General features: G+C 67.7%; 107 protein-coding genes and 4 pseudogenes (1 of these 111 only partly in view). 80 read left to right on the forward strand and 31 right to left on the reverse strand.

Annotated features, from left to right (window positions below; all coding sequences use genetic code 11):
- The first annotated feature begins 154 nt into the window (after positions 1–154).
- The 6 genes from rplS (at position 155) to ABQE44_RS07490 (ending at position 5,075) form a co-directional block, all read left to right on the forward strand.
- On the forward strand, positions 155–496 hold the full coding sequence (rplS, locus tag ABQE44_RS07465; protein WP_448408461.1) for a 50S ribosomal protein L19: 342 nt from the start codon (positions 155–157) through the stop codon (positions 494–496).
- A gap of 51 nt (positions 497–547) precedes the next feature.
- A complete protein-coding gene (gene lepB, locus ABQE44_RS07470; protein ID WP_448428983.1) occupies positions 548–1,372 on the forward strand; it encodes a signal peptidase I in 825 nt (274 codons plus the stop codon).
- 26 nt (positions 1,373–1,398) lie between these two features.
- Positions 1,399–2,139, forward strand: a complete 741-nt coding sequence (locus ABQE44_RS07475; RefSeq protein ID WP_448428985.1) for a ribonuclease HII — start codon at positions 1,399–1,401, stop codon at positions 2,137–2,139.
- Positions 2,140–2,214: 75 nt separating this feature from the next.
- Positions 2,215–2,520 (forward strand): DUF2469 domain-containing protein, encoded by a 306-nt coding sequence (locus ABQE44_RS07480; RefSeq protein WP_078020019.1) that lies wholly within the window; start codon positions 2,215–2,217, stop codon positions 2,518–2,520.
- 257 nt (positions 2,521–2,777) lie between these two features.
- Positions 2,778–3,851: an NAD(P)H-dependent amine dehydrogenase family protein gene (locus ABQE44_RS07485; RefSeq protein WP_448428987.1), complete on the forward strand. Its 1,074-nt coding sequence runs from the start codon at positions 2,778–2,780 to the stop codon at positions 3,849–3,851.
- Between the two features lie 27 nt (positions 3,852–3,878).
- Positions 3,879–5,075 carry a cytochrome P450 gene (locus tag ABQE44_RS07490; RefSeq protein ID WP_448428989.1) on the forward strand — a complete coding sequence of 399 codons (1,197 nt, stop codon included), beginning with the start codon at positions 3,879–3,881 and terminating at the stop codon, positions 5,073–5,075.
- Here the strand turns inward: ABQE44_RS07490 and ABQE44_RS07495 are convergent.
- Positions 5,072–6,385, reverse strand: coding sequence for a TetR/AcrR family transcriptional regulator (locus ABQE44_RS07495; protein ID WP_448428991.1), 1,314 nt, complete (start codon positions 6,383–6,385; stop codon positions 5,072–5,074). The two genes, ABQE44_RS07490 and ABQE44_RS07495, sit on opposite strands and share 4 nt — an antisense overlap.
- 231 nt (positions 6,386–6,616) lie before the next feature.
- On the opposite strand from ABQE44_RS07495, the gene ABQE44_RS07500 reads away from it, so the two are divergent.
- The 4 genes and pseudogenes from ABQE44_RS07500 to ABQE44_RS07515 all read left to right on the forward strand — a co-directional run bounded on the left by ABQE44_RS07500 (position 6,617) and on the right by ABQE44_RS07515 (position 11,373).
- Positions 6,617–7,729: an ABC transporter substrate-binding protein gene (locus ABQE44_RS07500; RefSeq protein ID WP_448428993.1), complete on the forward strand. Its 1,113-nt coding sequence runs from the start codon at positions 6,617–6,619 to the stop codon at positions 7,727–7,729.
- A 59-nt stretch (positions 7,730–7,788) separates the two neighbouring features.
- Positions 7,789–8,700 carry an SDR family oxidoreductase gene (locus ABQE44_RS07505; protein ID WP_448428995.1) on the forward strand — a complete coding sequence of 304 codons (912 nt, stop codon included), beginning with the start codon at positions 7,789–7,791 and terminating at the stop codon, positions 8,698–8,700.
- A 19-nt stretch (positions 8,701–8,719) separates the two neighbouring features.
- Positions 8,720–10,015 (forward strand): annotated as a pseudogene (locus tag ABQE44_RS07510) (aldehyde dehydrogenase family protein).
- Positions 10,016–10,104: 89 nt separating this feature from the next.
- Positions 10,105–11,373, forward strand: coding sequence for a cytochrome P450 (locus tag ABQE44_RS07515; protein WP_448428998.1), 1,269 nt, complete (start codon positions 10,105–10,107; stop codon positions 11,371–11,373).
- Between the two features lie 182 nt (positions 11,374–11,555).
- Here ABQE44_RS07515 and ABQE44_RS07520 read toward each other — a convergent pair whose 3' ends face one another.
- A complete protein-coding gene (locus tag ABQE44_RS07520; protein ID WP_448428999.1) occupies positions 11,556–12,218 on the reverse strand; it encodes a TetR/AcrR family transcriptional regulator in 663 nt (220 codons plus the stop codon).
- A gap of 205 nt (positions 12,219–12,423) precedes the next feature.
- On the opposite strand from ABQE44_RS07520, the gene ABQE44_RS07525 reads away from it, so the two are divergent.
- The 4 genes from ABQE44_RS07525 to ABQE44_RS07540 all read left to right on the forward strand — a co-directional run bounded on the left by ABQE44_RS07525 (position 12,424) and on the right by ABQE44_RS07540 (position 16,098).
- A complete protein-coding gene (locus ABQE44_RS07525) occupies positions 12,424–13,212 on the forward strand; it encodes a spirocyclase AveC family protein (RefSeq protein ID WP_448429001.1) in 789 nt (262 codons plus the stop codon).
- 108 nt (positions 13,213–13,320) lie between these two features.
- The gene (locus ABQE44_RS07530) at positions 13,321–14,061 is read left to right on the forward strand and encodes an HAD-IIA family hydrolase (RefSeq protein WP_448429237.1); all 741 of its coding nucleotides are present in this window, start codon (positions 13,321–13,323) and stop codon (positions 14,059–14,061) included.
- Positions 14,062–14,080: 19 nt separating this feature from the next.
- Positions 14,081–15,301 (forward strand): CoA transferase, encoded by a 1,221-nt coding sequence (locus ABQE44_RS07535; protein ID WP_448429003.1) that lies wholly within the window; start codon positions 14,081–14,083, stop codon positions 15,299–15,301.
- Positions 15,298–16,098 carry an acyl-CoA thioesterase gene (locus tag ABQE44_RS07540; protein WP_448429005.1) on the forward strand — a complete coding sequence of 267 codons (801 nt, stop codon included), beginning with the start codon at positions 15,298–15,300 and terminating at the stop codon, positions 16,096–16,098. The genes ABQE44_RS07535 and ABQE44_RS07540 overlap by 4 nt, the downstream gene beginning before the upstream one ends.
- Here the strand turns inward: ABQE44_RS07540 and ABQE44_RS07545 are convergent.
- The 5 genes from ABQE44_RS07545 to ABQE44_RS07565 form a co-directional block, all read right to left on the reverse strand.
- On the reverse strand, positions 16,079–18,595 hold the full coding sequence (locus ABQE44_RS07545) for an AMP-binding protein (RefSeq protein WP_448429007.1): 2,517 nt from the start codon (positions 18,593–18,595) through the stop codon (positions 16,079–16,081). The two genes, ABQE44_RS07540 and ABQE44_RS07545, sit on opposite strands and share 20 nt — an antisense overlap.
- A complete protein-coding gene (locus ABQE44_RS07550) occupies positions 18,595–19,623 on the reverse strand; it encodes an ABC transporter ATP-binding protein (protein ID WP_448429009.1) in 1,029 nt (342 codons plus the stop codon). Before ABQE44_RS07550 ends, ABQE44_RS07545 begins: the two co-directional genes overlap by 1 nt.
- The gene (locus ABQE44_RS07555) at positions 19,620–21,194 is read right to left on the reverse strand and encodes an ABC transporter permease (RefSeq protein ID WP_448429011.1); all 1,575 of its coding nucleotides are present in this window, start codon (positions 21,192–21,194) and stop codon (positions 19,620–19,622) included. The genes ABQE44_RS07550 and ABQE44_RS07555 overlap by 4 nt, the downstream gene beginning before the upstream one ends.
- Positions 21,195–22,211 (reverse strand): iron ABC transporter substrate-binding protein, encoded by a 1,017-nt coding sequence (locus ABQE44_RS07560; protein ID WP_448390850.1) that lies wholly within the window; start codon positions 22,209–22,211, stop codon positions 21,195–21,197.
- Positions 22,212–22,344: 133 nt separating this feature from the next.
- A complete protein-coding gene (locus tag ABQE44_RS07565; RefSeq protein ID WP_448429239.1) occupies positions 22,345–23,163 on the reverse strand; it encodes a DUF1206 domain-containing protein in 819 nt (272 codons plus the stop codon).
- Positions 23,164–23,290: 127 nt separating this feature from the next.
- Here ABQE44_RS07565 and ABQE44_RS07570 point away from each other — a divergent pair, with 127 nt between their 5' ends.
- The 7 genes from ABQE44_RS07570 to ABQE44_RS07600 all read left to right on the forward strand — a co-directional run bounded on the left by ABQE44_RS07570 (position 23,291) and on the right by ABQE44_RS07600 (position 30,425).
- Positions 23,291–23,659, forward strand: coding sequence for a YraN family protein (locus ABQE44_RS07570; protein ID WP_448390852.1), 369 nt, complete (start codon positions 23,291–23,293; stop codon positions 23,657–23,659).
- On the forward strand, positions 23,659–25,170 hold the full coding sequence (locus tag ABQE44_RS07575; RefSeq protein ID WP_448390853.1) for a YifB family Mg chelatase-like AAA ATPase: 1,512 nt from the start codon (positions 23,659–23,661) through the stop codon (positions 25,168–25,170). The genes ABQE44_RS07570 and ABQE44_RS07575 overlap by 1 nt, the downstream gene beginning before the upstream one ends.
- Positions 25,167–26,291, forward strand: coding sequence for a DNA-processing protein DprA (gene dprA, locus ABQE44_RS07580; protein WP_448390854.1), 1,125 nt, complete (start codon positions 25,167–25,169; stop codon positions 26,289–26,291). Before ABQE44_RS07575 ends, dprA begins: the two co-directional genes overlap by 4 nt.
- A 9-nt stretch (positions 26,292–26,300) precedes the next feature.
- On the forward strand, positions 26,301–27,350 hold the full coding sequence (locus tag ABQE44_RS07585) for a beta-galactosidase (RefSeq protein WP_448429013.1): 1,050 nt from the start codon (positions 26,301–26,303) through the stop codon (positions 27,348–27,350).
- 80 nt (positions 27,351–27,430) lie between these two features.
- Complete coding sequence (locus tag ABQE44_RS07590) at positions 27,431–28,306, forward strand: siderophore-interacting protein (RefSeq protein ID WP_448391367.1); 876 nt, start codon at positions 27,431–27,433, stop codon at positions 28,304–28,306.
- 24 nt (positions 28,307–28,330) lie between these two features.
- Complete coding sequence (locus ABQE44_RS07595; protein ID WP_448429015.1) at positions 28,331–29,491, forward strand: alpha-hydroxy-acid oxidizing protein; 1,161 nt, start codon at positions 28,331–28,333, stop codon at positions 29,489–29,491.
- A gap of 40 nt (positions 29,492–29,531) precedes the next feature.
- Positions 29,532–30,425: a tyrosine recombinase XerC gene (locus tag ABQE44_RS07600; protein ID WP_448391368.1), complete on the forward strand. Its 894-nt coding sequence runs from the start codon at positions 29,532–29,534 to the stop codon at positions 30,423–30,425.
- A 58-nt stretch (positions 30,426–30,483) separates the two neighbouring features.
- Here the strand turns inward: ABQE44_RS07600 and ABQE44_RS07605 are convergent, their stop codons facing one another.
- Together ABQE44_RS07605 and ABQE44_RS07610 are read right to left on the reverse strand one after the other, a co-directional pair.
- Positions 30,484–31,452: an LLM class F420-dependent oxidoreductase gene (locus tag ABQE44_RS07605; protein ID WP_448429017.1), complete on the reverse strand. Its 969-nt coding sequence runs from the start codon at positions 31,450–31,452 to the stop codon at positions 30,484–30,486.
- Positions 31,453–31,587: 135 nt separating this feature from the next.
- On the reverse strand, positions 31,588–32,076 hold the full coding sequence (locus ABQE44_RS07610) for a M23 family metallopeptidase (protein WP_448390858.1): 489 nt from the start codon (positions 32,074–32,076) through the stop codon (positions 31,588–31,590).
- A gap of 280 nt (positions 32,077–32,356) precedes the next feature.
- Between ABQE44_RS07610 and rpsB the strand changes: the two genes are divergently transcribed.
- From rpsB to ABQE44_RS07625, 3 genes are all read left to right on the forward strand, one after another.
- Entirely contained in the window at positions 32,357–33,235 is an 879-nt protein-coding gene (gene rpsB, locus ABQE44_RS07615) for a 30S ribosomal protein S2 (protein WP_448390859.1), read from the forward strand.
- A 1-nt stretch (position 33,236) separates the two neighbouring features.
- Positions 33,237–34,052 (forward strand): translation elongation factor Ts, encoded by an 816-nt coding sequence (gene tsf, locus ABQE44_RS07620; RefSeq protein ID WP_448390860.1) that lies wholly within the window; start codon positions 33,237–33,239, stop codon positions 34,050–34,052.
- Between the two features lie 190 nt (positions 34,053–34,242).
- Positions 34,243–35,649, forward strand: a complete 1,407-nt coding sequence (locus ABQE44_RS07625; RefSeq protein ID WP_448429019.1) for an amidase — start codon at positions 34,243–34,245, stop codon at positions 35,647–35,649.
- Between the two features lie 103 nt (positions 35,650–35,752).
- On the opposite strand, the gene ABQE44_RS07630 is transcribed toward ABQE44_RS07625, so the two are convergent.
- Complete coding sequence (locus tag ABQE44_RS07630; protein ID WP_448390863.1) at positions 35,753–36,880, reverse strand: glycerate kinase; 1,128 nt, start codon at positions 36,878–36,880, stop codon at positions 35,753–35,755.
- A gap of 39 nt (positions 36,881–36,919) precedes the next feature.
- The gene (locus ABQE44_RS07635) at positions 36,920–37,372 is read right to left on the reverse strand and encodes a MarR family winged helix-turn-helix transcriptional regulator (RefSeq protein WP_448429021.1); all 453 of its coding nucleotides are present in this window, start codon (positions 37,370–37,372) and stop codon (positions 36,920–36,922) included.
- Between the two features lie 68 nt (positions 37,373–37,440).
- Here ABQE44_RS07635 and ABQE44_RS07640 point away from each other — a divergent pair.
- The 4 genes and pseudogenes from ABQE44_RS07640 to ABQE44_RS07655 all read left to right on the forward strand — a co-directional run.
- Positions 37,441–37,914 (forward strand): annotated as a pseudogene (locus ABQE44_RS07640) (class I SAM-dependent methyltransferase); the annotation flags it as partial.
- Positions 37,915–37,994: 80 nt separating this feature from the next.
- Positions 37,995–38,780, forward strand: a complete 786-nt coding sequence (pyrH, locus tag ABQE44_RS07645; protein WP_448390866.1) for a UMP kinase — start codon at positions 37,995–37,997, stop codon at positions 38,778–38,780.
- A gap of 43 nt (positions 38,781–38,823) precedes the next feature.
- Positions 38,824–39,381, forward strand: coding sequence for a ribosome recycling factor (frr, locus tag ABQE44_RS07650; RefSeq protein WP_448390867.1), 558 nt, complete (start codon positions 38,824–38,826; stop codon positions 39,379–39,381).
- The gene (locus ABQE44_RS07655) at positions 39,381–40,265 is read left to right on the forward strand and encodes a phosphatidate cytidylyltransferase (protein WP_448390868.1); all 885 of its coding nucleotides are present in this window, start codon (positions 39,381–39,383) and stop codon (positions 40,263–40,265) included. Before frr ends, ABQE44_RS07655 begins: the two co-directional genes overlap by 1 nt.
- A 6-nt stretch (positions 40,266–40,271) precedes the next feature.
- On the opposite strand, the gene ABQE44_RS07660 is transcribed toward ABQE44_RS07655, so the two are convergent.
- A complete protein-coding gene (locus ABQE44_RS07660) occupies positions 40,272–41,321 on the reverse strand; it encodes a glucose 1-dehydrogenase (protein WP_448390869.1) in 1,050 nt (349 codons plus the stop codon).
- Positions 41,322–41,436: 115 nt separating this feature from the next.
- Between ABQE44_RS07660 and rlmN the strand changes: the two genes are divergently transcribed.
- Positions 41,437–42,588, forward strand: a complete 1,152-nt coding sequence (rlmN, locus tag ABQE44_RS07665; RefSeq protein WP_448429023.1) for a dual-specificity RNA methyltransferase RlmN — start codon at positions 41,437–41,439, stop codon at positions 42,586–42,588.
- Positions 42,589–42,661: 73 nt separating this feature from the next.
- Here rlmN and ABQE44_RS07670 read toward each other — a convergent pair whose 3' ends face one another.
- The 4 genes from ABQE44_RS07670 to ABQE44_RS07685 form a co-directional block, all read right to left on the reverse strand.
- Positions 42,662–43,084 carry a nuclear transport factor 2 family protein gene (locus ABQE44_RS07670; protein WP_448390872.1) on the reverse strand — a complete coding sequence of 141 codons (423 nt, stop codon included), beginning with the start codon at positions 43,082–43,084 and terminating at the stop codon, positions 42,662–42,664.
- A complete protein-coding gene (locus tag ABQE44_RS07675) occupies positions 43,081–44,577 on the reverse strand; it encodes an aldehyde dehydrogenase family protein (RefSeq protein ID WP_448429025.1) in 1,497 nt (498 codons plus the stop codon). The genes ABQE44_RS07670 and ABQE44_RS07675 overlap by 4 nt, the downstream gene beginning before the upstream one ends.
- Before the next feature lie 79 nt (positions 44,578–44,656).
- The gene (locus ABQE44_RS07680; protein WP_448390874.1) at positions 44,657–45,205 is read right to left on the reverse strand and encodes a TetR/AcrR family transcriptional regulator; all 549 of its coding nucleotides are present in this window, start codon (positions 45,203–45,205) and stop codon (positions 44,657–44,659) included.
- A 47-nt stretch (positions 45,206–45,252) separates the two neighbouring features.
- The gene (locus ABQE44_RS07685) at positions 45,253–46,356 is read right to left on the reverse strand and encodes a phosphotransferase (protein ID WP_448390875.1); all 1,104 of its coding nucleotides are present in this window, start codon (positions 46,354–46,356) and stop codon (positions 45,253–45,255) included.
- A 53-nt stretch (positions 46,357–46,409) separates the two neighbouring features.
- Between ABQE44_RS07685 and ABQE44_RS07690 the strand changes: the two genes are divergently transcribed.
- Entirely contained in the window at positions 46,410–47,576 is a 1,167-nt protein-coding gene (locus ABQE44_RS07690; RefSeq protein ID WP_448429027.1) for a CaiB/BaiF CoA transferase family protein, read from the forward strand.
- On the opposite strand, the gene ABQE44_RS07695 is transcribed toward ABQE44_RS07690, so the two are convergent.
- Positions 47,557–48,093, reverse strand: coding sequence for a TetR/AcrR family transcriptional regulator (locus ABQE44_RS07695; RefSeq protein ID WP_448390877.1), 537 nt, complete (start codon positions 48,091–48,093; stop codon positions 47,557–47,559). The genes ABQE44_RS07690 and ABQE44_RS07695 overlap by 20 nt on opposite strands.
- Positions 48,094–48,137: 44 nt before the next feature.
- On the opposite strand from ABQE44_RS07695, the gene ABQE44_RS07700 reads away from it, so the two are divergent.
- The 3 genes from ABQE44_RS07700 to ABQE44_RS07710 are packed head-to-tail and all read left to right on the forward strand — an operon-like array spanning position 48,138 to position 50,420.
- Entirely contained in the window at positions 48,138–49,391 is a 1,254-nt protein-coding gene (locus tag ABQE44_RS07700) for a cytochrome P450 (RefSeq protein ID WP_448429029.1), read from the forward strand.
- 8 nt (positions 49,392–49,399) lie between these two features.
- Positions 49,400–49,591, forward strand: a complete 192-nt coding sequence (locus ABQE44_RS07705; RefSeq protein WP_448390879.1) for a ferredoxin — start codon at positions 49,400–49,402, stop codon at positions 49,589–49,591.
- 43 nt (positions 49,592–49,634) lie between these two features.
- Positions 49,635–50,420, forward strand: coding sequence for a MarP family serine protease (locus tag ABQE44_RS07710; protein ID WP_448390880.1), 786 nt, complete (start codon positions 49,635–49,637; stop codon positions 50,418–50,420).
- On the opposite strand, the gene ABQE44_RS07715 is transcribed toward ABQE44_RS07710, so the two are convergent.
- Together ABQE44_RS07715 and ABQE44_RS07720 are read right to left on the reverse strand one after the other, a co-directional pair.
- Entirely contained in the window at positions 50,417–51,232 is an 816-nt protein-coding gene (locus ABQE44_RS07715) for a thioesterase family protein (RefSeq protein ID WP_448390881.1), read from the reverse strand. The two genes, ABQE44_RS07710 and ABQE44_RS07715, sit on opposite strands and share 4 nt — an antisense overlap.
- A 61-nt stretch (positions 51,233–51,293) precedes the next feature.
- A complete protein-coding gene (locus tag ABQE44_RS07720) occupies positions 51,294–52,130 on the reverse strand; it encodes an SMP-30/gluconolactonase/LRE family protein (RefSeq protein WP_448390883.1) in 837 nt (278 codons plus the stop codon).
- 49 nt (positions 52,131–52,179) lie between these two features.
- On the opposite strand from ABQE44_RS07720, the gene ABQE44_RS07725 reads away from it, so the two are divergent.
- The 7 genes from ABQE44_RS07725 to ABQE44_RS07755 are packed head-to-tail and all read left to right on the forward strand — an operon-like array spanning position 52,180 to position 58,939.
- Complete coding sequence (locus tag ABQE44_RS07725) at positions 52,180–52,884, forward strand: NIPSNAP family protein (RefSeq protein ID WP_448390884.1); 705 nt, start codon at positions 52,180–52,182, stop codon at positions 52,882–52,884.
- Positions 52,881–54,110: a cytochrome P450 gene (locus tag ABQE44_RS07730; RefSeq protein ID WP_448390885.1), complete on the forward strand. Its 1,230-nt coding sequence runs from the start codon at positions 52,881–52,883 to the stop codon at positions 54,108–54,110. Before ABQE44_RS07725 ends, ABQE44_RS07730 begins: the two co-directional genes overlap by 4 nt.
- A 1-nt stretch (position 54,111) precedes the next feature.
- Positions 54,112–55,080, forward strand: coding sequence for a zinc-binding dehydrogenase (locus tag ABQE44_RS07735; RefSeq protein WP_448390886.1), 969 nt, complete (start codon positions 54,112–54,114; stop codon positions 55,078–55,080).
- Entirely contained in the window at positions 55,077–55,820 is a 744-nt protein-coding gene (locus ABQE44_RS07740; protein ID WP_448390887.1) for an HpcH/HpaI aldolase family protein, read from the forward strand. Before ABQE44_RS07735 ends, ABQE44_RS07740 begins: the two co-directional genes overlap by 4 nt.
- Positions 55,821–55,822: 2 nt before the next feature.
- Positions 55,823–56,524 (forward strand): SDR family NAD(P)-dependent oxidoreductase, encoded by a 702-nt coding sequence (locus ABQE44_RS07745; protein ID WP_448390888.1) that lies wholly within the window; start codon positions 55,823–55,825, stop codon positions 56,522–56,524.
- Complete coding sequence (locus ABQE44_RS07750; RefSeq protein ID WP_448429031.1) at positions 56,506–58,023, forward strand: flavin-containing monooxygenase; 1,518 nt, start codon at positions 56,506–56,508, stop codon at positions 58,021–58,023. The genes ABQE44_RS07745 and ABQE44_RS07750 overlap by 19 nt, the downstream gene beginning before the upstream one ends.
- A 7-nt stretch (positions 58,024–58,030) precedes the next feature.
- Entirely contained in the window at positions 58,031–58,939 is a 909-nt protein-coding gene (locus ABQE44_RS07755) for an alpha/beta hydrolase (RefSeq protein WP_448429033.1), read from the forward strand.
- A gap of 45 nt (positions 58,940–58,984) precedes the next feature.
- Here the strand turns inward: ABQE44_RS07755 and ABQE44_RS07760 are convergent, their stop codons facing one another.
- The gene (locus ABQE44_RS07760) at positions 58,985–59,455 is read right to left on the reverse strand and encodes an SRPBCC family protein (RefSeq protein ID WP_448390891.1); all 471 of its coding nucleotides are present in this window, start codon (positions 59,453–59,455) and stop codon (positions 58,985–58,987) included.
- A gap of 43 nt (positions 59,456–59,498) precedes the next feature.
- Between ABQE44_RS07760 and ABQE44_RS07765 the strand changes: the two genes are divergently transcribed.
- On the forward strand, positions 59,499–60,662 hold the full coding sequence (locus ABQE44_RS07765; RefSeq protein ID WP_448390893.1) for an acyl-CoA dehydrogenase family protein: 1,164 nt from the start codon (positions 59,499–59,501) through the stop codon (positions 60,660–60,662).
- Here the strand turns inward: ABQE44_RS07765 and ABQE44_RS07770 are convergent.
- Positions 60,659–61,585, reverse strand: coding sequence for an LLM class flavin-dependent oxidoreductase (locus ABQE44_RS07770; RefSeq protein ID WP_448391369.1), 927 nt, complete (start codon positions 61,583–61,585; stop codon positions 60,659–60,661). The two genes, ABQE44_RS07765 and ABQE44_RS07770, sit on opposite strands and share 4 nt — an antisense overlap.
- A 98-nt stretch (positions 61,586–61,683) precedes the next feature.
- Between ABQE44_RS07770 and ABQE44_RS07775 the strand changes: the two genes are divergently transcribed.
- The gene (locus tag ABQE44_RS07775) at positions 61,684–62,601 is read left to right on the forward strand and encodes an LLM class F420-dependent oxidoreductase (protein ID WP_448390894.1); all 918 of its coding nucleotides are present in this window, start codon (positions 61,684–61,686) and stop codon (positions 62,599–62,601) included.
- 15 nt (positions 62,602–62,616) lie between these two features.
- On the opposite strand, the gene ABQE44_RS07780 is transcribed toward ABQE44_RS07775, so the two are convergent.
- Positions 62,617–63,312, reverse strand: coding sequence for a DUF427 domain-containing protein (locus ABQE44_RS07780; RefSeq protein ID WP_448429035.1), 696 nt, complete (start codon positions 63,310–63,312; stop codon positions 62,617–62,619).
- 167 nt (positions 63,313–63,479) lie between these two features.
- On the opposite strand from ABQE44_RS07780, the gene ABQE44_RS07785 reads away from it, so the two are divergent.
- A complete protein-coding gene (locus ABQE44_RS07785; protein WP_448390896.1) occupies positions 63,480–64,007 on the forward strand; it encodes a hypothetical protein in 528 nt (175 codons plus the stop codon).
- Here ABQE44_RS07785 and ABQE44_RS07790 read toward each other — a convergent pair.
- Positions 64,004–64,267, reverse strand: coding sequence for a DUF2631 domain-containing protein (locus ABQE44_RS07790; protein WP_448390897.1), 264 nt, complete (start codon positions 64,265–64,267; stop codon positions 64,004–64,006). The two genes, ABQE44_RS07785 and ABQE44_RS07790, sit on opposite strands and share 4 nt — an antisense overlap.
- An 82-nt stretch (positions 64,268–64,349) precedes the next feature.
- Between ABQE44_RS07790 and ABQE44_RS07795 the strand changes: the two genes are divergently transcribed.
- From ABQE44_RS07795 to ABQE44_RS07840, 10 genes and pseudogenes are all read left to right on the forward strand, one after another.
- The gene (locus ABQE44_RS07795; protein ID WP_448390899.1) at positions 64,350–65,183 is read left to right on the forward strand and encodes a mycofactocin-coupled SDR family oxidoreductase; all 834 of its coding nucleotides are present in this window, start codon (positions 64,350–64,352) and stop codon (positions 65,181–65,183) included.
- Between the two features lie 10 nt (positions 65,184–65,193).
- Positions 65,194–65,842: pseudogene (locus ABQE44_RS07800) on the forward strand (LLM class flavin-dependent oxidoreductase).
- On the forward strand, positions 65,839–66,240 hold the full coding sequence (locus ABQE44_RS07805; RefSeq protein WP_448429037.1) for an ester cyclase: 402 nt from the start codon (positions 65,839–65,841) through the stop codon (positions 66,238–66,240). Before ABQE44_RS07800 ends, ABQE44_RS07805 begins: the two are co-directional and overlap by 4 nt.
- 109 nt (positions 66,241–66,349) lie before the next feature.
- A complete protein-coding gene (gene dxr, locus ABQE44_RS07810; RefSeq protein ID WP_448390902.1) occupies positions 66,350–67,510 on the forward strand; it encodes a 1-deoxy-D-xylulose-5-phosphate reductoisomerase in 1,161 nt (386 codons plus the stop codon).
- Positions 67,507–68,736: a M50 family metallopeptidase gene (locus ABQE44_RS07815; RefSeq protein WP_448390903.1), complete on the forward strand. Its 1,230-nt coding sequence runs from the start codon at positions 67,507–67,509 to the stop codon at positions 68,734–68,736. The genes dxr and ABQE44_RS07815 overlap by 4 nt, the downstream gene beginning before the upstream one ends.
- A 41-nt stretch (positions 68,737–68,777) precedes the next feature.
- A complete protein-coding gene (gene ispG, locus ABQE44_RS07820; protein WP_448391370.1) occupies positions 68,778–69,941 on the forward strand; it encodes a flavodoxin-dependent (E)-4-hydroxy-3-methylbut-2-enyl-diphosphate synthase in 1,164 nt (387 codons plus the stop codon).
- Between the two features lie 55 nt (positions 69,942–69,996).
- Entirely contained in the window at positions 69,997–70,851 is an 855-nt protein-coding gene (locus ABQE44_RS07825; RefSeq protein ID WP_448390904.1) for a GNAT family N-acetyltransferase, read from the forward strand.
- Positions 70,852–70,875: 24 nt separating this feature from the next.
- Positions 70,876–71,535, forward strand: coding sequence for a GNAT family N-acetyltransferase (locus ABQE44_RS07830; RefSeq protein WP_448390905.1), 660 nt, complete (start codon positions 70,876–70,878; stop codon positions 71,533–71,535).
- 125 nt (positions 71,536–71,660) lie between these two features.
- Positions 71,661–73,466 (forward strand): penicillin-binding transpeptidase domain-containing protein, encoded by a 1,806-nt coding sequence (locus tag ABQE44_RS07835; protein ID WP_448390906.1) that lies wholly within the window; start codon positions 71,661–71,663, stop codon positions 73,464–73,466.
- Between the two features lie 19 nt (positions 73,467–73,485).
- Positions 73,486–74,070 (forward strand): DUF1707 SHOCT-like domain-containing protein, encoded by a 585-nt coding sequence (locus ABQE44_RS07840; RefSeq protein ID WP_448390908.1) that lies wholly within the window; start codon positions 73,486–73,488, stop codon positions 74,068–74,070.
- Between the two features lie 70 nt (positions 74,071–74,140).
- Here the strand turns inward: ABQE44_RS07840 and ABQE44_RS07845 are convergent, their stop codons facing one another.
- On the reverse strand, positions 74,141–74,323 hold the full coding sequence (locus tag ABQE44_RS07845) for a Cif family virulence factor (protein WP_448390909.1): 183 nt from the start codon (positions 74,321–74,323) through the stop codon (positions 74,141–74,143).
- Between the two features lie 41 nt (positions 74,324–74,364).
- Between ABQE44_RS07845 and map the strand changes: the two genes are divergently transcribed.
- The 4 genes from map (at position 74,365) to ABQE44_RS07865 (ending at position 78,083) form a co-directional block, all read left to right on the forward strand.
- The gene (gene map / locus ABQE44_RS07850; RefSeq protein ID WP_448390910.1) at positions 74,365–75,222 is read left to right on the forward strand and encodes a type I methionyl aminopeptidase; all 858 of its coding nucleotides are present in this window, start codon (positions 74,365–74,367) and stop codon (positions 75,220–75,222) included.
- 79 nt (positions 75,223–75,301) lie between these two features.
- Positions 75,302–76,801 (forward strand): cobyric acid synthase, encoded by a 1,500-nt coding sequence (locus ABQE44_RS07855; RefSeq protein ID WP_448429039.1) that lies wholly within the window; start codon positions 75,302–75,304, stop codon positions 76,799–76,801.
- Positions 76,798–77,457 (forward strand): hypothetical protein, encoded by a 660-nt coding sequence (locus tag ABQE44_RS07860; protein WP_448390913.1) that lies wholly within the window; start codon positions 76,798–76,800, stop codon positions 77,455–77,457. The genes ABQE44_RS07855 and ABQE44_RS07860 overlap by 4 nt, the downstream gene beginning before the upstream one ends.
- Before the next feature lie 74 nt (positions 77,458–77,531).
- On the forward strand, positions 77,532–78,083 hold the full coding sequence (locus ABQE44_RS07865; RefSeq protein ID WP_448391371.1) for an alpha/beta fold hydrolase: 552 nt from the start codon (positions 77,532–77,534) through the stop codon (positions 78,081–78,083).
- Between the two features lie 3 nt (positions 78,084–78,086).
- Here the strand turns inward: ABQE44_RS07865 and ngg are convergent, their stop codons facing one another.
- Positions 78,087–79,877 carry an N-acetylglutaminylglutamine synthetase gene (gene ngg / locus ABQE44_RS07870; protein ID WP_448390914.1) on the reverse strand — a complete coding sequence of 597 codons (1,791 nt, stop codon included), beginning with the start codon at positions 79,875–79,877 and terminating at the stop codon, positions 78,087–78,089.
- Positions 79,874–81,679: an N-acetylglutaminylglutamine amidotransferase gene (locus ABQE44_RS07875; protein ID WP_448390915.1), complete on the reverse strand. Its 1,806-nt coding sequence runs from the start codon at positions 81,677–81,679 to the stop codon at positions 79,874–79,876. Before ABQE44_RS07875 ends, ngg begins: the two co-directional genes overlap by 4 nt.
- Before the next feature lie 130 nt (positions 81,680–81,809).
- On the opposite strand from ABQE44_RS07875, the gene ABQE44_RS07880 reads away from it, so the two are divergent.
- The 5 genes and pseudogenes from ABQE44_RS07880 to ABQE44_RS07900 all read left to right on the forward strand — a co-directional run bounded on the left by ABQE44_RS07880 (position 81,810) and on the right by ABQE44_RS07900 (position 86,789).
- On the forward strand, positions 81,810–83,177 hold the full coding sequence (locus ABQE44_RS07880) for a glutamine synthetase family protein (protein ID WP_448390917.1): 1,368 nt from the start codon (positions 81,810–81,812) through the stop codon (positions 83,175–83,177).
- Positions 83,164–83,931 (forward strand): gamma-glutamyl-gamma-aminobutyrate hydrolase family protein, encoded by a 768-nt coding sequence (locus tag ABQE44_RS07885; protein WP_448390918.1) that lies wholly within the window; start codon positions 83,164–83,166, stop codon positions 83,929–83,931. The genes ABQE44_RS07880 and ABQE44_RS07885 overlap by 14 nt, the downstream gene beginning before the upstream one ends.
- Positions 83,928–85,292, forward strand: a complete 1,365-nt coding sequence (locus ABQE44_RS07890; protein WP_448429041.1) for an aldehyde dehydrogenase family protein — start codon at positions 83,928–83,930, stop codon at positions 85,290–85,292. The genes ABQE44_RS07885 and ABQE44_RS07890 overlap by 4 nt, the downstream gene beginning before the upstream one ends.
- On the forward strand, positions 85,293–86,066 hold the full coding sequence (locus ABQE44_RS07895) for a 3-oxoacyl-ACP reductase (RefSeq protein ID WP_448390922.1): 774 nt from the start codon (positions 85,293–85,295) through the stop codon (positions 86,064–86,066).
- Between the two features lie 4 nt (positions 86,067–86,070).
- Positions 86,071–86,789, forward strand: a pseudogene (locus ABQE44_RS07900) (FadR/GntR family transcriptional regulator).
- A 91-nt stretch (positions 86,790–86,880) separates the two neighbouring features.
- Here the strand turns inward: ABQE44_RS07900 and ABQE44_RS07905 are convergent.
- Positions 86,881–88,815, reverse strand: a complete 1,935-nt coding sequence (locus ABQE44_RS07905) for a hypothetical protein (RefSeq protein ID WP_448429043.1) — start codon at positions 88,813–88,815, stop codon at positions 86,881–86,883.
- Positions 88,816–88,950: 135 nt separating this feature from the next.
- Here ABQE44_RS07905 and ABQE44_RS07910 point away from each other — a divergent pair, with 135 nt between their 5' ends.
- The 3 genes from ABQE44_RS07910 (at position 88,951) to ABQE44_RS07920 (ending at position 93,805) form a co-directional block, all read left to right on the forward strand.
- Positions 88,951–89,289: an ArsR/SmtB family transcription factor gene (locus tag ABQE44_RS07910; protein WP_448390924.1), complete on the forward strand. Its 339-nt coding sequence runs from the start codon at positions 88,951–88,953 to the stop codon at positions 89,287–89,289.
- Between the two features lie 170 nt (positions 89,290–89,459).
- The gene (locus ABQE44_RS07915) at positions 89,460–90,836 is read left to right on the forward strand and encodes a PGRS repeat-containing protein (RefSeq protein ID WP_448429241.1); all 1,377 of its coding nucleotides are present in this window, start codon (positions 89,460–89,462) and stop codon (positions 90,834–90,836) included.
- Positions 90,837–90,919: 83 nt separating this feature from the next.
- Entirely contained in the window at positions 90,920–93,805 is a 2,886-nt protein-coding gene (locus ABQE44_RS07920; RefSeq protein ID WP_448429045.1) for an AfsR/SARP family transcriptional regulator, read from the forward strand.
- A gap of 56 nt (positions 93,806–93,861) precedes the next feature.
- On the opposite strand, the gene ABQE44_RS07925 is transcribed toward ABQE44_RS07920, so the two are convergent.
- Positions 93,862–94,389: a hypothetical protein gene (locus ABQE44_RS07925; RefSeq protein ID WP_448429047.1), complete on the reverse strand. Its 528-nt coding sequence runs from the start codon at positions 94,387–94,389 to the stop codon at positions 93,862–93,864.
- A gap of 233 nt (positions 94,390–94,622) precedes the next feature.
- Here ABQE44_RS07925 and ABQE44_RS07930 point away from each other — a divergent pair, with 233 nt between their 5' ends.
- The 3 genes from ABQE44_RS07930 (at position 94,623) to ABQE44_RS07940 (ending at position 96,601) form a co-directional block, all read left to right on the forward strand.
- The gene (locus ABQE44_RS07930; protein ID WP_448429049.1) at positions 94,623–95,453 is read left to right on the forward strand and encodes a class I SAM-dependent methyltransferase; all 831 of its coding nucleotides are present in this window, start codon (positions 94,623–94,625) and stop codon (positions 95,451–95,453) included.
- 102 nt (positions 95,454–95,555) lie between these two features.
- Positions 95,556–96,233, forward strand: coding sequence for an energy-coupling factor ABC transporter permease (locus ABQE44_RS07935; RefSeq protein ID WP_448391372.1), 678 nt, complete (start codon positions 95,556–95,558; stop codon positions 96,231–96,233).
- On the forward strand, positions 96,230–96,601 hold the full coding sequence (locus ABQE44_RS07940; protein ID WP_448390929.1) for a PDGLE domain-containing protein: 372 nt from the start codon (positions 96,230–96,232) through the stop codon (positions 96,599–96,601). The genes ABQE44_RS07935 and ABQE44_RS07940 overlap by 4 nt, the downstream gene beginning before the upstream one ends.
- A gap of 18 nt (positions 96,602–96,619) precedes the next feature.
- On the opposite strand, the gene ABQE44_RS07945 is transcribed toward ABQE44_RS07940, so the two are convergent.
- Entirely contained in the window at positions 96,620–97,192 is a 573-nt protein-coding gene (locus ABQE44_RS07945) for a hypothetical protein (RefSeq protein ID WP_448429051.1), read from the reverse strand.
- Between the two features lie 350 nt (positions 97,193–97,542).
- Between ABQE44_RS07945 and cbiQ the strand changes: the two genes are divergently transcribed.
- Positions 97,543–98,316 (forward strand): cobalt ECF transporter T component CbiQ, encoded by a 774-nt coding sequence (gene cbiQ, locus ABQE44_RS07950; RefSeq protein WP_448390931.1) that lies wholly within the window; start codon positions 97,543–97,545, stop codon positions 98,314–98,316.
- Positions 98,313–99,044 carry an energy-coupling factor ABC transporter ATP-binding protein gene (locus ABQE44_RS07955; protein ID WP_448429053.1) on the forward strand — a complete coding sequence of 244 codons (732 nt, stop codon included), beginning with the start codon at positions 98,313–98,315 and terminating at the stop codon, positions 99,042–99,044. The genes cbiQ and ABQE44_RS07955 overlap by 4 nt, the downstream gene beginning before the upstream one ends.
- Before the next feature lie 88 nt (positions 99,045–99,132).
- On the opposite strand, the gene mtr is transcribed toward ABQE44_RS07955, so the two are convergent.
- Both mtr and ABQE44_RS07965 read right to left on the reverse strand, forming a co-directional pair.
- Positions 99,133–100,548: a mycothione reductase gene (gene mtr, locus ABQE44_RS07960; protein ID WP_448390933.1), complete on the reverse strand. Its 1,416-nt coding sequence runs from the start codon at positions 100,546–100,548 to the stop codon at positions 99,133–99,135.
- A gap of 5 nt (positions 100,549–100,553) precedes the next feature.
- Complete coding sequence (locus tag ABQE44_RS07965; protein ID WP_448391373.1) at positions 100,554–101,522, reverse strand: alpha/beta hydrolase; 969 nt, start codon at positions 101,520–101,522, stop codon at positions 100,554–100,556.
- Positions 101,523–101,711: 189 nt separating this feature from the next.
- Between ABQE44_RS07965 and ABQE44_RS07970 the strand changes: the two genes are divergently transcribed.
- The 10 genes from ABQE44_RS07970 to ABQE44_RS08015 all read left to right on the forward strand — a co-directional run.
- On the forward strand, positions 101,712–102,158 hold the full coding sequence (locus ABQE44_RS07970; protein WP_448390934.1) for a GNAT family N-acetyltransferase: 447 nt from the start codon (positions 101,712–101,714) through the stop codon (positions 102,156–102,158).
- Positions 102,155–103,987 carry a magnesium chelatase subunit D family protein gene (locus tag ABQE44_RS07975; RefSeq protein ID WP_448429055.1) on the forward strand — a complete coding sequence of 611 codons (1,833 nt, stop codon included), beginning with the start codon at positions 102,155–102,157 and terminating at the stop codon, positions 103,985–103,987. The genes ABQE44_RS07970 and ABQE44_RS07975 overlap by 4 nt, the downstream gene beginning before the upstream one ends.
- A gap of 16 nt (positions 103,988–104,003) precedes the next feature.
- Positions 104,004–104,618: a cob(I)yrinic acid a,c-diamide adenosyltransferase gene (cobO, locus tag ABQE44_RS07980; RefSeq protein ID WP_448390936.1), complete on the forward strand. Its 615-nt coding sequence runs from the start codon at positions 104,004–104,006 to the stop codon at positions 104,616–104,618.
- A gap of 103 nt (positions 104,619–104,721) precedes the next feature.
- Complete coding sequence (locus ABQE44_RS07985) at positions 104,722–106,098, forward strand: cobyrinic acid a,c-diamide synthase CobB (protein ID WP_448429057.1); 1,377 nt, start codon at positions 104,722–104,724, stop codon at positions 106,096–106,098.
- Entirely contained in the window at positions 106,095–107,306 is a 1,212-nt protein-coding gene (cobA, locus tag ABQE44_RS07990; RefSeq protein WP_448390938.1) for a uroporphyrinogen-III C-methyltransferase, read from the forward strand. The genes ABQE44_RS07985 and cobA overlap by 4 nt, the downstream gene beginning before the upstream one ends.
- 33 nt (positions 107,307–107,339) lie before the next feature.
- Entirely contained in the window at positions 107,340–108,920 is a 1,581-nt protein-coding gene (locus tag ABQE44_RS07995) for an MFS transporter (RefSeq protein ID WP_448390939.1), read from the forward strand.
- 73 nt (positions 108,921–108,993) lie between these two features.
- A complete protein-coding gene (locus ABQE44_RS08000; RefSeq protein WP_448390940.1) occupies positions 108,994–110,493 on the forward strand; it encodes an MFS transporter in 1,500 nt (499 codons plus the stop codon).
- Between the two features lie 102 nt (positions 110,494–110,595).
- A complete protein-coding gene (locus ABQE44_RS08005; RefSeq protein WP_448390941.1) occupies positions 110,596–112,335 on the forward strand; it encodes a proline--tRNA ligase in 1,740 nt (579 codons plus the stop codon).
- 12 nt (positions 112,336–112,347) lie between these two features.
- Positions 112,348–112,992 (forward strand): TetR/AcrR family transcriptional regulator, encoded by a 645-nt coding sequence (locus ABQE44_RS08010; protein ID WP_448390942.1) that lies wholly within the window; start codon positions 112,348–112,350, stop codon positions 112,990–112,992.
- A gap of 45 nt (positions 112,993–113,037) precedes the next feature.
- A protein-coding gene (locus ABQE44_RS08015; RefSeq protein ID WP_448390944.1) for a zinc-binding dehydrogenase crosses the window boundary here: on the forward strand, positions 113,038–113,923 show its 5' portion. 146 nt of this gene lie beyond the right edge of the window; 886 of the gene's 1,032 nt are visible here — the first part of the coding sequence; the start codon lies at positions 113,038–113,040; the stop codon falls past the right edge of the window.

Genomic DNA, 113,923 nt, shown 5'->3' on the forward strand with positions numbered 1-113,923 from the left:
TCCGACGACCATCTGGCACAATTGAGCAGTTGTCTGTGCAGGCTGGTTCTGCCCACTGCGAGATACACCCCATACGCCCGATCCATCGGCTCGGCCACGCGTCGCAACGGCGACCGCGGCGCGCCGGCAGCCCGACAGCAAGGAAGTGTCACCGATGAACACGCTGGACTTCGTCGATCAGACGTCGCTGCGCGACGACATCCCGGACTTCGGCGCCGGCGACACCGTCAATGTCCATGTGAAGGTCATCGAGGGCTCCAAGGAGCGCATCCAGGTCTTCAAGGGTGTCGTCCTGCGCCGTCAGGGCGGTGGCGTCCGCGAGACCTTCACGGTGCGCAAGGAAAGCTACGGCGTCGGCGTCGAGCGGACCTTCCCGGTGCATTCGCCCAACATCGACCACATCGACGTCCTCACCCGCGGCGACGTGCGCCGCGCCAAGCTCTACTACCTGCGTGAACTGCGCGGTAAGAAGGCCAAGATCAAGGAAAAGCGCTGACGTCGCGTCGGCGACATCCGCTGTCGAAAGCGCGCTGGCTACCCTGATGCGGTGACCGGACCCACTGCGCCCGACGGATCGTCGGCCGAGCCCGAACTCGACAACACCGACTCCGACACCGACTCGGGGAACGAGAAACCCAAGAAGAAGCACGGCGCGCTGCGGGAATTCGCGATTCTCGTCTCGATCGCACTGGTCCTCTACTACGTCATGTTGACGTTCGTCGCGCGGCCGTACCTCATTCCGTCGGAGTCGATGGAACCCACGTTGCACGGCTGTCCGGGATGCACCGGCGACCGCATCATGGTGGACAAGATGACCTACCGGTTCACCGAACCCGAACCCGGCGATGTCGTGGTGTTCAAGGGCCCGCCGAACTGGAACATCGGCTACAAGTCGATCCGGTCGGACAACACCGCGGTGCGCTGGGTGCAGAACGCGTTGTCGGTCATCGGGTTCGTCCCGCCGGACGAGAACGACCTCGTCAAGCGCATCATCGCAGTGGGCGGGCAGACCGTGCAGTGCCGTGAGAGCACCGGGCTGACGGTGGACGGCGAACAACTCGACGAGCCGTACCTGGACCGCGAGACGATGAACGTGCCGGATCCGAACTTCTACAAGTGTCTGGGCCCCGAGTTCGGGCCGGTGACCGTGCCCGAGGGCAGGCTGTGGATGATGGGCGACAACCGCACGCATTCGGCCGACTCGCGGGCCCACTGCACCAACACGCCCGCCGACGCGCAGCGTGGAATCCTGTGCACCGGTGACCCGAAGGCAGGCACCGTGCCGGTGGACAATGTCATCGGTAAGGCGCGTTTCATCGCCTGGCCGCCGTCGCGGTGGGGCGGCGTGGGAAGCCCGAACCCGCAGACCTGAACCCCGACGCACTAGGAGAGTTACTGTTGCCGCCGACATGGCCTCCGCGAACGGTGATCCGGAAATCATCGGGCCTGCGGACGCTGGAGTCCGCCCTGTACCGAAGCGGCCTCGGGCCGGTGGCCGGCGTCGACGAGGTCGGTCGCGGGGCGTGCGCGGGCCCGCTGGTGGTCGCCGCGTGTGTGCTCGGGCCCAACCGGCTGGAGAGCCTGGCGGCCCTCGACGACTCCAAGAGGCTCAACGCCAAGGAACGCGAGCGGCTCTTTCCACTGATCCGCCGTTATGCGCTGGCCTACCACGTGGTGTTCATCCCGTCTGACGAGGTGGATCGCCGCGGGGTCCACGTCGCCAACATCGAGGGCATGCGCCGCGCGGTGGCGGGCCTGTCGGTGCGGCCCGGATACGTGCTCTCCGACGGGTTCCGGGTGCCCGGCCTACCGACGCCGTCGTTGCCGGTCGTGGGCGGCGACGCGGCCGCGGCGTGCATCGCGGCGGCCAGTGTGTTGGCCAAGGTCAGCCGGGACAGGCTGATGGTCGAAATGGAAGCCGAGCATCCCGGCTATGGCTTCGCCGACCACAAGGGCTACAGCACGCCGGCGCACAGCGCGGCGCTGGCCGAACTCGGGCCGTGCCCCCAGCACCGCCACTCGTTCATCAACGTGCGCCGGGTGGCCACCAGGACGGGCATCAAGGTGGTCACCGAGTTGGTGACCGGTGGAGCATCAGGTGACGGGGGTGAGCCGGAGCAGTGCATCGAAGTCGGGTAATGGGAGAATTGACGAATACCGGATGTGCGACGAGCGCACGTGCCGGTGGGACCGATATGAAGGACAGCTGAGCTGATGAGTGCCGAAGATCTCGAGAAGTACGAAACCGAGATGGAGCTCTCGCTCTACCGCGAATACAAGGACATCGTCGGGCAGTTCAGCTACGTCGTGGAGACCGAGCGCCGCTTCTACCTCGCCAACAGCGTGGAGTTGGTGCCCCGCAACACCGACGGTGAGGTCTACTTCGAACTGCGGCTGGCCGACGCTTGGGTGTGGGATATGTACCGGCCCGCGCGCTTCGTCAAGCAAGTACGGGTGATCACCTTCAAGGACGTCAACATCGAAGAGGTGGAGAAACCCGAGCTGCGCCTGCCCGAGTAGCAGGCCCCGCCTTTCCGGGTTCGACCTGAAGTTCGCTCCGCGTTGACGAAGGGATTCGTGCCCGGCACCCTCCTTTTGGAGTGCCGCACAGAATGCCTCCTCGTAATGACCACGGTTGGAATAGCGGCTACTATTATGAGAAGCCAGAACAAAAATTAGGTTATAGTCGGTCGGCGTGCGCATCCTTCGACATGGCTTGGCCTGACCGCGAACGCTCCGTGATCGCGTGCGAACGTCCTTGAACGACAGGAGGGCTCGTGACCTCACCGCTGCGAACCGTGGTCTGGTCGACCGGAGGTGTCGGTGCGATCGCGATCGACGCGATCCGTCGCAGGCCGGACCTCGAACTCGTCGGGGTCTGGGTGCACTCCGAGGAGAAGATTGGCAGGGACGCCGGCGAGTTGGCCGGCGGCGCTCCGATTGGGGTCGCGGCCACCAACGACGCCGACGCGCTCATCGCCTTGCGGCCCAGCTGCGTGGTGTATGCCGCCAGCGGACCCGAACGTGACGCCGGCGCGGTGCCCGACTACCTGAAACTGCTCGCCGCGGGCATCAACGTGGTGACGACGACATCGACGACCCTGGTCTATCCGCCGGCCTACTCCTCGCCTGACTGGCGCGATCAGTTGGAGAAGGCCGCGAGGGCGGGCAATGCCTCGTTATACGCCTCCGGCATCTTCCCTGGGTTCGGCTCGGACCAACTCGCGCTGCTGCTGGCGACACAGAGCAAGAAGATCCGGTGTCTGAAGGTCACCGAAATCGCGCTCAACGATCACTATCCGGTCGCCGACATCATGATGAACGGGATGGGCTTCGGGCACCCACTCGACTTCGAACCGATGCTCAAGACACCAGGATTCATCGAAATGGCCTGGCGAGCACCCATTCACCTGGTGGCGGCGGGTCTCGGCGTCGACGTCGAAGAGGTCCGAGGCGACATGGACCGCTGTCTCACCGATCGGGACATCGAGGTGGCGTTCGGCACGATCAAGGCGGGGACGTGCGGTGCGGTGCACACCAGGGCCGCGGGTGTGGTCGACGGCCGCGAAGCCATCGTCGTCGAGCACATCATCCGGATGGCGCGCGACGTGGCGCCAGATTGGCCGACATCGGAGTTCGACGCGACCTACCGCGTCGACATCGAAGGAGATCCCGCCATCCACTGCGCGATGAACCTCGGTGCGGCCGAAGGTCACGGTGCGGGGCACGCCGCGATGACCGCGACCGCAATGCGGGTGGTCAACGCCATTCCCTACCTGGTCGATGCCCCCGCTGGCCTGCTGAGTTCGCTGGACCTGCCGAACACCTTGCCGCGTCACGCTTTCGAGTGAGCGGATCGCAACCACGAGGAGTCATTGATGACCGGCGCCAACACCGTCGAACTGTACTACGACCCTTTCGATTTCGACATCGACGATGATCCGTACCCGATCTGGAAGCGGATGCGCGACGAGGCGCCGCTGTATTACAACGAGAAGTTCAACTTCTACGCGTTGAGCCGCTACGACGACGTCGCGCAGGGACTACACGACTGGGAGACCTACCGCTCGGGCAACGGCACCACGATGGACGTCATCATGAGCGGCGTCGAGGTGCCGCCGGGGGTGATCCTGTTCGAGGATCCGCCACTGCACGACATCCACCGACGCTTGCTGTCAAAGGTGTTCACGCCGCGGCGGATGGAGGCCATCGAACCACTGACCCGCGAATTCTGTGTACGCGCGCTCGATTCGCTGGCCGACGCAACATGTTTCGATGTCATCGGTGACTTCGGGGCGCTGATCCCGATGCGGACGATCGGTTACCTGCTCGGTATACCGGAGCAGGCCCAGCAGCAGGTACGCGACAACACCGATGCGGCGATCGGGTTGACGGAGGGAAGCTTTCAGTCGGTGTCGGCGGCCACCTTCGAGAACGCCTACCAGTTGTTCGCCGACTACATCGAGTGGCGCGCCGAGCACCCGTCCGACGATCTGATGACGCAACTGCTCAACGCCGAGGTGGAAGAGAACGGGCGGATGCGGCCGCTGTCGCGCATCGAGGTGTCGACCTACACCAGCATGATCGCCGGCGCCGGCAACGAAACCACCACCCGGCTGATCGGGTTCATCGCAGAACTACTCGCCGAGCATCCCGATCAGCGGCGCGAACTCGTCGACGACTTTTCCCTGATCCCGCGGGCGATCGAAGAGGTGCTGCGTTATCAGGCACCGTCGCCTGTGCAGGCCCGCTACGTCGCCCGCGATACCGAATGTCATGGGCAGACAATCGCAGAGGGTTCAGTGATGTTGTTGCTCAACGGATCTGCCAACCGAGACGAGCGACGCCATCCAAACGGCGAGGTCTTCGACATCCACCGCACCGGATCGCACCTGTCGTTCGGGCAGGGGCTTCATTTCTGCCTCGGTTCGTCGCTGGCCCGGATGCAGGCGAGGGTCGCGCTCGAGGAGATGCTGCGGCGGTGGCCGGAGTGGGAGGTCGACTACGACGACGCCGCGATGGCGCACACCTCGAGCGTGCGGGGATGGGGCAGGCTGCCGATCACCGTCGGCTAATGCGTCTGCGCCGAGCGCACCGTGACCCCGCGCAGCAGCGTGTCGCGGAGGTGGATCTGCGATGCGCGGGTGCCGAGCTCATGCAGAAGGTTCTCCGGAATCCAGGAAACGCCGATGACGATTCGCGCCAGCATCTCGTTCGACGGGGCATCGATCGTGATCTCACCCGACTTGATACCTTCGGCGAGTAGAGCTTTCATCTGCCGGACGCGCTTGGTGAACAACCAGGCGATGTTCTGGGTGTCGGGCGGCGACTGGCGCATCCACGCGAGTTGGATACGGAACTCGTCGGCGAAGTGGGCAAGGGCGTTGGTGTGAATCCAGCTCAGCGCGTCGAGCTTCTCGATGGCCGACGAGTCCGAGCGCAGCACGCTGGTCCATCCCACCTCGGCGACCTTCTCGCCGAACGACTGCATGATGGACGCCAGTAGTTCTTCTTTCGAGCCGATCAGCCGGTACACCGTTCCGGTGCCCAGGCCCGCCGCTGATGCGATATCGCGGATCGTGGTGACCTCATAGCCTTTTCGCCCGAACTCTGTGCGTGCGACGGCGCGCACGTGTGCGCCCTTGTCGTTGGGTGCGGCCTCGTTCTCTTCGATCCACGACTTCACCGCGTCATCGGCGGCGATGAAGGCGGGGGAGCGGTCGAGATCGGTATCACTGGGCGGTACGGTCGCCAAGCCCTCCAGCAGGATTCGGCACAACGTGGCCGCAACTTTGTTGGCGCCTGCACGGTGCCGGATGACGTCGAGCCCGACCTGTCGCATCGACTGCACGATCCGGTCGGCGAGGATCGACAGGTCGACGTCCGGCCGCAGGTAGCCGTTCCACCGGGCGGCGCGCAGCGTCTGCACCATCGCCTCCAGGATCGCCGCAGGGCGCTGCTGGGCCAGCGCGGCGAGTTCGGGGTTGGAGGTCGGGGCTTCGTAGAACGTCATTTGCAGCGCCGCGCTGTGTGTCACCGCACACTGGGCGATCGCCGCGCCCAACTCCACGATCCGGTCGAAGGCCGACAGTGACGTCGGATCGTCGAGGCGTCTGAGGGCCTGTTCGGCGATGCGGTCAAGATCGTCGTGGTAGCGCCGAAGCAACTCGACGAGGATCGCTTCCTTGGACTCGAAATGGTGATAGAGGCTGCCCGGCAGAATGCCGGCGGCATCGGCGATTTCCTGAAGTGATGTCCGCAGACCGGACGTCGCGATGAGCGACGCCGCCGTCTGTAGGATCTCGGTTCGGCGGGTGCCGTCGTCGTAGGAATGGCCCGCATGCGCCGCGAGGTCAGGCTTCGGCGTCACGCGAAGACGCCCCACAGCACCTCCAAGTTCCGCTCCCGTCCATCGGTTTGGTCCATATGACCCAAAGTTTGGTCAAGGTTAGCAGAACGGGGTCACCCGGCGGCTTCCGCGCAACCGGTGTAATGAACTGGTAGAGGTGGTCGTGGCGGCCGAGATGTGCTCGACCGGTCGCGGACGATTGACCCTGGTGGCCACCCTCGCTAATGTCTGAACAAAAATTAGGTCTACCTGGTCGACGGAGGTTTCATGCCCTACGAGAGCACCGCAGAGCCGATCAAGTTGGGGTATCTCATGGACTTCAAGCTGCCCGACGCGTATCCGCAGGAGATGAAGGAAGACCTCGCTAACCCCTTTGAGCTGATTTTCGCCGAGGCGGCCGAAAACGGAGTGATCGACCGGCCGATCCAGATCGTGTACCGGGAGGTCGAAGGGCTTCCCAAGGGGTCGGTCAAAGCGGTCATCGACGCGTATGGCGAACTCGTCGACGAGGGGTGTCTCGCGGTGTTCGGTCCGCACATCACTGACAACTGCGAGCCGACCCGCGAGGCCATCGAAGAGCGGTTCCGGGTTCCGGCGCTCAGCGTCACCGGCAGCGACGCCTGGCTGGGGGAGTGGACGTTTGCGTTTCCGCAGGGGTCGTTGACCGACGAACCGATCTTCTGGGCGGACCTGTTGGCCAAGGGCGGCCACACCGAGGTCGGCGTGCTCATGGAGCAGTCGCTGATCGGCGAGACGTACGTGAAGAACTTCCGAAGCGCGTGTCGTCGCAAGGGAATACGGATCGTCGGCGAGGCGACGATCGCGCAGACGGCGCAGGACGTCTCGGCCGCGCTGCGCACCCTGCACGAGGCCAAGGCGCAGGCCGTCGTGCACGCCGGCTTCGGCTTCGGCATCGTCTACGTCAACCCCGCCCTGGAGGAACTGGGTTGGGATCCACCCAGGTTCACCAGCACGGCCTTTCAGAACGCGTGGATCAACCCGATCATGTGGAACGCGTTCATGGGTTGGACGGGCGTCGACCAGTACGACGAGGGCAACGCCGTCGGTCAGCGGTTCCTCGACAAGTACCAGGAGAAGTTCGGCCGCCGACCGCAATACTGTGTGCCCGTGGTGAACTGCGACGTCGCCACAGCGTTGCTCCGCGCGTGCACCGATGCGCATCCGCTGAGCCCACGGGGGGTCAAGGAGGCCCTGGAGCGCGTCAAGATGGTGCCCGCCGCCGCGGGGGCGCCGGGAACCCGGGTGTCCTTCGGTAACTGGACCCGCCGCGCCTGGATGGGCGCCGGATATCTGGTGGCCCGAAGACTCGACGCCGACGGCGCCACCTCTCATCTTGTCGACCGCTTCGGTGAGGAGTGACGCTCTGTCAATCATTCCAAGCTGTAACCAACATCTGTCCCGTGTAAGGGTCGGGGGCGATGAGTCTCGGCGAAGAACTGATCCCCGCTGAACCGCGCAGCGTAATCATCACGGGCGCCTCCAGGGGCCTCGGGCTGGCGTCCGCATCGCACCTGTACCGGCAGGGCTGGCGCGTCGTAGCGGCCATGCGGTCCGTCGACGCCGGTATGCAACGCCTGCGTGAGGCGACGGGTGCGGCACCAGACGATCCGAACCTGATCGGCGTAACCCTCGACCTCACCGACGCCGCATCGATCACCGCGGCCGCGAAGGCGATCGACGAGGCCGTCGGCGCACCGTACGCGCTGGTGCACAACGCCGGAATCTCCGCGGCCGGGATGGTCGAGGAGACCCCGGTCAGCTTGTGGGAGAAGATGTTCGCGACCAACATCTTCGGTCCGGTCGCGTTCACCAAGGCGCTGCTGCCTGCCATGCGTAAGGCCGGACGCGGTCGGATCGTCCTGGTGTCGAGTCAAGGTGGGCTGCGCGGGATGCCCGCCACCGCACCGTATTCGGCCGTCAAAGGCGCGTTGGAGCGGTGGGGTGAGTCGATGGCGGCCGAGGTGGCCCCGTTCGGCATCGGGGTGACGATCCTGGTGACCGGTACTTACGACACCGAGATCATCACCGATGCGGGAACCACCGACTGCCGCGACCTCGACGGCCCCTACGCCCCGCATCACGCCACGATGGACAAGCGCGGGCGGGCCGCGATGCGGATGGCCGCACGATCGCCGGCGAAGTTCGCGGCGGGCCTGGCCAAGGCGCTCGACAGCTCGAAACCGTTCGTCAAGAAATCGGTGGGGCCCGACGCGCGACTGCTGTTGATCGCCAACCGGGTGATGCCGCCCGCCGCACTGCACCAGATGATCCGGTTGATGATGGGCATCCCGGGCTTCGGCGCGCTCCGAGGAAGTAGAGACCATGGCTGACGTTGTTTTCGAATCGAAGATGATGATCGACGGCAAGCTCGTCGACGGCGAGGTCGGCACCTTCACCAACATCAACCCGGCGACCGAAGAGGTGCTCGGCAAGGTGGCCGACGCGTCGAAATCCGATATGCACCGCGCCATCGACGCCGCGCGCCGCGCCTTCGACGAAACCGACTGGTCGACGAACCATGCGTTGCGCCAGCGGTGCCTGTTGCAGTTGCAGGTGGCGCTGGAATCGGAGCAGGAAGAACTGCGCGAGGAGCTCATCCTCGAGGCGGGATGTCCGCGCGCCATCACGCACGGGCCGCAGCTCGATGCGCCGTTGTCCGATGCGCTGAGGTACCCGGCCCGGTTGATCGACGAATATCCCTGGGAGACCTCGCTTGGCGATGCGCTGGTCTCGGTCACCGGGGTCAACACCACCCGCAAAGGCCTGCTCATCGCGGAGAACACCGATATCCCACCGGGTGTGGTGAACGTCGTCACGGCATCGGATCACTTTGTCGGTGAGGAACTCACGCTATTACCGAAGGTGGACTTGATCTCGTTCACCGGGTCGACGGCGGTCGGTCGGCGGATCATGGAAAAGGATGCCGCGACGATGAAGCCGCTCTTTCTGGAACTCGGCGGGAAGTCGGCGACCATCGTGCTCGAGGGCGCGGATTTCGCGGTCGGCTGCATGGACGGGCATCGCACCGTGCATGCACGCCGGTCAGGGCTGCGCAAACCCCACGCGGTTGCCACTACCGCGCTCGCGCTACGACGAAGGTGTCGAGATCCTGCGGGGCATATACGAAGGTGTCGCGGCCGGCCATCCGCAGGATCCCGGTACGCTGTGCGGTCCGGTGATCTCCGACAAACAGCGCGGCCGCATCCGCGGCTACATCGACAAGGGCGTCGAGGAGGGCGCAACCCTGCTCGTCGGGGGGAGCCGAGGTCCCCTACGGTATGGATAAGGGGTTCTTCGTCAAGCCAACGCTTCACCGACGTCGACAACGCGATGACCATCGCGCAGGAAGAGATCTTCGGACCCGTGCTCGCGGTCATTCCCTTCAACGACGAGGACGACGCAGTACGCATCGCCAATGACAGCCCGTACGGTCTGGCCGGCAACGTCATGGCCGGAACGCTGGACCGCGCGCTTTCGGTGGCCCACCGGCTGCGGGCCGGCTTCATCGGTTTGAACGGCACCGCCAGCTATGGCGCCGACACCCCGTTCGGCGAATACAAGGCCAGCGGCATCGGGCGCCAGAACGTTGTCGCCGGGTTCGACCAATACACCGAGGCCAAGTCCGTCGCCTACCCCGCCGGCTGAGAGGGACGCGTTGCAGCCAGCGCCGACAACCTCGACCAAATCATGAACGTCAATGACGCGTATGCGACCCAAGCAACCAGGAGTGTCTTGTGACCGATTTCGAAACCGTCGACTTCTTCACCGACGAAGCGCTCGTTCCCGACCCCTACCCGTACTTCGACTATCTGCGGTCCAAATGCCCGGTCGTGCAGGCGACCCCGTTCAACGTGTTGGCCGTCACCGGATACGAAGAGGCGCTGGCAGTGTACAAAAACTCGAGTTTCTCCTCCTGCGTCTCGGTGGCCGGACCGTTCTCCGGCATGCCTTTCGGCCCAGGTGAGTCCGACGACGTCACAGAGCTGATCGAGCAGCACCGCGCCGCGGTGCCGATGGCTGAACACATCACGTCGCAGGATCCGCCGTTGCACACCCTGACCCGGGGCCTGTTGAACAAACTCATCACACCCAAGCGCCTGAAGGAAAACGAAGACTTCATGTGGCGGTTGGCCGACCAGCAACTCGACACCTTCCTTGACAAGGGCAGCTGTGAATTCCTGTCCGCCTACGCCAAACCGTTCTCGCTGCTCGTCATCGCCGACCTTCTCGGTGTGCCAGTCGAAGACCATGAGGAGTTCAAAGGGGTCTTCGCGCTGGAAACGGTCGGCGAATTGGGCAAGGAGGCGCCCACGTCGCACAACCCGCTGGAGTGGCTCAACGAGAAGTTCTACGCCTACATCGAGGACCGCAGACGCTCGCCGCGCCAAGACGTGCTGACCGAGCTGGCACACGCCAAGTACGAAGACGGGTCGACCCCCGAGGTCGAGGACGTCATGAACGTCTCGACCTTCCTGTTCGCGGCCGGTACCGAGACGACGACGAAACTGGTCAGTTCGGCGGTGCGATTCATCGCCGACAACCCCGGCTACGAGAAAAAGCTCCGCGACGACCGCAGCGCGATTCCGGCGTTCCTCGAAGAGACCTTGCGGATGGAGAGCCCGGTCAAATCCCACTTCCGGATGGCGCGCACCACCACGAAGGTCGGCGAAGTCGAGGTACCGGCGGGCACCACCGTCATGCTGCTCCCCGGCGCGTGCAACCGCGACGAACGGAAGTTCGCAGACCCGCACACATTTCGGGTGGACCGCCCGAACGTGCGTGAGCAGATCGCGTTCGTCCGCGGCATCCATTCCTGCCCGGGCGCACCCTTGGCGCGTGCGGAAGGGCGCATCTCGTTGAACAGGATCCTCGACCGGATGAACGACATCACGATCTCCACCGAGCATCACGGCCCGCCGGAGAACCGCAACTTCACCTTTGAACCGACGTTCATCATGCGGGGCCTTTCCGAACTGCACATCACGTTCACACCGATCGCCTAGATCAGCGAGCAGACGGAGAATGTTCCGAAACGCTGGCCAAACTCAAGACTCTGCGTCTGCTCGGCAGAGAATAGGAGTACGAAAATGAGCGGAAAGCTCGACGCCAAGGTCGCTTTCATCACCGGGCGGCACATCCGCGTCGATGCCGGCTCACTGCTGAAGTGGCCGAACGGGCCGGGCGGTTAGGGCCGGTGCAGGAAGCCGTGCAGGATCGCCTGCACGAGTTCGTCGACGATCGCCTCCCGCGACGGCGGCCGGTTGCCGAAGAAGGTCGAGCGCAATGCGACCATGCCGACGATCATCGCCACCGTCGAGTGCGCGGGCAGATCCGGCTGGCGCGAACGCATTCCGCGTAGCTGCATACCCTCGGCGCTGATCTCGCCGAGCAGCGTGAGGGCGCGTCGGATGTCGGCGATGCCCGCGCTTTCGACCTCGTCGTCGCTGAGCCCGTCGGAGGCGACCAGCGTCAGCAGCAGGCCCCGGTGTTCGACGAGCACATCGTAGAGTTCGCCGACGAATTGCCGGGTCAGTTCCTCTTCCGTGGTCTTGTCGGGAATGACGGTCTGCCACGTCTTGCCGAAGTCGTCGACGAAGTTCGTGAATGGCAGCACCAGCGCCTCGCGGAACAACCCAGCCTTGGAGCCGAAGTGGCGGAACAACAGGTACTCGGTGACGCCGGCGGCTTCGGCGATTTCGCGGGTCGTCGTCGTGCGGTAGTCCCGGCGCGCGAACAGCTCGCGGGCGGCGTCGAGCAGGAGCCGACGCGCCTCGCCGCGGGGGCGCCGGGTGGCCTGACCCGTCGCCGCGGAGCTGGTCTGCTTCTTGGCCGAACGCCGCTGGGACACGGATTCTCACTTTCTGGACCGCGCGGGGAAGCGGCTGACGACATAAACGATAAACGTCCTTGACCAAACCTATATAATAGTGTCGACTATTACACATGGGTCAACTCATCATGCTCGGAACATTGTTCGGGCTGATCATCTTGATTTTCGGCGTGGTGATCCATTCCGATCCCGAGGCTCGCGGCAACGTCAACGGGGACCGCCGATGACCACCGAGCTGACGCCGGCCCTGATCGCCGGGCTGTCGTTCGCCTATGTCGGCGGTGTGTTGTTTCTTGCCTACGGCGTGTTTCTGAGCATCCGGCGTGGCCGTCTGCACCCGCTACTGCTGGTCTCGATCTCCGCCATCTCGTTCTCGTGGATCGAGGCGCCCTACGACTGGGCGGTGTACGCCCAGTTCCCGCCGGCGCTGCCACGCATGCCGTCCTGGTGGCCGCTGAACATGACGTGGGGCGGTGGTCTGCCGTCGGCCGTACCCATCGGCTACATCGCCTACTTCGTGCTGCCCGCGGTGATCGGCGCCGCGCTCGGGCGGCGGATCATCCGTCGGTTCAACTGGCGCGCACCGCAGACCCTGTTGGCCGTCGGGCTGATCGTCGGGTTCTGTTGGGCGCTGCTGTTCAACGGGTTCTTCGGCCCGCGGATGGGTATCTTCCACTACGGCTACATCATTCCGGGGCTCGGCTTGTTCGAGGGCAGCAAGTTTCAGTACCCGCTGTACGACGCGCTCGCGATGGGTGTGCAGATGATGGTCTTCAGCTACCTGCTGGGCCGGACCGACTCCGAAGGCCGCAACGTCATCGACATGTTGGCGGACAAGGTGTCCAAGACCCGTGTCCAGTCGACGATCGTCTCGGTGACCGCGGCCATCGTCGTCGGGCACGCGGTCTACGGCGCGGTGTTCGCGCCCCATCTCGTGACCAAGCTCGCCGGGTACGTGACCTCAGGACCGTCGGAACAGCTGTTCCCCGGGGTACCCAACCAGCCGAGATAGCCGTCGTCGGCGCGGTTTTCGCAAAGGGCGTCGCGTTGCGACCCGCCGCAATCTCAAAACTGTCAGACTGATCGGGTGCGCACCCCACCGAAGTGCTGGCTCACCGACATGGACGGTGTGCTGGTCCGTGAAGAGCACGCGTTGCCGGGCGCGGCGGAGTTCCTGCAACGCCTGATGGATCGCGAGCGGCCGTTTCTGGTGCTGACCAACAACTCCATCTTCACGCCGCGCGACCTGTCGGCGCGGCTGTTGCGGTCGGGGCTGACGGTGCCGGAGCGGGCGATCTGGACGTCGGCGCTGGCCACCGCCGCCTTCCTCAACGACCAGCTGCCCGGCGGGTCGGCCTACGTCATCGGTGAGGCGGGTCTGACGACGGCGCTGCACGAGGTCGGCTACACGCTCACCGACATCGAACCCGACTTCGTGGTGCTCGGCGAGACCAGGACGTACTCGTTCACCGCGATCACGAAAGCCATCCGGTTGATCCTGGCCGGTTCCCGATTCATCGCCACCAACCCCGATGTCACCGGGCCATCGGCGGAGGGTCCGCTGCCGGCCACCGGATCCGTCGCGGCGATGATCACCAAGGCCACCGGCCGCGAGCCGTACTTCGTCGGCAAGCCGAACCCGATGATGTTCCGCAGCGCGCTGAACCGGATCGAGGCGCACTCCGAGAGCACCGTGATGGTCGGCGACCGGATGGACACCGACGTCGTTGCCGGGATCGAAGCCGGGTTGGAGACCATCCTGGTGCTGACCGGGTCGACGACCCCCGATGAGGTCGAGCGCTATCCCTTCCGGCCAAGCCGGGTACTGCCGTCGATTGCCGAGGCAGTCGAGTTGGTTTGACACTTGATAGCTTGGCCGGATGACTGCTCCTGCTGATGCTGCGCGCCCGCTTGCCGGGGTGCGCATTGTCGAGATCTCCAGCTTCGTCGCGGTGCCGCTGGCCGGAATGACGCTCGCCCAACTCGGTGCCGAAGTGATCCGGGTCGACCCGGTCGGCGGCGCAGCCGACTACCGCCGGTGGCCGGTCACCGCCGACGGTGAGAGCATCTACTGGGCGGGGCTGAACAAGGGCAAGCGCTCGATGGCCGCCGACATGCGCTCGCCGGAGGGTCAGCAACTGGTGCAGCGGCTCATCGCCGACAGCGGCGTGCTGCTGACGAATGTCGCGGGTCGCGAATGGCATTCGTATGACACGCTGGCGGCGCTGCGTCCCGACCTGATCCACGTCGAGGTGTCCGGGCGCGCCGACGGCGGCACCGGCGTCGATTACACCGTCAACGCCGGTATCGGGTTCCCGCTGGCCACTGGGCCGGCTGAACTCGCCACCCCGGTCAACCACGTGCTGCCGGCCTGGGACGTCTCCTGCGGCATCTACGCGGCGCTGGCCGTCGTCACCGCGCTGCGCCACCGCGACGTGACCGGACAAGGCCAGAAAATCAGCATCCCGCTGGAGAATGTCGCCTTGGCGACGGCGGGAAACTTGAGCTTTCTCACCGAGGCCATGATCAACGGCACCAGTCGGCAGCGGATCGGGAACTCGGTGTACGGCCAGTACGGCCAGGACTTTTCGAGCAGCGACGGGGTGTCGTTCATGGTGGTTGCGCTCACCGCACGCCACTTCCGCGATCTGACCGAGTTGACCGGTACCTCGAAAGCCGTTGCTGGGCTGGCTGATACGCTGGGCGCAGACTTCAGCGACGAAGGGCAGCGCTATCAGCATCGCGATGCGCTCACAAGGTTGTTCGGCGAGTGGTTCGCCTCGCACACCGCCGAGGAGATCACCGCGGCGCTGTCGGTGTCCTCGGTGCTGTGGGACCGGTATCGCAGCTTCGCCGAAGCCGTCACCGAGGAGAAGGTGACGGCCAACCCGTTGTTTACATCGCTTGATCAGCCCCGAATCGGGGAGTATCTCGCGCCCGGGTTGCCGATCTCGATCGGCGGCATGTTTCCGCCTGCGGTCGCCGCGCCGGCGCTGGGCGACGACACCGCCGCGGTGCTCACCGAGTGGTTGTCGATGAGCGCGGACGAGGTCTCGCGGATGGTCGAATCAGGCACGGTGGCAACTGGAGACGCCCGATGAGCAAGCTGCTCAAGTTGCTTGACGTGCGGCCGGGGGAGGGCGCCGACTCGTGGATCGGTGCAGCGAGCGGGCCAACAGGGAAACGCGCGTACGGCGGGCAGCTCGTCGCGCAGAGCCTGGCGGCGGCGTGCCGCACTGTCGATGCCGAGCGGTTGCCCACCAACATGCATCTGCAGTTCCTGCGGGGCGGGGAAGCCGGTGATGACGTCGAGTACCGCGTGACGCGGGTGTTCGACGGCCGGACCGCCTCAGCGCGCCGGGTCGAATCGCATCAGGATGGTCGGTTGTTGACGGCGGCGACGGTGTCGTTCGCGACGGAACTGCCTGGGCCGCAACACGGTCAACGGCCGTCGCCGCAGGATCCCGAGGCGCTGCCGCGCACGGGGCCCGCCGGACCCGCGCCGTCGATGCCGCTCGACGAACTCGACATCAGGATCGCCGACGAGGGTGCGGGTGATCAGTTCGTGCGTCGATTCTGGTGGCGCGCAACGATTCCGCTGCCGCAGGACCCGCTGTTACACTCGCTGCTGGCCGTCTACGTCACCGATGTGTACATGATCGACCCGGCGCTGCAGGTGCACGGGCATTCGATGCGGGCGCGCACCCATCGAAGCGGCACAACGGATTCCTCGATCTGGTTTCACCGCTCGGTGCGTGCCGATCAGTGGAACCTTCTCGAGACGACGTCACCGGCGGCGGCGCGCGCACGTGGTGTCGTCGTCGGGAGTCTGATCCGCGCCGACGGTGCCATCGCGGCGACGCTGGCTCAGGAGGGCCTCATCGCCGAGCGGACCTAATTGCGTGTGGCGCCGAGGTCGACGTTTTGGCGGGGTTTACTCGCACTTTTCCGCACAAATGTCCCTTTCGGCACCAGGAGAGCAGGTACGTCAGCGTGACGCCAGCCGCCAGCGACGCGACCACGCCGAGCACCGGATGGCCGGGGAACAACGGGTACACCTGGTAGTGCACCAGATACGTGTACAGCGAGGCCTCCGCGAGGATGCCCGCGACCGTCGTCAGCGCGACCGGGCAGCGGATCGTCGGCAGCCAGATGAGCAACGCCAACCCGCCCAGCACCATCGCCTCACGCAGCGTGCTACCGAAATACCCGTGCAACGCCACAGCCAGTACCACGGTCACCACGGCGCGCTGCACCGTTGACGACGCCTTCGCCGCAGCCCAACCGATCGCGAAGAACCAGAACGCCAGCATCGTGAACCACGCCTCACGACCAAGCCCCAGACCGAGCACGTCGTAGCGCAGCGCCAGCCCGACCACCAGGAACGCGACCGCCACGGCGAACGGTCGTTGCCGCTCCAGCCGGTCCAGTCCGGGCAGCCAGAACAACAACAGCAGCGCGACCAGCGTCCACACCAGCACCTCGACGAACCACAGCCGCCCGGCGGTCATGCTGTCGTGCGGACCGAGAATCTTGTTGGCCAGCAGCAGGTTTGTCCACGTGTAGTGGTCGCTCACCAGCAGCACGACGGCCGCCCAGAGCGCCGACGGCACCGCGATCCAGCCGATGGTGTTGCGCAGGTGCCGGACCCGGTCGGTGCGTGGCACCGAGGTCATGCAGAACCGGCCGAAGTTGTATCCCGCGACCCCGAGCAATACGTGCGCGCCGCCCCACAGTTCGAAGAGCCCCGCGTGCGAGCCCACGATGAGCACGATCGCCAGCGCCCGCAACGCGACGCTGGTCTCCAGCGTCGACGCCCACCAGCGCCGCCGGCCGGTGACCGGGCGCGCCATGGCTTCCAGTTCGCGCAGCGGACGCTGATGCCAGTCGGTGGGCAGGTGCCCGAGCATCCGCTCGAGTCGCACTGACATCGCCACGTACGACAGCGAGTTGCCACCGAGGTCGACGAACGAGGCGTCGGAGTCGATCCCGGCCGGGTCTTTCTGCAGCACTTCGGCGAAAAGCACCCACAGGTCGTCGGTTCCGGGCTGCCCGGCACCGCGCGCCAGCCGTCGCACCGTCTCATAGTCGGGCTTGCCCGACGGCAACAACGGCAACTCGTCGACGTGCACCGCCCGCACCGAGCTGGCGGGCACCCCGGTGGCCTCGGCGACCGCGCGCTGCACGTCGTATGCGCCGTGTCGTCCCGCGGCCGCGACGACCAGGTGCTCGTCGTCGCACGTGCAGAATGTCGTCATACCGCGTGCGCGCAGCGTGGATTCGAGCCGCTGTAGATCGATGCGCAGGCCGTAGCTCTTGACGAAACGGCTGGTGCGCCCGATCAGCTCGTAGAGGCCGTCGGGTGCGCGCCGGGCGACATCGCCGGTGTGCAGCGTGTCGACGCTGTTACCCAGTGACAGATCCTGGGGTCCTCGTGCGTACCCCATCATGACGTTGTCGCCGCGGTACACGAGTTCGCCGACGTTTTCTTCAGGCCAGTCGTCGATCGGTTCCAGGGCCAACGACCCTCCGGGTATCGGCCGACCGATGGCGGTAGGCCGTGACAACGCCAGTTGCGGAGGGAGGTAGGCCATCCGGGCGGTGGCCTCGGTGGCGCCGTACATCACGAACAGCGCCCAGCCGCGACGCTGGGCCAGCTCGGCGACCCGCTTGACCCGATCCGGCGGCATCCGGCCGCCGGCCTGGGTGACGTAGCGAAGCGTCGGCAGCTCCATGGTATCGAAGCCGATGCGGTCAAGCAGCTCGAAGGTATACGGAACCCCCGCGAACGAGGTGCCGCCGCAGCGGCGGAACAGGTCCCAGAACTGCTCATCCATAACGGAGCGCTCGGTCAGGATCAACGCGGCGCCGCGCAGCAGATGGCTGTGGATCACCGAAAGCCCGTAACAGTACGACATCGGCAGTGTGGTTGCAGCCCGGTCGGTTTCGCTGATGTGCAGGTATTCGGCGATGGCGGTCGCATTGGAGATCAGGTTGGTGTGCGACAGCCGGACCAGTTTGGGAGATCCGGTGCTTCCGGACGTGGAGAGCAGGAGGGCGAGATCGTCGTGCAGGTGATGGCGCGAAGCCCTTCGCCGGTGGTGGACATCGCCGGCTACGACGACATCGGGATCGTAGGTCTGCACCATGGTCGAGTGATCGCGTCCAGCGGGAACGGGAAGCACCACATGCCCACCGGCAAGGGCCGCGAGGTAATACACCAAAGTGCGGATGTCGTTGCGGGTTTCGAGCAAAACCAGGCGACGGGTATCGCCGAACTCAGGTGCCGCGTCCACGACGTGCTCGGCGAGCTGCGCATAGGTCAACTGCTGCGTGTCGGTGAGCACCGCGACGTTGTCGCCGTGGCAACGCAGGACGTCGACGAGCCGGCGCATCACAGCACGATCCCCTCGCCGGTGATCTCGATGTGCACCTTGGCGTCGACGGGGGCAGCGTTGAGGCTGTCCTGACGCACCACGACCGGTTCGGCGGCGCCCGCGGGGTCGATTGTCAAGAGCACGTCGTGGCCCAGGAACTCGGTGTCGATCACAGTGCCGACGCTCCGGAACTGTTCGGTATCTGAAACTGCCGTCACCACAAGCTGTTCCGGGCGCAGCAGCAATGTCGCCGACCCGTCGCCGGCACGCACCGGAACCCGCCCGAGTGCGCACTCGGCGACACCGGAGCTGACCGTGCACGGCAGTGAGACGCAATCGCCGAGGAATGCCGCGGTGAAGTAGTCGGCCGGTTGGCGATACACCTGCTGCGGCGGGCCGACCTGGGTGAACCTGCCGTCGCGCATCACGGCGATCTGGTCGGCGATCGAGAGCGCTTCCTCCTGGTCGTGAGTGACCAGCAGCGTCGTCACCCCGGCGTCGGCGAGCAGCTTTGCGACCGCCTTGCGGGTGGATGCGCGCAGGCCGGTGTCCAACGAGCTGAACGGCTCGTCGAGCAGCATCAGCGCCGGTTCGCGCGCCAACGCCCGCGCCAGCGCCACCCGCTGCTGTTGGCCGCCGGACAGCTCATGCGGGCGTCGGGATGCATAGGACGGGTCCAGCGAGACCGTCTGCAGCAACTCGGCCACCCGGGTGTGGCCCTGCTTGCGGGACAGCCCGTACGCGATGTTCTGCCCGACGGTCAGATGCGGAAACAGCGCACCGTCCTGGGCGACATAGCCGACCGCCCGGCGGTGCGGCGCCACCGAGCGCTGCGGGCCGGCGACCTGACGGCCCCCGATGTTGATCGTGCCCGCATCGGGGTTCTCGAAGCCGGCGATGAGCCGCAGCAGCGTGGTCTTTCCGCACCCCGACGATCCGACGACGGCGGTGGTAGAACCCGGTCGCACCTCGAGGTCGATATGGTCCAGCACGGTGCGGCCGTTGAAAGACTTTGCCAATTGGTGGATTTCAACAGTGGAGGTCACAGCGCAGCCGCCTTCGCCGACTGCCGCAGCAGGATGAGCGTCACCGGTATCGCCAGCACCACCAACACCAGCGCGTACGGCGCGGCGGCCGCGTAGTCCAACTCGGTGGACAACGACCAGAACCGCATCGACAGCGTGTTGGTGCCCGTCGGCGCGAGCAGAAGGGTCGCGGTCAGTTCGGTGGCGACGGCGACGAACACCAGTGCGGCTCCGGCGGCTGCGGCGGGTGCGGTCAGGCGCAGCGTGACGCGGAAGAACGTGGCGGTCGGCGAACTGCCGAGCGAGCGGGAGGCCTCCTCGAGGCTGGTCGGCACCTGAGCCAGCCCGGCGCGGACGTTGACCAGCGCACGCGGCATGAACAGCAGCACATAGGCGAACACGATCAGCGCCACGCTCTGATAGAGAACGGGTGCAACGGCTATGGTGACGGTGACCAGCGCCAGCGCGGTGACGATGCCGGGCAACGAGCTGGCCACGTAGTTGGCACCTTCGGCTGCGCGGGCGAGAAATCCGCTGGACCGCACCGCCACCCACGCCACGGGGAACGCGAGCACGGTCGTCAGCGCCGCCGCCGCCGCGGCCAGGCCGATGGTCTGGCTCAACGATGTGAAGATGTCCCCGAAGTCCCACACCTCAACGCCGCCGATCCACAGCCAGCGCAGGATGGTCCACGCCGGCACACCGATCGAAAGGACAGCCAACGCGATGAGCGCCGCAAAGGCAGGCATCGTGCTGCTGCGCAAGTGGATTGGAGTCGCCGCCCGGGGTGCGCCGGAGCCGATCCTGGCGAAGCGGGCATTGCCGCGGACCGCGGCCTCGGCGACCAGCATTGCAAGGCAGAGCAACACGAGGACACCGGCGAGCATGCTGCCCGCCGCGCCGTCGAACGTCACCTGGAATTGCTGGAAGATCGCCACGGTGAAGGTGTCGAAGCGCACCATCGCGAAAGCGCCGTACTCGGCGAGCAGATGTACACCGATCAACAGCCCGCCGCCGAGGATCGCCAGGCGCAGCTGCGGCAGCACCACGCGGAAGAACACCGCCACCGAATCCGATCCCAGCGCTCGGGCCGATTCCTCCACCGCTGGATCGAGCCGACGCAAGGTCGCCGCGACGGGCAGGTACATGAACGGGAAATAGGACAGCGTGGTGATCAACACCCCCGCCCACAGCCCGTGCAGTGAGGGCACCACGCCGATCCACGCGTAGCTGTTCACGAATGCCGGAACAGCGAGCGGAGCAACGAAAAGCGGGCGCCACAAAGCCCGGCCGGGCAGGTCGGTGCGTTCCACCAGCCAGGCCACCCCGACCCCGATCAGCACGCAGAGTGGCACCGTGACGGCCACCAGCGCGACGGTGTTGTAGAGAAGCTCGCCGACGCGGGGCCGCACCACCAGTTCGTAGGCGCGGTCCCACCCGATCGAGGTGGCGCCCCACACCACATAGCCCAGCGGAATCGCCGTCGCGGCAACCAAAATCGCGACGGTTGTCGAAACCAGGGGACCCGGCCGGGTGACGATGTCCGACCGTGAGGCCGGTGCGGCGGGAGGTGCGACGGTGGGGACGGCCACCTACAGCAATCCAGCCTTCGTCATCAGCTCGGTCACCTTCTGCGCGTCCAGGGACGACGGGTCGACATCGGGCGCCTGAAGCGAATCCAGCGGGGGCAACGCGGGATTCGCGGGCACACCGCTGGCGACCGGGTACTCGAACGAGGTGCCCTTCTCGAGGACTTCCTGGCCGGCCCTGCTGGTGATGAACCGCATGAACTGCTGCGCCTGGTCCTGTTTGTCGCTGGAGGCCAGCACGCCGCCGCCCGACAGGCTGACGAAGGCGCCCGGGTCTTGGTTCTTGAAGTAGTGCAGCGCGGTGTTGCCGCTGATCTCCTTGGTTTTGGCTTGATCGCGGTACCAGTAGTAGTGGTAGATGATGCCGCCGTCGACCTCGCCGGCGTTCACCGCTTTGAGGGTGTCGATGTTGTTGTTGTAAGCCACCGCGTTGGCCTTCATCGCGTCGAGCCACTGCGCGGTGGCAGCTTCACCCTCGAGCGCCAGCAGCGCGGCGACGATGGCCTGGAAATCGGCCTTGGTCGGCGGGGCGCCCCAGCGGCCCTGCCACTCGGGCTGCTGCAGGTCGAGCATGGACTGCGGCAGCTGATCGGGCTGCAGGCGGTCGGTGTTGTAGGCGAACACGGTGCTGCGCGCGGCCACCCCGGTCCACCTGCCGGTCTCCGGACGGTATTGCGGTGGAACCTGATCAAGCGTGTCGGCGTTGAGTTCGGCGAACAGCCCCGCCCGCTCTACTGCCGCCATGGCGGGGGAGTTCTCGGTGAGGAAGACGTCGGCAGGTGACGCGTCGCCCTCGGCCACCAGTTGGTTGCCAAGTTCGGTGTCACCGCCCTGGCGGTAGGACACCTTGATGCCGGTTTCCTCGGTGAACGCGTCGATCCATTCCTTGGCCAGCGACTCGTGCTGGGCGTTGTAGATCAACAGTTCGTCGCTGTCGCTCGTGCTGGTGCAGGCGGTCGCACCGGCCGCGAGGGCGAGCGTTGACGCGAGCGCAGCGATCCGGCTCCAACGTGGTCGCATCCAGGGGTCCTTTCCCGGTTTCGTGCAGGTCAGATTGCAGCATCTTTTAGCTGAGGTTTACCTAATGAAGATACCCTTTCGGGTTTTCAGCTGGTTGGCTCTGCGCGGATGAGCCGAGGTGAAGTGCCAGTAGTCACATCCGGCCGGACCGGGCGCGGACGAAGTTGTAGACGCCGAACGCGGCGATACCGGCTGCGGCCAGGATGAGAAGAAACTTGCCGAACGGCGCCTGCCCGAGGGTCTTGACCGCTGCGTCGAGGCCGGTGGCCTTGGCGGGATCGGCCTGCAGCGTCGCCACGATCACCAGCACTCCCGCGCCCGCGAGCACCAGCCCCTTGGCCGCGTAGCCGATGATGCCGACGGCGGTCACCCCTGAGCCGCCTGAGCTGTGCAGGTCTTTGAAGAAGTGCTTCGTCACGCCCTTGTAGACGTGGTAGCCCCCGACCGCCAGCAATCCGAGCCCGACCGCGATGAGGACCGCTTTGCCCCAACCGGACTGCATCATCTGTGCGCTCAGTCCGGCGTTCTGCTGGGTGCTCTGCTGTCCGCTGCCAATCGCGAAGCGGGCCGCCGAGAACGCGATCGCGAAGTTGACGACGGCCAGCCCGAGCGATTTCACCCGCTTCCACGCCGGGGTGTCGTCCTGCAAGCGGCCCGAACCTTCACCGGGCCGCGGCCCGACGATCGCCTCGGCGACGCGCCACAAGCCCAGCGCCAACAACCCCACGGCGACGACCCACAACAGCACCGCGCCACCGGTCTGTTGCGCCAGCGTCGCCAGCGCCCCGGACTGGTCGGCGTTACCGCCGGAACCCAGCGCGATGCGAAGAATCAGATAGCCGACAAGCAGGTGCAGTATGCCGCTGACCGCGAAGCCGGCGCGGGCGGTGTACTCGAACGCATCACTGTCGGTGGCTCTGTCGGCGACACCGTGTAACGACTTGTCGGTCATGCCGGCGTGTACCCGCTTTTTGACGGCAGCGAAACAGGGTGTGCCCGAATTGTGGATGAGTCTGCGGTTGGGGATAACTCGAGCCACCACACCGCGGATTGTCGGTGTCGAACCGCACGGTGAAGCCATGATTTCATTCACCCGCGCCGAGATCGGCGCACTCGGAGAACAACTCGCGGTCGATCACCTGCGCTCGCTGGGGCTGCGGGTGCTCGACCGCAATTGGCGCTGCCGGTATGGCGAGCTGGACGTGATCGCCGCCGATGACGCCGCGCGCATCGCGATCTTCGTGGAGGTGAAGACCCGCACCACCGACCGATTCGGCGGTGTCGCAGAGGCGGTGACCCCGAAGAAGGTGCAGCGGCTGCGCCGACTCGTCGGCCTGTGGCTGGCCGCGCACGACGGTCGGTGGTCGCAGGTGCGCATCGATGTCGTCGGGGTGCGGATCGGTCGGCGGCGAACACCGGAGATCACGCATCTTCAGGGGGTGGGGTGATGGCGCTGGGCCGAGCGTTCTCCGTGGCTATCCGCGGGCTGGACGGACAGACCGTGGAGATCGAGGCGCACATCACCTCGGGTCTGCCCGGCGTGCATTTGGTCGGGCTCGCGGACGCGGCGCTGAAGGAATCGCGCAACCGGGTCCGTGCGGCGATCACCAACTGCGGCAATGACTGGCCGATGGCGCGGCTCACGTTGGCGCTCTCGCCGGCGACATTGCCGAAGGTGGGTTCGGTCTACGATTTGGCTCTCGCGCTGGCAGTGATCGCTGCGGCGAAGAAGGCCGAGTGGCCCCGGCTGGAGAAGACGGTGTTGCTGGGTGAACTCGCGCTCGACGGCCGGGTGCGTCCGGTCAATGGGGTGCTGCCCGCGGTCATGGCCGCCAAACGTGAGGGTTGGCCGACGGTCGTGGTGCCGGTCGACAACCTCGCCGAGGCCAGCCTGGTCGAGGGCATCGAGGTATGGGGTGCACGGACGCTGCGCGAGCTTCAGCTGTGGATCGCAGGAAAGGCGCCGTTGGCGGGCAGAATCGCTGCGCCGCGCGCCGTTTCGGCACCGTCAGTGGACCTCGCCGACGTGGTTGGCCAGACCCAGGCACGGTTCGCGGTCGAAGTCGCCGCCGCCGGCGGCCATCACCTGATGCTGACCGGCCCACCGGGCATCGGTAAAACCATGCTGGCACAACGTCTTCCGGGGTTGCTGCCGACGTTGTCGGAAAGCGAGTCGCTAGAAGTGACGGCGATCCACTCGGTGGCCGGCATGCTTTCGGGTGACACACCGCTGATCACTCAGCCGCCGTTCATCGCCCCGCATCACACGTCGAGTGTCGCTGCGATGGTCGGTGGCGGTTCGGGACTGGCACGACCCGGAGCGGTCAGCCGCGCGCACCGAGGTGTGCTGTTTCTCGACGAGTGCGCGGAGATCGGCGTCAGCGTGCTCGAAGCGCTGCGAACGCCGCTGGAAGACGGTGAGATTCGGCTGGCCCGTCGCGACGGTGTGGCGCGCTACCCGGCGCGGTTCCTGTTGGTGCTGGCGGCCAACCCGTGCCCGTGTGCACCGGCCAATCCCAACGACTGCATCTGTCGCGGCGGCGACAAGCGTCGGTATCTGGGCAAGCTTTCCGGCCCGTTGATCGACCGGGTTGACCTGCGCGTCGAGATGCATCCGGTGCGCGCGGGGGAACTCGTTGAGCAGGACGGCGAATCCACGGCCGTGGTCCGTGAACGTGTCGTGGCCGCGCGCAACGCCGCCGAGGAGCGGTGGCGTGCCTACGGCATCCGGACCAACGCCGAAGTCAGCGGATCGTTACTGCGGCGCAGGTTCCGGCTGCCCCGAGCCACGATGAAGCCGCTGTACCAGGCGATGGATCGCGGTCAACTCAGCGCACGCGGCATGGACCGCACTATGCGGGTCGCGTGGTCCCTTTGTGACCTGGCCGGCCGGACCTCCCCGGACTTGGAGGACGTCACCACGGCCTTGAGTTTCCGGCAGGGCGGAGGTGTGCGATGAGTGACGACGAGGCGCGCGCGTGGGCGTACCTATCCCGGGTGGCCGAACCGCCGTGCCCGGCGCTGAAAGCACTCGTGGCGCGGGTCGGCGCCGTCGAGGCCGCCGATCGGGTGCGTCGCGGGCAAGCCGGTGATGCGGTGAACGAAGGGGTCGACGCCCGTCGTCACATCGACTCGGCAGCACGGGATTTAGAGTTGCTCGCGGCGATGGGCGGTCGGTTGATCACCCCGGAGCACGACGAGTGGCCGGTACTGGCGTTCACCGGTTTCGGGGGGATCGAAGGTCGGCTGCGTGCGCAGGCTCACCCGCCGATGGTGCTGTGGGTGGTCGGATCCGCGCGGCTGGACGAGGTGGCGGCCCGCTCCGCCGCGGTGGTCGGCACCAGGGCGGCCACCGCATACGGTGAGTTCGCCGCGGCTGAGCTGGCCGGGGGCCTGTCGACGCGGGATGTGGCGGTGGTGTCCGGCGGGGCATTCGGTATCGACGGCGCGGCGCACCGGTCGGCGCTGGCGGCCGACGGGTTGACCGTTGCAGTGTTGGCCGGCGGCATCGATGTGCCGTATCCGGCGGGACACAGCGCACTGCTGCGGCGCATTGCCGAGGACGGAGCGCTCGTCACCGAATATCCGCCGGGGGTGCGCCCGGCGCGACACCGGTTCCTCACCCGCAACCGGCTGGTGGCCGCGCTGGCCGGGGCCACCGTGGTCGTCGAGGCCGGCGCCCGCAGCGGTGCCGCCAACACCGCGGCGTGGGCCCGCGGTCTGGGCCGCGCGGTGTGCGCGGTGCCCGGCCCGATCACCTCGTCGGTATCGGTCGGCTGTCACGCCCTACTGCGCGACGGAGCCTTCCTGATCACCCGCGCCGAAGACGTCGTCGAACTGGTCGGGCGGATCGGTGAACTCGCTCCCGACGAGCCGCGGTCGGTCTCGGTCCTGGATGACCTCGACGACACCGACAAGCGCGTGTACGACGCGTTGCCTGCGCGGGCGGCGCGCAATCTCGACGAGATCGCGATGGCCGCCGGTTTGCCGGCAAGGCAGGTGTTGGGTCCGCTGGCAACCCTGGAGCTGTGCGGTTTGGTGCGCAGTCGCGACGGCCGGTGGAAACGGACACTCCGGTAGGTTGTCGAAATGCGTTGGCGGGTGAGCAGGCATGTCGGCCGGATCGCGGCGGCCGTGCTGATGCTGGTGGCGGTTTCGGTCACCGACTCGCGAATCGCGCAGGCGGAGGCGGTCGTTGCGCCGCGTGACGGGTACGGCTTCGCGGTGGGTGCGCCGATGACGTGGATGAGCGATATGGACGCTGACCGCGAACTCGACGCCGTCGCCCGAACCGGCGCGGAATGGTTGCGGGTGTTCGTCGACTGGAACCGCATCGAGCCGATGCCGGGCGCCTACGACTGGGGCTATCTGGATCACTGGGTCAACGGCGCGGTCTCGCGCGGATTGAAGGTGCTGGCGATGGTCGCCTACACCCCGGACTGGGCCAGAACGCCGGGCTCCTATTTCAGCGCCCCGCCCGTCGAGCCGGCCGTGTTCGCCAGCTTCCTGAGCACGCTGGTGAAGCGCTACGGCGACCGGGTCAGCAGTTGGGAGGTGTGGAACGAACCGAACGTGCCGATCTTCTTCGGCCACCTCGACGACCGCGCGGCGCGCTACACCGAGTTGTTGAAGGCGGCCTATCCCGCGATCAAGGCGGCGCAGCCGCACAGCACCGTGCTGGCGGCCGGAATGAGCCGCGCGTACGCTCCGGATGCGCCGCCGACGTTCGTCGAGGCCATGTACGAGTTGGGCGCCAAAGACTTTTTCGACGCGATGGCCATGCATCCCTACGTCTATCCCGCCGGGTTGGCCGTCGACGACCACAACGGTTGGTCCGACGTCGAACGGGTACGCCAACTCATGATCGACAACGGCGACGGCCGGAAGAAGATCTGGATGACCGAGATCGGTGCGCCAACCGCCGCGGCCACCGCCGGTGGTGTCAGCCAGCAGGAGCAGGCCCAGCAGATCACCGACGTGTTGGCCAAGGCAGCACGTACCGACTACAGCGGCCCGGTGTTCATCTACTCGATCCGCGACATCGACACCGCCGACGTCGCAGACGACCAGGACAACTTCGGGGCTCTGCTCACATCGGACTGGCAACCCAAGGCAGCGGCCGAGGTGCTGACAAGGTAGAACGCCGCCGGTTGCACCGCGCTCGTATAGTCGGCCGCGTCGGCTGAGGATCGGCTGCGGCCGTGGATTTGGAGGTTTACGTGGCAGGGCGTCCGATACACACCTTCCAGGTGGTGCGTACCGAGGAGTTGACACCGCACCTGATCCGTGTGGTGCTCGGCGGTTCAGGCCCGGGCACCGGCTTCGACACCTTCACGCCCAACGGCTTCACCGACGCCTACGTCAAGATCGCGTTCTTCGCCGATGACCCCAGTGCGGAAGACGTCGCTGCGTTGCCGCAGCCGCTGACCATGGACAGTTTCCGGACCTTGCCGCCCGAACGGCAGCCGACGGTGCGCACCTACACCGTGCGACATGTCGACGCCGAGCGTCAGGAGATCTGGATCGACTTCGTCGTGCACGGCGAGCACGGTGTGGCCGGGCCGTGGGCGGTCGCCGCCCAGCCGGGCCAACCCGTCTACCTGATGGGACCCAGCGGCGCCTACGCACCCGACCCGGCGGCGGACTGGTACCTGTTCGCCGGCGACGAAGCCGCCATCCCCGCGATCAGCGCTGCGCTAGAAGCGTTGCCCGACAACGCGATTGGCAAAGCGTTCATCGAGGTGGCCGGCCCTGAGGACGAGCTTCCGTTGAAGAAGCCCGACGGGGTCGATCTGACCTGGATCTATCGCGGCGGCCGCGCTGACCTGGTGCCCGAAGACATGGCCGGCGACAACGCGCCGCTCATCGCGTCGGTCAAGGCGACGCCGTGGCTGTCCGGGCAGGTACAGGTCTTCATCCACGGAGAGGCGCAGGCGGTGATGCATAACCTGCGGCCCTACATCCGCAAGGAGCGCGGTGTCGAAGCCAAGTGGGCGTCGTCGATCTCCGGCTACTGGCGCCGTGGCCGCACCGAGGAGACGTTTCGCCAGTGGAAGGCCGAACTGGCCAAGGAAGAGGAACAGGCCAACGCGTGACCATAGGCCTGGCACCCTAGCCCCATGGCGTTCAGCGACTACCAACTCGAGATCTACTTCCAGGGCCTGTCCGGTGTGCTGCCGACGCTGCCGATGGCGTTCGCGGAGCTGGAAGCCAAGGCCCAGGCCGCGATGTCGCCGGGGATATGGTCCTATGTCGCCGGCGGCGCGGGCGACGAACGCACCCAGCGCGTCAACGTCACGGCGTTCGACCAGTGGGGATTGATGCCGCGGATGTTCGTGGGCGCCAACGACCGCGACCTGTCGATGGAGTTGTTCGGCCTGACGCTGGCGTCGCCGGCGCTGTTGGCGCCGGTCGGCGTCATCGGGCTCTGTGCCCAAGACGGACACGGTGACCTGGCCACCGCCCGGGCCGCCGCACGCACCGGCGTGCCGATGATCGCGTCGACGATGTCGGCGGACCCGATGGAACAGGTGGCTGCCGAATTGGGCGACACCCCAGGTTTTTTCCAGCTCTACACGCCCACCGACCGGGAGCTGGCCGCCAGCTTCGTGCACCGCGCCGAAGCAGCGGGGTTCAAGGGCATCGTCGTCACGCTGGACACCTGGATCCCCGGCTGGCGACCCCGAGATCTGACCACGTCGAACTTCCCGTTCCTGCGCGGGCTGTGTCTGGCCAACTACACCTCAGATCCGGTGTTCCGGGCGAGCCTGGCGCACCCGCCCGAGGAGGACCCGCAGGGCGCCGTGCTGCGCTGGGCGCAGATCTTCGGCAATCCGCTGACGTGGGAGGACCTGCCGTGGCTGCGGTCGCTGACCGATCTGCCGCTTCTCGTCAAGGGCATCTGCCATCCCGACGACGCGCGGCGCGCCAAGGACGGCGGGGTGGACGCCATCTACTGCTCCAACCACGGCGGTCGGCAGGCCAACGGTGGGATTCCCGCCATCGACTGTCTGCCCGCGGTGGTCGACGCCTCCGATGGCCTGCCGGTGATCTTCGACTCCGGAATCCGTAGCGGCACCGACATCGTCAAGGCGCTGGCGTTGGGTGCTGACGCCGTCGCGATCGGCAGGCCCTACGTCTACGGGCTCGCGCTCGGCGGTGTGGCCGGGATCGTGCACGTCCTGCGGTCGCTGTTGGCCGAGGCTGATGTGACGATGGCCGTCGACGGCTACCGTTCGCTCAAAGAACTGACCCTCGAGGCGATGCGGCGCGTCACCTGACACGTGACCTCCCGTCTGCGACGGTAGGGACGTGGAGGCGATGCTCGAGGAGTTCGACGAGTACCTTGCGCTGCAATGCGGGCGCTCGGAGCACACCCGGCGCGCTTACCTGGGCGATCTACGGTCGTTGTTCGCATTCGTCGCCCACCAGACATCCGACGCTGGAGTCGAGGCGCTGACGCTGCCGCTGTTGCGTTCCTGGCTGGCCGAACAAGCCGCCGCCGGTTCGGCCCGTACGACGCTGGCGCGGCGCACCTCATCGGTCAAGACGTTCACCGCGTGGGCGCTGCGCCGTGGGCTGATCGCCGCCGATCCGGCGGCCCGGCTGCAGGCGCCCAAAGCCCGTCGCACCCTGCCCTCGGTGCTGCGTCAGGACCAGGCGCTCGACGCGATGGACGCTGCGAAGTCGGGTGCGCAGCAAGGTGATCCGCTCGCGCTGCGGGACCGGTTGATCGTGGAGTTGTTGTACGCCACCGGTATTCGGGTTAGCGAGCTGTGCGGGCTGGACCTCGATGACGTCGACACGTCGCGGCGGCTGCTGCGCGTGCTGGGCAAGGGCAACAAACAGCGCACCGTGCCGTTCGGTCAGCCCGCGCAGACGGCGCTCGCGGCGTGGCTGGCCGACGGGCGCCCCGCACTGGCCACCGCCCAATCCGGTCCAGCGCTGCTGCTGGGTGCGCGGGGGCGGCGGCTAGACCCGCGGCAGGCACGCACCGTCGTGCACCAGACCGTCGCGGCCGTCGACGGCGCCCCCGACATCGGTCCGCACGGCCTACGGCACAGCGCCGCCACCCATCTGCTCGAAGGCGGCGCCGATCTGCGGGTCGTGCAGGAACTGCTCGGCCATTCGACGCTGGCGACCACGCAGCTCTACACCCATGTCACCGTCGCGCGGCTGCGCGCCGTGCACGACCAGGCCCACCCCCGCGCATAATTGCGATTTCGGCGCGCTTACGCTCCCTCAGCGGCCGTTAGCGCGCCGAAATCGCTTGTCAGCGTAGCTGTTTGATCACCTCGGCGATATCCGGCATCGCCGACGGCCGGCCCGCGAACTCGTCGAACACCGTCCAGTAGCTCACCCCGAACCTATGTTGACGTTCGACGAGCGCCTCGGCCATCTGGTCATGCGTGCCGAACAATACGAACGGGGAGTCCAGCAGCAGTTGCGGCGAAACCCCGCCGAAGGCTCTCGCCAACTCGGCCGCCGACGCCTCGCGGTCGTCGGTGACGCCCACGAATTGGATGAGCGCGTTGAGTTCGACGGCGTCGAACCGGTCGCCGGCGGCCTCGCGCACCACGGCGATCCGGTTCTGCAGGCCCGCGTCGTCGAAGTGCGTCAACTCCACTTCGGTGGCGTCTCGGTTGTGGCGAAACCCGGCCAGCCCGACGATGTCGGCCACGCGGCCGGCCAACTGCAGCACCCGAGTTCCGTTGCCGCCTACCAGTATCGGCACGTCCACACAGGGCGGTGCGACCAGCGAACCGGGCTCCGCGTGCACCCGGTAATGGGCGCCGTCGACATCGACGGCGGCGCCGGCGAGCAGCGGCCGGATCACCGCCACCGATTCGACGAGCCGCTCGACGCGGGTGCGTCCCCCATCGAACGGAATGCCTGCGGCGTCGTACTCGGATTTCATGTGTCCGGCGCCCAGCCCGAGCTCGAACCGGCCGTCCGAAACCGCGGCGACGGTGGCGGTTTCCCGCGCGACATCGACGGGGTGACGAAGGTCGTTGTTGAGCACCAGCGTGCCGGTGTGCAGACGGGTGGTGGCAACCGCGGCCGCGGCCGCCCCGGCGAACGGCGACAGCGACGCGACGAGATGGTCGGGGATCGTCAGCACATCGAAGCCGGCGTCTTCGACGGAGACGGCGAACTCGGTGAGGTCCGCACCGCGCGGCAGTGCGGTGTGCAGACCGAAGCGAAGCGGGCGGTTGCGGTGCGCGTCGGAGGCGACGGTCATGGTCCCGACGCTAGGCCGACGCCGGCCCCGGCGCGAATGTGCGCGAACTCCGGCTAATCCACGGCGTGTCGCCATCAGACGCGCACGCTCACGGAAATGAGGCTCACGGAAATGAGGAGGTGAGGAGGTGGGGAGCTAGCCCAACACCGGTTTGAGGCGGATCGGGGTGGTGGCGACCAGGCCCAGGGGGTCGACGTAGTCCGCGCGCGATGCCGGCCCCCACATCGCGCCCCAGTGCAGGCACGCCGACGCGGGGCAGCCGGGATGGCCCGCCTGCAGCACACCGATCGCGGCGCCGGCGTCGACACGCTGCCCGGCGCGCACCACCGGATCGACCGGTTCGTAGCTGGTCCGCAGCCCGCCGGGATGCGCGATCGACACCAGCGGCCGACCGGCCAGCTCACCGGCGAACACCACGGTGCCCGCGGCGCCGGCGTATACGGTCTGACTCCTCGACCCGGCAAGGTCGACACCGCGATGGCCGCGCTGCCAGTTCGGCGACGGGGCGTCGAACATCCGCACCACCGCGGGGCGCGGCTGCAGCGGCCACCCCAACCGTTGGCCCTGCGCTCCTGCCGGCGCCGCCCACACCAGCGTGGCCACCGCCAGCGCGATCCATCGCATACGCCCAGCTCAGCAGGCACTGGGCCAACGGCGCCAGGCCCCGGCGGCGATCTGTGGATCGGCAGGTCGCTGTGGAAAAAGCACCCCTTCGCACGGTGTAAACTGCTAACCGCAGCTCGCACGAGCGGGCTGACTTCGCGTGTCTGCGCCACGACCCGTTCTTCAAGGTCGTACCCCGGATGCCGTCGGTCCCGTCCCCACGGGTCTGGCATTCGAGCAGTCACCAGGGCTCGGCGTCACCCGACGTCGGGCGACAACCGACGAAAAAGGAATAGCCGACATGGCTGTTGTAACCATGAAGCAGCTGCTTGACAGCGGCACCCACTTCGGGCACCAGACCCGTCGCTGGAATCCCAAGATGAAGCGGTTCATCTTCACCGACCGCAACGGCATCTACATCATCGACCTGCAGCAGACGCTGACCTACATCGACAAGGCGTACGAGTTCGTCAAGGAGACCGTCGCCCACGGCGGAACGATCATGTTCGTCGGCACCAAGAAGCAGGCGCAGGAGTCGATCGCTGAAGAAGCCACCCGCGTCGGCATGCCGTACGTGAACCAGCGCTGGCTGGGCGGCATGCTCACGAACTTTCAGACCGTGCACAAGCGGCTGCAGCGCCTCAAGGAACTCGAGGCGATGGAGCAGACCGGTGGCTTCGAGGGTCGCACCAAGAAGGAAATCCTGATGCTGACCCGCGAGAAGAACAAGCTCGAGCGCAGCCTCGGCGGTATCCGGGACATGCAGAAGGTGCCTTCGGCGGTCTGGATCGTCGACACCAACAAGGAGCACCTCGCCGTCGCCGAGGCCCGCAAGCTCAACATCCCGATCATCGCGATCCTCGACACCAACTGCGATCCCGACCTCGTCGACTACCCGATCCCGGGCAACGACGACGCGATCCGCTCGGCCGCGCTGCTGACCAGGGTCATCGCCGCTGCGGTCGCCGAGGGGCTGCAGGCCCGCGCCGGGGTCGGCCGTGACGGCGACAAGCCGGACGCTGCCGGTGCCGAGCCGCTCGCCGAGTGGGAGCAGGAACTGCTGGCGAGCGCGACGGCACCGGCCACGGCGCCAGCGACCGCGTCCCCGACGGCCGCCGGCGCCGAGCCCGGCACGCCGGAGGCGAACGTACAGACCGAACCAAAACCTACGGAGAGCTGAGATGGCTAACTACACCGCTGCCGACGTCAAGCGACTGCGGGAGGTGACCGGCGCCGGCATGCTCGACAGCAAGAACGCGCTGGTCGAGGCCGACGGCGATTTCGACAAGGCCGTCGAGCTGCTGCGCATCAAGGGCGCCAAGGACGTCGGCAAGCGCGCCGAGCGCGCGACGGCCGAGGGTCTGGTGGCCGCCAAGGACGGCGCGCTGATCGAGCTGAACTGCGAGACCGACTTTGTCGCGAAGAACGCCGAGTTCCAGTCCGTCGCCGAGCAGATCGTCGCGGCGGCCGCGGCGGCCAAGGCCGATGACGTCGACGCGCTCAAGGCAGCCAAAATCGGTGACACGTCGGTGGAGCAGGTCATCGCCGACCTGTCGGCCAAGATCGGCGAGAAGCTCGAACTGCGTCGGGTCGTCTACTTCGACGGCACCGTCGAGACCTACCTGCACAAGCGCGCCGCCGACCTGCCGCCGGCGGTCGGAGTGCTGGTGGAATACACCGGCTCCGACACGAGCGCCGCCCACGCGGTCGCGCTGCAGATCGCCGCGCTGAAGGCCAAGTACCTGACGCGCGACTATGTGCCCGAGGACGTGGTGGCCAACGAGCGCCGCATCGCCGAGGAGACCGCCCGAAACGAGGGCAAGCCCGAGCAGGCCCTGCCCAAGATCGTCGAGGGCCGCGTGACCGGCTTCTACAAGGACGTCGTGCTGCTCGATCAGCCGTCGGTGTCCGACAACAAGAAGACCGTCAAGGCGCTGCTCGACGAGGCGGGCGTGACCATTACCCGGTTCGCGCGCTTCGAGGTCGGCCAGTCCTGACAGACGGATGCGCACAAAGGCCCGCAGAAGCTGCGGGCCTTTTGCGTTTCATATCCCGTTCTGCGTGCTAGTGGCGAGATTGCGGCTAGGGCTGTGACCGAAGTCCACGACCCTGGGTGCAATCTCGACGAGAGGAAGCGTGCGGCGATAGTCCGCTTCACGCGGCGGTACGAGTTGGTACCGTCACTGCATGGAACGTATTCACGCCTTCGGTGACGACGCCCTCGGTGAGCTCGACGCCGTTGCCCTCGTCGAGGCACTGCAGGCGGGCACGGTGTCGGCGGCCGAACTCGTCGAGGCCGCCATCGCCCGCACGGAGAAAGTCAACCCGACGTTGAACGGGTTGGCCTACGAGGCGTTTGACCGTGCCCGCGACCGCGCGAACGCGCCGCACCCCTACGGCGGCTACTTCGACGGCGTGCCGTCCTACCTCAAGGACAACGTCGCCGTGACAGGCATGCCGACGATGAGCGGCACCGACGCGTGGGATCCGCGGCCCGAACCTGCCGACGGCGATTTCGCGAAGGCGTATCTGGCGACAGGGCTTGTGCCGCTTGGCAAGACACAGCTGTCGGAGTTCGGGTTCAGCGCATCGGCCGAGCATCCGCGGATCGGACCGGTGCGCAACCCGTGGAACCCCGAACACACCTCCGGTGCGTCGTCGTCGGGCTCGGGTGCGTTCGTCGCCGCGGGCGTGATGCCGATCGGACACGCCAACGACGGTGGCGGTTCCATCCGAATTCCGGCCGCCTGCAACGGTTTGGTCGGCCTCAAGCCGTCGCGCGGACGGCTGCCGCTGGACGCGGACGTGCGGCGGATGCCGTTGCGCATCGTGGCCAACGGAGTGGTCACCCGCTCGGTCCGCGACACCGCCGCGTTCTACCGGGAGATGGAACGCGTCTACGCCAACCCGAAACTGCCGCCTATCGGCGACGTCACCGACCCCGGCAAACAGCGGCTGCGGGTCGCGGTGTGCACGCAGTCGATCTCGCGCGACGCCAGCCCCGAAATTCGCGAACTCACCCTCAAGACCGCGGCACTGCTCGAGGAGTTGGGGCACAAGGTCACGACGATCAACAACCCGGTGCCGGCGCAGTTCATGGACGACTTCCTGCTGTACTGGTCATTTCTGTCGTTTGCGCTGGTGCGCAGTGGTCGGCACGCGTTCGGCCCGAGCTTCGACCGCAACCGGTTGGACAACCTGACCCTGGGCCTGGACCGGCACGCCGCGCGCAACCTGCACCGGTTGCCACTGGCGATTGCCCGGCTCTCGCGGGTGCGGCGGATCACCGCGCGGCTGACCAGCACCTACGACGTGGTGTTGACGCCGACGCTGGCCGATGTGACGCCGCGGCTGGGCCATCTCGATCCGACCGCTGAGTACCGGCAGATCATCGACCGGCTGGTCGAGTGGGTGGCCTTCACTCCGTTGCAGAACGCCACCGGCGAGCCGGCCATCTCGCTGCCGCTGGCCGAATCGGCATCCGGGCTGCCGGTCGGCATGATGTTCAGCGCCCCGTTGGGGCAGGAGGCGCGGCTGCTGCGGCTGGCCTACGAACTCGAAGAGGCCCGGCCCTGGCGGCGCATACAGGACTGACTCCACCACGAGCAGCAGACGCAAAGTCGCACGAGACAGGCCGCGGTAGTGCGATTTCACGTCTGCTCGGCGGGAAAGGCGCTCGGCGGGAAAGACGGGGATGTCAGCCGGCGAGTTCGCGGCAGAACTGCTCGGTCGCGCGGATCAGCGCTGCGTGCCCGTCGCGCAGCGCTTGCTGCAACGGCGTGCCCTCGGCGGTGATCGCCACCAGCCGGTCGACGCCGTAGTCCAATAACACCGCGGCGTCCGGAGCGACGCGGCCCGCGAAGATCACCACCCGGGCGCCGGCCTTCACCGCCAGCTGCGCAACTCCGAAAGGCGTTTTGCCCATAACGGTTTGGGCGTCGACGCTGCCTTCACCGGTGAACACCCAGTCGGCGTCGCGCAGCGCCTGCTCGAGGCCGACGGTACGCGCGACCTCCTCGGCGCCGGGGTAGATTTCGGCGCCGAGGTATTCGGCGAGGGCGAACCCCAGACCACCCGCGGCGCCCGCACCCGCTCGTTGTGGCTGCACGTGACCCAGCGTCGTCGCCGTGACGGCGGCGAGCCGCGACAGCGCCGTACCCAGCCGTGCGACATCGGCTGGGCCCGCGCCCTTTTGGGGTCCGAACACCGCGCTGGCGCCCGTCGGCCCCAGCAGGGGAGCGGTGACATCGGAGGCCACGCGGATCCGCGCGTCGCGCAACCGCTGATCCAGACCGGAGACATCGATGCGCTCCAGCCGTTCCAGCGCAGCGCCGCCCGGCTCGAGCGGGCTGCCGTCCGCGTCGGTCAGCACCGCGCCTAGCGCGACGAGCATGCCTGCACCGCCGTCGTTGGTGGCCGACCCGCCCAGCCCGATGAGGATGTCCTCGGCGCCGCGGTCGAGCGCGGACCGGATAAGCTCACCGACGCCGAAGGTGCTGGCGCGCAGAATATCTCGCTGATCGGGCGGAATCAGCTCCAAACCCGCAGCGGCGGCGATCTCGATCACCGCCAGCTGCCGCAGCGGCACGTACCCGTAGCCGGCGGTGACGGGGCGGCCCAGCGCGTCGGCGACCGTCGCCTCGACGCGTTGGCCGTGCAGCGCGTCGATGACGGCATCTACGGTGCCTTCGCCTCCGTCGGCCATGGGCACCCCGAGGCACTCGGCATCGGGGAACACCGCGTGCACGCCGGCGCGCATCGCGGCCACCGCCTGCGACGCCGACATCGACTCCTTGAACGAGTCAGGGGCCAAAACGATCTTCATCGCAGCCATTCTCACCCGCCGCCGCGCCGGTTCGCAGGCCTAGTCGGTGCCCAGCGCCACCAGGATGCGCTTGAACTCGCGACGTTGGGTGGCGGTCAGGTTGACCATCAGCCGTTTCTCCGCCTCGCGCACGCCGGGATCGGTGCGGGTCAGCACGTCGCGGCCGTCGGCGGTGAGCTCGGCCGGCAGCGATCGGCCCGACGGGACACTGGCCGGCCGGGTCACCAGCCCGCGATCCTCCAACGCCCGCAGCACCATGTTCATCGCCTGCGGGGACACATTCATGAGTCGGGCGAGCTCGGCGTTGGACCGGCCCGGGTACTTCGACAGCATCCGCATGCAGATGTACTGCGGAAAGGCCAGGCCGAGCGGGTCGAGGACGGTCGTCGTCACCTCCGCGCGCAACGCGTTGGCCACCCGAGACAGCAGATAGCCCAACGGCTGGTCTTCGAGCATCTCGCCGGCCGAGCCGGCATCGCCGAGCGACGTCATATCAAGCATATTGACACATATCAATGTGGTTGATATGCCGAAGTGCATGACGGGACCGACGGGCACGGTTCACCACCGTCGGGCTGGACCAGTCCACCACCGCGATCGAACGGGCCAGGGCGGGGGCAGCCGAGCGCGGCCTGACCAACGCCACGTTCGAGGTCGCTGACATCACCGACTTCACGGGATACGACGGCCGGTTCGGGACGATCGTCGACTCGACGCTGTTTCACTCGATGCCCGTCGAGTTGCGCGAGGGCTACCAGCGTTCGATCGTGCGGGCCGCCGCCCCCGGCGCCTCCTACTTCGTGTTGGTGTTCGACCGGGCGGGGATGCCCGACGGTCCAGCCAACCCCGTCACCGAGGACGAGTTGCGTGCCGTCGTCGCCAAATACTGGACGATCGACGAGATCCGGCCGGCGCGCATCCACGGCGTCTTCCCGGAGGGCTCCGAGGAGTTCTTCCCGGCCCTCGACCTCCGCGAGGAACCGAAAGGCCGCAGATCCGTGCCGGCCTGGTTACTCTCGGCTCACCTGGGCTAGCCCCCAACGACCCCGCAGCGCCGGGGCGGCCGTCATGAGGCAGGATGAGGGAAACCCAGCGAGGACCTCGAAGGAGTCGGATGGCGGACCCCGTCGACAGTGCCGCCGGTGAGGCGGCATCGGAGCTCACGGGCCCCAACGGGGCCGGCCCCCTCATCCGGCCGAAGTACACGCGGGTGCTGCTCAAGCTCGGTGGCGAGATGTTCGGCGGCGGGGAAGTGGGTCTGGACCCCGACGTCGTGCACCTGGTGGCCCGACAGATCGCCGAGGTGGTCCGCAGCGGCGTGCAGGTGGCCGTCGTCATCGGCGGAGGCAATTTCTTCCGAGGCGCACAACTGCAGCAGCGCGGTATGGAGCGTACCCGCAGCGATTACATGGGGATGCTCGGCACCGTGATGAACAGCCTTGCCCTGCAAGACTTTCTGGAGAAGGAAGGCATCGCGACCCGGGTGCAGACCGCGATCACCATGGGGCAGGTCGCCGAGCCCTACATCCCGTTACGGGCGGTGCGTCACCTGGAAAAGGGCCGCGTGGTGATTTTCGGCGCCGGCATGGGGCTGCCGTACTTCTCCACCGACACCACCGCGGCGCAGCGGGCCCTGGAGATCGGCGCCGAGGTGGTGCTGATGGCCAAGGCGGTCGACGGGGTCTTCACCGCCGACCCGCGACTGCACCCCGAGGCCGAACTGCTCACCGCGATTACCCACCGCGAGGTCATCGACCGCGGCCTCAAGGTCGCCGACGCCACCGCGTTCAGCCTCTGTATGGACAACGGCATGCCGATCCTGGTGTTCAACCTTCTCGAAGACGGCAATATCGCCCGGGCCGTCGCAGGTGAGAAGATCGGAACACTGGTCACTACCTGACGGTCGGCTGTGCACCTCAAGAAGCAGGAACAGGAGAAGCACCGTGATCGACGAAACGCTCTTCGACGCCGAAGAGAAGATGGAAAAGGCGGTGGCGGTGGCGCGCGATGACTTGGCGTCGATCCGCACCGGCCGGGCCAACCCCGGCATGTTCGCGCGCGTCAACGTCGACTACTACGGTGCGCCCACGCCCATCACGCAGCTGTCGAGCATCAACGTGCCCGAGGCACGGATGGTGGTGATCAAGCCGTACGAGATGAACCAGCTGCGCAATATCGAGGATGCGATCCGCAACTCCGACCTCGGCGTCAACCCCACCAACGATGGCAACATCATCCGCGTCGCCATCCCGCAGCTCACCGAGGAACGCCGCCGCGACCTGGTCAAACAGGCCAAGGCCAAGGGTGAGGAAGCGCGGGTGGCGGTGCGCAACATCCGTCGTAAGGCGATGGAGGAACTGCACCGCATCAAAAAGGACGGCGAGGCCGGCGAGGACGAGGTCTCGCGCGCCGAAAAGGACCTCGACAAGACCACCCACCAGTACACGGCCCAGGTCGACGAACTGGTCAAGCACAAAGAGGGCGAATTGCTGGAGGTCTAGTGGCCCGAAAGCAAGCAAGTCCCGTGGCAGACACCGACGCCGGCCCCACCGAACCCCCCGCGAAGAAGTCACGGGCGGGTCGCAACCTGCCCGCGGCAATCGGGGTCGGCGTGCTGCTCGGCGCCATGGCGATCGGCACGCTGCTGTTCTGGCCAATCGGGTGGCTGCCGATCCTGGCAATCTTCATCCCGATCGCCTCCTACGAGGTGATAAGCCGGCTCCGGGAGGGCGGCTACGACATTCCGGCTGTTCCGCTGCTGCTCGGCGGCCAGGCAATGATCTGGCTGAGCTGGCCGTTCGGCACGGCAGGGGTACTGGGCGCCTACGGTGGGACGATCGTCGCCTGCATGGTGTGGCGGCTCGTCGGGCACGGGCTGCGACGGCAGCCGGTCAACTACCTGCGCGATATCGCGGCCGCGGTGCTGTTGACGACGTGGGTGCCGTTGTTCGCCAGCTTCAGCGCGCTGCTGATCTTCCAGGACCACGGCGGGGGCCGAGTGTTCACCGTGATCGCGACGGTGGTGTTCGCCGACATCGGCGGATACGCGGCCGGGGTGTTGTTCGGCAAGCACCTGATGGCTCCGGCGATCAGCCCGAAGAAGTCCTGGGAGGGGCTGGGCGGGTCGCTGCTGTTCGGAGTCGCGGCCGCCGTGGTTTCGGTGACGTTCCTGATGGACAAGCCCGCATGGGTCGGGGTGCCGCTGGGGCTGATGCTCGTCATCACCGGTGTGCTCGGCGACCTGGTGGAGTCGCAGGTCAAACGCGATCTCGGCATCAAGGACATGGGCGCGCTGCTGCCGGGCCACGGCGGCATCATGGACCGCATCGACGCGATGCTGCCGTCGGCCGTGGCGGGCTGGATCGTCTTGACGCTGCTGGCATAGGCCCTATCAGTCGAGGGTGATGACCACCTTCACGTCATCCGGTTGGGCGGTGAACGCGTCGACGGCCCGGCGCAGCGGGACCCGCCGGGTGATCAGGCTGGCCAACCAGTCCTCGTCGGCTTTGGCCAACGCTGCGGCGGCCTGGCGGTAGTGGCGCAGGTTGGCGTTGACCGACCCGACCACCGCGTCGTTCTCCAGCACCAACTCGCGGTTGACGGCGCCGGCGTCGATCTTCAGCCGTCGCCCGGCAGGGGAGACTCCCGTCAGGCAGACGACGCCGTAAGCCGATGTGTTCGCGATGGCCCCGAAGATCACCGATCCGGCTCCGGTCGCCTCGATCACCACGTCCGGCTGCAGTTTGGTGGCGACGTCGTCGATGTCGTCGTGGTGGTAGGTGGCGCCCAGTGCCGCGGCGATCCCCGGCTTGGGCCCCTCGGTGACGCGGTCGAGGATGTGGGTGTCGAGGCCCTGCTGCACCGAGAGCAGCGCGGCCAGTAGCCCGATCGGTCCGGCGCCGGTGACCAGCACCCGCTCGGGTTCGAAGTATGCCCGTTGACCCACGCGCCATACCTGTTCCCACGCCTTGGCCACCACGGTGGTCGGTTCCATGAGCACCCCGACATCACGAAGGCTCTTATCGATGGCCACCGCGTAATCGGCTTCGACACACCATCTTTGGCTGCCATAGCCGTCGAGCCCCTTGATGCCGCGCTCGGTGTAGCGGCCGTTGCGGCACATGTCGAACTCGCCGCGGGCGCAGGCCGGGCATGGCACCGGGTCGGGCCTGCGCACCACGCCGACCACGAGGTCGCCGGGAGCGAAAGGGGTGCCCGGCGGTGCGGCGGCCACCCGGCCGAGAGACTCGTGTCCGAGCACCAGTGAATCGCGTCCGGGTGGCGCCGAGCCGTGCTGCGCGTCGACGATCTCGTTGTCGGTGCCGCACACCCCCATGGCCAGGCCGTCGACGAGGAGTTCGCCCGGGCCGGGGCTCGGGTCGTCGACCTCCTCGACGGCGAGGGTGTCGGTCTTGCCGGGCCGCACGGTCAATGCCTGCATAGGGGCCAGGCTTGCCGCTGCGCGCCGATGGCAAACAGGTGCGGTTTGTCCGCGACCACCGCGGCGGTCGGCGCAGGAAGTCCGGCGCACGGAGGTGGAATACTGGGCAGAGCCCATGTCTACTCCGTTGCCGTTGGTCTTCGATCCGCCGCGCCGCGCCATGCCGCCGCGGCATTTCGCCGACCTCGACGAGGCGGGTCGTGCGGCGGCCGTCGGTGAACTCGGATTGCCCGCGTTTCGGGCCAAACAGGTGGCCAACCAGTACTACGGCAGGCTGATCGCCGACCCCCGCCAGATGACCGATCTGCCCGCCGCGATGCGTGAGCAGGTCGCCGATGCGCTGTTTCCGACGCTGTTGACCGCGGTACGCGAGATCGAGACCGACGCGGGGGAGACGCGCAAGATGCTGTGGCGCGGGGGTGACGGCACCACGTTCGAGTCGGTGCTGATGCGCTATCCCGACCGCAACACCGTGTGCATCTCGTCGCAGGCGGGCTGCGGTATGGCGTGCCCGTTCTGCGCGACGGGCCAGGGCGGGTTGAAGCGCAACCTGTCGACGGCCGAGATCCTCGAGCAGGTCCGCGCCGCGGCGGCCGAGTTGCGGGACCGCGGTAGTCCGATTGCGGGCTCCGCCCGCGGTGGTCCGATTGCGGGCTCCGCCCGCGGTGGCGGCCGGTTATCCAACATCGTGTTCATGGGCATGGGGGAGCCGCTGGCCAACTACAACCGGGTGCTGTCCGCGGTGCGGCGGATCATCGCACCGGCTCCCAACGGGTTCGGCATCTCGGCGCGGTCGGTCACCGTGTCCACGGTCGGGTTGGCACCGGCGATCCGCAAGCTCGCCGATGAACGGCTCAACGTGACGCTGGCGCTGTCGTTGCACGCCCCCGACGACGAGTTGCGCGACACGCTGGTGCCGGTGAACAACCGCTGGAAGGTGTCCGAAGCACTTGATGCGGCACGGTATTACGCCGATGTGACGGGTCGTCGGGTGTCGATCGAGTACGCGCTGATCCGCGATGTCAACGACCAGCCGTGGCGCGCCGATCTTTTGGGTAAGCGGCTGCATGCTGCGCTCGGGCCGCTGGTGCATGTGAACGTCATTCCGCTGAACCCGACGCCGGGCAGCGAATGGGACGCCAGCCCCAAGCCCGTCGAGCGGGAGTTCGTGCGGCGCGTGCGCGAGCGGGGTGTGTCGTGCACGGTGCGGGACACCCGCGGGCGCGAAATCGCCGCCGCGTGCGGACAATTGGCGGCGCAGAGCTGACTTTCTTTCCGCGAGATGTACGTTAGCGTGGTCGGTACTCGAACTTTCGCTCGCTAACGTACGTCTCGCGGTGTTATCCGCCCGGGCCGTTGACGAACCAGACGTTCTCCTCGCGCAGGTGTCGGCTGCGCCACCCATCCGGCGTGCGGACGAGTTCATGGTGGTAGTAGCCGCCGCAGCTGCTCATCTGGTCCATACCGGGTAGTTGCATGGGGTTGTAGAACATCGCCCGCACTGTCGCGGTGTCGCCGTCGATATCGCTTTCGATGTTGGTGATGTAGTGCATGCTCCACGGCAGCACCCCGAAATTGGCCGCGAACCAGTCGACGACCTGGTCGCGGGTGCCGACCACCGCGCCCGCCGACGAGTAGTCGATGTGGGCGTCGTCGGTGAACAGCGACCGGTACAGCTCCCAGTCCTTGGTGTCGACGGCGCGGGCGTACTTGTACAGCAGTTGGGCGATCGCGGCGCCGTCACCCACTCCGGCCTGATTCACGGCACCGCCGTGTCTGGCATGCCGATTGTCTTGGCTTCCAAGTACTCGTTATAGCCTTCCTCGCCGTTGCGGTAGCCCAGACCGCTCTGCTTCGTGCCGCCGAACGGGCTGGTGATGCCGAAGTGGCTCTTGCCGTTGATCGTCACGTTGCCCGTCCGCATCCGGCACGCCACCTCGAACGCCCGGTCCACATCGCCGCCGGAGACCTCACCGGACAACCCGTAGATCGTGTTGTTGGCGATCGCGACGGCCTCATCGTCGGTGTCATACGGCGTCACGGTCAGCACCGGGCCGAAGATCTCCTCCTGGGCCACCTGCGAATCAGGGTCGACGTCGGCCAGCAGCGTGGCCTGCGTGTAGTAGCCCGTCGGCAGGTTCTCCGGGATACCGCCGCCGGTGACCAGCCGCGCCCCGGAGTCCACACCCGACTTGATCAGGCCCAGCACCTTTTGGCGCTGGGTTTCGCTGATCTGCGGGCCCTGCATGTTGCCCGGCGTCCACGGGTCCCCGACCGGGAAGCCCTCCATCATCGTCTTGAGGATCTCGATGCCCTCATCATATCGACTGCGCGGCAACAGGATCCGGCTGGGCAGAATGCAACTCTGCCCGGACATCACACACGCCATCATCGCCGCCATCGACAGCGCCGAGTTGAAGTCGGCGTCGTCGAGCACAATGTGCGCCGATTTACCACCCAGCTCCAGCAGCGCCTTCTTCACCGTCGAGGCGCCCGCCGCCAGAATCGCGCGGCCGGTCGCGGTCGAACCGGTGAAGGTGATCATGTCCACCCGCGGATCAGCCGACAGCGCCGCGCCCACCTCGTTGGCATTGGAGACCACGACATTGAACACCCCGGCGGGTATGTCGGTCTCCTCGGCGATGATGCGGCCCAGTTCGCTGCCCGACCACGGGGTCAGCTGGGCGGGCTTGAGCACCACGGTGTTGCCGGCCATCAACGCCGGGATGGTCTCGGCGATGTTGAGGTAGAACGGCACGTTCCACGGGGTGATCGCGCCGACCACACCCACCGGCTCGTAGTGGATCTTGCGCCGCGCGGGCCCCAGCTGGGTGGGATGCACGCCGGTGTCGACCAGGTACTCGAAGGCCTTGCCGTGCTCGGCCCAGTGCTTGACTTCCTCGATCGGGCTTTCGATCTGGCTGCCCGACACCGTGACGGGACAACCCACCTCGGTGATCAGGATGCGCCGCAGCCGTTCCTTGTCCTGGTCCAACGCGGCATGCAACTGGGTCAGGCAGTGATAGCGGAAATCCAGATCGCGCGACCAGGTGCCTTCATCGAAGGCCCGCCGCGCAGCACCGACCGCGCGTTCCATATCGGCCACCGTGCCGTCGGCGGCTTGACCGGCCACCTCCTCGCTGGCCGGATGGATGACATCGAACATCGCCCCGCTACTGGTGAACTGCAGCTCACCGTCGATCAACATCCGCTCTTCGCCGGCCAGCACGCCGGTCTCAGTCTGCACCTCGGTCATGCGGGCAACTTTACATTTTTTCCCGCAACTGTCACCACTTCGGCGGAGCCGAACAACCGGTCTGTCGGCGGAGCCGAAGTCAGTTCTGTGGCTTGATGCCGGCGGCGTGGCGAAGTTGGGCGAGGAACTGGTCGTCATCGTCGCTGCGCACGATGAAGTGCGAGATGGCGACCCGAATGACAGTGGCCGCCTTGATCGCTCGGTTCGAACCGCTCATCAGCCGCTCCAGCCGTGCCCGCATCACCGGGATGACGTCGGTCAGTTGCGGGATGACCACCTCGGGTTCGATGTCGACCATCCGCACCCCCGAGTAGGAGTGCTGGTAATCGACGATGAACCGCAGCGCGGCGTCGAGTTTCTCGGTGCCCCGCAGGCCGGCGGTCGCCGCGCTGACACCGTTGTCGAACACCTCGCTCTCGTAGGCGCCGAACGCGTCGAGCAGCTCGGACTTGGAGGAAAACCATCGGTAAAGCGTCGGCCGCGACACGCCGGCCTGCAGCGCGACCTCCGAGAGGCTCAGCTTGGTTTGGCCACTTCGGGCGAGCACCTCAGCGGTGGCGACCAGGATCCGGTTTCGAGTCGACGTGTCTTCGACAACGCCGGCGGCAGCGGATGGAGAATCGTTCACGGAGAAGTCTCTCAATCGTCTGGGTTCCGTCGATCGTAGGCCTTTTGTCACAGTGAACTTGTCAGTTGAGCGACCGTGTCCAGATCGTCGAGCGCGGCCACCGCGCGGCGTAACCCCTCCACGGCGATGTCTTCGGCCTGCATACCGCCCAGTCCCGCGGTGATCAACGCCGCGACGTAGGCGTACAGCGCGCCTTGGCGGTAGCGGACCCACAGGTCGTCGTAATCGAGGTGCGGGCCGCCGTGCGCGGCCAGCTCCTTGCGGTACACGTGGAGCAGGTCGCGCTGGTGGGCGCGGCGGTCGGTCGGTGTCATGCTCGTGACCAGGGTGTAGGCGAGTTCGCGTCCGGGGTGCCCACGCCGGACAGCCTGCCAGTCCAGTAGCCCGGCCTGGCCGTTGCGGAAGTAGAGGTTGCCGGGGTGGGCGTCGCCGTGCATGACGGTGTGCGGCGGTCGGTCGATCAGCCGGGCGACCGCACGGTAGTTGTCGTCGATGAACCGGCCGCGCTCCACGGGAATGTCGGTGCGTTCGGCGATGCGCCGCGCCGACGTCTTCAGCAGGGCACCGGTGAGCAGCGCGGCGCTGTCAGCTGACGCGGTGTACGTCCACGACGGAACCCGCTCCCAAAACGTGGCGTGCAGGCGCGCCAGCAGTTCGACGATCAGCGCGGCCTGATCGCGGTGCAGGGGATGCAACGTGTCGGGGAACCGGCATTCGTCGCCCGGCAGGTCCTCCAGCACCAGCACATAGCGCCCGGTCAGCGGGTCGAATGCCGATCCGTAGGAGCGGGGCACGCCGGTCAGCCGGGCGGAAAGCTCACGGTAGAAACGGGTTTCGGTCTCGGCGAGCCGGCCCAGCTCGCCCATCAGCCGGGTCGCGGCCGGTTCGGCGGACATCTTGACGAAGACCGAGGCCGGGATTTCCGCACCGGTCAGCGCGAGGCGCGCGCGCGACGACGTTCCAGCGTCGCCGCCGAGCACCGACACCGAGGTGACGGTGCGACCCATGATCCGGGTCAGCGTCGCGGCGTCGAGATCGTCGATCGCGCGCGGAACCGAGCGGAACCGGCCGACGACGGCGTCGGTGGCGATACGTTGTACACCGCGCCCCAGATGCGACGCCAAGCCCACTACCGGCGCAACCCGATTCACCACGCCAGCTTACAAATTGCGCAAGGTTTGTAAATTACTTCGGAAGGATGCGCATGGCCGGACCATTGGAGGGCATCCGGGTCGTCGAACTCGGGGTCTGGGTGGCCGGCCCCGCGGCGGGCGGCATCCTCGCCGACTGGGGCGCCGACGTCGTCAAGATCGAACCGCCGACCGGCGATCCGGCGCGCACGTTCGGGCGGATGCTGGGCATCGAGGACGGCGTCAGCCCCACGTTCGAGATGGACAACCGCGGCAAGCGTAGCGTCGTGCTCGACCTGACCACTGAATCGGGGCGCGTCAGCGCACTCGAATTACTTTCTGGCGCAGACGTTTTCCTCACCAACGTGCGCCCAGGCGCGCTGCGGCGGATGGGGCTGGACTTCGCGACGGTGGCGGCGGGCAACCCCGCGCTGGTGTACGGGCTGATCACCGGTTACGGCGAGAGCGGGCCCGACGGCGACCGGGCGGCATACGACGTCGCCGCGTTCTGGGCCAGGGCCGGGCTGGCACATCTGTTGACCCGACCCGGCCAGACGCCGCCGTTTCAGCGCGGCGGCATGGGCGATCACGCGGCGGGGATGACGCTGGCCGCCGCGTTGTGCGCGGCGCTGGTGGCACGCACCCGCACCGGCCAAGGCCAACTGGTGAGCACCTCGCTGTACCGGCAGGGCGCCTACACCGTCAGCTTCGACCTCAACACGTTCCTGCTGACCGGCCACACCATCGCGATCGGGCAACGCGAGACGATGGCCAACCCCTGTATGAACAACTACACCGCCGGCGACGGGCGCCGGTTCTGGATCGTCGGACTGGAGGCGAATCGGCACTGGCCGCCGTTGTGCCGGGCGGTCGGACGGCCCGAGTGGTTGACCGATCCGCGCTACGAGACGGCGCGCTCGCGCGCGGTGCACGCAGTCGAGCTCATCGCCGAACTCGACGAGATCTTCGCGACCCGCACCCTCGACGAATGGTCGGAAACCTTTGCCGCCGAACCCGAATTGTTCTGGGCGCCGATCAACTCCGTCGAAGACGTGCTGGCCGACGATCAGTTCCACGCCGCCGGCGGCATCGTGGATGTGCCCGACGGCGACGCCTCGGTGCCGATGATCGCCTCGCCCGCCGACTTTTCGGCCACCCCGTGGGCTCCGCGCTCGGCAGCGCCGCGCCTCGGTGAGCACACCGAGGAGGTGCTCGCCGAACTCAGGGCGCGTGATGCTTGATGCGGCCGGCGTGTCGCAGCTGGGTGAGAAACTCCTCGTCGTCGTCGCTGCGGACCAGGTAGTGCGAGACCGCGACGCGCACGGCGGTCGCCACCGCGAGCCCGGGGTCGGGCCCGGTGGCCAGCCGCTCGAGCCGATGGCGCAGCAGCGGTATCACCCGCGACAACCGCTTGATGACCCGTTCCGGTTCGATGTCGACCATCCGCAGCCCGGGATAGGACTGCTGCAGTTCCACGATCACCCGCAGCGCGGCGTCGAGTCGCTCACCCGGCGGTAAACCGGACGTCGCCTCGGTCACCGCGCGTTCGTAGAGCTGGCGCTCCCACACCACGAAGGCGTCGAGCAAGTCCCGTTTGGAGGGAAACCATCGGTACAGCGTGGGCCGCGACACGCCCGCCTCCTGCGCGACCTCCGACAGGGATAGTTTCGTCATGCCGTGACGACCGAGCACCTCGGCGGTGGCGGCCAGCAGCCGTTCCCGGGTAGGAATATCGGGTTCGGGCCAAAGGTTCGGCATCGTTATAGCTTTACAAAAATTTGCTCAAGTGTCACGCTGAGCCGGTGACTGTCACCAGCCCGCAGTTTCGAAAGTACAGCCCGCACGACGTCTCGACGCGCAAGTTCTGGAGCCAACCCTTCGGCGTTCGAGACCAGACCTTCGCGAAATTGCGCGCCGGAGAAGGGCTCAGCTGGCATGAGCCGCTGCCGTCGCTGTTCGATATGGTCGAGTCGGGCTTCTGGGCGGTGACGCGCCGCGCCGACATCGTCTACGTCAGCCAGCACCCCGAACTGTTCACGTCGGCGCAGGGCGTCGCGCTGGATCCGATGCCCGCCGAGGTGCAGAAGATCGCCACGTTTTTTCTCGGGATGGATCCGCCGCAGCACACCGTGTACCGCAGGTTGGTCAGCGCGGCGTTCACCCCGCGCAACGTGCGCCAAATCGAAGACCAGATCCACAAGAACGCGGTCAGCGTTGTCGACGACCTGGTCGGCGCGGGTGACGTCGACTTCGTGACGGCGTGCTCGGCCCGGCTTCCGATGCTCACCATTTCCGAAATGCTCGGCGTGGCACCGTCGGAACGTGAAGCGGTCGCCAAGGCCGCCGAGAAGCTGTTCTCGATGAGCGACGACGAGTACAGCTCGCTCGAAGAGCGGGCCGAAAACACCATGAGCGAGATGATGTTGTTGGTCAATACCGGTATCGAGCTCGCCAAGTTCCGGCGCAAACACCCCGGCGATGACCTGATGACCAGCATGGTCGAGGCGGAGGTCGACGGACACCGGCTCACCGATGCGGAAGTCGGCGCGTTTCTGCTGCTGCTCGCCTCGGCGGGCAACGACACCACCAAACAGACGACGTCCCACGCGATGCTGGCGCTGGTGAACCATCCGGCGCAGCGGGACTGGCTGATGGAGGACTTCGACGGGCGAATCACCTGGGCGATCGAGGAATTCGTGCGGTGGTCCACCCCGGTGCTGCAGTTCGCCCGGTTTGCCACCGAGGACACCGAGCTGGCCGGCCAGCAGATCAGCGCCGGGGAGAAGCTGGGGCTGTTCTACTGTTCGGCCAACCGCGACGAGACCGTCTTCGACGACCCGCACACGTTCAACCTGCAACGCTCACCGAACCCGCACCTGGGCTTCGGCGGTGGCGGGCCGCACTTCTGTCTCGGAAACCAGCTGGCCAAGACGGAGCTGCGAAACCTGTTCCGCGAGTTGCTGACCCGGCTCACGAGGATCGAGTTCGGCGAACCGGATCTGCTGCTCAGCAACTTCGTGCACGGGATCAAACGGCTACCGGCGCACCTTCGCTAGGAGAGCTGATGCGCGTCGAAGTGGACCTCGACAAGTGCACCGGACACGGCATCTGCGAAGCGGTCGCCGAAGACGTGTTCGAGGTGAGCGACGATGGCGTCGTGGAGATCCACGGCAACCAACGGCCCGGATCCGACCGGGAGCGGATGCAGCGGGCCGTCACGCAGTGCCCGGCGGCGGCGCTGCGCCTGATCGGCTGAACCGCCGAATAGCGGACCGCGGCTTACATCTATCGTTTTCTCAATGAGACCGATTCGACGGGCGGTGGCGGTGGTCGCCGGCGTCTTGACCGGGGCCTTCTTGTTGGCCGTAGTGGCCGGGTGCTCGGGCCCTTGGCCGGCAGCTGAGGTCACGCTGCCACCGGCCGAGACGGCGACGGTGGCCAAGGTGGAGCCACCGGATGCGGCGTTGGCGAACAGCCCGGTGGTCGCCGAGGCGCAGCGCAGCGTCGCCAAGATCCACAGCATGGCGCCGTCCTGCCAGAAGATCCTGGACGGCAGCGGTGTGGTCTTCGCGCCGAACCGGGTGATGTCCAGCGCCCACGGCGTCGCAGGCGCCACCGACATCACCGTGTCCGTCGACGGCGGGGACTATCCGGCCACGGTCGTGTTCTACGACCCCGACGCCGATATCGCCATCCTCGACGTGCCCGGGTTGCAGGCGCCGCCGCTGGCCTTCGCCGAGGAGGTGGCCCCGTCCGGCACGGACGCGTTGATCCTGGGCTACCCGGGCGGCGGCCCGTTCGTCGCCACCCCGGCGCGCATCCGCGACGTCATCGAGCTCAGCGGGCCCGACATCTACCGCACCAAAACCGTGCACCGCGAGGTGTACATCGTGCGCGGCGGGGTGCGCCAAGGCGGATCCGGCGGCCCGCTCATCGATCTGGACAGCCGCATCCTCGGCGTCGCGTTCGGCGCGGCCGTCGAGGATCCCGACTCCAGCTTCGTGCTCACCGCAAAACAGCTCTTCGGCATGGCGGTCAGTGCGAACGGTTCGGCGCCCGTGCCCACCGGCGAGTGCGTGGGCTAGCGACCGGGCATCGGCCGTACCAGCACCGACTGCTGAATGCCTGCGACCGCGCCGGTTTCGTCGAACAGCGAGCCGATCGTCGTGCCGATGCCGTCGGGCCCGTAATTGGTGTCGGCGCGGATGCCGATCCACTCGCCGTCGGGGACTCGGTGGATGTGGACGACGAGGTCGGTGTTCATGAACGTCCACTTGGTGGGGTCGAGTTTGGTGCCGATGCCGTTGGCGTCGTCGGCGACGGCGAACAACCGCTCGAGCTGTGTCATGGACTCGCCATTGACCAGATCGACCTCCGGTTTGATCCAGGATTCGCCGGGTTCCTCGCTGAGCGGCTTCGTCAGCCACCGCCAGTCCAGGCTGTGCACGTAGTTGCGGTCCCAGTCTTTTTTCATATCGCGGCTGCGTGCCTCGCTGACCGGGCGCAGCGGCGGCGCCGACGCCTGCCGCAGGGTTGCCGTGTCGATGGTCTTCAGCCGCCATCCGCTGGCCTTGGCGACCGGGCGCGGCTCACCGTGCGGGCCGCATGCGAGCATCTCGGCACTCACCAACTCGATCTGCCTGCCAGCGCGCTCGATTCGCGACCGCACCCACAGATCGCCTTCGGCGGGAACACCGCCGAGCAGATCGACCATCACCCGGCTCAGCCGCGTGTCCGGCCGCGCCTCACAACGCTCCAAAGCCCGCACCAGCAAGGCGGATACGGGGGCGCCGTGCTGGATGCTCGCCGACCAGGTGCTGCGCACCAGATCGGTTGCGGCGAACCGCTCGCCGAGTGGATCGGTGCTGTCGATCAGTTCGTAGTACGCGTCGCTCATGCGGCGGCCTCGCCGGCTCGGACGCCGCATTCCGTGTTGATGATTCGCTCGCAAGCTTCGCTCATGGCAGGCCGGCTCCGGGGATTTCGACGGTCGTCGTGTCGACGCGGGAATTCTTGGTGCCGGCCAACCGCTTCGGATAGGCGTCGGCGGCCGACAGCAGGAACAGGGTGCGCCGCTGCGGGCCGCCGAGCATGCAGGCGATCGCGGCCCGGTCGCCGATGTCAATGCGGTCGGTGACGTTGCCGCCCTCGGTGATCCGCTCAAATTGGTGCGCCAGGGTCATCGCCGCCCAGACCCCGCCGTCGGCGTCGAGGCAGATCCCGTCGGGTGGGCCGTCGAGTCCGTCGGCGAATATCCGTCGGTCGGTCAACGACCCGTCCGGTGCGACGGTGAACGCCGTCAACCGTCGCCCGACGGACTCCGCGACGATCAGCGTGGCCCGGTCCGGTGTCAGCACCATCCCGTTGGGGAAGGCGAGGTCCTCGGCGACGACGGTCGGGGTGCCGTCGGGGTCGATCCGCATGATCACGCCGCCTTCGAAGGCCTGTGATCCGACGTAGGCGCGGCCGACGTCATCGATGACCATGTCGCCGAGGTCCGCGGGTGCGGTCGCAGACAGGTCGGCGACGGTCGTCACGGTGTCGCCGTCGTAGCGCAGCACCGCGCGCTTCTGGGTCGAGACGATCAGCAGCGAACCGTCGGGGCAGAAGCCCAAACCCGAGGGGGCGTGACCGGGTAACGTCAACGTGGTCATCGCGCCCTGCAGGGTCACCGTGTGCACGGCCTCGCCGAGCATGTCGGAAAACCACAGCAGCCCTTCGAACCAGCGCGGGCCTTCGCCGAAGCAGAACCCGTTTGCCAGCGGGCTCAACACCTCGACACCTTTACAAATCACGCGCTAAGTGTCACGCTCGCAGGGTGTTACTGTCAAATGGGCGCAGCTCATGAAGCGATACCACGGCCACACCCTCCTCTACCTCCACGAAACGATCGACCTCGGCTCCGGCCGTGCCGAGCGCTTCACCGAGACGTTCAGCGACGTCTACCACCCGATGATGGCCGAACTGGGGGCGCGGCTGTTCGGGATCTGGGAGACCACCCCGTACAACGGCCACTGGCCTCAGGTGACGATCATCTGGGAGATCGACCAGTTCGCCGACTACGCGCGCATCGGCAGCGCGCAGGCCCGTGGCGGCAGCCACGAAGCGGCCGTGGCGAAATGGTCGCAGTTCCTCGCCGAGACCGGCGCCCGCGGCGAGGGCCGGATCATGTACGCCGGCCGGAGCAACAGGACGCTGGCGCAGCTGCAAGAGGCCAACTGCACAGCCGGACTGGTGATCCAGGAGATCATGCAGACCAAACCCGGCCGTCAGGACGACTACATCCGCGAGCTCGAGCGCCTCTACGTGCCGTGGTCGGAGCGCACCGGTAAGCGCTGGCTCGGTTCGTTCATCACGACGTTCCGGTTCAACGAGGTGATCCACTACTGGGCGCTGGAGGGCGACTGGGACTGCTTCGCCAACCACTACCCGTCCTGGAAAGACAACCCGCCCGCCGAAATCGTCACCTGGATGAGCGTCGCGCCCGCCCTGCGCGACGGCTGGGAAGACTCCATTCTGGCGGCCCTACCCCCATCACCACTGCAATGACAACTACTGCGCTGCAAACGTTTTCCTACGATCCGTTCGATCCCGCCGTGATGGCCGACCCGCTACCGTACTACCGGGTGCTGCGCGAGAGGTACCCGGTGTACTACGTCGAGAAGTGGGACACCTACGCGCTGTCGCGGTTCGACGACATCTGGCGGGTGCTGGCCGTCAACGACGGCACCTTCGTCGCCTCGGAGGGGACCTTGCCCGCCGCCACGGTTCTTGCACACCACAACGACGGTCCGGTGCCCGACCCGCCGCTGCATCCGATGCCGTTTCACGCCAACTTCGACAGCCCGATCTACGAGGGCGTGCGACGCTGCACCGCCGGGCAGTTCCGGCCGAAGCCCGTCGCCGCAATGGCCGACCGGATCCGCGCCCTGGCCAATGAGCGACTCGATGAACTGCTGCCGCGCGGATCCTTCGACCTCACACAGGATTACGGCGGTATCGTCGCCGCATCGGTGGTCTGCGATCTGCTGCGCATGCCGGTCGAACTCGCGCCCGAGGTGCTGGCGACCGTCAATGCGGGCAGCCTCGCCCAGCCGGGCAGCGGTGTGGAGGTGGGTAACGCCCGACCCGGCTATCTGGAATATCTCATCCCGCTGGTGCAGCGCAGCCGCGCCGAGGTGAGCGACAACCCGATCGCCGAAAACCTTCTCGACTACCGGCTGCCCGACGGGTCGGCGTTGGGCGACGTCGAAGCCGCCACCCAGATGCTGGGCGTGTTCATCGGCGGCACCGAAACCGTGCCGAAGATTGTCGCACACGGATTGTGGGAACTGACAAAACATCCCGACCAGTTAGCCGCCGTGCGCGCCGACCCCACCGCCAACGTGCCCGTCGCGCGCGAGGAGATGATCCGCTACTGCGCCCCCGCGCAGTGGTTCGCCCGCACCGTACGCAAACCGTTTTCGATCGCCGACACCACGCTGGGCCCTGGTAGCAGGATCATCACCCTGCTCGCCTCGGCCAACCGCGACGCACGCGAATACCCCGAACCGGACGCGTTCGTCTGGAACCGGCCGATCGAAAGGCTGCTGGCATTCGGCCGCGGTCAACACTTCTGCCTCGGTGTGCATCTCGCACGCCTCGAAATCGCGATCCTGGTGTCGGAATGGCTGCGCCGCGTACCCGAATGGCGCATCGTCTGCGAAGCTGCGGCACGGCCGCCGTCGAGTTTCCAATGGGGTTGGAACAGTGTTCCCGTCCAGGTGGAGGTCTGACGTGTGGTCCTACCGGCTGGTGGCGCCCTACACCTTCGAACGCCACGACGTCGCCGAGATCTCACCCGAATCACTGGGTGACCGCCAGGTGCTGCTGCGGTTCCGCGCCGCGGGGGTGTGTGGCAGCGACCTGTCGCCGTTTCGCGGCGTGCGCGGCAAGATCGCCGGCGATGCGGGCCAATACGCCGCGGAGAAACCGGGTTTCCCGATTCACGAGGTGGTCGGGGAGGTCATCGCGAGCCGGCACCGCAGCCACGGCGTCGGCGATCCGGTCGTGGGCTGGGCGTCGGGATTCGATGGCCTGATGCAGCACGTCGTCGCGGACGGCGACGGGTTGGCGCCTTACGATCCGGCGCTGAGCCCCCAGCATGCGGTGGCCCTGCAACCGCTGGCCTGCGTGCTGTACGCGATGGAGCAGATCGGCAGCGTCAAAGGCCGCCATGTCGCGGTCATCGGGCAGGGCTCGATCGGGCTGCTGTTCTCCTATGTCGCAAAGGCTTTCGGAGCTCGCAGGGTGACGGGTGTGGATCCCGTCGACCGCGACGGCATCGGGCAACGGTTCGGCGTCGACACCATCGTGCGCGCTACCAGCGACCGGTGGGTCAGCCACCGGATCCCCGACGACCGCCCCGATGTGGTCATCGAAGCGGTCGGCCACCAGGTCGCCACCCTCGGCCATGCCATCGAGGCGACCGCACCCGGCGGCACGGTGTTCTACTTTGGGGTGCCCGACGACGACAGCTACCCGATCAGCATGCGGACCATGCTGCGCAACAACCTGACGCTCAAATCGGGGGTGACCCTTGAGCGGCGCCGAATGCTCTCTGCCGCCGATGATTTCGCCCGCCAACACCCCGAGCTGCTACCCGCCTACGTCACCCACCCGTTCGGTATCGACGACGTCCAGGCGGCTTTCGAGCTGGCCTGCCGGCCGACGCCCGAACGTATCAAGATCGCGATCGTCGAGTGACCAGTAGCCTGCAGCAGGCACTGGCCGCCAAAGAGCGGGTGTGGGGCGGCTGGGTGGTGGGCCCGACCATCATCGCTCCGGAGGAGTTCGCCCACGCCGGCTACGACTACGTCGGATTCGACCTTCAGCACGGGTATCTCGACGACGCCGACGTCGCCCTGCTGTTGCGCAGGCTCGAGCACGTGCCGATCGGCACGGCGGTGCGGTTGGCGTCGGCGGACCCCGCACCGATCGGCCGGGTGCTCGACGCAGGCGCCGACGCGGTGATCGTCGCGATGGTCGAGTCGCCCGAACAGGCCGCTGCCGCCGTCGCCGCCACCCGGTACCCGCCGGCCGGGGTGCGCAGCTACGGTCCGCTGCGGGCCAGTTTGGGCCGAGAACCCGCTGAGCACGAGGCGCGGGTGACGGTGCTGGCCATGATCGAGTCCGCGCAAGGGCTTTCGGCGCTCGACGAGATCTGCGGCGTGCCCGGTCTTTCGGGAATCTATGTGGGACCCGCGGACCTGGCCATCAGCCTCGGGCGCCTTCCGGCGGAGGCGTGGACCGCACCGGCCGTACAGGATGCGATCATCCGCGCCCACGACGCCGCAACAGCGGCTGGGCTGATCGCCGGCATCCACGCCGGTGCCGGGCCGCACGCAAAGACGATGGCGCAGACCGGATTTCAGATGATTACGCTGGCCTCGGAGTCGCAGGCGCTGCGCAGGGGCGCCGCCGACTACCTGCGGGAGGCACAGTGACAATGAGCGACCGGGTCGCGCTGGTGACCGGCGCCGCGCGGGGGCAGGGTGCGGCGATCGTGGCGCGGTTACGCGCGGACGGGTTCCTGGTCGCCGCATGCGATGTGCTGCCCATCGACATCGCGGACGAGGGTGTTCTTTCGGTCGCGCTCGACGTCACCTCCGAAGACGGGTGGCGCGCCGCGGTCGACGCCGCCGCCGACCGGTTCGGCACGCTGACCACGCTGGTGAACAACGCCGGGGTGCTGCACCGCGCCGCGCTGGCCGACGAAACCCCGCAGGGCTTCGAAAGCAGTTGGCGTGTCAACTGTTTCGGCCCGTTCCTAGGCATCCAGGCCACGCTCGAGCACCTCCGGGCCGCCGACGGCGCGGCAATCGTCAACACCTGCAGCACCGGCGCAATGCGGGCGTTTCCGCATCACGCCGCCTACGGCTCCTCGAAATGGGCGCTGCGCGGGCTGACCCAGATCGCTGCCGCCGAACTGGCGCACGACGACATCCGGGTAAACGCTGTCTTCCCCGGGCCGATCGCGACACCGATGCTCGACGACGCGACCCAGAGCCGGCTCACCGCGTCGTTCGGACGGCTCGGACAACCCGTCGAGGTCGCCGACGCCGTGGCGTTCCTGGCCTCCAATCAGGCGTCGTTCATCACGGGAAGCGAACTTGTCGTGGACGGAGGACAATGCCTGCGCATCGGATGAACCTGTCGGTCGGCATCATCGGCGCCGGGCCGGGCGGGTTGGCGCTGGGAATCCTCCTGCGTAAAGCCGGATTTGACAACTTCACGATTTTCGATCGCGAAGACGGGGTCGGCGGCACCTGGCGCATCAACACCTATCCGGGCCTGGCCTGCGACGTCAAGTCGCACCTGTACTCGTACTCCTTCGACCTCAACGCCGACTGGTCACGGCTGTGGTCGGCACAGCCCGAGATCCTCGAGTACTTCGAGAACTGCGCGCGCCGCTACGAACTAGAACCGCACCTGAAGCTGCACACCGAGATCGTCGCAGCGCATTGGGACGACACCGCAGGCGAATGGCGACTCACCGCCGCCGACGGCCAGACGTACCGGTTCGACATCGCGGTCTCCGCGGTGGGGATGTTCACCCGCTCGGTCATGCCCGAATTGACCGAAGAAGAGCCGTTCACCGGAGCGCTGATGCACACCGCGCGCTGGGACCACTCGGTGGACCTCACCGGCGCCAGGGTGGCGGTGCTGGGCACCGGATCCACCGCGGCACAACTGGTTCCCGAGGTCGCCAAGGTGGCCAAGAAGGTGTACTCGGTGCAACGCTCACCGACATGGGTGCTCCCCAAACCCGACCGGGCCTACTCCGAGCGCGAGAAGTGGGTCTTTCGCCATGTCCCGTTGGCCAAGAAGATCTATCGCACCCGGCTGTGGCTGCGCAGCGAGGCCAACATCTCGGTGATCGAGCACGGCAGCGACAAGACCCGAGAGTTCCGCGACATCGCGCTGCGCGTCCTCGAAGCCACCGTGCCCGACGCCGAACTGCGGGCCAAGCTCACCCCCGAGCATCCGCTGGGCTGCAAACGGCTGGTGTTCGCCACCGACTACCTGCAGGCATTGACCCAACCGCACGTCGAGGTGGTCGACAGCCCCGCCCGGTCGCTGCGCGCATGCAGCCTGATCACCGAGGACGGCCGCGAACTCGACGTCGACGTGGTGCTGTGCGCGACCGGCTACGCCGCCGCCGACTACCTGGGCCAACTCGACGTCGTCGGCGAGCACGGGACGACGCTACGGCACACGTGGCGCGACGGCGCGCACGCCTACCTGGGCATGACCGTCCCAAGCTTCCCGAACTTCTTCCTGCTCTACGGCCCGAACACCAACGTCGGCTCCAACAGCGTCATTTTCGTCCTCGAAGCCCAGGCGCACTACGTGGTGAGCGCGCTGAAGTACATGCGGCGCAAACGCAAGCCCTACATCGCGGTCCGACCGTCGACCACGGCGGCGTTTCTCGCCAAGATCGACGAGTGGATGAAGGGCACTGTCTGGCTCACCCGGTGCAGCAACTACTTCCGTGCCCCCAACGGCCGGGTGGTCACCCAGTGGCCCCGCAGCGCCCGCGCGTTCTGGGCGATGACGCGCCGGTTCCGGCCCGCCGACTACACGTTCGATGCGCCGGTGCGATCGAACTCCGCTGCTGCCGAACCGCGTACGGCGGCCAACCGGTAGCCGGGCCGTGAACATCGCCGAGCGTCTCGACCCCGCGCTGCGCCATCTCGCCGGGGCCCGCACCGATCTGACGCCGAGCGTGCTCGGCGTCGTCCGGGATTCGCTGAGCCAGCGCCGCGCCGAAACGGCCCGCGGCGTCGACACCATCGGCGTCGAGGTCGAGAACCGCACGGTGGCGTCGGTCCCGGTGCGGATCTACCGCGCGACGGCGTCCCCGGCACCTGCGCTGATCTACTGCCACTCAGGGGCGTTCGTACTCGGAAACCTCGACACCGACCACCGCCAGTGCGTCGAGTTCGCCAGGCGTGGCTGCTGCACCGTGGTCTCCGTCGACTACCGGCTGGCGCCCGAACACCCGTATCCGGCCGCGCTCGACGACGCGTCGGCGGTGCTGGAGGGTGCGGTGACCAGCGCATCGGTGCTCGGGATCGACTCCGGCCGGCTGGCGGTGGCCGGCAGCAGCGCGGGCGGTGCGCTGGTGGCCCGGCTGGCCCAGCGCGCCGCAGTCGGATCCGCCCCGCCCGTGAAATTTCAGCTGCTGCACCAACCCGTGCTCGACGACCGCCCGACACCGTCCAAGCAGGAGTTCGACACCACGCCCGGATTCGACGGCCCGGCCACGGAAGCGATGTGGCGCCACTACCTGGCCGGCCAACCGGTGACCGCCGATGCTGCGCCCGCCCGTGCTGACGAATTATCCGGTATGCCACCAGCTTTCATCAGCTGCTCAGATCTCGACCCGCTGCGCGACGAAGCCATCGACTACGCCACCCGGCTGCTGCGGGCCGGGGTGGCCACGGAGCTGCACGTGTTCGCAGGCACCTGTCACGGCTTCGATTCGCTGCTGCCGGACTGGGAAGTCAGCGAGCAGCTGTTCGCCCTCCAGGGGGCCGCGCTGCGCAGAGCGCTTTGGTGATTTGTGTGCGTTCAGGCGCGCGTGGCGCTCGCGAACGCACACAAATCACGACGCCAGCTCCCTAGCGACCGCGGCGTGGTAGGCGTCGATGTGGGCGGGATTGACGGTGCGGAAGAACCCGTCGGGCAGCGGAGCGTGCTTGTAGGCCTCGACCGTCATCGTCCTGGTGAACAACGTGACGATCGGTCCGGGCCGGGTGAAGTGGTACTGCACCGTGATGCGGCCTTCCATGCCGCCGTTGCCGTCGGCGTCGTGCCCGAGGCGACCGACCGAGTTGAAGACCCACATGCTCGGGCGCATGGCGATGGCCAGATGCCAGGTGAAGATGCGGTCGCCGTCGGGTCCCGACTCGGTCCAGGTGTCACCGACTTTCAGCGGCAGGTCCGCGGGCAGGCCATCGATATGCGCGCTACCGGGGTAGGTCTTCGTCCAGTTGGCGGGGTTGGTGACGAAGTCATAGATCACCTCCGGCGCCTCGGCGAAGGTGGTTTCCGAAGTCGTGGTCACAATACCCATCCGGGTACTTTACAAAAAGGCATTCGAATGTCACGGTGTCTCGGTGGACTTCTCGCACGTGCAGCTGTCCGACGAGGACCGGGCGTTCCGCGACGAACTGCGTAGCTTCCTGAGCACGGTCGTGACCGACGAGGTCATCCGCCGCGACCGCGAGACCGGTGAGAACTTCGACGAGGGCGTGCATCTGGCGCTCGGCGCACGCGGCTATCTGGCCGCCGACTTCAAACCCGAGTCCGAGGGCGGCTTTTCAGCCGTGCGTCGCCGCATCTGGGAGCTGGAGATCGGGCGCGCACACACCCCGTGGTTTCACTGGCCCACCACAGCCATGGTCGCGCACACCGTCGAACAGTTCGCGTCACCGCAACTGCGCGAGGAGGTGCTGCCCAAGGTGCTCACCGGCCACTACCGGCTGTGCCTGGGCTATACCGAACCCGAGGGCGGCTCGGACGTCGCCACCTGCAAGACCCGTGCGGTGCGCGACGGTGAGAGCTGGGTTATTAACGGCGCCAAGATGTTCACCTCCAACGCCCACAACGCCCACTACGTCTTCCTGATCACCAACACCGACCCCGATGCGCCCAAACACCAGAGCCTGACCATGTTCCTGGTGCCGCTGGACAGCCCCGGCGTGGAGATCCAGCCCTTGCGCACCGTCGACGGCGACCGCACCAACATCACCTACTACAGCGACGTGCGCGTCGATGACCGGTACCGCGTCGGCGAGGTCAACGGCGGCTGGGCGGTGCTGCGGCAAGCGCTGAACGCCGAACACGGCACCGTGGAACGCGACGCGCAGGGCCTGCAGAAGCTGGCGACCATGACGGAGCATCTGCTGCTGCTGGGCGAGGCCGTCGACCGGGTCGCGGCGGTGACAAGCGACGACGACGCGGTGCGATACCGGCTGGGCCGCGCGATCGCCCGGATGGAGGCCGCGGCCAGCGCCCCCGAGATGTTCGGCCGAGTCGCGATCGCGCAGACGATGCGCGATATCACACCGGATCTGATGGACATCCTGGGCGCCGCGGCGGCCCTGCCCGTCGACGCCGAGGGCGCCGCCGCCGACGGCGGGGTCGAGTACCTGTTCCGGTTGGCCGTACCCACCGGCATCTACGGCGGCACCCTGGAGGTGTTCCGCAACATGATCGCCCAGCACGTGTTGGGGCTCGGCCGCCCCAACTACTCCCCGCCGGTCAAGCGGCCCGCCTAGAGCGCGGCGATCACCTCGGCGGCCAGCAGCTCCAGCGTCTCATCGGATCCACGGTCGTGGGTGAACAACACGATCTGGCCGAAGCCCAGCTCCTGCAGCTCGCGCAGCCGGTCAACGACGGCCGGCGGTGTGCCTACCAGCCCGCCCTCCTTGAGCCCGAAAGCCGGTAGGCCGAAACGCTTTTCGGCCAGCTGCCGCACCGCGGGCAGCGACGCGTCGTCGGGCGCCAGCGCCATCACAACCTCCACCGACAACACGATCGTCGAGAAATCGCGGCCGACCTCGTCGCAGATCGACCGCAACACCGACGTCTTGTGCGGGAGTTCGCCGAGCGCATAGGTGGGCACGTTCCACACATCGGCATAGCGCGCCACCAACGGCAGCGTGTACTTCTCGCCGACACCGCCCACGACGATCGGCGGGCGCCGCACCGGACCAGGCTTGACCGGGAAGTCGCGCACCTCGAAATGCTTGCCGGCGAAGTCGATCACCTCATTCGCGAACGCCTGGTGCAGGATCTCCAGCGTCTCACCCAGCCGATCGGAGCGTTCCCGAAACGTTCCCCACGCCAACCCGGCCCGGTGGTGCTCATCCTCGATCGACCCGCTGCCGATACCCAGCTGCAGGCGGCCCGCCGAGATCTGATCGAGCGTCGTGGCCATCTTGGCCAGCACCGCGGGATGACGAAACTGGTTGCACAGCACCATATGTCCGATCTCGATGCGTTCTGTGTGGCTGAGCAGTGCTGTTGCCAGCGTCCACGCCTCCAGCGACGGATAGTCCGGAACGCCGGGCCCGTAGAGGTGGTCATAGAGCCACACCGAGTCGATGCCGAGCTGCTCGCAACGCCGGGTGCGGTGCAGGATCTGGTCGTAGGTGAAGCCCATCTGCGGTAAATACACGCCGATCTCCGGCTTGGTCATCGAAACCGTTCCCATCGTCAGATCCTGTACATTCGGCTGCCCGCATGGTAACGACATTCTCAGAAATCAAGAAGACGGTTCTAGAGCGGAGCACCTCTATGCGGTTCGCGTTCACGCATCCGATGCACAGCCATCCGTACAACCCGGAGTTGGTGACCGGTTCGGGGATCGCGGCGGTGGCCGCGGCCGCCGAGAAGGCCGGCTTCGACGGGTTCGGGTTCACCGACCACCCTGCACCCACCGAGCGGTGGCTGCAGGCCGGCGGACACGACGCCGTCGATCCGTTCGTGGCGATGGGTTTCGCTGCCGCCACGACGACGACATTGCGGCTGATCCCCAACATCGTGGTGCTGCCGTACCGCAACCCGTTCGTGGTGGCCAAAGCGGGCGCCACGCTGGATCTGCTGTCGGAAGGCCGGTTCACGCTCGCGGTCGGGGTGGGATATCTCAAGCGGGAGTTCGCCGCGCTGGGGGTCGAGTTCGACGAACGTGCCGCGCTGTTCGAAGAGGCGCTGGAAGTCATCCGCGGGATCTGGACCACCGACGACTTCTCGTATGCGGGCCGCCACTTCACCGCCGACGGCATAACGGCGCACCCGCGTCCGGTCAGCGACCCGCATCCGCCGATCTGGATCGGCGGCAACACCGCGGCGGCCCGCAGGCGGGTGGCCGCCTTCGGTGACGGGTGGTGTCCGTTCGCCGCGCCGGCCATGCTGGCGCGCACGGCACGCACCGCGGAGCTGGACGCCGACGGGCTGGCCGCCGGCGTCGACGATCTGCGCAGGCGGTTCGACGAGGCGGGCCGGGACTTCTCGACCGTCGACGTCACGTTCACCAACGCCGACGGCGGCACTCCCGGCAGCGACGGCTTCAATGCCGACGCCTACCTCTCCGGGCTGGAAAAACTTGCCGCCGTGGGGGTTACCTGGGTGCAGGTCGGGCTGCCCGGCGACAGCCTGGCCCATGTGCTCGACACCGTCGAGGAGTTCGGGAGATCGGTGATCGCCGCCGGGTGAGCCTACGCGCGTCGATCAGGTTCCTGTGGGGCGTGCCGCGGGCTGAGGCAGTTCGGCGAACACGTCGATGCGCTCGCCGTCGAAGCTGAAAAACCCTTTGACGGGCAGGGTTTCGGGCGGCGGGTCGTCGTAGCTGAAGGCCACGTCGTCGACGACCTCATCGCCGATCACCGCCGACCAGTAGGTGGCGTAGCCCTTGTAGTTGCAGTAGCTGGTGGTGTCGGAGCGCCGCAGCAGATCGGTGCGCACCTGTTCCGGATCGACGTAGAGACGGGTCTGCACGGCGGTCTCGAACACGATCACCGTGTCGGCAGTGTCGACGAGCGTAGTGTCGGCGACGGTGACGCGCAGCCGCCGGTCGGTCGGGCGGCAGTCGACGCGGTGATACGGGTTGGGCGGGTAGTGCACGAGCCGGCGCCCTTCCTCCAGCCAGGTGTCCACGGCGTCCCATGGCACCCGCACGTATCCGGGCGCCTCCGAAACCGGCTCGCGCGGAAGCTCGCCGACCTCCTCGACCGGGAACGCGTAGCTCAGCGGATGACCGCGTCGGTGCACCAGCAGCACCCGTTCGGTGTCGATGACGGCCCGGCCGTCGCGCAGACCCTGCACGCGGCGCGGGTGCGGCTCGACATAGACCACCTCGGGCAGCGGGGGAGAGAACCATCCGGCGGGATCCGTGCTCAACGGACCGCGCCCGGCGACCAGACTCATGGACACCACTCTGACACGAACGAGCCGTCGAAACGGTACTCCCGCACACACTTACCCGGTTTCGACACGAGATCACGGCGAACCTCGTAGCCTTTACAGATCAGCGTAAAAATGTCACGCTCTATGTGTGCCGCCCGCACGCGATGGACTGATCGGATAGGACTGACATGGCGACCCGACCCATCACCGCGCCCGACAAGGTCGACGAGGCCGCAAAGGAAGCCGAACGCCACCAGCTCACCGTGGTGGCCGCCAGCGTCGCCGATCTGGTTGCGGCGTCGGGCGGCTGGATCTATGACCGGGCCAGCGCCGGCTGGACCGTCAACGTGCTGGTCGATACCGACGACGTGCGGGCGCTGACGATCCTTGGCGCCACCCCGATTTCGGCCCTGGACCCCTCGGCGGGCGGCGCGTTGGCGGTCAGCGCCGACCTGCTGCGCAGCGACGCGGAACTACGTGAGAAGGTGCTGGCGCTGTGGAACTCCGCGGCCGCCGAGGTGACGGTGTGGGGGCAGTCCTGGCCTGATGAACTGGGCCGTCGCATCGATCCGCAGCAGCACCGGCTCAGCGTCGCGGCGCGGGCGTTCAAGGCGCACGCGTTGGCTGCCGCGCGGGTGCCGCACCGGGGTGTCGGCGCCACCGAAACCCTGTACGACCTCGGGGCCGAAGCGTTTCGGCCGGTGTACCCGGTTTAGCGGATCCAGCCGCGGCGGCGCAGCCACCAGTCACGCGCGACGAAGGCGACGATGAGCGCCGCGAAGCCGATGAGGAAGATGTCCTCGACGCGACCGACGTGGTTGCCGTGCATCATGATCAGCAGAAACGCGGCCGCCAACAGCCCGCCGATGTGGATGACCTTCGGGTTCTCCTTCGACCAGCCCCATTCGGCCGACGGCACATCCTCGACGTCAACATCGTTGGCGCCGGTACGTCGCTCAAGCTCGGTGCTGGGCACGGCTGCTCCTTAACGGTCGGTCTTCGGTGCTAGCCGACATTCTGGCATAGGCCTACTACACGCCGCCGTAGGGTGAGTCCTCATGACATCCCAGTTCGACGGCAAGGTCGCGTTCATCACCGGTGCGGCGCGGGGTCAGGGCCGCGCGCACGCCGTCCGGTTCGCCGAGGAAGGCGCCGACATCATCGCGGTTGACCTGTGCGAGCAACTCGACAGCGTCGAATATCCGATGCCCACCCCGGAGGATCTCGACGAGACCGTCAACCTCGTGGAGAAGACCGGGCGGCGCATCGTGGCCGAACACGGTGACGTCCGCGACTTCGCGCGGTTGAAACAGATCGTCGACCGCGGCGTCGCCGAATTCGGGCGCATCGACTTCGTGCTCGCCAACGCCGGCATCTTCCCGGCGATCGGGGACCGGCGCAACGAGATGGCGTCGTTCATCGACGCCGTCGACATCATGCTCAAGGGCGTGTACTACACGGTCGAGGCGGCGCTGCCGGCCCTGCTGGGCCACGGGGACGGCGGCGTCGTGGTCATCACCAGTTCAGCGGCCGGGCTCAAGTCCGTCAGCTCTGGCTACGACACCATGAGCCACGGTGCGGCCGGCTACACCGCGGCCAAACACGGCGTCGTCGGCCTGATGCGCCACTATGCGAACTCGTTGGCGGCCAAGAACATCCGCGTCAACTCCGTGCATCCCGGCGGCGTGGCGACACCGATGATCCTCAACGAGGCCGCCGGTCGCTTCGTCGAGGAGCACGCCGGGTTCGGCGCCGCGCAACAACCGCTGCTGCCGGTCCCACCGGTGGAACCCGAGGCGATCAGCGATGCGATGGTCTACCTGTGCGGAGACACCGGCCGGTACCTGACCGGGGTGACGCTGCCCGTCGACGGCGGTCTGACCGCCAAATAGGAGAAGCGGCATGGAGTTCTGGTCCGGCACGGCCTTCATGAAGACGTCGGAGACCGTCGCGGTGGCGCAGATGTTCGACGAGGCCGGTTACGACGGCATCGTGTGTTCGGATCACCTCATCTATCCGCGTGAGCTGTCGTCGCCGTACCCAGACTCGCCGACCGGCAAGCCGATGTGGGGCTCCGGAGACGGCGTGGCCGGACTGCTGGGTGCTGATCGGCGCGATGGCGGCGGTGACGCGGCGGCTGCGGTTCTCCGGCAGGCACTATGAGGTGCCCGAGATGATGATCGAACCGCATCCGGCGCACCCGGTGCCGATCCTGTGCGGCGGGGAGTCGGAGGCGGCGCTGCGCCGGGCTGCGCGGTTGTGCGACGGCTGGGTCGGCTACGCCTATCTATTGGATGACGCGATGGCCTACGTCAACAGGCTCAACGAGTTGCGCCGCGAATACGGCCGGCAGGACGAGCCGTTCGAGATCATCCTGGCGCTGCCCGACACGCCGTCACCGGATCTGTACAAGCGTGCCGAGGATTTGGGCATCACCGCGGTGATGTGCAGTCCGTGGGCAGGGCTGGACCTGCCCACGGGAGACGTCGAGCGGTTCCGCGCACCGATCGAACGGTTCGCCGAGAACGTCATCCAGAAGGTGCGCACATGAGTTTTCAGGCCGACGAAATCCGCGAACTGGTGGAGGGTCTGTACGGCGCGATCGACAGGCGCGCCTGGTCGATGCTCGAGGAACTCGTGTCACCGCGGGTGGTCGTCGAAGTCGGCAGCGCCGGGCCGATCGGATGGGACGCGTGGCTGACCCAGCTGCGGGAGTTCAGCGAGGCGTTTCCCGACGGCCGCCACGTCATCGAGGAAGTGCTCGTCGACGGGTCCCACGGGGTGTCGCGCTGCCGGTTCGAGGCGACGCACCGCGGCGATTTCCGCGGTATCGCGCCGACGGGCAACCAGGTGTCGGTCGCGGGGATCCACATCGACCGCTTCCAGGGCGACGCGCTGGTGGCCCATCGCGGGCAGCTCGACATGCACGGGCTGCTACAGCAGCTCTAGTCGCGCACCCTTCCGGCCGCGAGCAGCAGACGCAGAAGCGTGTGGAAACGGGGCCTTTGACCCCCTGCTCTGTCTGCTCGTGGAGGTGAAGACAGGGCACAATGGATCGGTGAGCAACAGACAGCGGGTGCTGCTGCTGGGCAGTACCGGCTCGATCGGCACCCAGGCGCTGGAGGTCATCGCCGCCAACCCCGACCGATTCGAGGTCGTCGGGCTGGCCGCCGGCGGCGGCAGCCCGGACCTGCTGGCCCGGCAGCGCGCCGGGACCGGGGTGACCAACATCGCCGTCGCCGACCTCGCCGCGGCCGAGCGCGTCGGTGACGTCACCTACGCCGGGCCGGACGCCGCCACCCAACTGGTCGAGAACACCGAAGCCGACGTCGTGCTCAACGCGCTCGTCGGCGCCCTGGGGCTCAAACCCACCCTGGCGGCATTGGCCTCCGGCGCCCGGCTGGCGCTGGCCAACAAGGAGTCGCTGGTCGCCGGCGGCCCGCTGGTGCTCAAGGCCGCCGCGCCCGGACAGATCGTGCCGGTGGACTCCGAGCACTCCGCGATGGCCCAGTGCCTGCGCGGCGGCACCCACGCCGAGGTCGCGAAAATCGTGCTCACCGCGTCGGGCGGCCCGTTTCGCGGCTGGACCGCCGAGCAGCTCGAAACCGTCACCCCCGAACAGGCTGGCGCCCACCCCACCTGGTCGATGGGCCCGATGAACACCCTGAACTCGGCGTCGCTGGTCAACAAGGGCCTGGAACTGATCGAGACGCACCTGCTCTTCGGCGTGCCGTACGACCGCATCGAGGTGGTCGTGCACCCGCAGTCGATCGTGCATTCGATGGTGACGTTCACCGACGGCTCCACGCTGGCTCAGGCCAGCCCACCCGATATGAAGCTGCCGATCGCGCTGGCGCTGGGCTGGCCGTCGCGGGTACCCGGCGCGGCGCTGGCCTGCGATTTCACCACCGCATCGAGGTGGGACTTCGAACCGCTGGACGATTCGGTGTTTCCGGCCGTCGACCTGGCCCGGCGCGCCGGCGCGAAAGGCGGTTGTCTGACCGCGGTATACAACGCCGCCAACGAAGAGGCTGCCGCCGCGTTTCTGGACGGGCGGATCGCGTTTCCGGGCATCGTGCGCACCATCGACGACGTGCTGCGCGGTGCCGACGAATGGACGGGTGAACCCGCTACCGTGGATGAGGTACTTGACGCCCAACGGTGGGCACGGGACCGGGCACGCAGCGCGGTCGAACGAGAGGTTGTCGCCACCAGATGATGTTCGTAGTCGGTGTCGTGCTGTTCGCGTTGGCCATCCTGGTGTCGGTGGCCCTGCACGAATGCGGGCACATGTGGGTGGCGCGCGCCACCGGGATGAAGGTGCGCCGCTACTTCGTCGGGTTCGGCCCCACGTTGTGGTCCACGCGGCGGCCCAACAAGCTCGGCGAAACCGAGTACGGCGTCAAGGCGGTCCCGCTCGGCGGCTTCTGTGACATCGCGGGCATGACCGCGGTCGAGGAACTGGGGCCCGACGAGCACGAGCGCGCCATGTACAAGCAGAAGACGTGGAAGCGTACGGCGGTGCTGGCGGCTGGGCCCGCAATGAACTTCGTCATCGGCCTGGTCCTGATCTACGGCATCGCCGTCGTGTGGGGGCTGCCCAACCTGCATCCGCCCACCACCGCCGTCGTCGGTGAAACCGGTTGTGTGGCAGCCGAAGTCACCAAGGGTGAGCTCGGCGACTGCACCGGCCCCGGACCCGCCGCCCTGGCGGGCATCCAAGGCGGCGACACGATCGTCGCGGTCGGCGACACCCCGGTGGCCAACTTCACCGAAATGGCCGCCGCGGTGCGCGAACAGAGTGGGCCGACGCAGCTGACCGTGCAGCGTGACCAGGACGGCCAGACGCGCGAGTTCACCACCGTCGTCGACGTCACCCAGACGCAGCGCTGGACCGCCGACGGCGAGGACGGGCCGGCCACGGTCGGGGCCATCGGGGTCAGCGCCGCGCAGTTCGGCCCGACCCACCACAACCTGCTCTCCGCAGTACCGGCGACGTTTGCGTTCACCGGCGATCTGACCGTCGAACTGGGCAAGGCGCTGGCCAAGATCCCCACCAAGGTGGGCGCGCTGATGCACTCCATCGGCGGCGGCGAACGCGATCCGGAAACCCCGATCAGCGTCGTCGGCGCCAGCATCATCGGTGGTGACACCGTGGATGCCGGGTTGTGGGTGGCGTTCTGGTTCTTCCTGGCGCAGTTGAACTTCGTGCTCGGTGCGATCAACCTCGTTCCGCTGCTGCCATTTGACGGAGGTCACATCGCGATCGCGGTTTACGAGAAGATCCGCAACATGATCCGGTCGGCGCGCGGCATGGTGGCGGGGGCTCCGGTGAACTATCTCAAGCTCATGCCCGCGACTTACGTAGTCTTGGTGGTGGTGGTCGGCTACATGCTGCTGACCGTGACCGCAGACCTGGTCAACCCGATCAGGCTCTTCCAGTAGGAGAGAAACACGTGACTTCCGCCGTCGGCGTCGGTCTCGGAATGCCGGGACTGCCCGCCCCGACGTTGGCGCCGCGGCGCAAGACCCGCCAGTTGATGGTGGGCGACGTCGGGATCGGCAGCGATTATCCGATCGCTGTGCAGTCGATGACCACGACCAAGACCCACGACGTCAACGCGACCCTGCAACAGATCGCCGAGTTGACCGCGACCGGCTGCGACATCGTCCGGGTGGCCTGCCCGCGTCAGGAAGACGCCGACGCGCTGGCCGAAATCGCCACGCACAGCCAGCTCCCGGTGATCGCCGACATCCACTTCCAGCCCAAGTACATCTTCGCCGCGATCGACGCCGGCTGCGCGGCCGTGCGGGTGAACCCCGGCAACATCAAGGAATTCGACGGCCGCGTCGGGGAGGTCGCCAAGGCCGCGGGCGCGGCGGGGATCCCGATCCGGATCGGCGTCAACGCCGGATCGCTGGACAAGCGCTTCATGGAGAAGTACGGCAAGGCCACCCCGGAGGCGCTGGTCGAGTCCGCGCTGTGGGAGGCCTCGCTGTTCGAGGAACACGGCTTCGGCGACATCAAGATCAGCGTCAAGCACAACGACCCGGTCGTCATGGTCGCCGCCTACGAGCAGCTGGCCGCCCAGTGTGACTATCCGCTGCACCTCGGGGTGACCGAAGCGGGCCCGGCGTTTCAGGGCACCATCAAGTCCGCCGTGGCGTTCGGTGCGCTGCTGTCACGCGGGATCGGCGACACGATCCGGGTTTCGCTGTCCGCGCCGCCGGCCGAAGAGGTCAAGGTCGGCAACCAGATTCTGGAGTCGCTGAACCTGCGGCCGCGCTCGCTGGAGATCGTGTCGTGCCCGTCGTGCGGGCGCGCGCAGGTCGACGTCTACAAGCTGGCCAACGAGGTGACGGCCGGGCTCGATGGGCTCGATGTGCCGCTGCGCGTCGCGGTGATGGGCTGCGTCGTCAACGGTCCGGGCGAAGCCCGTGAGGCCGACCTGGGCGTCGCATCCGGCAACGGCAAGGGGCAGATCTTCGTCAAGGGCGAGGTGATCAAGACGGTCCCCGAGGCACAGATCGTCGAAACCCTGATCGAGGAGGCGATGCGGTTGGCCTCGGAACTGGGCGAGGCAGCCGGGGAAGCCGATGGCGGCGGCGAAACAACTGCGAGCGGTTCGCCGATTGTCACCGTAAGCTGAACGTGGCTCCGCCAGCGCAGCCACCCACCGCCGGGATTGGTTAGAAAGAGTCTCCATGTCGGCTCCGCCGCTGTTTCGTCTCGCAGAGGATCGACGGGTGTCGGTGGCGCGCGACGTCGGCGCGGTGATGCAAGTGCTCGACGAGGATCCAGTCGGATCCTGCATGGTCACCGCGCGGGTCGCCGAACACGGTGTGGAGCCCGCGGCGATCGGCGGCGAACTCTGGACGCGGCGACGGGTGAACGAATCCCTGTGTTTCGCCGGTGCCAACCTCATTCCGCTGCGCGGTCAGATGACCGATCTGGAGGCGTTCGCCGACAAGGCGACCAGCACGGCGCGGCGCTGTTCGTCGTTGGTGGGTCGCGCCGAGTTGGTGCTGCCGATGTGGCAACGCCTCGAGCGCACCTGGGGTACGGCCCGCGATGTGCGTGAACACCAGCCGTTGATGGCGTTGAGCACGTCGCCGCGGTGCGCCACCGATCCGGCTGTGCGGCCGGTGCGCGCCGACGAACTCGACGCATACCTGGTGGCCGCCATCGACATGTTCATCGGCGAGGTAGGTATCGACCCACGGATCGGCGACGGTGGACGCGGCTACCGGCGTCGGGTGGCCGGGCTGATCGCCGCGGGCCGGGCATGGGCGCGTTTTGACCGCGGCCAAGTGGTGTTCAAGGCCGAAGTCGGTTCGCAATCACCGTCGGTGGGACAGATCCAGGGCGTGTGGGTGCACCCCGACTACCGCGGCCGCGGGCTGGGCACGGCGGGCACCGCGACGCTGGCGTCGGCGATTGTGCGCAGTGGTCGAATCGCCAGCCTGTACGTCAACAGCTTCAACACCGTGGCCCGCGCGACGTACGCGCGCATCGGCTTCGTCGAGGTCGGTACGTTCGCCACGGTGCTGCTCGACTGAGAACGTTCTCGTTACGCTCAGACCATGACCGACGTGGACCCGAGGGTGGTGCGCAGAGAGATCGCCGATGCGCTGATGCGTGCGCTCGAACACCGTCACGAGTTGCTCGACGTCATCGTCGAGGCCGAGGACTACGACGCGGCCATCGAGGCCATCGCCGCGCACCTCGGCACGTCGGCCATGGCCGCCGAAGCGGTGTTGCGGCTATCGTTCGACCGACTCACCAAGGTGGCGCGGCGCAGAATCACCGCCGAACTCGAGGATCTCAACAACCAGCTCAGCTTCACCATGGGTGAACCGGTCCGTCCGGTCGACACCATGGTGCTGCGTCCGTTCAACCCCGATGAGGACCGCGACGTGTTCGCGGCGCGCACCGCCGATGTGCGGGAGGCTGGGGACGGGTCGCGTGCACCCGCCGGTGATCTCGACGAGGAGATCCGGGCCGGGCTGTGCCGCGTCAACGCCGAAGAGGCCGCGTGGCTGGTGGCCGTGCACGGGCCGCGCAAGGTCGGCATGGTGTTCGGCGACCTGGTATCCGGTGAAGTCAACGTGCGGATCTGGATTCACCCCGAGCACCGCAAGCAGGGCTACGGCACCGCCGCGCTGCGCAAGTCGCGTACCGAGATGGCGGCCTACTTCCCGGCGGTGCCGCTGGTGGTGCGCGCCCCGGCCGCGGGGTCCTAGCGGAGCGCCGAGACCGACGCTTTGGTCGATTTCGTGCGCGCTTTTCCGCCAAAATGTCGGTTTCGGCGACAGGCTGGAGCGCGCCTACGGGACGTTTAGGTCTCGGCTTCGTAACATCTGCCCCAATGGCAACTTCAGTATCACGCGTAGCGGGTCTCCTTGCGGCCGCGGCTTTGGTCGTCGGCCTCGTGGGGTGTACACCCCGGCCGGCCGGCCCCGAGTCGACCGCCGAAAAGTTCTTCGCCGCGCTGGCCACCGGCGATACCACCGCCGCCGCGGAGTTCAGCGACCATCCCGCCCAGGCACGCCAAGCGCTCAACGAAGGCTGGGCTGGGCTGCAGGCCACGCATCTGGACACCCAGATCCTGGGCTCCAAGTACACCGAGGACACCGGCAGCATCACCTACCGCTACACCTGGCACCTGCCCAAAGACCGGACCTGGACCTACGACGGCCAGCTCAACATGGTGCGCGACGAAGGCCGCTGGAAGGTGCGCTGGAGCGCGACCGGGCTGCACCCGTCACTCGGAGAGAACCAGAGCTTCACGCTGCGCGCCGACCAACCACCGCGCGCGTCGGTCATCGAACGCAGCGGCACCGAAGTGCTGGTGCCCGGCTACCGCTACAGCTACGCGCTGGACGCCAAGGCGGCAGGGGAGGCGTTGATGCCGACCGCCCGCGTCGTCGCCGAGGCGCTGCACCCCTTCGACCACACCATGGACCCGCAGCGGCTTGCCGAGTTGGCCAGCTCGTCGAAAGAGCCGCTGCACCTGATGATCCTGGCTCAGGCCGACCACGACCGGGTCAAAGGCGCCATCGGGGCGCGCCCGGGTGTGGTGATCACCCCGCAGGCCGCGTTGTTGCCCACCGACGAAAAGTTCGCGCCGGCCATCATCAACCAGGTCCGGTACGCGGTGCAGGGCGAACTTGACGGGCAGGCGGGCTGGCGCGTGGTCACCGTCAACCAGAACGGGGTCGACGTCGACGTGCTGCACGAGGTGCCGGGTGAACCGGCGCCGTCGATCAGGATCAGCCTCGACCGGGTCGTGCAGGACGCCGCGCAGCAGGCCGTCAACACCACCGGCAAGCAGGCCATGATCGTGGCACTGCAACCGTCCACCGGTGAGATTCTGGCGGTGGCGCAGAACGCCGCGGCCGACGCCGAGGGCTTGATCGCCACGATGGGGCTGTATCCGCCCGGTTCGACGTTCAAGATGGTCACCGCGGGCGCGGCCATCGAACGCGATATGGCCACGCCCAACACGCTGCTGCCGTGCCCGGGGACCATGGACATCGGGCACCGCTCTGTTCCCAACTACGGCGGCTTCGACCTGGGCACCGTGCCGATGTCGCGGGCGTTCGCGAGTTCGTGCAACACCACGTTCGCCGAACTGGCCAGCCGGATGCCGCCGCGCGGGTTGACCAAAGCAGCCGCCAAATACGGCATCGGCGCCGACTTCGACATCGAGGGGCTGACCACCGTGACCGGTTCGGTGCCGCCGACGGTGAACCTGGCCGAACGTACCGAGGACGGCTTCGGCCAAGGCAAGGTGTTGGCCAGCCCGTTCGGCATGGCGCTGGCCGCAGCGACGGTCGCGGCCGGCAGAACCCCTGTGCCGCAGCTGATCCAGGGCCGCCCCACCGAGGTCAACGGAGACCTGGAGCCGATCAGCGACAAGATCCTCGACGGGCTGCGGCCGATGATGCGGCTGGTGGTGACCAACGGCACGGCCGAAGGTCTGCAGGGCGCCGGTGACGTGCGGGGCAAGACCGGTGAGGCGGAGTTCGCGGGCGGATCGCATTCCTGGTTCGCCGGCTACCGCGGCGACCTGGCGTTCGCGGCGCTGATCGTCGGCGGGGGATCCTCGGAGTACGCGGTGCGGATGCTCAAGGGCATGCTCGACGGACTGCCTGCGCACTATCAAGCCTGAGTAGCCTGTCGGAAGGGCTATGACAGGGATCGACGACCACGCCTTCATGCGGGTATCCGACGCCGACCGCAGCGGCACGCTGCGTCGGCTGCACAACGCCGTCGCGCTGGGGCTCATCGATATCGACGAGTTCGAAGAGCGCTCGGCGGCCGTCGCGCAGGCTCGACTGCACTCCGACCTCGAAGCGCTGGTCGACGACCTGCCCGGACCCGGTGCGATCGTCACCTCGGCCACCGACCGGGTGGAGCTGCGCGGGGTGCTGGGCTCACTGAAGCGCCACGGCGAGTGGACGGTGCCGACCCGGCTGGCGCTGCGCCGCCGGATGGGGTCGATCGATCTGGACCTGACCAGGGCACGGTTCGCCGGCCCGATGGTCGTCGTCGAGCTCGACCTCAGGTTCGGCGGGCTGGACCTGCGGCTGCCCGACGGCGCCAGCGCGTCGATCGACGACGTCGAGGTGCTCGTCGGCAGCGCGCGCGACCACCGCAGGGACGCGCCCGCCGAGGGCAGACCGCATGTCGTACTCACCGGCAAGGTGGTGTGCGGATCGGTCGACATCCGCGGGCCGCGGCGACCGTGGCGGTTCGGCCCGTTCGACCGTTAGCGCCGAAACAGCTGGGAACCAATGCGCGCCAACCGGTCCCAGCCGGCCGGGCGGGCGACCAGCTTGCCGATCAGCAGCGTGACGCCTCCAGGCAGGCCTGCTTACCGCGCAGCGTGCCCATCATCGGCTGGCTCAACACGGTGTTCTCGCACCACAGCGCCTCATGTTTGGCCAGGTCGGGGCTGCGCCAGGCGTCGGCGAAGCGCTCGGCGAACCTGGCGGCGAACTGGGCGTCCACCTCGTCGATCGTCATCGCCACCGAATTTAACCGGACGCTCCGACTATTCTGGCGTCATGCCCGTTCGCACCGCTCTTCGCCCCGGCGAGGTGTCACCGACCCTGCCGGTGCCCAAACACATCGCCCGCCCGGAGTACGTGGGCATGCAGACGGCGCGCGAGGGCAGCGAACCGTGGGTGCAGACCCCGGAGGTGATCGAGAACATGCGCATCGCCGGCCGCATCGCCGCCGGTGCGCTGGCCGAGGCCGGCAAGGCCGTCGCCCCCGGTGTGACCACCGACGAACTGGACCGCGTCGCCCACGAGTACATGGTCGACCACGACGCCTACCCGTCCACCCTGGGCTACAAGGGCTACCCGAAGTCGTGCTGCACGTCGCTGAACGAGGTCATCTGCCACGGCATCCCGGACTCGACTGTCATCGAGGACGGCGACATCGTCAACATCGACGTCACCGCCTATATCCACGGGGTGCACGGCGACACCAACGCCACCTTCTTGGCCGGCGACGTCGCCGAGGAGCACCGCCTGCTCGTCGAACGCACCCGCGAGGCCACCATGCGCGCGATCAAGGCCGTCAAACCGGGCCGGCAGCTGTCGGTGGTCGGCCGGGTCATCGAATCGTATGCAAACCGGTTCGGCTACAACGTGGTTCGTGATTTCACCGGCCACGGCATCGGCACCACCTTCCACAACGGTCTGGTGGTGTTGCACTACGACCAGCCCGCCGTGGAGACCGTGCTGGAACCCGGGATGACGTTCACCATCGAGCCGATGATCAACCTAGGCGGGCTGGACTACGAGATCTGGGACGACGGCTGGACCGTGGCGACCAAAGACAGGAAGTGGACCGCGCAGTTCGAGCACACGCTGGTGGTCACCGACGACGGCGCCGAAATCCTGACGCAGTTGTGACCGCCTTCCCGCGAGCAGACGCAGAAGCGTGCGAATTCGACGCGGATAGCAACCCGCTGCGTCTGCTCGCGCAAGAAAAATGAGCGGCGCGCTGCTGGTGGCCGGCACCACATCGGATGCCGGCAAGTCGATGGTCGTCGCGGGGCTGTGCCGGCTGTTGTACCGCAAGGGCATCCGCGTCGCGCCGTTCAAGGCGCAGAACATGTCCAACAACTCGGCGGTCACCGTCGACGGCGGCGAGATCGGGCGCGCGCAGGCGGCGCAGGCCCGCGCCGCAGGTCTGGCCCCGCACACCCGGTTCAACCCGATCCTGCTCAAGCCGGGCAGCGACCGCACCTCACAGCTGGTGGTGCGCGGCCAGGTGACCGACACCGTCAGCGCCAGGGACTATTTCACCCATCGCGAACGGCTCGCAGGCGTGGTGGTCGAGGGAATGCGGCAGCTGCAAAGCGAATTCGACGCGGTGATCTGCGAAGGCGCCGGTTCGCCGGCCGAGATTAACCTGCGGGCAACCGATCTGGCCAACATGGGGCTGGCCAGGGCGGCGAACCTGCCGGTCGTGGTGGTCGGCGATATCGACCGCGGCGGTTTGCTGGCCCATCTGTACGGCACGGTCGCGGTGCTCGACGGCGCCGACCAACGGCTCATCGCCGGGTTCGTGGTCAACAAGTTCCGCGGCGACCCCGCGTTGCTGGCCCCAGGCCTGGATCAGTTGCAGCAGTTGACCGGTCGGCCGACCTACGGCGTCATCCCGTATGCCGACGGGCTGTGGCTGGACACCGAGGACTCCGTCTCGGTGCTGGCGCGTCAGGTGCTCGGGGATCCGCAACCGCCGCGCGGCATGCAGTGGCTGCGGGTCGGCGTGATCCGGTTGCCGCGCATCTCCAACTCCACCGACGTCGAGGCGCTGGCGTGTGAACCCGGCGTGCTGGTGCGCTGGGTCGCCGATCCCGCCGACTTGGCCGACACCGACGTGATCATCATCCCGGGCAGCAAGGCCACCGTCGCCGACCTGGACTGGCTGCGCCGACGCGGGCTGGCCGGGCCCATCAGCGCGCACGCCGAAGCCGGTAAGCCGGTGCTGGGGGTGTGCGGTGGCTTTCAGATGCTGTGCCGACGCATCGACGATGCCGTGGAGTCGGGGGAGGGCGCGGTCAGCGGTTTGGGTCTGCTCGACGCCGACATCGTGTTCGCACCCGACAAGACCCTGCGCCACCACGACGCTCCGCTACACGGCTATGAGATCCACCACGGCCGCCTCACCCGCTGTGCCGCCGACGACTGGCTGGGCGGTACGAACCCCGTGGGGGTGCGGCGCGACATGGTGTTCGGCACCCACTGGCACGGGCTGCTCGACAACAACGACGTTCGGCGGCAATGGCTTTCGGAGGTGGCGGTGGCCGCGGGCCGGACGGGGTTCGTGGTCGCCGACGATGTCGACGTCCGTGCGCGCCGCGATGCCCAACTCGATGTGATGGCCGATCTGCTGGCCGCCCACCTCGACGTCGACGCCGTGCTGGATCTGCTCGACGGTGACCCGCCGCCCCGCCCGACGATCACCGCGAAGCTGGCACCGTGACACGGCGCGTCGTCGCAGCGGCCGTCGTCGCCGTGACCCTGGCCGGGTGCGCACATCACATCGCAGGCACCCCGACGTGGCCTGGCGCCCGGCTGGACAAGGTGCTGCTGAGCGCCGCCGACTTTCCGCCCGGTGTGCAGTACGAGCGCATCACCGAGGGCGCCGGCGAGCCCGAGGGCGGGCTTACCGCGCCGTCCATGGTGTCCAAACCGGCGGGCTGCTCCGACGGTCTGACCCGGGTGATCGCCGACTCCGGTGAGCGCGGCCCGGGCAGTGCCGCGGAATACCTCGTCGGCTACGACGGCGCCCGGATGGTGATCACGGTGCTGACCTGGCCGCTGGATCTGGACCGGCTGGCCGCCACCGCCGAGCGCTGCGCGCGTTTCGAGACGTTCTTCGACCCGTCGGAGCCGGGCATACCGATCACCACCACCAAGGTGGCGGCGCCGCGTGCGCAGGCGTTGGTGTACCAGCAGACGATGCGCCTCGGCGACGTCGACAACAGCGTCTACTTCTCGTTCGAGAACGTCGGCCCGATGGCGGTTTTCGGTGTCGCCTTTCCCACCCCCAACCCGACGGTGCCGGTCAAAGGTCCGCTGCCGCAGACTTTTCTGGATCTGACAACCAAACAGGCGCAGCGCATCGAAGCGGCATGACCCAGCTGTTCGTCCACAGCAAAACCCGCCCGTGGCCGCGCTACCCGCGCTAGCGTGGCCCAGTGCCGTCCTCCATGGTCACCGTCGACGGGTTCAGCGTGCCCGTCCTGGTCTCCGGCCCCGACAAGGGGTCGGTGGTGCTGCTGTTGTGCGCTGCCCATCACTCGCCCACGGCGTACGAGGCGGTGTGTCAACGGCTGCACACCGCGTCGCTGCGGACCATCGTCGTCGGCGCCGATCCGCGGCTGACGGCCAAGTCGGTGATCGGGATCCTCGACGCGCTCGGCGTGAAGTGGGCGCTGCTGGTGGGGGACCGCGTCGGCGGCGAGTTGGCCTGGGAGCTTGCCGCCACCCGGCTGGACCGGTTCATCGGGCTGGTGGTGATCGACCGCGGCCACCCGTGCGTCGCCGACGTGTCTGGGGTGGTGCGCGACGAGCACTGCCCGCCGGTGGAGCTCAACACCACCGCACTGGTCAGCTCGGCGCCCTCGCGGTCGGTGACCCGGGCCAGCCAGCGCTACGTGTACGGCGACTTCCGGATCGTCGACCTGCTGGGGCGGCGCAACGCCGAGGACTCGACCGCGCAGTTGGCCGCCGAGATCGTGATGCGCTCCAGCACCTGGTAACCATCAGGGGGTGGGTGATTCCTCCGGCGTCCACGCCGACGGCAGCGCGGGGCTGCCCGGGAACAGGAAGTCGACGAAAGCCTTTGCGGTGGGCTGGGGCTCATGGTTTGCCAGCCCCGGACGCTCGTTGGCCTCGATGAACACGTAGTCCGGCTTGGTCACGTCGGGCACGAGCAGATCGACGCCGGTCACCGGGATGCCGATCGCGTCGGCGGCCGTGACCGCCACCTCGCACAGATGCGGGTGAACCTTGGCCGTCACGTCGTGGATCGTGCCGCCCTGGTGCAGGTTCGCAGCCCGCCGCACCCGCAACCGCTGTCCTTCGGTCAGCACGTCGTCAAACGACCATCCCGCCTCCCGCACCGTCGCTTCGGTGATGTCGTCGATGGGGATACGGGATTCACCGCCGGTGGCCGCGGCACGGCGTCGGCTCTGGGCCTCGATCAGTTCCTGGATGGTGTGGTGACCGGTGCCGAGGATCTCGGCGGGCATCCGCAGCGCGGCGGCCACCACCTTGCCGTCGATGACCACCAGCCGCAGATCGTCACCGGGCGCGCGCTGCTCGATCAGCACCTCGGGATGCTGTTCACGGGCACGCGCCAGCGCGGCTTCCAGTTCGGCCACGGTGTCGATGCCGACGGTGATGCCCTTGCCCTGCTCGCCGCGGGTGGGCTTGACCACCACGTCGCCGACCTCCTCGAGGAAGGCGTGATCTCGTTCGTCGAAGCTCGCTAGGCGTCCGCGGGACACGATGATTCCGGCGTCGGACACCAGGCGCCGGGTCAGCCGTTTGTCGTCGCAGCGCGCCATCGCCACCGCAGATGTGAACTCCGACAAGGACTCTCGTGTGATCACGGCGCGCCCGCCGTGCGACAGCCGCATCTCACCGGCCTCGGCGTCGAGCACCTCCACCCAGATTCCGCGGCGCATGGCCTCGTCGGCGATGATCCGCGCGTAGGGGTTGAGGTCGTCGACGGTCTCGGGCGGGTGGGTGAACAACGGCTCGTTGATGGCGTTCTTGCGTTTGACCGCCATGACGGGGACGCGTTCGAAGCCCAGCTTCTCGTACAGCGCGATCGCGGCGTCGTTGTCGTGCGCGACCGACAGGTCCATGTAGGCCCGGCCGCGGTCGCGATACAGCGTGGCCAGCGCCCCGGTCAGCGCGGCGCCGACGCCCGGAAGACTGGACGTGGGGTCGACGGCCAGGGTCCACAGGCTGGAGCCGTCCTCCGGGTCGGAGAACAACCGCTTGTGGTCGACACCGGTGACCGTGCCCACCACCGACCCGTCGTCGTCGCGCACGGCGAGCAGATAGTCGACGGCCGGCTGGTGCCGGTGGTTGTTCCAGATGACGTCGACCCGGGCGGGGACCATGCCGCACTGGACGTAGACACGGTTCATATCGTCGGCGTCCTCGGGGCTCTCCAGCCCGCGCAGGCTGAACCCGTTGAAGACCGGTTCGGGCGGCTCGAGCTCGGCGAAGCGCAACCGGTAGGTGTGGCTGGGGTCGATGAACAACTCGGCTGGCGCCTTGGCGATGAGCACATGCGGTTCACGCGCGTAGATGCAGATGTCGCGCCGACCGGGGCCTTCCTGGCGCAACACCTCGGCGAGCTTTTCGGGCTTGGCGAACGTCTGGCCGAACACCAATCGGCCCCAACCCATCTCGACGACGACATCGCTGGCCATGGCGTCGACCAGGTGTTGTGGCGAGGCGTCGTGCAGGCCGAGCGTGATGGCTTCGGTGTGGTCCTCGCTGTGCTGCTGCGCGGCGTTGTTGTCCAGCCCGGTCATGCCGCGGCCCCGTTGATGCCGTGTTTCTGCAGCCACAGCTCCAGCAGCGCGATCTGCCACAACTCGTTGCCGCGCAGCGGGGTCAGCCGTCCGTTCGGGTCGGCCAGCAGCCGGTCCACGGACTCGGGTCGGAACAGCCCGCGTTCCTTGGCTGCGGGCGCGTAGAGCGCGTCGCGGATCAGGTCCAGGTACGGCCCCTCGAGGTGCGTCAGCGCCGGCACCGGGAAATACCCCTTGGGGCGGTCGATGACGTCGGCGGGAATCACCCGGCGGGCAGCCTGCTTGAGCACCCCCTTGCCGCCGTGCGCGGTCTTCAACTCGGGCGGGCAGGTGGCGGCGAGCTCGACGAGTTCGTGGTCCAAGAACGGCACCCGGCCTTCCAGACCCCAGGCCATCGTCATGTTGTCGACACGTTTGACCGGGTCGTCGACCAGCATCACCGTGGTGTCCAGCCGCAGCGCCCTGTCGATGCCGGTCTCGGCGCCGTCGCGCCCGAAGTGCTCGGCGACGAAGGCGCCGCTCGGGTCGCCGTCGGCGAAAAAGGCCGGGGTCACCAGCGCGGCGATCCCGCCGGGATCGCGGTCGAAGAACGCTTGGCGGTAGCGGTCCACCGAACCCTGCAGCGGCTCGGCTTCGGGCTCTCCCATCGGCGGGTACCAGTGGTAGCCGGCGAACACCTCGTCGGCGCCCTGCCCGGACTGCACCACCTTGACGTGCTTGGCGACTTCCTGGCTCAGCAGATAGAACGCGACGCAGTCGTGGCTGATCATCGGTTCGCTCATCGCGCCGATCGCGCCGTCGAGCGCGGGCAGCATCCGTGCGGTGTCGATGCGGATCTGGTGATGGTCGGTGTCGAAGCGTTTGGCGACGACGTCGGAGTAGCGGAACTCGTCACCTTTGACCCCGCCCACCGATTCGAACCCGATGGAGAACGTCGCCAGCCCGTGCTGGCCGGCTTCGGCCAGCAGGCCGACGATGAGGCTGGAGTCCACGCCGCCCGAGAGCAGACACCCCACCGGCACGTCGGCGACCAGGCGGCGGTCGACGGCGACGCGCAGCGACTCCAGAACCGCGTCCTCCCAGTCGCGTTCGGACCAGTCGGCGCGGTCGGCACGCCGGGTGAAGTCCGGTGTCCAGTACGTCGTCGTTTTCGTGGTGCCGTCGGGTTCGATCGCCACCAGGGTCGCGGGCGGCACCTTCGTCACGCCGCGCAGGATCGTGCGCGGCGGCGGGACGACGGAATGGAAGCTCAGGTAGTGGTGCAGGGCGACGGGGTCGATGCGGGTGTCGACCTCACCGCCCGCCAGCAGCGCGGGCAGCGACGACGCGAATCGGATGCGCGCCGAGTTCTCGGTCAGGTACAGCGGTTTGATGCCGAGGCGGTCGCGGCCGAGCAGCACCCGGCCGCTGTCGTGTTCGGCGATCGCGAACGCGAACATGCCGTGCAGGCGTTCGACGAACCGGTCACCCCATCGGTGGTAGGCCTTGAGCAGCACCTCGGTGTCGCTGTGCGAGAAGAAGCGGTAGCCGTGCTCGCTGAGCTCGCGGCGCAGCTGCTTGTAGTTGTAGATGCAGCCGTTCCAGGCGATCGAGAGCCCCAGCTCGCCGTCGACCATCGGTTGGCCGCCGGCTGCCGAAAGGTCGATGATCTTCAGGCGGCGATGCCCGAACGCCACTCTGCCCTGGGACCATGCTCCCGCAGCGTCAGGCCCCCGGGGTGCCATCGTCTGGGCCATGGCCGAGACGGCGGCAATGTCGGGTGTCTGGCCGTCGAGACGTACCTCGCCGGTGGCTCCGCACACGTATTCGACCCTACCCGTTGCACGCCAGTTCCTAACGCCTGCGTCGGATGCCGTCGCACCGTCGGCGCCGTTCTCTGGCGCTTTGTCGCCCGTATGTCCCAATTGGCATCACAGCTGGCAAACTCACGACATGGTCGAAGGCCAGGGAATGCTGTCGCGGGCCGATCTGGAACGGTTGGTGGCCGCCGGCGACATCGATACCGTGATCGTCGGGTTCTGCGACATGCAGGGCCGACTGACCGGCAAGCGGGTGTCGGGACGGCTGTTCGTCGAAGAGGTCGCCGAGCACGGCGCGGAATGCTGCAACTACCTGATGGCGGTCGACGTCGACATGAACACCGTCGACGGCTACAGCATGTCGAGCTGGAACACCGGCTACGGCGACATGGTGATGACGCCGGACTTCGCCACGTTGCGGCGCATCCCGTGGCTGCCGGGTACCGCGTTGGTGATCGCCGACCTGTGCTGGCACGACGGCAGCCCGGTGGCCGCCGCACCGCGCAGCGTGCTCAACCGCCAGATCGACCGGCTCGCCGACCAGGGCCTGGTGCCCTACGTCGGCACCGAACTCGAGTTCATGGTGTTCGACGACGGGTTTCGGGAGGCGTGGGCGAAGGGGTACCGCGCGCTGACGCCTGGTTCCGACTACAACGTCGACTACGCGATGCTGGCGTCCACGCGCATGGAGCCGCTGCTGCGCGACATCCGGCTCGGCATGACCGGCGCGGGCATGTACTGCGAGGGCGTCAAGGGCGAATGCAACCGCGGTCAGCAGGAGATCGCGTTCCGCTACGACCACGCGCGGGTGACCTGCGACAACCACACGATCTACCGCAACGGCGCCAAGGAGATCGCCGATCAGCACGGCAAGAGCCTGACGTTCATGGCGAAGTTCGACGTCCGAGAAGGAAACAGCTGCCACATCCACATCTCGCTGCGCGATCAGGAGGGGGCGGCGGTGTTCGCCGATCCCGACGATCCGCTCGGTATGGCGCCGATGTTCCGCAGCTTCATCGCCGGCCAGCTGGTCACGATGCGCGAGCTGACGTTGATGTTCGCCCCGAACATCAACTCCTACAAGCGTTTTGTCGACGGCAGCTTCGCGCCGACGGCGATCGCCTGGGGGCTGGACAACCGGACGTGTGCCCTGCGCGTCGTCGGCCACGGCCACGGCATGCGGATGGAGAACCGCGCGCCCGGCGGCGATGTGAACCAGTACCTTGCGGTGGCAGCACTGATCGCAGGCGGTATGTACGGTGTGGAACACGAACTGGAACTTCCGGATCCGGTGCAAGGCAATGCCTATGCCAGCAGCGCCGAGCGGCTGCCGACGACGCTGGCCGAGGCCGCCGAGCTGTTCGGCAAGTCCGAGGTGGCGCGCACGGCGTTCGGTGACGACGTCGTGGAGCACTACCTCAACAACGCGCGGGTGGAGCTGGAGGCGTTCAACTCCGCGGTGACCGACTGGGAAAGGATGCGCGGCTTTGAGCGCCTCTGATCCACGCCGAGAAGGGGTGCGGCCCGTGCTCGGGCTGACCACCTACCTTCAGCAGGCCCAGACCGGTGTCTGGGACGTGCGGGCCAGCATTCTTCCGGCGATCTACTTCGAAGGTGTCAACCGGGCCGGCGGTATCGCGACGCTGCTGCCTCCGCAGCCTGTCGACACCGATATCGCCGACCGGTTGCTCGACGGGCTCGACGGGCTGATCATCACCGGCGGTAAAGATGTCATGCCCGCCAGCTACGGCCAGCATCCTCACCCCGCCACCGACGCCGACACCGCCGACAACCGCGTGCGCGACGCGCTGGAATTCGCGCTGGTTCGGGGGGCCCTGCTGCGCGGTATGCCGCTGCTGGGCATCTGCCGCGGCGCCCAGGTGCTCAACGTCGCACTGGGCGGCACCCTGCATCAGCATCTGCCCGACATGGTGGGCCACACCCACCATCAGCAGGGCAACGCGGTGTTTTCCACGTCATCGGTGCGCACGGTGCCGGGCACCCGACTGGCCGCGCTGATCGGCGAATCATCGGATGCCCAGTGCTATCACCACCAGGCCATCGACCGGCTCGGCGACGGGCTGGTCATCAGCGCCCAGGACGCCGACGGTGTCATCGAGGCCATCGAAATCCCCGGTGAGAACTTCGCTTTGGCGGTGCAGTGGCATCCTGAGGAGCGGCTCGACGATCTGCGGCTGTTCGCCGGTGTGGTACAGGCCGCCGCCGGGTTCGCGACCGAAAGGCTGGGCGCATGACGACTGCGCAGATCATCAATCCCGCCACCGAAGAGGTGCTGACCACCGTCGCGCAGACCGACGTCGCAGGCGTCGACGACGCGGTCGCCCGCGCCAAGGCCGCCCAACGGGGTTGGGCGGGACTGCCCCCCGCCGAGCGGGCAAATGCGCTGCGGGCGTTCGCCGATGAGGTGGATGCGCACATCGACGAGCTGGCCGCGTTGGAGGTGGCCAACTCCGGACACCCGATCGGCAACGCCGAATGGGAGGCCGGACACGCGCGCGACGTGCTGCGCTACTACGCCGGCAGCCCGGAACGTCTGTCAGGCAAGCAGATTCCGGTGGCCGGCGGCCTCGACGTCACGTTCCACGAACCGCTCGGCGTAGTCGCGGTCATCACGCCGTGGAACTTTCCGATGACGATCGCGTCGTGGGGATTCGCCCCGGCGCTGGCCGCCGGCAACGCGGTGCTGATCAAACCCGCCGAATGGACCCCGTTGACCACGATCCGGCTGGGGGAGTTGGCGGTGCGGGCCGGGCTTCCCGCCGACCTGCTCTGTGTGCTGCCCGGTAAGGGTTCGGTGGTGGGCGAGCGGTTCGTCACGCACCCCGACGTGCGCAAGATCGTGTTCACCGGCTCGACGGAGGTCGGCACCCGGGTGATGGCCGGTGCCGCCGCGCAGGTCAAACGCGTCACCCTGGAGCTTGGCGGCAAAAGCGCCAACATCGTGTTCGACGACTGTGACCTGGAGAAGGCGGCGGCCACCGCCCCGTACGGGGTGTTCGACAACGCCGGCCAGGACTGCTGTGCGCGTAGTCGAATCCTGGTGCAGCGCAGCGTCTATGACCGGTTCATGGAGTTGTTGGAGCCCGCAGTGAAGGGCGTGGTGGTGGGTGATCCGCGCGCCAAGGACACTGAAATGGGACCGCTGGTGTCCAGGACCCACTTCGACACCGTCGCGTCCTACGTGTCCGACGACGCGCCCGTGGCGTTTCGCGGGAACACCCCGTCAGGACCCGGCTACTGGTTCCCGCCGACTGTGTTGACGCCGCAGCGCACCGACCGCACCGTGCGCGAGGAGATCTTCGGCCCGGTGGTCACGGTGCTGCCGTTCGACGACGAAGCCGACGCGATCGCACTGGCCAACGACACGCCGTACGGGTTGTCCGGATCGATCTGGACCGACAACCTGTCGCGGGCGGTGCGGGTGTCGCGGGCCGTGGAAGCCGGGAACCTGTCGGTCAATTCGCACTCGTCGGTGCGCTACAACACCCCGTTCGGTGGGTTCAAGCAGTCCGGCCTGGGCCGTGAACTCGGACCCGACGCACCGCTGTCGTTCACCGAAACCAAGAACGTCTTCTTCGCAGTCGAGGAGAGCTGAATGGACCTGTCCCAGCGGCTCAAGGACAAGGTCGCCGTCGTCACCGGCGGGGCCAGCGGCATCGGCCTGGCAGCCGTCAAGCGGATGCGCGATGAAGGCGCGATCGTCGTCATCGGCGACGTCGACGCGACGCTCGGCAAATCTGTCGCGAACGACCTCAACGTGAGCTTCGTGCAGGTCGACGTCGCCGACCAGGTCGAGGTGGATCGATTGTTCGACACCGCTTTCGAGTTGCACGGCGCGGTCGATATCGCGTTCAACAACGCCGGCATCAGCCCGCCCGAAGACGACCTCATCGAGAACACCAGCCTGGACGCGTGGCAACGCGTGCAGGACGTCAACCTCAAGTCGGTGTTTCTGTGCTGCAAGGCGGCGCTGCGCCACATGGTGCCCCAGCAGCGCGGGTCGATCATCAACACCGCGTCGTTCGTCGCGGTGATGGGGTCGGCGACCTCGCAGATCTCCTACACCGCCGCCAAGGGCGGGGTGCTGGCCATGTCGCGGGAACTCGGTGTGCAGTACGCGCGCCAAGGCATCCGGGTCAACGCGCTGTGCCCGGGCCCGGTGCACACCCCGCTGCTGCGGGAACTGTTCGCCAAGGATCCCGAACGGGCCGCGCGCCGGTTGGTGCACATACCGGTCGGACGGTTTGCCGAGCCCGGCGAAATCGCCGCCGCGGTGGCGTTTTTGGCCAGCGACGATGCGTCGTTCATCACCGCCTCGACGTTCCTGGTCGACGGCGGCATCAGCGGCCACTACGTGACCCCGCTGTAAGACCATGACCGCCGATCGAGACGCTGCACTGGTCAGCGAGGCGCTGCTGCGGCCGGTGCGGCTCGGCAACGCCTTCGGAGACACCGTCGGGCGCCTGTTGCAGACGATAAAGCTCGGCCTGTTGCAGCCAGGCGAATCGCTGCCGCCCGAGCGGGAACTCGCCGCGCGGCTCGGCGTCAGCCGCGACACCGTGCGCGAGGCGATCAAATCGTTGGCCGGCGCCGGCTACCTACTGTCGCGACGCGGCCGCTACGGCGGCACGTTCCTGGCCGACGAGCTGCCGAGGCACACCGGCGACGCCGACGGGGTGACCCGCGCAGATCGACGACGCGCTGCGGCTGCGGGATCCTCGAGTTGGGCGCGGCGCGGATGGCGGCCAGCCGCACGCTGACCGCCGCCGAGCGCGAAGTGCTGGGGAGCCGCCGGACCGTTTTGTGCGGGGCGGCGCCCGACGACTATCGGCGACTGGACTCCCGGTTGCACCTGACCATCGCCGAAGCCGCTGGATCGCCATCGCTGGTGCCGATACTCGCCGAGAACAGGATGTATCTCAATGCGCTGCTGGACCAGATCCCGTTGTTGCCCCCCAATATCGAGCACTCCGACGAGCAGCACGAAGCGATCGTGATGGCCATCCTCGCCGGCGATGCCGACGGCGCGGCCGAGGCGATGAAGGCCCACATCGAGGGCTCGGCCACGCTGTTGCACGGCTTCCTGGACTAGCTCGGCCCGGCCCGCCTGTCCCCGCGAGCGGGCGTGTTTGCGGCCGACATGCAGACGTTTGTCGCGAGTTTGCGCACGCTCGGCCGGCGCGTCAGTCGCGGCTGGCCATCCAACTGCGGTGCCGCATCGCGGCCTTGCGGGCAGCCTTGGCGAGCTTGCGGTCGGGATGGTCCTGCCCCAACACGTCGAGCACTGCGGCGGTTTGTGCCGACGGGTGTCGCCACATCTGTTCAAGCGCCGTGTATTGGTCGGCAGGATGTGGTGCTTGCGAAAACATCGCGCATAGCACGTCGGGTTCGTCCAAAGAGGAGGCCAGCACGTCGACGAACACCCCGATGTCGACGAGGTGACGGACTTCGGCGTCGTCGGCCAACCCGCGGCTTAGCAGGTACAGGGCCGCGTGACCCGCTACAGGACCGTCGAGTAGCTCGCGCAACTGCGGGCCCACGATGGCGGCGTCAAATAGTTCCAGTGCCGCGAATGCACTGAGCTGCAACGCTGGGTCATTAACCGCGCCAAGCACTTCGACGATCTGTTGCACGCGCCCGGCAATGTCGGTACCGGGCTGCCAAGAGTCCGCGACCATCTGGCGATCGTCGTCTGGCACCGAGTCGAGGATGGCGATGAACGCTGATGCGGGTGCTTCGGCGAGGTCGTCGACGCGGCGCAGCAAGTAGCCGGCTTCTTCCAGGTGGATCGGCACCAGGTAGCGACCAAGCGCGGTGAGGCGGATCGTTCCACCGGTTGGATAGGTGTCGAAGGTCCGGACCACCTGGCGCCGGTCGGTCCATTCGACGACGCCGGCGCCCTCGAGAGTTTGGAAAACCTGGCTCAAGCCGTACCGTGCGGTGCTTTCGATACTGTCCGACCATTGCGGCCAATACGGTTCGATCTCGTCACGCAACACCGGTTCGACGAACTCGACGAGCTCATCGAGATCGACCGCGGTGTCGGGGTTGAGGATGCGCGCGAGAAAGTGCACAGTGCTGCCGTCGAGCATGTCGTTGACGCTGTCGAACACTTGGTACGTGCCGCCCCTGGACCCGAGCGCACCCAGCTCGATGATTGCCCGATACACCGACGTCGCCCGGCCCGTCATCGAGGCGCGCGACCAGCTTTTCACCGGTACCAGTCGTTTCCGGTACAGGCGAACGGCGCCAGCCTTTTTCGCGATTTCGATGATGGAGTTCAACCCCGGTAGCCGCCCGGTCGTGCTGGTTCTGAAGGTTCGCTCGCCGAACGTCGGGTCCATTTCGTCGCCCGTGTCGAGCAGCTCGATCAGCGCCTTGCCGTCGGCTCGCTTGATATTTCCCCGGTCTGTCAACGTCTTTCCGGTTTCGCCGAGATAGTCGCGCAACGCCTCAAGTTTTCGCAGCAGCGGTGCCGCTGCGGCAACGGATTCAACGTCTGCCTCGGTCGGCGGCACATACAGGAACGGCAGCAGGACGGGCTCTGGTTCCGCACGGAGGTGTGCCTCGATGATCGCGGCCTGCTCATCGGCTGGCAACGCCTTGAACTCGGCCATTCGAGAGTGAAGTTCGGCCTTCATCTCATCTTCGGACATGGGCTCCGGTAACGCGAGGAGTTCGATGTAGCGTGGTTTGCCCGGTGGATTGAAACCCGGGTGGGTCAAAATGGCTTTTGGGTCGCTCTCGGGTTTGGTCATCGTGTTGTGCATCGCGGACGCGAGGCCCAAGGCCAAGTGGCTCAGCCCATTCCCGCGGTCCGTCCCCGCCGGTAGCCGGCCGGTGTCTCCGAGGAACTCGAGAAATGCGCCGAGCGACGCGCAGCACAGGTGGCACTCTTCGGACGTGAGCGCCATATTGGCGGGGCACCAGTCGAGCAAGTACTCGACGATGTCGTCCTCGTTGATCGCGCCGAGACTGTTATCCCGCGCGACAAACCAGTCGACGAACACCTCCGCGGCGGACACCGTGTCAAGGGGGAAGGGGTCGTCCGCGGCCGACAGCCACGTGCCGAAGTCTTTGAACAGCGTGGTATCGGATAAGGGGTCATCGTGGTCCAACAGAAATCCCGTCGCAGCGAATCTGCCGCATGGGCACGATCGGCTCGAACCCGCGGCCCACGCTTCTTTCGGGTCCGACGATACGCAGCGCTTCGGCCGCCTGTTGCATGGTTTCCCTGCGACGGCTGGATTAGATTGTGGGCAGTGGAAACGCAGAGTGACCAGTCAAAGGTGGAACAGGCGGCGTCGGCACTGGCCGACGTCGACTCTGCCGTGTGGACTCAGCGCTTCGACCTGCTATCGGATACCAACCGGCTGGAAATCCTGCTCACCTTGCACCGCGCACCGGGCATCTGCGTGGGTGACCTCGCCGCCGCGCTCGGCCGATCGGAGAACGCCGTATCGCAAGCGCTTCGTGTACTGCGCCAGCAGGGCTGGGTGAGCTCGACGCGCGTCGGGCGCTCGGTCAGCTACCGACTTGAAGACGAGATCGTGCACGACCTCCTGCACTGGATCGGCGCCCGGCACGGCTGAGAGCCGTTCGCACACCTCCTTGGTGCCTGACGTCGCATTGGCGGCTGTCACCCGGTCATTTCATCGCCGCTTCAGCGTCGTTGAACGTCCGCGGATCACCGTTTAGCCATCAGATGGCAACGCTGGGCTGCGCCCGGCACGACGTTTTGGAGATGGCAATGTCCAAACACATGGGACGGGTCGGGGTGCTCGCGGTCGCACTGGGAGTGTCCGCGCTCGCTCCGGCAGTCGAAGAGGCGCCCGAACTACGGTTGACGACAACGGTCAATCCCGCCGTGGCGGTCTCCACACCGCGGGCACCACAGCTGCCGATGCCGGCGTTTGTGGCCGCGCGAATGCCTACCCCACCGGCCGTCCCTGTGCCGTCGGCGCAGGTATTCGCCGAGCCTGGCGACGCGGGTAGGTCCGCAACTCTCCGCGCCGGCGGCGAGCCTTCGCGGCGGGCCCGGGTTGCCGGGCATGTCTCGCTGGTGTTCGCGACCGCGGCGCACACTCCCGCGCGAACCGGCGTACACGCGCGAAGGTCCGCGACGGCCTCGCCCGCGGTGACCGGTCTGGCGCCCAGCGGCGACCCGATCAGCGCGATGGTAGGTGTGCTCATCGGCGACGGCGACGAACCCGGTGAGAACGCTGGTCTGCTGATCGGCAACGGTGCCGATGGCGGGCCGGGACAGAACGGGGGCCGGGGCGGGTTGCTGTTCGGCAACGGCGGCAACGGTGGCAACGGGGAGTACGGCCAGCGCGGCGGAAACGGCGGCCAAGGTGGGTTGTTCGGCAACGGCGGCAACGGAGGGCTCGGCGGAGCCGGCGCCCGCGGCGGCGATGGCGGCAATGCGGGGCTGTTCGGCAACGGCGGCAACGGCGGCCACGGCGGTGCCGCGGTCTCGTCCAACGTCGCCAGCGCCATCGGCGGTAACGGTGGAAACGGCGGCACGGGCGGCACCTTCCGGGGCAACGGCGGTCTGGGTGGAAACGGTGGGTTTGCACAAACCGACAAGGGTGTCGCGACCGCCGGCAACGGCGGCAACGGAGGCGCACCGGGGGCGGTCGGCGACGGCGGCATCGGCGGCAACGGTGGCAACGCGGTAACCCTCAGCGGCACAGCCAATCCCGGAGCGGGCGGCCACGGCGGCGACGCCAAGATCCTCGGCGACGGCGGCAGCGGGGGCGACGGCGGCGATGCGACCGCTGCGGCGGCCGGTGGCTACGCCGGCGGAAACGCCGGAGGCAACGGCGGCGACGGCGGCAGGCTTTCCGGCGCGGCGGGCAACGGCGGCACGGGCGGCGACGGTACGAGTGTCTCGACCAGGGCAGCCGGCGGCACCGGCGGGGACGGCGGAAACGGAAGCCCCGGGTCGGCGGGGGGCCGCGGCGGCGACGGCGGCGCGGCCAAGTCCACCACGGGCCAGGCCGTCGGCGGTAACGGTGGGGCCGGCGGAGACGGCGGAGCAGGCGCCCCAGGCGGAACGGGCGGCACCGGAGGCACCGGCAATGGAAACCCGACGAGCACGAACGGCACCAACGGCAGAAACGGTGCCGACGGCTAGGAAATGATCGGGTTGCACGCCCGGCGATCGGCTATGGCGATTCGCCGGGCGCGCAACGGCATTGTGTTGGACGCTGTACTGCGATGACAACGGAGTTTCGGATACTCGGCGAGGTCGAGGCATTCGTGGACGGACGGCCCGTCGAGGTCGGTCACGCCCGCCAGCGCTGCGTGCTCGTCTGTCTGCTCGTCGACATCAACCGGCCCGTGTCATCAGATCAGCTCATTGACCGCATATGGGCCGAACAGCCCCCGCACAAGGCGCGTAACGCGTTGGCAGCCTACATATCCCGATTGCGGCGGCTGTTCGTCAGCGACGAGGTCGAGATCGTCCGTGGCCCCGCCGGATATTTGCTGAGGGCCGATGCGTTGTCGATCGACCTGCATCGGTTCCGGCACCTGGTGTCCGAAGCGCGAGCGTGTTCGAATTCCGGTGAGGCAACTGAACTGTTCAATCAGGCGCTGGGCCTTTGGCGAGGCAGACCGTTCGAGCTAATTGATGCGCCGTGGGCGAACGGGGTGCGGGACGCCCTGGAGCTGGAGCGCTTTTCGGTGATGTTGGACCGCAACGATGCCGCTTTGGCCGCCGGCAGGCATTCCGACGTGCTGGCGCAACTGATTACGGCGTTGGAACAGCACCCGCTTGACGAACGGATGGCCGGCCAGCTGATGCTGGCCCAGTACCGCAGCGGGCGACAGGCCGACGCGTTGGACACCTACCGCGCCATGCGTGAGCGGCTCGTCGAGGAGCTCGGTGTGGAGCCGAGCCCGTCGCTTCGCGCCGTACACCAACAGGTCCTCGACGGTGACCCGGGCGAACCCGCCCGCCCGGAAAAGCGGTCACCACCCGCCGTGGCCCCCGCCCCCGAGCTTCCGCGTCGCGCAAGCAGTTTCGTCGGCCGGCAGGGGGAGACGGCGCGTCTCTGCGCGGCCATCCACCACGGCGCCATGGTGACGCTGACCGGTGTCGGGGGAGTGGGCAAGACACGGCTTGCTCTGGAGGTGGCCGACCGCGAACGGGAGCACTTCCATGACGGGGCGTGGATCTGCGAGCTGGCCCCCCTCGACGACGGTCGGGCGGTTAGCCAGGCCGTTGCGGTGGCGCTTCGCCTTCAGCCCCGCGACGGTTTCGACTTCGACGAGACGGTGATCGAGCACCTGCGGACGCGTGAGCTGCTGCTGGTGGTGGACAACTGTGAGCACCTGCTGGACGACGTGGCGGCGCTGATCGACCGGATCACCCGGTACTGCCCCCGGGTCTCGGTGCTGGCCACCAGCAGGGCAGCGCTCGCCATCGAGGGCGAGCAGGTGATACCGGTCGAACCGCTCGCGGAATCGGACGCCATCGCGCTGTTCGCCGACCGCGCCAAGGCGAGCCGCGGCGACTTCGCCCTGGAGCAGCAGCCGGTGGGGGCGGTGGCCGAAATCTGCCGGCGACTCGACGGGTTGCCGCTGGCCATCGAATTGGCCGCGGCCCGCATGCGGGCGATGAGCAGCCTCGACATGGCCCGAAGGTTGGACCGGCTGCGGCTGTTGAGCGGCGGCTCGCGTGGCACGCATCCGCGGCAGCACAGCGTCACCGCGACCATCGACTGGTCGTACCGGTTGCTCAGCGCCGAGGAGCAGTCGCTGTTCGAAAGGTTGTGCGTGTTCGCCGGTGGTTTCGACTTGGATGCGGCGCACGGAGTCTGCGCCGACAGCGGAGATGTCTACGACACCATGGACCTGCTCACCGGGCTGGTCGACAGGTCCATGGTGGTGGTGCGCGCCGACGCCGCCGTGACCCGTTACGACATCCTGGAGACATTGCGCGCATACGGTCGGGATCGGCTGCGTGAGAAGGGGATTCACGACCGGCTCGCCACGCGTCACGCGACGTACTTCACCGAGTTCCTCGAGTGCGCGACCGCAGGGGAACACGGGGCCGAAGAACGATGGTGGGTCGAGCGGCTGACCCCGGACGCGCGCACCACATTCACCGCCCCCGACTACGACAACCTCCGCGCGGCGTTCGACCGCTCGATCGCGGCAGGCGAGATCGGCCTCGCGCTACGTCTGATCACGGCGATGCCCGAGTCGATCCATCTGCGGATCGGATACCACTCGATCGAGTGGGCGGAACGTGCAGTCGAGATAGCCGACCCCGACCACGCGCTGTTCGTGGCGGCGGTCGGGGTGGCCGCGCGAGGCAGGTGGGTGCTCGGCGAGTTCGCCCGAGCCCGGCGGCTGGCCAAACTGGCGCAGGGGCGCAGACCCAGCCCCGGCAGCTCGTTCGTGGCCTATCCGGACGACACGCTGGCCGATGTCCGTCTTTACGAGGGCGATGTCGCATTTGCCCTGGCGCACTATGAGCGCGAGACCGAGCTGGCGCGCCGAGACGCCGATTCGTTCCGACTGCTGTGGACCCTCTACAACGTAACGATCTGCCACGACGCGTTGGACGCGCCGGCGGCCGGTGTGGATGCCGCACAGGAGGCCATGCGCGTCGCCGACACCACGGCAAACCCGTCGGCGCGGGCGATGGCGCGCTGCGCGCTGGGACGAGCGCTCAAGGCGCCGGACCCAGACCGAGCACTGAACCTGTTGGAGGAGGCCGCGACAGTCGCCGCCGCCGTGCAGAACAACTGGCTGACGGGCATAGCGCGTACGGAGGTCGCAGCGGTCCGCGCCGCGTACGGCGCGCCCGCTGCGGCGGCGCGACTGTTCCTCGAGGCGTTCGACCACTGGGACCACGGTGGGCCGGGAACCGGTGCCCTGCACTGGCTCACACTGCACTACGTGACCCGATTTCTGGCGCGGGTCGGCGCATACGCGGACGCCGTCACGTTGCATGGCGCCGTCGTGGCGGCCGGCCGACGGCCGCCACTCGACATCGCCGTGGTGCCCGAAACCGCTGCAGCGGAACCGAAGACGTTGGGGGGAGCGGAAGCCGTTGCCCTCGCCCGCAGCGTTCTGCAGCGCTACTGCTGATACCGAAACGTGTCCAACGCACCATGTCTCGATGCGCTGGACACGTCTGCGCCTCGTCAGAACAGGCGGGTGATGACCTGTGAGGTTTGAATCCTGATCTTGCAGTCCGAATCCTTGAAGTGCGCCTGGGCATAGATCTCGTCGTTGTCATCGAAGACCCCGCTGTCCTCGTTCAAGAAGCTCTTCCGCAACTGGATCTGGGTTCGGTACTCCAAGCCCTGCGAACTCGCCTTCAGGTAGCCATCGGGGTTGTTGTGGGCACCGAGGACCGGCTTGAAGTGGATGTACCTGGCGCCTTCGTCGCCGTCGTCGTCGCCGAAGACGTAGTAGTTCATGCCGCCCTGGCAGTCCCCGTTGTTGAGGTTGTTGAGGAACCCGACCGCGTCGGCCTGCGGCATCGGGAAGCGCCCGAGGATGGCGAGTAGGTAGTTTCCCTGGTTCTGGGGATCCTGAATGATGTGAAGCGTCGCCCCCGACTGGCCGGGAGCCGCGGAGGCGGGCGTCGCGCCCGCGACCACTCCGGCGGCGGTGACGACCACTGCCGCACCGTTCATCAACCACGCCAACGCTTTTCGTGCGTTCATTTTCGTTCTCCTGTTTGGTGAGCGCTACGGCTCGGTTCTGGACGGTGCAACGGTGCGCGCGGGCGTTTCGGTGAGGATGATGAGTTCGTGAAATGTGCTCGTCGGGGCACGGTTCGACGGCGCGAAAGCGATGCGAAGTCCCGTTGATCAGGAGATTTCACAGCCGCCGAACGAACGCTGAATTCCACCGCCGCAACCTGAAGACGTCGTTGACCGAACGTAAGGAGAATCCGATGACTGCTGTCGACGTCGAAGCGGACCGGAAGCTGAAGACCAATCACCGGACGATGTGGGCGTCCGGTGATTACCCGGCGGTGGCCGCGCAGTTGATCCCGGCGTTGGGTCCTGAACTCGTGCGTGCCTGCGGCGTGCAAGCGGGCGACCGCGTCTTGGACGTCGCCGCCGGGTCAGGGAACGCGTCGATCCCGGCCGCGCTCGCCGGAGGGCTTGTCACCGCAAGCGATCTCACACCGGAACTCTTCGCGCCCGGAAAGACCGTTGCTGCTCAGCGTGGTGTCGAGTTGGAATGGGTCGAAGCCGACGCCGAGGCGTTGCCGTTCGCCGACAACAGCTTTGACGTCGTGATGTCCTGCGTCGGGGTGATGTTCGCACCACGTCACCGAGCAGCCGCCGACGAGTTGGTCCGGGTGGTGCGCCGCGGCGGCACGATCGGGTTGATCAATTGGACGCCTGACGGGTTCATCGGCATGCTGTTCGCGACGATGAAGCCTTACGCACCGCCGCCACCGCCGGGCGCCGACCCGCCGCCGTTGTGGGGCGACGAGGACCACGTCCGTGCCTTGTTCGGCGACCGGGTCAAGAACCTGACGATGCGGCGCCGGGTTGTCGTGCTCGACCACTGCGCGACCCCGGCGGAATTCCGTGCGTACTGGAAGCGCAACTACGGGCCGACCATCGCCGCCTACGCCAACGCCGAGAAATCCAACCGGGTCGCGGCCCTCGACCGCGACTTCCGCGATTTCCTCACCGAGTGGAACTGCGGCGCGCCTGACCGGGCGTACTGGGAGGCCGAGTACCTTTTCGTCACCGCGCGCAAGCGGTAGACGGCTAAGCCGCCCTGGGCAGGCTTACCTGAACACCTGTCCAGCTAGACATATATAGGCGGCGGTTCTACGCTCAGACGGGTGACTGTCCACAACGTCGCCATGCACATGAGCGACGGCATCGTCGACGCCCCGACCTCCCTCATCTTCGGGGTCATCGCGGTCGCGGCCGTCGGTCTCAGCGCGGTGAAGGCACGCAACGAACTCGACGAGCGCACGGTCCCGCTGGCCGGCCTCGTCGCCGCGTTCATCTTCGCGGTGCAGATGATCAACTTCCCGATCCTGCCCGGGGTCAGCGGCCACCTGCTGGGCGGTGCACTGGCCGCCATCCTGGTCGGCCCCTACACCGGGGCGCTGTGCATCGCGATCGTGTTGGTGGTGCAGTCGCTGTTGTTCGCCGACGGCGGTGTGACCGCGCTGGGCACCAACATCGTCAACATGGCGGTCATCGGCGTCGCGGCGGGGTACGCGACGGCGGTGGGACTGTTCACCCTTGCCCGCAGGCGCGCGGAAGTGCCCACGGCCGGCTTCGGCGTCGTCGCGTTTATCGCCGCGCTGGTCGGTACCGTCTGTGCGGCAATGGGTTTCGTGCTCGAGTATGCAATCGGCGGCGCGGCGACGACCTCCCTCGGTGCCGTGGCCGGCTACATGTTCGGCACGCATGTACTGATCGGGGTCGGTGAGGGCCTGATCACCGCGGTGACCGTGGTGGCCGTCGCTCGTGCGCGTCCCGACCTGGTCTACCTGCTGCGCCGGACGCGCGCGGAGGTGCGGGCATGAGCTCGCGGTGGCGGTTCTGGGTGGCATTCGCCGCCGTCACCCTGCTGATCGCCGGCGTTGTCTCCTACTTCGCCAGCTCCAGCCCCGACGGGCTGGACGCCACAACCCTGCGCGGCTGCGAGGTGGTCGAGACGGCCGACGGTGAACAGCTCGCGGGGCACTGCATCGCCCAGCATGCCGACGAGCATGCCCTTTCGGGGTCGCCGCTCGCGGACTATGCGATCGGCGGGGTCGGGGGCACCGGCGGGATCGCCGGGGTGATCGGGGTCCTCGTCACCGTGGCGGGGGCGGGTTTGTTGTTCTGGTCGATCGCCCACCGCCGGCGACGAAGTCCGCGGTCGGAGGGTGCCGGTCGGTCGGCCGGGTAGGCGAACGTCCGCCGAAGGTCACATCCCGCCCGAGATTTCGTCGAACTGGGCCGAGACCGGGTTCGTGTACGCCAGCAGCGAGCCGGCGCCCGATTGGACGAACCGCGCGGATACGTAGATTTCGTCAATGCGCCGGCCGGTAGTGCAGCCGACACTTCCGTCGTTGAAGCACTTGTCCTCGTTGAGCAGATGCTCGGGGACGCTGAGATGGCGGCCGAAGTGAATACCGGCCTGTCCCGCGTACAGGTAGCCACCGGGCGGCCCAGGAGCGCCGATGAATCCGTGGGGTGGGCCGATGCGCGAATCGGGCTCGCCAGGGTCGTCGGCGAACACGATGTAATCCATGCCGCCGCTCGATCCGAGGTTGTCGATGCTGTCGCGGGCCGAGCCCTCGCTCATCGGGAACACGCCCTGAATCCAGAAGAGCAGGTTTCCCTGGACGGCCGGGTCGGCGCCGCGCAACGTCAGGGTGACCCCAGGGCTCTGCTGCGGAGCCGCGGAGGCCGGCGCTAGCCCGACGGTCAGCCCGACGGTGGCCGCGATCACGGCCGTCCCGCCCAGCAGCGATCCGATGTCCTTCAATGCGGTCATTTCAACTTCTCCTCGCTTTGGTGGGGGCCGTCGTACGCCCCCGATGGAACGGTTTAACAATGCTCGACAGCGATTCGACGAAGCTTGTTCGTTCGTGAAATGAGCTGGTGAGGCTGGATGGATCGAGCGTTTGGGCGTGCCCGGCCGGGACGAGAAAGCCGCGAGAAGCGCGGGACGAATCAGCCCACGCCTGCAGATCTGTTCAGCTAGACAGGTAATCGCCCGCGTCCTAGGCTCGGGTCATGGCAGTCACCTTGGTCGCCAAGCACATGAGCGATGCGCTCACGTCGGCGGTGGCAGGATCGTCGTTGCGGGTGATCGACGACCACCGGCAGCAAAGTCGGCGGTAGATGGGCGCCGGGGCCCACCCGCTCTACCGCCACGGCGAATCGGCGGTGCACCGGGCACCCGCGGAGGTGAAGATCGTCTGCCTGCTGGTGTTCGTGCTGGCCGTCGTCGCCACCCCGCGAGAGATGTTCTGGCCGTTCGCCGTCTACGCGACGATCATCGTGGTGGTCTGGCGGCTCGCGCGGATACCGCTGCGGTGGGTGCTGCCGCGGATGCTGATCGAGGCGCCATTTCTGGTGCTGGCGGTGCTGCTGCCCTTCGCCGAGGGCGGTGCCCGCGTCGAGGTTGCCGGACTGCAGCTTTCGGTGAGCGGGCTGTGGGCCGCGTGGGGAATCGTCATCAAGGGCACCCTCGGTGTGGCGGCGGCGCTGACCGTCGCCGCCACCACGTCGACGACCGAGTTGCCCGCCGCCCTGAGCCGACTGGGTGTTCCGGCGGTGGCGACCTCGGTGCTGGTGTTGATGCTGCGTTATGTCGATCTACTGGCCGCGGAGGCCGGCCGGATGCGGATGGCGAGGATCTCGCGTGGCGATTCGCCGCGGGTGCTACATCAGGCCGCGGCCATCGCGAGGGGGATCGGCGCGCTGTTCCTGCGCTCCTACGAACGCGGCGAGCGGGTGTACGTCGCGATGTTGTCACGGGGATTCGACGGCAGCGCACCGGATCTGGCGGTCATCGGGGCACCGCCGCGGGCCGCTGCCGCGCAGTGGGTCGTCGCGCTGATCCCGGCGTACGCCGCCGTCACGGTGGCAGTGATGGCGTGGGTGTTGCGATGAGTGCGATCCGCATCGAGGCGCTGCGCTACATCTACCCGGACGGGCAGGTGGCGCTCGACGGCGTCGACCTGACCGTTGCGCCCGGTGAGCGGATCGCGGTGCTCGGGCCCAACGGCGCAGGCAAGACCACCTTGATGCTGCACCTCAACGGAGTGCTCACCGCCACCGCCGGCACGGTCGAGATCTGCGGTATCCCCTTGAACCGCAAGAGTGTTCAAGAGCTGCGGCGTCGGGTCGGGCTGGTCTTCCAGGATCCGGACGATCAGCTGTTCATGCCGACCGTCGCTCAGGACGTCGCGTTCGGCCCGGCCAACTTCGGTGTGCGCGGCGAGGCGCTGGCCGCCCGGGTCGGCCGGGCGTTGCAGGCCGTGTCGCTGACCGAACAGGCCGAACGCAGCCCGACGCACCTGTCCGCCGGGCAGCGCCGGCGCGCGGCGCTCGCGACCGTGTTGGCCTGCGAGCCCGACATCTTGGTTCTCGACGAGCCGTCGGCCAATCTCGACCCGGTCGCGCGCCGGGAGCTGGCCGAGACGCTGACCGGGCTCGACGCCACCATGCTGATCGTCACCCACGACCTGCCCTACGCCGCGCAACTGTGTCAGCGGGCGGTCGTGATGGACAGCGGGGTCATCGTCGCCGACGGCCCAATCACCGAGATTCTCTCCGACGCCGATCTGCTTGCTGCCCACCGCCTCGAGTTGCCGTGGGGCTTCTCGGTCACCACCTAGCCACCACCCCCGGCCCCGTGAGCAGACGCAGGAGGTTGTTCCTCGACGCCGAAATAGCTGTTGCTGCATCTGCTCGCGCGAGAAACAGCTAGTGCCGTTTGGACGGTGGCCAGGAGGGCTCACCGCATAAGGCCAGCAACGCGTTTTCGACAACCTCAGGCAGGGCGGGATGAATCCAGTACTGCCCGCGCGCCATGTCCTGGGCCGGCAGGCCGAAGCTCATGGCCTGGATGAGGGGCTGAATGAGCGAGGACGCCTGATGGCCCATGATGTGCGCGCCGAGTAACAAGCCGGTCTCGCCGTCGACGAGCACCTTGGCGATGCCGGTGGTGTCTTCCATCGCCCACCCGTACGCGACGTCGCTGTAATCCTGAACTTTGACCCGGACATCGAAACCCTGTGCTCGGGCCTGGTTTTCGGTCAGCCCGACGCTGGCGATCTGCGGATCGGTGAACACCGCCGACGGCACGTAGCGGTGATCCGAGGGCATCAGCGCGGCGGTGTCGTCCCAGTCCTGCAACAGGTTATTGCGCACCACCCGCGCTTCGTGGTTGGCGACATGCTTGAGCTGGTACTCCGACGACACGTCACCGAGCGCGAAAACACCACGCGCGGTGGTCCGCTGGTACTCGTCGACGACGACGCGACCGTCGGCGGTCACCTTGATCTCGGCCTGCTCGGCGTCGAGCAGATCGCCGTTGGGCACCCGGCCGGTCGCCACCAGCAGCGCGTCGCCGCGCACCATCGTGCCGTCCTGGCAGGTGACCTCGACACCGTCGCCGACCTGGCGCGCGTCGACGACCTCGAGATGGTCGCGGATCGCCCACTTCTTCGCGGCCAGATCGGTGAAGCGCATGGCGATTTCGTCGTCGTGGCCGCGAAGCAGCGTACTGCCGCGCAGGATCATGGTGATCTGAGCGCCGAGCGCGGAGAAGATATGGGCGAACTCGCAACCGACGAAGCCGCCGCCCACGATGATCAGATGCTTGGGCACCTCGGCGATGCGCATGACATTGTCGCTGGTGTAGTAGGGCACGCCGCATTCGGCGATGGGCTCGGGGACCACCGCACGGGACCCGGCGGCGATCACCACCTGGTCGGCGGTCAACTCGTCGCCATCTTCGGTGCGCAAGGTGTAGCGGCCGTCGGGTCGGGTCGGCCCGAACCGGGTGTGGCTGGCGAACACCTCGACGTTGGGTGAGGCACGCCGGTAGTTCTCGCCGCTGAGCGCGATCGGGTCGATGCGCCCGAAGACCCGCGACACGATGTCGGGCCACCGCACTCCGTCGATATGGGCATCGATTCCGTAACGCGCTGACTCGCTGACGTTTTGAGCTACGTCGGCGCCGTAGACGAACATCTTCGTCGGGATACAACCGACGTTGAGGCAGGTGCCGCCGAACACTCCCTTCTCACAGATCGCCACCTTCTTGTCGGTGTAGCGCTCATCGAGGATCGAGTTGCCCGAACCGGTGCCGATGATCGCGATGTCGAAATGGGTCATGGTGGTCATCCTCGTTCGGAATGCGGGGCGGCATGGGTGATCTCGCGGGTGTACCAGTCGAGCCACCGGTCGAGTTCGCGGTAGGCCTGCCGGCGTACGTCGGGCACCGACAGGAACACGTCGTGTTTGGCGTCGCTGACCGGCACGATGGTGCTCCGGTTACCGATACACCCTGCCCATCGGGCGATCTGCTCGACGTCCAGGACTGCGTCGCCGCGCTGGATCTCCTCGACGCGCTCAGTGGCCTCGCGCACGCTGCGGTCCGAGCGCAGAATGAGGTTGGGCACGCCGACGTCGAGGCCGCGGTGCAACTGGGCATGTCCGCGCCGGATGGCGTGGATCCAGCCGAGCAGCACCGGAAAGCCGCCGACCGGTTTCCATTTCAGGTCGTAGTCGAATTCGCCGTGGTAGTCGCGGTGCAAGGTGGTGCCGTAGCCGCCCTGTGTGGGACGGCGCACCACCCAGCGCTTACGGACCCGCGATGCCGCCCTGATCGCCGCGGTGGTCGGCGCGGCACGCAGCACCGCTGGGCCCTGCAGATCCAGCCAGGGGCTGTTCAATATCAGGCCGGTCACCCGTTTGCGCGGGGTCAGCCCCCGTCGGCGCAACCCATCCAGCCACAGCGACACGATCAGCCCGCCGGCCGAATGCCCGTAGACCAGCACGTCGGGCTGCTGCAGCTCCGCGCCGATCACATCGAGGGCGCGGTCGAGTTCGGCGAAGTAGCGAGACAGGTCCGTGGTGAAGTGCGGGGTTTGTCCCTCGCGCCAGGAGCGGCCGCATTTGTGCAGGTCCAGAGCGTAGAACGCGAAGTCCCGCGTGGCGAAATGGTCGGCGAGTTCGGTGTTGAAGAAGTAGTCGGTGTAGCCGTGCACGAGCAGCACTGCCCGCCTCGCCGGCGGATCGACATCACCGCGCCGCACCAGGGTGGCGACGAGCTCACCTTCCCCGTCGGGGTCCGGTCCGAGCGCCATCGAATGCTGCCGGTAACCAGGCAGCACATCGGCCTGCCATTCGGGCACGGTTGCAACCTTAGTCGGCGACACACCGTCGGCGTTTCCCGCTAACGCGTCGGGCTAACCTGAGGTGACCACGCCCAACGGCCACGCGACGACGGAGGACCGACCACCAGTGCCTGACCATGTACCGACAGCGGCGGCGGAATGACCGTTGCGCTCCGTCGCAGTTGGGCCAAGGACCTCGACGCCGCGACGCTCTATGAGCTGTTGAAGCTGCGGATCGAGGTGTTCGTCGTTGAACAGGCGACCCCCTATCCCGAGCTCGACGGACGCGATCTGCTCGCCGAGACCCGCCACTTCTGGCTGGAAGCCGCCGACAACGAGGTCGTCTGCACACTGCGGCTGATGGAGGAACATCCCGGCGGGCAGAAAGGATTTCGGGTCGGCCGCGTGTGCACCAAACGCGAAGCGCGCGGGCGCGGCCACGCCACCCGGCTACTTTCGGCCGCGCTGGCCGAAGTCGGCGACTACCCCTGCCGGGTCGACGCCCAGATATACCTGGAGGCCATGTATGCCCACCACGGGTTCGTCCGTGATGGTGAAGAGTTTGTCGACGACGGAATCCCCCACGTACCGATGGTGAAATCATGACCTATCCCTTCAGCGCGCTCGTCGGCCACGACCGGTTACGACTGGCTTTGGTGCTGTGCGCGATTCGACCCGACATCGGTGGCGTGTTGATCCGCGGTGAGAAGGGGACCGCGAAGTCGACCGCCGTGCGTGGGTTGGCCGCGGTGCTGGCGGCCGTGGATGACGACGCCTCGCTGGTCGAGTTGCCGATCGGCGCCACCGAGGACCGCGTGGTCGGATCGCTGGACCTGCAGAAGGTGCTGCGCGACGGCGAGCATGCGTTCTCACCGGGGCTGCTGGCCCGCGCCCACGGCGGTGTGCTCTACGTCGACGAGGTGAACCTGCTGCACGACCACCTGGTCGACGTGCTGCTCGATGCGGCCGCGATGGGCCGGGTGCACATCGAACGCGACGGCGTCTCGCACAGCCACGACGCCCGGTTCGTGCTCATTGGCACCATGAATCCCGAAGAGGGCGAACTGCGCCCACAGTTGCTGGACCGGTTCGGCCTGACCGTCGACGTGCGCGCGTCCCGCGATGTCGACGTCCGCGTCGACGTGATTCGGCAGCGGATGGCCTATGAGGCCGACCCCGCCGGGTTCGCCGCGGCCTACGCCGACGACGACGCCGAGCTAGCCCGTCGGATCGCCGAAGCCCGTAAGGCTGTCGAATCAGTGGCGTTGCCGGACAGCGAGTTACGACGTATCGCGGCGCTGTGCGCGGCCTTCGACGTCGACGGTATGCGTGCCGACCTCGTCGTCGCGCGCACCGCGGTGGCACACGCCGCCTGGCGCGGCGCCGATACCGTTGGCGAAGAAGATATTCGGGTCGCCGCCGAGTTGGCGCTGCCACACCGTCGGCGCCGCGACCCGTTCGACGACCCCGGGCTGGATCCCGAACAACTCGACCAGGCGATACAAGAGGCAGGCGAATCCGCCGAGCAGGAACCGGAACCCGATCCCGATCCCGACCCCGACCCGTCCGGCGGTGGGGGCGAGGCGACACCGGATAGCGCTGGGCCACAGGGCAACACCGGTGGTTCCTCGCGACCGAGCGCACCGCCGTCGGCGGTGTACCGCACCCGTTCACTGGTGGTCCCGGGGGTCGGGGAGGGCGCTCCTGGGCGCCGGTCTCGGGCGCGCAACCGCACCGGTAAGACCATCGCCGCCGCGGCCGACCGGAATGCCGGCCACGGAGTGCACGTGTTCGGAACACTGCTGGCCGCCGCCGAACGCCAACGCGGTGCGGGGCGGCCGCGGCCGGGGCCCGACGATGTGCGCCGCGCCATCCGCGAAGGCCGCGAAGGCAACCTGGTGATCTTCGTGGTCGACGCGTCGGGGTCGATGGCCGCGCGCGACCGGATGGCGGCGGTCGGCGGTGCCGCGCTGTCGCTGCTGCGAGACGCCTACCAGCGCCGCGACAAGGTCGCCGTGATCACGTTCCGTCAGCAGTCCGCGCAGGTGTTGCTGCCGCCGACGTCGTCGGTGCACATCGCCAGCCGGCGACTGGCCCGCTTTGACACCGGCGGCAAAACCCCGCTGGCACAAGGCTTGTTGACCGCTCGCGACGTGGTGGTCCGGGAGAAGGCGCGCGACCGTGCGCGGCGCACCCTGGTAGTGGTGCTCACCGACGGACGCGCAACCGGAGGACCCGACCCGCTGGGACGGGCACGTGAAGCCGCCGCCCGGCTGGTGGCCGAGGGCGCGGCGGCCGTTGTGGTCGACTGCGAAACCTCCTATGTGCGGCTGGGTCTCGCCGAGCAGCTGGCCCACCAGCTGGGCGCGCCTGCGGTGCAGTTGGCACAGCTGCGCGCCGACAACCTCACCGCCGTGATCCGCACCGCAGCCTGATCTGGAGGAGTTCGACATGCCCCAGGGCCAACCGCTCACCGTTCCCGATGATGGGTTGACGACGCGAGCCCGACGCAATGCCCCGCTGCTGGCGGTGCACACCGGCGCGGGTAAAGGCAAGTCCACCGCCGCATTCGGCATGGCGTTGCGGGCGTGGAACCAGGGTTTCGACATCGCGGTGTTCCAGTTCGTCAAGAGCGCCAAGTGGAAGGTCGGCGAGGAGGCGGCGTTTCGTCAGCTGGGCCGGCTGCACGACGAGAAAGGCGTGGGCGGTCCTGTCGAGTGGCACAAGATGGGCGCCGGGTGGTCGTGGACGCGCAAACACGGCAACGACGACGACCACGCCGCGGCGGCCGCTGACGGCTGGGCGGAGATCGCCCGCCGCCTCGCCGACGAGCGCCACGACTTCTACGTGCTCGACGAATTCACCTATCCGCTGAAGTGGGGCTGGGTCGACGTCGACGAGGTGGTCGCCACGCTGACTGCGCGGCCCGGCACCCAGCACGTCGTCATCACCGGCCGCGACGCCCCCGAGGCGCTGCTCGACGCCGCCGACCTGGTCACCGAGATGACCAAGGTCAAGCACCCGATGGACGTCGGCCGCAAGGGTCAGAAGGGCATCGAGTGGTGACCCACACCCGCTCCGCTTCCCCGCGAGCGTGCGTAAACTCGCGCTATTCACCGGCGTGTCGCTCGCGAACACGCACGCTCGCCGAACAAGCCGAGGACCAAGCGTGAGTTGGTCGACGCCTGCGATTGTCATCGGGGCGCCGGCGTCCGGCAGCGGAAAGACCACCGTGGCAACGGGTTTGATCGGTGCGCTGCGACAGGCGGGCCGCGCCGTCGCGCCGTTCAAGGTCGGGCCAGACTACATCGACCCCGGCTATCACACCCTGGCCGCGCAGCGGCCCGGGCGCAACCTCGACCCGGTTCTGGTCGGCGAGCACCTGATCGGCCCGCTGTACCGGCACGGCAGCGCCGCTGCCGACATCGCGGTCATCGAGGGGGTCATGGGCCTGTTCGACGGGCAGATCGACAGCAGCAACCCGTCGGGCACCGCGGCCGGGTCCACCGCCCAGGTCGCGGGCATGCTCGGCGCGCCGGTGATCCTCGTCGTCGACGCGCGCGGTCAAAGCCACAGCATCGCCGCACTGCTGCACGGCTTTTCGACGTTCGACCATTCCGTGCGCATCGCCGGGGTGATCCTCAACCGCGTCGGCTCCGCGCGCCACGAAGAGGTGCTGCGCCAGGCGTGTGAACACGCCGGTGTCCCCGTGTTCGGCGTCATCCCGCGCACAGACGAACTAGCTGTTCCGTCAAGGCATCTCGGGCTCGTCACGGCCGTCGAGTACGGCGCGCGGGCGCGGGCCGCCGTCGAGGCGATGGTCGCGCTGGTGGCTCGCCATGTCGACCTGGCGGCTCTTACCGCGGTGGCCACCAGCCATGTCGCCGCCGCACCGTGGGATCCGGCCGTCGCTGCGACCGCCGCAGACCGCGTCACGGTCGCATACGCGGCCGGCAAGGCGTTCAGCTTCGGCTACGCCGAACATCGCGAACTGCTGTGCGCCGCCGGCGCCGAGGTGGTCGAGTTCGATCCGCTGACCGATCTGCTGCCGCCCGATACCGGCGCGCTGGTCATCCCCGGCGGGTTCCCCGAGCAGTTCGGCACCGAGTTGTCGGCTAACGACCCGGTGCGCCAGCAGATCAAGGCGCTCGCGGACGCCGGCGCACCGGTACACGCCGAGTGCGCAGGGCTGACCTACCTGGTCGACGAACTCGACGGATACCCGATGTGCGGGGTGCTGTCCGGCACCGCACGCTTCACCGACCGGCTCACGCTGGGTTACCGGCAGGGCGTCGTCGTGGCCGACTCAGCGCTGCACGCGGTCGGGGAGCGGGTGATGGGACACGAGTTTCACCGCACGGCAGTGCAGTTCGCTGACAGCTATCCACCAGCCTGGGTCTACGAGGGAAACACGGGTACCCCGGTGCGGGACGGCGCCGTCGAGGCCGGAGTGCATGCCGGCTACCTGCACACCCACCCCGCCGCGCATACGGGCGCGATCACCCGTTTCGTCACCACAGCCGCAACCTCTAGGCTCGCACGGTGAGTGAGAACGCCTACCTCGTCGGCCTTCGCCTGACCGGTAAGAAAGTCGTGGTCGTCGGGGGCGGCACGGTCGCGCAGCGCAGGCTGCCGCTGTTGGTGGCCAACGGCGCCGACGTGCACGTGATCACCCCCGCAGCCACCCCGGCGGTCGAAGCCCTGAGCAAGCAGAACCCTGGAGTCACGCTGGAGCTCAGAACATTTCGGGAAGGTGACCTCGAGGACGCCTGGTACGTCATCGCCGCAACCAACGATCCGGCCGTCAACGCCGCCGTGGTCGCCGAAGCCGAACGCCACCGCATCTTCTGCGTGCGCGCCGACATCGCCCGTGAGGGCACGGCCGTCACGCCGGCGTCCTTCGAGTACGAAGGCCTATCGGTCGGCGTGCTGGCCGGCGGCGAACATCGACGGTCGGCGGCTATTCGCTCGGCTATCCACGAGGCGATGCAGAGCGGGCTGATCGCGCCCGGCGACACCCCCGGCGTCGTGGCGGGCGGCATCGCGCTGGTCGGTGGGGGCCCCGGCGATCCCGAACTGATCACCGTCCGCGGCCGACGGCTGCTGTCGCACGCCGACGTCGTGGTCGCCGACCGGCTGGCCCCACCGGAACTGCTCGCCGAACTGGCACCACACGTCGAGGTGATCGACGCTGCCAAGATCCCCTACGGACGGGCGATGGCCCAGGACGCGATCAACGCGGTGCTCATCGAGCGGGCCCGCGCCGGCAAGTTCGTCGTGCGGCTCAAGGGCGGCGACCCGTTCGTGTTCGCCCGCGGCTACGAGGAGGTTCTTGCGTGTATCGACGCGGGAATCCCCGTCACCGTCGTGCCCGGAGTGACCAGCGCCATAGGGGTGCCTGCGCTGGCGGGCGTTCCGGTCACCCATCGCGGCGTCACGCACGAATTCGTGGTGGTCAGCGGCCATGTTGCGCCGGGACACCCCGAATCGTTAGTGAATTGGGATGCCCTGGCTGCCCTCTCGGGCACCATCGTTTTGCTGATGGCTGTCGAACGCATCGAGTTGTTCAGCAAGGCGTTAATGGCAGGCGGTCGACCTGCGGATACGCCGGTGCTAGTGGTGCAGCACGGCACAACCGCGTCGCAGCGAACGTTGCGAGCGACGCTCGCCGATGCGCCGGAACGGATCCGGGAGGACGGGATTCGACCGCCGGCGGTCATCGTGATCGGCTCGGTGGCGGCGTTCGGCGGTTAAAGGATTTCTAAGATTACTGTAAGGTAACCCGTTATGACGGCTCTCAATGACGCAGCGCGAGCAGCGATGCGCCGTGACGCCGAGGGCGGGGCAAATCGGTCACAACCCGTACGCGGGGGCCGCGCCGCTGCCCAGCGAACGGGTCAGGTGCCGGTATGGCAACCGTCGCGACGGTTCTTCGCGGCTGTTATCGCCATCGGCGGCATGCAGTTGCTGGCCACCATGGACAGCACCATCGCCATCGTCGCTCTGCCGAAGATCCAAGACGAGCTCAGCCTGTCCGATGCGGGCCGCAGCTGGGTCATCACCGCCTACGTGCTGGCGTTCGGCGGGCTGATGCTGCTGGGCGGCCGGCTCGGCGACACCATCGGCCGCAAGCGCACGTTCATCGTCGGTGTCACGCTGTTCACGATCGCCTCGATCCTGTGCGGCATCGCATGGGACGAGACCACGCTTGTGGTCGCCCGGCTGCTGCAGGGGGTGGGCGCCGCGATCGCCTCACCGACCGGGTTGGCGCTGATCGCCACGACGTTCCCCAAGGGACCGTCGCGCAACGCCGCCACCGCGGTGTTCGCCGCGATGACCGGCGTCGGCTCGGTGATGGGTCTGGTCGTCGGCGGTGCGCTGACCGAGGTGTCCTGGCGGCTGGCGTTCCTGGTGAACGTCCCGATCGGGCTGCTGGTGGTCTACCTGGCCCGCACCACGCTGCGTGAGACGCAGCGTGAGCGACTGAAGCTGGACGCTGCGGGCGCCATCCTGGCCACGCTCGGCTGCACGGCCGCGGTCTTCGGGTTCTCGATGGGCCCGGAGCAGGGCTGGATGTCGCCGATCACGCTCGGTTCGGGCCTCGTCGCTTGCGCGGCGCTGCTTGCGTTCCTCTACGTCGAACGCACCGCGGAGAACCCCGTCGTGCCGTTCGAGCTGTTCAAGGACCGCAACCGGGTCGCCACGTTCGCCGCGATCTTCCTTGCCGGCGGCGTGATGTTCACGCTGACCGTGCTGATCGGGCTCTACGTGCAAGACATCATGGGCTACACGCCGCTGCGCGCCGGCATCGGCTTCATCCCGTTCGTCATCGCGCTCGGCATCGGGCTGGGGCTGTCGTCGCACCTGGTGTCGCTGTTCCCGCCGCGGCTGCTGGTGATCGCCGGCGGCGTGCTGGTGCTCGGCGCGATGGTCTACGGCTCCACGCTGCACGGCGACATCCCCTACTTCCCGAACCTGGTCATCCCCATCACCGTCGGCGGGTTCGGCATCGGCATGATCGTCGTGCCGCTGACCGTGTCGGCCATCGCCGGTGTCGGCTTCGACCAGATCGGCCCGGTGTCGGCGATCGCGCTGATGCTGCAGAACCTGGGCGGCCCGCTGGTGCTGGCGGTCATCCAGGCCGTGATCACGTCGCGCACGCTGTACCTGGGCGGCACCACCGGTCCGGTGCACAACATGGACAGCGCACAGTTGCACGCGCTGGACCAGGGCTATACGTATGGCCTGCTGTGGGTTGCCGCGGTCGCGGTGATCGTCGGCGTCGCGGCGCTGTTCATCGGCTATACGGCCGCGCAGGTCGCCCACGCCCAAGAAGTCAAGGACGCGCTGGACCAGGGCGAGCTGTAGCGATTCTGGGGTAGTTCGTCACGCTGGGCGTGACCGAACACGCCCAAATCACCTGTGGGTAGGGTGGCTATCCATGTCTGCCGGGTCGACGGACCACACGCCGCCCTCGTCGGCTCCGCTGGCGTCGAAGGTGTTGGGACCGGCGATCTTCGCGATCACCGGCATGCAGCTGATGGCGACGCTCGACGGCACCATCGTGATCGTCGCGCTGCCCCGGATGCAGGCCGACCTCGGGCTCACCGATGCGAGCAAGAGCTGGGTGATCACCGCCTACGTGCTGGCGTTCGGCGGGCTGCTGCTGCTCGGCGGGCGCGTCGGAGACGCCATCGGCCACAAACGCGCGTTTCTGTCCGGCGTCGGGGTGTTCACGATCGCTTCGCTGGCCTGCGGCCTGGCCAACGACCCCACCACGCTGATCGTGGCGCGCGCGGTGCAGGGCACCGGCGCGGCGGTGGCCGCGCCCACCGGGCTGGCGCTGATCGCGACGACGTACGCCGTCGGTCAGGCCCGTAACCGAGCCCTGGCGATCTCGGCGGCCATGCAGGGCATCGGCTCGGTGCTGGGCCTGGTGCTCGGTGGTGCGCTGACGGTGATCTCATGGCGGCTGGCGTTTCTGATCAACGTGCCGATCGGCATCCTGATCGTCGCGGTCGCGGTGTACTATCTCGCCGAAACCCACCACGAACGGCTCAAACTCGACGTCACCGGCGCGCTGCTGGCCACGCTCGGCTGCACGTCGGCGGTGCTCGTCTTCACCCAGGGCCCGCCGCGGGGCTGGGTCGATCCGCTGGTGATCGGCGCCGCGGTGGCCGCGGCGGTGTTCTTCATCGGCTTCCTGCTCGTCGAGCGCACCGCCGCACATCCGATCGTGCCGTTCTCGGTGTTCGACAACCGCAACCGGGTGATGACGTTCGTGGCGCTGTTTCTGGCCGGCGGGGTGCTGCTGACGCTGACGGTGATGATCGGTCTGCTCGTGCAGGACGTGCTCGGCTACACGGCGCTGGAGGCCGGCGTCGGGTTCATCCCGTTCGCGCTCGCGTTCGGCATCGGAAGTGCGGTCGCCGCCAAGCTGGCACCGCGGATCGCCCCGCGCTGGCTGATCATCGGCGGCGGCGTCTTCGTCCTCGGGGCGATGCTGTACGGCTCGACGCTGGATCGCAGCATCCCGTACTTCCCAGACCTGTTCGCCCCGATTGTCGTCGGCGGGTTCGGCATCGGGATGATTGCGGTGATCCTGCCGCTGTGCGCCATCGCCGGCGTGGGCCCGGGCGAGATCGGCCCGGTGTCGTCGATCACGCTGATGGTGCAGAACCTGGGCGGTCCGCTGGTGCTCGTGGTCATCCAGGCCGTGCAGACCTCGCGCACGCTGTATCTGGGCGGCACCACCGGGCCCGTCAAGGACATGACGCCCGCCGAGCTCGACGCGTTGGGATACGGCTACACGTACTCGCTGCTGTGGGTGGCCGGTGTCGCGGTGATCGTCGGCGTCGCCGCGTTCTTCATCCGGTTCTCGGCCCGCCAGATCGCCACCGCACAGCACACCCGCGAAGCGGTGGAGGCCGGCGAGCTGTAACCACGGCCCGCGAGCGCCCGGTTGATGTACACGAAACGCGAGTGACCCCGTCAACAACCGTGCGCTCGGCGACTACGACGCCACTCAGTAAGGTTGTCGGCTGTGATCACCCGCATGTCGGAGCTGTTTCTACGGACCCTGCGCGACGACCCGGCCGACGCCGAGGTCCCCAGCCACAAGCTGCTGATCCGGGCGGGCTACATCCGCCCGGTCGGGCCGGGCCTGTACAGCTGGCTGCCGTTGGGGCTGAAGGTGCTGCGCAAGATCGAACGCATCGTGCGCGAGGAGATGACCGCCATTGGCGGCCAGGAGATCCTGTTTCCGGCCCTGCTGCCCAGAGCGCCCTACGAGACCACCAACCGGTGGACCGAGTACGGCGACAGCGCGTTTCGGCTGCAGGACCGGCGCGGCAACGACTACATGCTCGGACCGACTCACGAAGAGTTCTTCACGATGACGGTCAAGGGCGAGTACAGCAGCTACAAGGACTTCCCGCTGCTGCTGTTCCAGATCCAGACCAAATACCGCGACGAGGCCCGGCCCCGCGCGGGGATTCTGCGCGGCCGCGAGTTCGTGATGAAGGACTCGTATTCCTTCGACGTCTCCGACGACGGTTTGAGCGCGGTCTACGCGCGCCATCGCGACGCCTACCAACGCATCTTCGATCGCCTCGGCTTGCGTTACGTCATCGTCTCGGCGACGTCGGGGGCGATGGGTGGCAGCGCCTCCGAGGAGTTTTTGGCCGAAAGCGACATCGGCGAAGACACGTTCGTGCGTTGCCTGGAATCCGGCTACGCCGCCAACGTCGAGGCGGTCACCACCGCGGTGCCGCCGGCGCTGCCGATCGACGGCCAGCCCGAAGCCAAGGTGTACAACACTCCCGGCACCCCGACCATCGCCACGCTGGTCGAATGGGCCAACGCCGCGCTGGACCGTCAGGTCACCGCCGCGGACACGCTCAAGAACGTCATGCTCAAGGTGCGCCAACCCGGCGGTGAATGGGAACTGCTGGCGGTCGGGGTGCCCGGTGACCGGGAGGTCGACGACAAACGCCTCGACGCGGCGCTCGAACCCGCCGAGTACACGCTGCTCGACGACGCCGACTTCGCCAGGTATCCGTTTCTGGCTAAGGGCTACATTGGTCCGAAGGCGTTGTTGGCCAACGGTGTTCGCTATTTGGTCGACCCGCGGGTGGTGGACGGCACGTCGTGGATCACTGGGGCCGACGAGCCCGGAAAGCACGTGGTCGGGCTGGTCGCCGGCCGTGACTTCGTCGCCGACGGCACCATCGAGGCGGCCGAGGTGCGCGACGGCGACCCGTCGCCGGACGGGGCCGGACCGCTGGTGTCCGCGCGCGGCATCGAGATCGGCCACATCTTCCAGCTGGGCCGCAAATACACCGAGGCGTTCGAGGCCGACGTGCTCGGCGAGGATGGCAAGCCCGTGCGCCTGACGATGGGCTCCTACGGGATCGGGGTGTCGCGGCTTGTCGCCGTCATCGCCGAGCAGCACCACGACGAGATCGGGCTGCGTTGGCCGGCAACGGTTTCGCCGTTCGACGCCCACGTGGTGATCGCCAACAAGGACGCCGCCGCGCGTGCCGGCGCCGAAGAGTTGGCCGCCGAACTGGACCGGCTCGGCGTCGAGGTGCTGCTCGACGACCGCACCGCGTCGCCCGGGGTCAAGTTCAAGGACGCCGAACTGCTCGGTGTGCCATGGAGTGTCGTCGTCGGGCGCGGCTGGGCCGAAGGTGTGGTGGAGCTGCGCAACCGGTTCACCGGTGAGACACGGCAGATCGCCGTCGCGAACGCGGCCGCCGACGTCGCCGCGGCGCTCGGATAGCGGACCGCACCCGTGCCGCCGGATGCGTCGAAGACCAGGGGCCGACTGCTCGACGCCGCAGCCCGCGCATTCGCCGCCGACGGCGTCTTCAACGCGTCGCTGATCGACATCACGCGCAAGGCCGGGCAGCGCAACCGGGCGGCGTTGCGCTACCACTTCGGCTCCCGCGACGGCATCCTGTGCGCGGTCATCGACCGGCACGCCGAGTTCCTCGCGCGGCGCGAACGCGACCTGCTCGACCTCGCGCTGACCACACCCGACGACCAGCTCGCCCCGGTTCTGGAGGCCATCGTGCGGCCCGCGGCCGAGGTGGCCGACAGCGGCTGGCGGGGGCGGTGCTGCCTGCTGATCATCGCCGAGCTGACCGGTGAGGACCGGGCGGCCTACAGCGCCGAGCTGCAGGCGGTGCTGGCGCGCACCGGTGGTAACGAGGTCTACGAACTGCTCACGGCCCGAACGCAATTCCTCACCGACGAGCTGCGGGTCGAGCGGTTCTCGCTTGTCGCGATGTTCGTGCTGCGCGCGATCGCCGACCGCGCCCGCCTGTTGGAGCGCACCGGTCGGCGCGGGCGCCCGCAGTTGGCCTACGAGCCGTTCGTCGCCAACCTGATCGCCATGGCGACCGCGGCCATGACCGCGCCCGTGCCGTTGACATAAGCACCGCTGCTTATTACGGTTGGCCCGTGCCGTCGGGAGGTGTGAGTGCGGGCAGTCCAAGTGATGCGCCACGGTGATCCACTGGAAGTGCTTGCCGTGCAGGACGTTCCAGAGCCCGCGCCGGGGGCGGGTGAGGTGCGGATTGCGGTTTCTGCGGCATCGCTGAACTTCGGTGACATCGCACGCTGCCGCGGCACCGTCGCCAGCGTGACCGGTGAGCCGCCGTTCACGCTCGGTATGGACGTCTGCGGTGTCGTCGACCGTGCCGGGGAAGGCGCCGCCGAATGGCTCGGCCGCCGGGTGGTGGCGATGACCAAACAGTCGCTGGGCGGCGTCGCCGAGTGCGCGATCGCACCGTCGGCGACGGTGTTCGACGCCCCACCCGAACTCGACGACGCCGACGCCGCGGCGTTCACCCTGCCGTTTCACGTCAGCTACCTGGCGCTGCACCGGCGCGCACGCCTGGCGGCGGGGGAGAGGCTGCTGGTCGTGGGCGGGGCGAGCGCGGTCGGGACCGCCGCGATCCAACTCGGCGTCGCCGCGGGCGCCGACGTGCTCGCGGTCGCCGGCGGGCCCGAGAAGGTCAAGGTGTGCGAAGAGTTGGGGGCCACCGGCCTCGACCACACCGCCGCGGACCTGTTCGACGCGGTCATCGCGCACACCGGCGGACACGGCGTCGATGTCGCGTTCGACGTGGTCGGCGGCCAGCGCACCGAGGAGATCTGGACGTGTCTGGCCCGGGAGGGCCGCTACCTGCCGGTCGGCTTCAACGACGACCCGCAGGCTGGGTTGACGGGCCGGCCGTTGCGCAAGGTCGCAATGGGCAACATCTCGGTGCTCGGCGTCATCCTCGCCTACGGCGAATTGCCCACGGACTTTCGCAGATTCGGGCTCAACTTCTTTCCTCCCGAGGTCGGCAGGGAGGTGCACC

This window comes from Mycolicibacterium sp. XJ2546 (assembly GCF_053483195.1).

Coding starts and splice junctions, on each gene's coding strand:
- rplS (WP_448408461.1), top strand. CDS start 155: ATGAACACGCTGGACTTCGTCGATCAGACGTCGCTGCGCGACGACATC.
- ABQE44_RS07480 (WP_078020019.1), top strand. CDS start 2,215: ATGAGTGCCGAAGATCTCGAGAAGTACGAAACCGAGATGGAGCTCTCG.
- ABQE44_RS07490 (WP_448428989.1), top strand. CDS start 3,879: ATGACCGGCGCCAACACCGTCGAACTGTACTACGACCCTTTCGATTTC.
- ABQE44_RS07500 (WP_448428993.1), top strand. CDS start 6,617: ATGCCCTACGAGAGCACCGCAGAGCCGATCAAGTTGGGGTATCTCATG.
- ABQE44_RS07505 (WP_448428995.1), top strand. CDS start 7,789: ATGAGTCTCGGCGAAGAACTGATCCCCGCTGAACCGCGCAGCGTAATC.
- ABQE44_RS07525 (WP_448429001.1), top strand. CDS start 12,424: ATGACCACCGAGCTGACGCCGGCCCTGATCGCCGGGCTGTCGTTCGCC.
- ABQE44_RS07530 (WP_448429237.1), top strand. CDS start 13,321: ATGGACGGTGTGCTGGTCCGTGAAGAGCACGCGTTGCCGGGCGCGGCG.
- ABQE44_RS07535 (WP_448429003.1), top strand. CDS start 14,081: ATGACTGCTCCTGCTGATGCTGCGCGCCCGCTTGCCGGGGTGCGCATT.
- ABQE44_RS07540 (WP_448429005.1), top strand. CDS start 15,298: ATGAGCAAGCTGCTCAAGTTGCTTGACGTGCGGCCGGGGGAGGGCGCC.
- ABQE44_RS07545 (WP_448429007.1), bottom strand. CDS start 18,595: ATGCGCCGGCTCGTCGACGTCCTGCGTTGCCACGGCGACAACGTCGCG.
- ABQE44_RS07560 (WP_448390850.1), bottom strand. CDS start 22,211: ATGCGACCACGTTGGAGCCGGATCGCTGCGCTCGCGTCAACGCTCGCC.
- ABQE44_RS07565 (WP_448429239.1), bottom strand. CDS start 23,163: ATGACCGACAAGTCGTTACACGGTGTCGCCGACAGAGCCACCGACAGT.
- ABQE44_RS07570 (WP_448390852.1), top strand. CDS start 23,291: ATGATTTCATTCACCCGCGCCGAGATCGGCGCACTCGGAGAACAACTC.
- ABQE44_RS07575 (WP_448390853.1), top strand. CDS start 23,659: ATGGCGCTGGGCCGAGCGTTCTCCGTGGCTATCCGCGGGCTGGACGGA.
- dprA (WP_448390854.1), top strand. CDS start 25,167: ATGAGTGACGACGAGGCGCGCGCGTGGGCGTACCTATCCCGGGTGGCC.
- ABQE44_RS07585 (WP_448429013.1), top strand. CDS start 26,301: ATGCGTTGGCGGGTGAGCAGGCATGTCGGCCGGATCGCGGCGGCCGTG.
- ABQE44_RS07595 (WP_448429015.1), top strand. CDS start 28,331: ATGGCGTTCAGCGACTACCAACTCGAGATCTACTTCCAGGGCCTGTCC.
- ABQE44_RS07600 (WP_448391368.1), top strand. CDS start 29,532: ATGCTCGAGGAGTTCGACGAGTACCTTGCGCTGCAATGCGGGCGCTCG.
- ABQE44_RS07605 (WP_448429017.1), bottom strand. CDS start 31,452: ATGACCGTCGCCTCCGACGCGCACCGCAACCGCCCGCTTCGCTTCGGT.
- ABQE44_RS07610 (WP_448390858.1), bottom strand. CDS start 32,076: ATGCGATGGATCGCGCTGGCGGTGGCCACGCTGGTGTGGGCGGCGCCG.
- rpsB (WP_448390859.1), top strand. CDS start 32,357: ATGGCTGTTGTAACCATGAAGCAGCTGCTTGACAGCGGCACCCACTTC.
- tsf (WP_448390860.1), top strand. CDS start 33,237: ATGGCTAACTACACCGCTGCCGACGTCAAGCGACTGCGGGAGGTGACC.
- ABQE44_RS07625 (WP_448429019.1), top strand. CDS start 34,243: ATGGAACGTATTCACGCCTTCGGTGACGACGCCCTCGGTGAGCTCGAC.
- ABQE44_RS07630 (WP_448390863.1), bottom strand. CDS start 36,880: ATGAAGATCGTTTTGGCCCCTGACTCGTTCAAGGAGTCGATGTCGGCG.
- ABQE44_RS07635 (WP_448429021.1), bottom strand. CDS start 37,372: ATGACGTCGCTCGGCGATGCCGGCTCGGCCGGCGAGATGCTCGAAGAC.
- pyrH (WP_448390866.1), top strand. CDS start 37,995: ATGGCGGACCCCGTCGACAGTGCCGCCGGTGAGGCGGCATCGGAGCTC.
- ABQE44_RS07660 (WP_448390869.1), bottom strand. CDS start 41,321: ATGCAGGCATTGACCGTGCGGCCCGGCAAGACCGACACCCTCGCCGTC.
- rlmN (WP_448429023.1), top strand. CDS start 41,437: ATGTCTACTCCGTTGCCGTTGGTCTTCGATCCGCCGCGCCGCGCCATG.
- ABQE44_RS07675 (WP_448429025.1), bottom strand. CDS start 44,577: ATGACCGAGGTGCAGACTGAGACCGGCGTGCTGGCCGGCGAAGAGCGG.
- ABQE44_RS07690 (WP_448429027.1), top strand. CDS start 46,410: ATGGCCGGACCATTGGAGGGCATCCGGGTCGTCGAACTCGGGGTCTGG.
- ABQE44_RS07695 (WP_448390877.1), bottom strand. CDS start 48,093: ATGCCGAACCTTTGGCCCGAACCCGATATTCCTACCCGGGAACGGCTG.
- ABQE44_RS07705 (WP_448390879.1), top strand. CDS start 49,400: ATGCGCGTCGAAGTGGACCTCGACAAGTGCACCGGACACGGCATCTGC.
- ABQE44_RS07710 (WP_448390880.1), top strand. CDS start 49,635: ATGAGACCGATTCGACGGGCGGTGGCGGTGGTCGCCGGCGTCTTGACC.
- ABQE44_RS07715 (WP_448390881.1), bottom strand. CDS start 51,232: ATGAGCGACGCGTACTACGAACTGATCGACAGCACCGATCCACTCGGC.
- ABQE44_RS07725 (WP_448390884.1), top strand. CDS start 52,180: ATGAAGCGATACCACGGCCACACCCTCCTCTACCTCCACGAAACGATC.
- ABQE44_RS07730 (WP_448390885.1), top strand. CDS start 52,881: ATGACAACTACTGCGCTGCAAACGTTTTCCTACGATCCGTTCGATCCC.
- ABQE44_RS07745 (WP_448390888.1), top strand. CDS start 55,823: ATGAGCGACCGGGTCGCGCTGGTGACCGGCGCCGCGCGGGGGCAGGGT.
- ABQE44_RS07750 (WP_448429031.1), top strand. CDS start 56,506: ATGCCTGCGCATCGGATGAACCTGTCGGTCGGCATCATCGGCGCCGGG.
- ABQE44_RS07760 (WP_448390891.1), bottom strand. CDS start 59,455: ATGGGTATTGTGACCACGACTTCGGAAACCACCTTCGCCGAGGCGCCG.
- ABQE44_RS07770 (WP_448391369.1), bottom strand. CDS start 61,585: ATGACCAAGCCGGAGATCGGCGTGTATTTACCGCAGATGGGCTTCACC.
- ABQE44_RS07775 (WP_448390894.1), top strand. CDS start 61,684: ATGCGGTTCGCGTTCACGCATCCGATGCACAGCCATCCGTACAACCCG.
- ABQE44_RS07780 (WP_448429035.1), bottom strand. CDS start 63,312: ATGAGTCTGGTCGCCGGGCGCGGTCCGTTGAGCACGGATCCCGCCGGA.
- ABQE44_RS07785 (WP_448390896.1), top strand. CDS start 63,480: ATGGCGACCCGACCCATCACCGCGCCCGACAAGGTCGACGAGGCCGCA.
- ABQE44_RS07795 (WP_448390899.1), top strand. CDS start 64,350: ATGACATCCCAGTTCGACGGCAAGGTCGCGTTCATCACCGGTGCGGCG.
- ABQE44_RS07805 (WP_448429037.1), top strand. CDS start 65,839: ATGAGTTTTCAGGCCGACGAAATCCGCGAACTGGTGGAGGGTCTGTAC.
- ABQE44_RS07815 (WP_448390903.1), top strand. CDS start 67,507: ATGATGTTCGTAGTCGGTGTCGTGCTGTTCGCGTTGGCCATCCTGGTG.
- ispG (WP_448391370.1), top strand. CDS start 68,778: ATGCCGGGACTGCCCGCCCCGACGTTGGCGCCGCGGCGCAAGACCCGC.
- ABQE44_RS07825 (WP_448390904.1), top strand. CDS start 69,997: ATGTCGGCTCCGCCGCTGTTTCGTCTCGCAGAGGATCGACGGGTGTCG.
- ABQE44_RS07830 (WP_448390905.1), top strand. CDS start 70,876: ATGACCGACGTGGACCCGAGGGTGGTGCGCAGAGAGATCGCCGATGCG.
- ABQE44_RS07835 (WP_448390906.1), top strand. CDS start 71,661: ATGGCAACTTCAGTATCACGCGTAGCGGGTCTCCTTGCGGCCGCGGCT.
- ABQE44_RS07840 (WP_448390908.1), top strand. CDS start 73,486: ATGACAGGGATCGACGACCACGCCTTCATGCGGGTATCCGACGCCGAC.
- ABQE44_RS07845 (WP_448390909.1), bottom strand. CDS start 74,323: ATGACGATCGACGAGGTGGACGCCCAGTTCGCCGCCAGGTTCGCCGAG.
- map (WP_448390910.1), top strand. CDS start 74,365: ATGCCCGTTCGCACCGCTCTTCGCCCCGGCGAGGTGTCACCGACCCTG.
- ABQE44_RS07855 (WP_448429039.1), top strand. CDS start 75,302: ATGAGCGGCGCGCTGCTGGTGGCCGGCACCACATCGGATGCCGGCAAG.
- ABQE44_RS07865 (WP_448391371.1), top strand. CDS start 77,532: ATGGTCACCGTCGACGGGTTCAGCGTGCCCGTCCTGGTCTCCGGCCCC.
- ngg (WP_448390914.1), bottom strand. CDS start 79,877: ATGACCGGGCTGGACAACAACGCCGCGCAGCAGCACAGCGAGGACCAC.
- ABQE44_RS07880 (WP_448390917.1), top strand. CDS start 81,810: ATGGTCGAAGGCCAGGGAATGCTGTCGCGGGCCGATCTGGAACGGTTG.
- ABQE44_RS07890 (WP_448429041.1), top strand. CDS start 83,928: ATGACGACTGCGCAGATCATCAATCCCGCCACCGAAGAGGTGCTGACC.
- ABQE44_RS07895 (WP_448390922.1), top strand. CDS start 85,293: ATGGACCTGTCCCAGCGGCTCAAGGACAAGGTCGCCGTCGTCACCGGC.
- ABQE44_RS07915 (WP_448429241.1), top strand. CDS start 89,460: ATGGGACGGGTCGGGGTGCTCGCGGTCGCACTGGGAGTGTCCGCGCTC.
- ABQE44_RS07920 (WP_448429045.1), top strand. CDS start 90,920: ATGACAACGGAGTTTCGGATACTCGGCGAGGTCGAGGCATTCGTGGAC.
- ABQE44_RS07925 (WP_448429047.1), bottom strand. CDS start 94,389: ATGAACGCACGAAAAGCGTTGGCGTGGTTGATGAACGGTGCGGCAGTG.
- ABQE44_RS07930 (WP_448429049.1), top strand. CDS start 94,623: ATGACTGCTGTCGACGTCGAAGCGGACCGGAAGCTGAAGACCAATCAC.
- ABQE44_RS07935 (WP_448391372.1), top strand. CDS start 95,556: ATGCACATGAGCGACGGCATCGTCGACGCCCCGACCTCCCTCATCTTC.
- ABQE44_RS07940 (WP_448390929.1), top strand. CDS start 96,230: ATGAGCTCGCGGTGGCGGTTCTGGGTGGCATTCGCCGCCGTCACCCTG.
- ABQE44_RS07945 (WP_448429051.1), bottom strand. CDS start 97,192: ATGACCGCATTGAAGGACATCGGATCGCTGCTGGGCGGGACGGCCGTG.
- cbiQ (WP_448390931.1), top strand. CDS start 97,543: ATGGGCGCCGGGGCCCACCCGCTCTACCGCCACGGCGAATCGGCGGTG.
- ABQE44_RS07955 (WP_448429053.1), top strand. CDS start 98,313: ATGAGTGCGATCCGCATCGAGGCGCTGCGCTACATCTACCCGGACGGG.
- mtr (WP_448390933.1), bottom strand. CDS start 100,548: ATGACCCATTTCGACATCGCGATCATCGGCACCGGTTCGGGCAACTCG.
- ABQE44_RS07965 (WP_448391373.1), bottom strand. CDS start 101,522: ATGGCGCTCGGACCGGACCCCGACGGGGAAGGTGAGCTCGTCGCCACC.
- ABQE44_RS07970 (WP_448390934.1), top strand. CDS start 101,712: ATGACCGTTGCGCTCCGTCGCAGTTGGGCCAAGGACCTCGACGCCGCG.
- ABQE44_RS07975 (WP_448429055.1), top strand. CDS start 102,155: ATGACCTATCCCTTCAGCGCGCTCGTCGGCCACGACCGGTTACGACTG.
- cobO (WP_448390936.1), top strand. CDS start 104,004: ATGCCCCAGGGCCAACCGCTCACCGTTCCCGATGATGGGTTGACGACG.
- ABQE44_RS07995 (WP_448390939.1), top strand. CDS start 107,340: ATGACGGCTCTCAATGACGCAGCGCGAGCAGCGATGCGCCGTGACGCC.
- ABQE44_RS08000 (WP_448390940.1), top strand. CDS start 108,994: ATGTCTGCCGGGTCGACGGACCACACGCCGCCCTCGTCGGCTCCGCTG.